Here is a 115,343-nt window from a genome sequence, read left to right as displayed (position 1 = left end):
CCGTTCCCCGTAGACGGCCAACAAGGGGATGTCGAGCGCCGCGATCGTCGTGGGCAAGACCTGGCCCCGGTCGCGAAAGCCGCGATCTGCTTGCGTCGCCTGCAGCAGCTTCAGCCATTGTTCGCCCGAGCGTTTTGAGGCGGCAAAGGGGAGAAACTTGACCTGTCCGCGGGCCTTTTGACGCACGCCCAGCCAGCGCGGACCAGCGATCGCTTCGAGCAGGCACAGCCCGATTTCCGCTTCGTGTTCTGCGAGGCGCACGCCGCTGCGCCGCAGGCGCCGTTGCAAGTCGCGCCAATCGAATTGCTGCGGCAGAATCTGCTCCGGAGCAAGGCCCGCCAGGCGCGAATCGGCCAGCACGAGCGAACGTACGCGCGGCGCAGAGTCGATCGCGGCCTGCAGCGCGATCAGCCCACCGAAGCTGTGCCCCACGAGATGCGCCGCGGGCAGCTCGAGGTGGTCCAAAAGCGCCACGAGATCGCGTGCCTGGGCCTCCGGCTCGTAGCCGTCGGCCGGAGTGTCGCTGTATCCGTGGCCGCGCAAATCGTAGGTGATGACGCGCCAGTCGGCCGCCAATTGGCCGACCAGCTCCAGGTTCCAGAACGCCTGGTTGGCCGCCAGGCCGTGCAGCAACACGACACCCGCGGCCCCGCGCTGGCCGGCATCGCGATAGTTCAAACGGACGCCTTCATGAACGAGGTAAGGCATAGGCGTCCTGTTGCGTGCCGTTCGTGGCGTCCGCCTATTCGACGTAGCCCAGGGCTCGCAATCGCTGCAGGATCTTTTCGTCCGAGTCGGCTTCGGCGTCCGCGTCGACCGCGACGCGCTCGACCGTGCCCGAGGGCGAAGTCGTCGGCGGCCCGGTGACGATCGGCTGGGCCTGAAGCTGGGCCGGCTCGAACGCCGCCTGCATCACCTTCCCCTCGAAGTCGCTGGGAACCGGCAAGCCTAGGCTGTAAAGCAGCGTGGCCGCCACGTCGAGAATCGACTGCTGCGACACGGCAATGCCGCGCGGAATGCCGGGGCCAGCCGCGGCGAAGACCCCCTCGGGACAGTGCGTTCCCGCGACCAGCGGCCGTTGCCAGACGATCGGCTCGGCGTCGAGCACCGAGAAGAAACCGTGATCGAACAGGACGAGCGTCAAGTCGGGCCCCGACTTGCCGGCCTCGCCAGGAAATGCCTGCTCGCGCAGCAACACGTCACGTACCAGCGGCACGCCGGTTTCCGGGTGGCGCAGCTCCTTGAGCTTGGCGATAAGCTGCTCGCGGAAGGCGTGATATTCGTTTGCCGCCACGCCCGTTTCACCAGGGCCGTGCGCCACGCGGATGTGAATGCCGTTGGTCGCGCCGCTGGGGGCATAGGCTATCGTCCGCTCCCAATCGAGCGCCACGAAATGGCCGGCGGCGGGCTTCTCGGCCGTACGATCGGCCCATTGGAGGTAGCCCTGGCTTTCGAGCCATTTGTTGATGCGGAACACCGTCTCGGTAGGCCCGAAGCCGTGGTCCGAAGCGATGAAGACGCGCGCCTGCGGGCCGGCCAGCGCGACGATGCGGCCGATGAAGCCGTCGAGCTCGTGGAAGTATTGCACGCACAGCTCGCGCATCCGCCGTTCGAACGCGCTAGGCTGAGCGCTGAAGTAGCGCGGATCGAGGAATCGCCAACAGCCGTGCTGGAGCTTGTCGACCCCGTCGAACATGACGGCCGTCAGGTCGGCCGGGTGTTGTTCCATGATGTGCCTGGTGATCTCGAACCAGTGCCGTTCGCGCACGATGTGAAACTGGGTCCACGGTTCGAGCTCCTCGTCTTCGAGGATCTGCATGGCCTTCTTCTCGTGCTCGAAATCCCACGAGATCTCGTTGGGATTGAAGCCGGGCAGGCCCTTGAGCTCGTCATACAGCTCGACCGGGTGGATGTTGCGGCGCAGATGCCGCCACGACAGCAGGCCGGGCACGATCGAGCCGGAAACCTTGGGCGGCGGCGCCATCAGCGGAAAGTTGAGCGAAGTGACGCTACCGCCCTGGCGGCTGACGATCGACCAGATCGTTTCGCAGTGAATGTCGCGAAAGTTGTTGAGCGTGAAGAACGCGCCGCCGGCGCGGACCTCGGAACGCAAGAAATCGAAGATTCCGTGATGCCCCGGGCTGCGACCGGTCATCAGCGTCGTCCAGGCCGGGGGCGTGAGCGGATGCGGCGTCGTCAGCAGCTCGGCGCGGACGCCACGGGCCAGGAACTGTTGCAGGTGCGGCATCTGCCCGGCCGCCATCAGCGGGTCGAGAATCGAGTAGGTGGCGCCGTCGAGGCCGATCAATACGGTGGGTTGCATGGCAGACCTTTGCGCGCTGCGGCGGTGCTGGCAGGAACGGGGCGAAGGCGGGGAAACTACTTGTTCAAATGACGCTCGAGGAACGCGACGATCCGCCCGACGCTGACTTCGTTGACGTAGGTTCCACCTTCCATCAACAGCTCTTCGAAGCGGAAATCGCGCCGGCCATAGTGCTCTTCAATGGCGGTGACGAGTTGCACGACGTCGATCGACTCGAAGCCCAGGTCGGTGATCAGCCGGGTCTGGGGCGTGATTTCGCCCTCGAAGCTGGTGTCCCAGTCGCTGGTCATATCGGCCAGCAGCGACTTCAAATCGCTGAGAATCGTGTCGGTCGTAGGCATCGCATGGCTCCGCGTCCGCGTCGCAATCGACGCGGCGACAGGGGGTCAGGTGGTAGGTGAATTCGCAGGCGCTTCGGGCACCTCGCCCGGCTTGACGGCACAGATCAGCAGCTGCTGCTCGATCATCCGCCGCCCGCAGGGCAGCGCCTGGCAGATCGCGCGGAACCGGTCAGCATCGATCTGGTTCATCAGGAAGCGGACGCCGAAATAGTTGCGGCTGTGCCGGCAGAATCGCATCCAGCCGTCGCGCGTGCAATCGGCAATGCGGATCTGCGTCAGGCCCATCTTGCCGAGTGCCTTCGCATACAACGTTTCGGGCGCGGCGGGTTGATGGATGTCTTGAGGCGCGTTGAGCGGCTCGGTCAACTCAGACAACAACGGGCCCACCGAATCGGCGGCGACAAAACAGCCGCCAGGCCGTAGCACGCGCGCGACCTCGCGGAGCGCCGTGAATCGGTCGACTTCGCCCGGCCCGTCGATCCACACGACCAGTTCGACCGCGGCGCTCTCGGCGGGCAATCGCCAGTTGGGACGGCCCGTCAGGCTCGACACCTGACCCACCAACCCGGCCAACTCGACGGGTTCGATCGAGAGTAGCGGCCGCAGCCGGTGTAGCTCCGCGGCCAATTCGTCGGCGCCGTAGCCGATGGCCAGCGTGCGCCCCGTGCGCGGCAGAAGGTCGACCGTATCGTCCTTGGCCAGGTCGCCGGTCGCCACGGCCAGAGCCTCGTTCACCAGGGCACGGGCCGCCTCGGCGGGGGTCCAATGCTCGAAGCGCCAGTAGCCGACCGAACGCAGCCGGGTCCCCAGGAAATAGTCGTCGATTTCGGCCGCGACTTGTTCGTGGAAGGCTTCGAGTTGCTCCTGATCGGCCAACTGCAGCCGAGGGTCGAAGTCGCGATTGTCCAGCGGGCGTTCGCTCCAGGTGTCGAGCGAATGCGTCGGCCGATCGTCGTCTTCGCGCACGTCGGACAGAGGCGCCGCAGCGATCAATTCGTCGATGACCCGTAACGAATCGTCGCCCATTTCGGGCATCTTCAACGCGGCCTCGCCCGGCGTGATCTGCTCGCCGGCCAGCGTCGGCTCGGGAATGATCTGCACGCCCGCCGGGTGATCGGGAGTGGCTTGGGTCGCGACGTGATCGTGGTTGCCGTGCCAGACTTCGACCCCGCCCTGCGGATTGAACTCGTACCGCCAGCCCGAGGGACCGCGCACCGCGACTTTCGGTCCGAAGGGGTTGGCCGTGCCTACGAACAGACCCGCGGGAGTGGAAATCAGCGTGCGAATGCCCCAGTTGTACGGATTGCCGAAGCCGTTACGCGTGACAGGCACCCAGTTGTCGCCATCGACGGTGCGCCACAGCTCGGTGCCGCCGCGAAACTGCATGAACTGTTCCTGCGTGTGGCGATCGAACACACGTTGCGCGCGTTCGTCGAGCGGCGCAAACGGAAACATGGCCGTCGAGTCGAACGTGCCGACGTAGAACGCGCCCTGGTGCTGGCACATGCGCCAGATATAGCCGGCAAAGCCGTTGTCCCAGCCGGGGCCCATGCCGCTCGTGGGGATCTTCAGTCCCCAGCGCGTCATGCGCGGTTGACCGACGACCAGGTCCCAGGTGTCGTCGGGCCAGACGCGAATTACCTCGCCGGCGCCAGGACCGATGTTGTTGTTGCGATCGAAGCCGCCGTTCTGGATGCCGGTGCCCAGATAGACGCAATCGCCGAAGGGATTGATCGACACGACGCCCTGGTTCCACGGCCCGCGATCGGCCCCGCGATCGAGCACCTTGGTCCAGTGGAAAGGCGGCTCGCCTTCGCCGTCGGTTTTCCAAAGCTGAAAGCCTTCGCGGATGTTCATCGTCCCGGCATAAAGAAAGTCGCCGCGGACGCACATGTCGTAGATGCCGTAGTTCGTCGGATCGCCGAAGCTGCCGGGATTGGTAATCTTCCAGTTTCCGCGCGAAGGGTCGTCGCTGCAAAGGATCAGCGCAAAGTACGACACGTTCGGATCGAACCCGCGCGAACCGGCCGGCGTCATGAACAACCGGTTCTTGAACACGACCATCGAGCGGAACGAAGTCACGTTCGGGTCGTCGAGGCCGAGACCTTGTTCGCTGACCTGCTCGAACCGTTCACCGTCGAGCGTGCGCATCAGCACGGGGCCGATGCCGTAGGAGCCGCAGCTCGGGATCGTGTAAAGGGCAGGGCAGGGGTCGCTCTTGCCCTGAAACACCGCCATGTTGCGAAAGCCGCTCGCCAGGGGCACCGTCTTCCCCTCGAGCCCCGGCACGTACGGCGAGCGAAACACCTGCTTCCATTGATCGATGCGCGGGTTATAACGCCAAATCTGCGCGCCCAAGTCGAACGTATCGATGCTTTCCGGCACCTCGACCGGCCACATCGCCGTGGGCACGCTGAATTTGAAACGCTTACGGGCCTGCACCAGGATGTCGCGGTTGGTGCCGACGAACAGGTTATCGCGGTACCAGGCATAGCCGTAGGCGTAAGAATTGTGCGGGTCGCCAAACCCGTTGGCGGCGATCCGCCGAAAGTGACCGGTGCTCAGGCCGACGGGGCGCGGCCCGGTACTCGGCCCCTCGGGTCCGCTCGCGGACGCTGCACTAGCAGGCGAGGCGACCATCAGGCACTCCGCCGCAGGCGCGCTGCGCAAAGGATCGATAGGGGGCGCGTGCAGGTCACTCGATGTACCCCAGGCTCTTAAGCCGCGCCATGATGATCGCTTCGTCTTCGGCATCGAGTTCGCCGGCAGCATCGCCGCCCGAGGCCACGCTCGCCGGCGCGGGTTCCGCGGCCGCCTGAGCCTGACGCGGCCGATCGCTGGCCAGATAGGCCGGATCGTAAATCCGCTCGGGGAGCTCACCCTCGTAATCGGCCGGAATCTCCAGACCCAGGCTATGGGCCAAGAGCGGCGCGATATCCAACAGGTAGTACTTGCCCGCGTCGACGCCCGCTTGAACGCCGGTGCCCGTGGCCACGAGGATGCCGTCGGGATGGTGAGTGCCGTTGGGCACGCTGCGCGGCACGACCGGCGCGCGGCCGTTGAGCACGGAAACGAAGCCGTGGTCGCGGAGCGTCAGCGTCAGGTCGGGGAAGTGGTTGATATACGGGCCTGCGAACCAGTCTTCGCGTTTCTTGACCTCGGTGATGACTTGCCCGCCGTCGGGGCCGCGCAGGGCGAGCAGCTTGTCGATCAGATCGTCGCGAAACGCCACGTACTCGCTCGGCGGCACATTCAGGAACACACCGTTCGAACTGGGCGTCAGGGCATAGGCCCGGCTGCGCTCGAGGTCGACCAGGTTGGCATCCTGCGCGGGGCGATCGGTCTGGCAGGCCTCGGCCTGGTCCTCGGGCACCTCGCCGCGCCAGTGCAGCAACCCCTGATCGCACAGCCAGCGGTTGATGTAGACGATCTCCTGCGTGCCGGTGAAGCCGTGATCGGAGACGATGAACAATCGTCCCCAAGCGCCGACCAATTCGGCAAGGCGGCCAAGGAAATCGTCGACCTGGCGATAGTAGGCCTGGCAGCGTTCGGTGACTTGTTGTTCCCACGGGGTGGGTTGAGCCGGGCGCAGCGCCGGATCGAGGAAGCGGTAGGCCAGGTGCTGCAACTTGTCGGTACCGTCGAGGACCATCGCCGTCAGGTCGCTCGGCTCGGTGCGCATCAGGTGCTCCATCACGCTCATCCACACCCGGTCGCGCGCAATTTGATGATCGATCCAACGAGCCCAATTCTCGTGGTCCATTTCCTGCAGACCTTGCATCTCGACGTCGAAGTCCATGCCGAGGACTTTGACGTCGAAACCCGAGACGCCTTCGAGCCGCGCGAACAGATCGGCCGGATAGCTCGAGCGGCGCAAGTGCCGTCCCGAAGTGAAGCCGGGCATCGTATGGCCGTTGATGGGCGAAGGCGGGGCCAGGCCGAAGTAGTTCAGCACCGTGACGCGCTTGCCCTGCCGCGAGGCGTAGCTCCACAGCGTCTCGCAGTGGTTGTCGCGGGCATTGTTCAGATGGCAATACGTGCCACTGGCACCCTGCTCGCAACGAATCCAATCGGCGATGCCGTGATGGCCGGGGTTGCGGCCCGTGGCCATCGTCGTCCAGGCCTGTGGCGTGAGCGGCAGGGGCGTCGAGCCCAGCAGGGCCCGCGCGCCGCGACGATACATCTCGCCCAGGTGCGGCATCACGCCGGTGGCGACGAGGTGATCGAGAATCGTGAATGTTGCCCCATCGAGACCGAGCAAGACCGTCTTCATGCCGCGCAATTTCCCAACTAGGCAGTTGTCCAACAAGGACGCCCCGGGTTGCTGCACGGCCACCATCAGCAGGCAGCCGAGTTCCGGGGCGGACGAGGGTTTATCGATATGAGTTCAACGAGCTGCTCATCGCGGAATTCAGGCAGGCAGCGATTCTAACAAACAGATCGCCACGCAGTAGGGACCGTGTAAACGGCGATACGCCGGCAGGCAAATCTCACCGGCCTCGTTCGACGTTAATTTCGGAAATGCTTCGGCCATCGGCCCGCGCAGTGCTAACAAGAAGCGTCCGGTGGTGGCGCAGGCCTGGCGGACTTCGACGGCTCGCGGGCCGCCGAGCACGCCGCGACCTAAGGCCTTGCCGAGGGCCTCTTTGGCGCTCCAGGCCGAGAGATACCAGTTGTCGACCGGCTCTTGCGACGCCGTGGCCGCTGCGGCCAGGAGGGCCAGTTCCTCCGGGGTGAACGCGTCGGCCACCAGGCCCGGGTCCATCGCGATCAGGGCCTCGATGTCGATTCCCACCGCGGCCAGCTGGGCCGGCGCGGCCAGGGCGACGGCCTTGAATTCCTTATGTGCGATGCTCACGGCCGGCGCCGCCAGATCGCCAGGCAGATGGGCGTGCGGCTTGCCGTCGCCGTTGGCCGTGATGGCGACGTCGGCCATGCAAATCGGTGCCCCGGCGAACAACCGCACGGCGTCTTTGGCCGCGATGCGCCCGGCCAGCCAGTAGGCCGCGGCGGCAGGCGAGAGCTTTTGCCCGGCGAACGCCGCCCGTTCCTGGCGATCGAGGATCATCCGCGCCACGACTTGCGACCAGAGGCGATTAAGCAAGATCGGGCTGCCCGCCGTCAAAGTTTCGCACACGCGGCACGCTTCGATATGTGGCACGCCGGCGAACACCTCGGTGATATCGCGGCTGCAGGTGACCCGCGTCGAGGCCTTCGAGTAGTGGTGTAGGCCCGTGGGGAAATCGACCACCTGGCACACACGCCCCGTCATCCGAAGCACGATCCGGCCGTCGGGCGCTTTGAGCTCGACGTCGGAGTGCAGCAACGCACCTTCGCGGTGCATCGTGGCTACGGCCGTGAGCGCGGCTTTCGGCCGGTCGGCGACAAACTCTAGCCGGCCGATGCTGTTCGGGAAGACCATGTACACCTCGGGGTCTTCCGGGTGCCATTGGCCGTAGATCATGCCCGGCACTTGCGACGCGACATCGACCAGCGCCGACGGCAATACGAGCGGACCACCGGCGCCCGGCGCGAACAGCAGCCCGGCGTCGGGCTCGTGCACCGTGGCGCGAATCGCCGTCGGCTCGTAGGCGTCGATCGAATCGATGCCTTGAAACGCCGGGCCGTGGAACAGAATCCAGTCGTAGAGGTTTTCGGCCCAGGGGGCAGGCTCGGTGGCCCGATCGGGCACGACCGCGGGTCCAAGCTCCGGTTCGAATTCGCCCAGTTCGACGTTGCCTTCGACGATCACGGCGCTGAAGCCTTCGCGATCGGCTTCGGACACTGTGACGTGCACGTGCGTCTCGTCGAGCTGCCGGGCCTCCATGCGCACGCGGCGATTGCTGGTCTCGAAGGCCAGCCAACGCATGGTCCGCACGTTATCCATCGCGACCACGGTCAGGTCCGGGCAGAGCTTGGCAGCCGCCTCGGCCATCAACTCCAACGACATGGCCAGCGGCATGACCGGCAGGCCTTGTAGGTTCGAATCGACCGTCGACAACGCCCGGCCCAGGAACGTGTGATCCAGCAGGAAGCGATGTCGCTCGATGTCCAACTCGCATTCGGCCAGCAGCCGGGAGCCGGGTTCGTGGATCAACACCGTTTCCAGCAGCGGCAGCGTCGAGCGCTGCGTGCGCGGCAACGTGGCGGTGCCCGTCGCTGGCGCACTGCTCGCGGGTGGCGGACTGCCGGGTGCCTTCGCGGCTTCACGAGGAGCGGGAGAAGACGCGCTGGCGCGAGTGACTGCGATCGCCTGAGTTGCCGCCGCGGTATGACCATTTTGTGTCGCCGCCAATGGCGCGGCGGGGGGCGGCGCCGGTGCCGGCGCATGAACGACGGGCGCGACCACCGGCGGCGTCGGGCGTGTGGCTGGCGCGGCAACGGCAGACACAGCCGGCGGCGTTGCCGCTGGTACTACAGACGCCGATACCACGGGTGCAGGTTTCACTGCCGCCGGATTCGCCGCTACGGAACCCGGGGCCGCGACACCGTTATGCGTCGAGGCCGGCTGCCTGCCTTGGAGACGCGTCGACATGATGCGCTGCTGCATCTCGACGAAATGACGCATCGTGCGCTGGTAGTCGACCACGGCCTGGGTGCGCGGGTCGATGGCCGCGCTCGCCGCAACCGCGGGCTGCGACGGGGTGGCCGGCGACCGAGGGGTAGCGGCCGATGCATGGCCGTTGGCATACGTTGCCGAAGCGGCGACGGTCGGCGTACCTGTGGGAAGTGCAGGCGCTGGCTTGACCGGAGTCGCGGCCCGGGGCAAGGGCGGCGCCGCGGCCGCGTGTGAGGCGGGCGACGCGGAGACAGCCGCTGTTGACGGCGCCGAGGTGGCAGCCGGCGCAGACGGCATGGCCGAGGCGGTATTCACGTCCGGCTTCGATTGGCGCAACGTGGCCAGCGTTTCGTCCGAAAGCGCGAAGGTCGGCAGGTCGAGCCGCAGCACGGGGTCGGTCTTGGGCGCCGCCGGCGGTTCGGCCGCCAGATCCAATCGCTGCGGCTGGCGCCGGCGATACAGCGCGTCGAGATTCAGCGGCACGCCGTGTGCCACGAGCTGGCCGAGCGCACGACAGAGCTGCGTCACCCCATCGTAGCGCGGTACATCGAGCGCGACCGACAGGTGGGGCTGCTTCTTCAACGTGTCGGACACGAACGCAGCCAGATTGCCGCGCGGTCCGACCTCGAGAAAGATCCGCACGCCGGCCGCGTACATCGCCTCGACCGTTTCGCGGAACCGCACGGGCGAACGCCATTGCCGCACGGCCAATTCCTGCACGCCCGGGGGCTCTGCCGGAAACCGCTCGACCGAGGCGCACGACCAGGTCTCGACGCGCGGCGACTGCAAGCCGATCGTGCGGAAATAGTCTTCGATGATGCCGCTGGCCGGCTCGAATGCCGCGGTGTGATAGGCACGGCCCCACGGCAGCTTTTCACAGAGACCGCCCTTGCCGCGCAGCCCTTCGATGGCCGCGTCGACCGCCGCCTCGTCGCCGGAAAGAATGACCTGGCTGGGGCAGTTGTCCATCGCGATGGTCAGCCGTCCCGCGGCATGCTCGACGACCGCGTCGACCGCCGCGCGCTCAGCCCCACCCACCGCCAGCAGCACGGCCGGCGGCACCAGACCCGAGCTGGATAGCCGGGCGGCGTTGTTGGCGCCCTCGCTGAGCGCATCGATGAGCGCCTCGTCGCCTTCGGGCGCGATGGCGCCGGCGGCCATCAACGCGCCGAATTCGCCGCTGGAATGTCCGACGATGGCCTGCGGCTCGATGGCCAGCGTGCGGAGCAGCGCCAACAAGGCCCGGGAGGCTAGCGTGACGCTCGTCACCGCGCCGCCCAGTTCGAGCAACTCGGCCTCGGCCGCCTGCGTCTCGTCCGGCAATGGATAGATCAACCGGCTGAGCGGCTGGCGGCCAGGGGTGCGGAGAAAGGCTGCATCGGTCAAATCGAACTCGCGCCGCACTTCGGGGAAGTGACGGCACAGGTCGGCCAGCATGTTCGGATACTGCGCGCCCTCGCCGGGGAAGACAAACGCGACGCGCCCCGCGGCCGCCAGCGGTTGGGCGTACCAGAAGATGCCACTGCGGTCTTGGATCTTCTCGCGTGCCGGGTCGCTGAGCATCTTCTCGGCGGTCACGAGCTTCTTGAGCAGATCGGCAACCGACTGGGCCACGATCGCGACGCGCAGCGCCCCCGACTCGGCGGCGGTACTGGCGGCCACGTCGAGCAGGCGAACGTGCGGCGCGCGTTCGAGCCACACGCGCAATTGGCCCAGCCGCGTGCATAGCGCCTCGCGCGACTCGGCCGACACGACCACCAACTCGACCGGCCAGTTGTCTTCTAGCCGCGGCAGGTCCGACTCGGCGGCCGGCAGATGCTCTTCGAGAATCGCGTGCGTGTTGATACCGCCGAATCCAAACGCGTTGACGCCTGCGCGACGCGGATGCCGGCGCTCGCCGTGAATCCACGGCCGCGTCGTCGTCGACAGGTAAAAGGGCGTGCGCTCCAGTCCGAGTGCGGGATTGGGCTGCTCGGCGTGCAGCATCGGCGGCAGCACGCGGTGATACAGCGCCAGCGCCGTCTTGATCAGCGACGCGGCCCCCGAGGCGGGAATCAAGTGGCTGATCATCGACTTGACGCTGCCCACCGCCACGGTGGGCTTGGCACCGTGGCGCGCGCCGAAAACGCTGGTCAGCGTCTTGATTTCGGTTTGATCCCCCAACGGGATGCCGGTGCCGTGCGCTTCGACGAGGCCGATCGTCGCCGGATCGACGCCGGTCGTGCCGTAGGCCTGCCGGAGGGCGATTTCCTGGCCGGCCTGGCTGGGGGCCAACAGGCCCGAGCCTTTCCCGTCGCTCGAAGTGCCCACGCCCTTGACGAGTGCGTAGATGCGGTTGCCGTCGCGTTCGGCGTCGCTGCGCCGCTTGAGCACGAGCACGCCGCAGCCCTGGCCGAGCAAGGTCCCACTGGCCTCGGCCGAGAAAGGGGCGATCTTGCCTTGCTTGCTCAGCGCGTCGAGATAGCAAAATGCCATGTGGACCATGCCGGGCGTCGAGACCTGCACGCCGCCGGCGAGGACCATGTCGCAGCGCCCGCTCCGCAACTCGCGGATCGACTGATCGACCGCCAACAGCGCCGACGAACACGCCGCATCGACCGTGTAGGCCGGGCCGTTCAGATCGAGGCGATTGGCAACGCGGCCGGCGAGAATGTTGTGCGTCAGCCCCGGCACGGTCTCCGAATTGAACGGCGGCATCCGCTTGCGCAGCTCGCGCTCGATCAGCGCCAGGTCGTCGGCCGTGCGTTCGGGCTCGAGTTGGCGCAGCAGATCGACGAACTGGCCGATCATGTACCCCTGCGAGATCATCGTCAGCAGGCCGCGGTTGATGAAAATGCCGCGGCCGAGGATCACGCCCGTCTTGGGCCGATTGATCGGGATCTCGGGATACCCGGCGTCGTGCAGTGCCTCGACGGCACAGCGGAACGCGAGGAACTGATCCGGCTCGGCACCCTCGATGCTCGAAGGCATGATGCCATAGCGTGCGGGGTTGAACCGCGCGATCTCGCCGAGAAAGCCGCCCCGGCGCACGTACACATGCGGCGCGAAGAACTCCGGCTGCCAATCGGGAGTCGGCTCGCCGACGCAATCGACCTTGCCGACGATGTTCTGCCAATAGCGGCGCGGACCGTCGGCACCGGGGAGAAAACATGCCATACCGACGATGGCAATGTCTTCGTCCGCGCGCGCAGCGGGCGGCGAAAGGTCAGCCGCCGTGGCGTCGGCCGGCAAGGTCATCGAGAAGCGCTCCGGGCAATGCGATTCAACGCGGCCGATCCGGCGCCTTCGAGTCCTTCCATGAGTCCGACCACGCGGTTCCCGCGCAGCAGCCAGACGTCGGCCTTATACCAGTTCTCGTTCGAGCTCGGATCCAGGCGGAACAACGCTTCGACCGGCTCGCTGCCCAGCGGTCCGAATCGATGATACACGGCTACGCGGTTGGGCAACGGGCTCGTGTCGTGCACGGCCCGTGACCACAACATTCCCAGTTGCGGCGCAGCGTCGAGAATCACCGGATCGATCAACCAGCCTGCCGGGCGCGCCCCGCCCAGGCAATGTTCGACATTGCCCGGGGCAAAGACCGCGTCGACCCCGCTCGGATCGAGTCCCCGTAATTCGATGATGGCCTGCAGGATCGGGCCGTGGAAGAGCCAGCGCTCATAGGCCTCGGGCACCGGCAGCGGAAAAGCGCTTTCGATGCGCGGCAAATTCGGCGCTTCCGGCACCTCCGGCTCGAAGGCCGACACGCGGACCAGCGATTCGTACATCGGCCGGCCGGGCTTTTGCGGATCGACAATCCGCACGCGCCACACTCCGCCCGATTCCTGCCAGTCGATCGCTTCGGCGCGCACCAGGATCGTCCGCGTGGGCTCGTCGAGCACGATGCCCGCGAAGGCCCGCAGGTTTTCGACGTGGGTCACGTGCCAGCCGGGCGGGGCCGCGGCCAGCGCCGTTTCGGCCATCAACTCCAGGGCAAACGCCGCGGGGAAGACCGGTTTCTGGTCGATCATGTGATCGCGGAGAAAGCCGTGCTGTGCCGCGTCGAGCGTGACGTAGGCCTCGATCGTACCGTTGCTCAGGCGATGCACGACCTGACCGGCGAGCAACGCGGTCGCCACGGACACCGCGGCGCACTGCGCGGCCAGGCGCTCTGCGTCGGCCAGCCACGGTCCAGGGCCATACAGGACATTCGTCGTGCCGTCGGCGAACTCGAACTCGTTGACCACTGCCTGGCAGCCGCCGGGCAGGGTGACCATGCCGACGCCGCGTTCGGCAAACTGGCGCGCCACTTCGGCGGTAACCATGCCGGCGCCGGACCAGGGGCCCCAGTTCAGCGCGGCGACCTTGGTCTGCGACCACACCCGCGCCAGCCGGGCGGCCATGCGGTTGAGCACCTCGTTGGCCGCAGCATAGTCGACCTGGCCCGGGTTGCCGAAGAAGCCCGAGACCGAGGAGAACAGCAGGCAATATCTCAATTGTCGGGGGTCGAGCAGCCGGGTGAAGGCAAACGCCCCGTCGAGCTTGGTGCCGACGACGCGGTCGAACGAATCGTCGGACTTGTCGACGATGTAGCGGTCTTCGATCACGCCGGCTCCGTGAATCAGAGCGTCAATCGGGCCCAGGCGCGATTGCACGTCGTTGATCACCGCGGCCAAGGCCTGTTCGTCGCGCACGTCGCAGGCGTGATACTCGACCCGGCTGCCGGCTTGCGCGATGGCCTGGAGGTTTTCGCGGATCTCGCGATCGGCCAGGATGCGAACCAGCTCGCGCTCGACTTCGCGCGGCGAGGGGCTCGTGCCGGCCGCGCGCAGCCGGTTGATCAACTCTTTCCGTACCTGGCCGGGATCGGCGAGCGATTCGGCCCAGGGGTGGGGGGCTTCGACCGGCAGGGGGCTACGCCCCAACAGAACCATTGTGGCCTGCGAACGCGCGGCCAGCGCCCGCGCGACATGCGCCGTGATGCCCCGGGCCCCACCGGTCACCAGCACGACGCTCTCGCGCCGAAGTCCGGGCAGTTGGGCCCGCTCGCCCGCGGCCGAGGTCGCAAACTCTTGCCGCATCGGGGCGACAGTCAGCCGGCGGGCATGGCGATAACCCACCTCGACCGGACCAGTGCTCTGCAGCTCGGCGAGCAGCAGCTCGATTTCCGGCACGGCGTCGAAATCGATGGCCCGGAAGCGCGCCCCGATCCATTCCTTGGCCGCGGTCTTGAGCATGCCGGCAATGCCACCGCGCCAGGGGCGCGAGGCTTCCTGAGCGGCGTCGCCGCCGAAGTCTCCGCCGCCGAGCGTGGCGGCCAGGACAATCAGGTTGCCGTCGTAAGCGCCGCCCAGGTCGGGCGCAGCACCTTGCAACAGGTGCAATAGTCCCTTGAGCTCGGCCTCGACGCGCGAGCGCCAGGTGCCGGGATCGATGCCGGGAAACTCCGGCGTCTGCGTCAGAGGCACCAGATGCACCAACGCACCGATTGCCCCGTAGCGTTGACGTACCAGCGAGAGCGTGGCCGTCGTGGCATCGCGCGAAGCGAGCACCTCGGCGGGAATGATCTCCGCGGGCAGGCCTTGGGCCTGAAGTTCGCGCTGCAAGGCGGCGGTGACGCCGCGGCCATCATCTGTGAGCACCACGGCGCCGGCGATTTGCGGCATCCGTGTCTCCTTCGCGAGCGGCGCTTCGAGAATCGCCGGGACGCAACGCGGCGTCGACTCAGTGGTCTCGGCGGCCGGCGCGGAGGCCGGCAAGGCACCGTTGGCCTTGGCCCCGTTGCCTTCAGCACGGCTGTACCCGTTGCTGGGCCCATGACTGGTCCCGTTGCTGGGGGCATTGCCGTGGGCTGCAACGCTGAGCCGTTCGACGCCGTTGAGAATGGCCCGCAAATTCGCGGCCGAGGTCATTTCCTCCATGAACCACGCGGGCGGCTCGTCGATGTGCGGGAACACGGCGCGACGAAATGCGCCGATGATTTCCACGCGCTTGATCGAGTCGATGCCCAGGTCGGCTTCAAGGTTGGCATCCAAGGCCAGCATGTCGGCCGGATACCCGGTCCGCTCGCTGACGACGTCGACCAGCAGTTGTTGTAGTTGCTCCGGCGCCACGGACGGCGTGCCCGCGACTTCGGTCGAAGCGGCGGAAACGGCAGACGTTTCCGGATGCGCGGCGGCGGGAGTGATTTGGGCATGTAGCGCGGTCACGCCGTCGAGGATTTGCGCCAAGGTACCGGCGCCCGACAGTCGCTCCATGAACCAGGCCGGCGGTTCATCGACGCTCGGCAACGCCGCGCGGCGGAAGGCGCCGACGATTTCGACCTTCTTGATCGAGTCGATGCCCAGGTCGGCCTCGAGATTGGCCGTCAAACCGAGCATCTCTTTGGGGTAACCCGTGCGGTCCGACACCACGCCCAGCAACATGTCGGTCAGTTGGTCCTGGTCGAGCGCGGCGGCCTCGGCAGGAGCCGCAGCGTGCGGTGCGGTGTGCGCCGGCGCAGCCGCCGCTTGCGCTTCGGGCGCGGCTGCCGTGCCGGCCAGATCGGCCACACCGGCGAGGATCTGCCGCAAGGTGCTGGCGCCAGTCATGCGCTCCATGAACCATCCTGGCGGTTCGTCGATCGACGGCAGCGCCGCGCGGCGGAAAGCGCCAATGATCTCGACGCGTTTGATCGAATCGATGCCCAGGTCGGCCTCGAGGTTGGCGTCCAGCGCGAGCATATCGCCGGGATAGCCCGTGCGATCGCTCACCACTTCGACGAGCATCTGTTCGAGCTGTGCCGGGTCGACGGCGGCAGCTTCTGACACGGTGGCCGGCGCGGCCGGGGCTTTTGCTCCGTCCGTTCGTGACGCGGCTTGCGGTGCTTGTTCCCCGACGAGTTCGTGTACGCCGTCGAGGATTTGTTGCAGCGTGCTGGCGCCCGTCATCTTCTCCATGAACCAACCGGGCGGTTCGTCGATCGAGGGTAGCGCCGCGCGGCGGAAAGCGCCGATGATCTCGACGCGTTTGATCGAATCGATACCGAGGTCGGCCTCGAGATTGGCTTGCATCGACAACATGTCGCCGGGATAGCCCGTGCGATCGCTGACGATTTCGACCAGGAATTCGTCGAGCGGCGTGCTGGTGACTGGCGTCGACTCGGCCGCCTTGGTCGGCTGTTGTTCGCGCGGCGCCGGTGCGGGCGAGATAATTGGCCCCGCGGCGCCGATATAAGTGGCCGCAGCGATCGTGCGCGGTGCCGGCGGCGGCACAGGGGCAGCCAAAGGCGGCGCGGCGGATGCCGAAGCAGCTACCGTGGGAGCAAGCGGCGTCGATGCCTCGACGGTGGGCATCGCCACGACCGGTCCGCTCGCGGCAAGGGGCAGCGCTTCGACCGTGATCGGAGGCGCAGGCGGCGAAGCAGCCATCGCCGGCGAGCCGGTCAGGTAGGCGGTCAGCACTTTCTCTTGGGCGTCGAGGAAGGCCCGCATTGTGTGCTGGAATTCGCGCATGGCCACGTCGCCCATCTCGGGCGCGGGCGGCTGTACGGCAAGCGGTGCCGGAGAAGCTGCGGGCGCGACCGGCACTGGCGGCGCCGCGATGGGTCCAGCGGCAGCAGCCGGAGCGGCGTGGCTGCCCGCTGTCGCGGCGATAGGCGCGCTCACCGGCGGTTTCACGGCCAGGCTCGGCGTGGCGCCCACTTTCGGCGCCGCCGATGGGGCTGCTGCGGCGGGCTGCGGCGCCGTAGGTTGGTCGCCCAGCAGGCTGACGCGCGACGCCAACTGCCGCGGCGGTGTTCCGGCGGGGCGAAGATAGCTGCCGTTGATCAGGACAAAGTGCTTGGGCAACGGCTTCGACGGAGCGGCCAGTTCGGCCAGGTCCAGGGTCTTCAGTTCGCGGCCCTGGTAGAGCCGCTCGACGTCGATCGACACGCCGTGTGCGTAGAGTTCGCCGAGCGTCGCGAGGAATTCCGGGTAGCCGTTCTGGGCCGTGATCTGCGTGGCCACGACCACGTGCGGACGGTTACCCAGGATCTCGCTGGTCAACTTGGTCAGCACGCGGCCAGGTCCCGCCTCGACAAACACCCTGGCCCCCGCCGCGTACATGGCCTCGATCTCGGCGGCGAAGTGCACCTGACGCACGAGGTGCTCGGCCAGACGCTGCCGCATGGCAGCCGGTTCCGTGGGATAGGGCTCGGCCGTCGTGTTGCTGAACACGTCGATCTGCGCCGGTCGCAGGTCGACTTGGGCCAACGCTTCGGCAAATCGCGCCCGGGCCGGCTCCATCAGCGGGCTGTGGAAACCGCAGGAAACGGCGATGGGTGTCGAAGCCAGGCGCGCGGCCTCGAGCTGTTGCGTCGCGTGTGCCAGGCCGGCCTGGGTGCCGCTGATGATCGTCTGCCGCGGGCTGTTCATGTTCGCCAGCCAAACCTCGGGCGAACCCGCCAGCGCGGCGCGCACCTCGTGCTCCGGCGCACGAACCGCCAGCATCCGGCCGAGATCGCGTTCGTGGCCCGCGCTCATCTCGACGATGGCCCGGCCTCGGGCCAAAGAGAGGCGATAGAGCGCCGCCTCGTCGATCGCGCCGGCCACGTGCAACGCGACCAGTTCGCCATAGCTGTGGCCCGCAACCATGGCGGGCACCACGCCGCAAGCCGCCAGCAGGCGCGCCATGCCGACGTCGGCCGCGCCGAGGGCCGGCTGCAAGACGTCGGTCGCTTTGAGCGCTTCGGTCTGGCGTTGCCGCTGGGCGTCATCGAAGGCCGGCGGCGGATAGACGAATGTGCTTAGCGGTTGTTCGTAGGCGCCGCGCAGCTCGGCGTCGGCACGCTCGAAGCAGCCGGCCACCTCGGAGAACTCGACGGCCAAGGGACACAGCATATTGGGATACTGCGAACCCTGGCCGGGGAACAGCATGGCCAGGGGGCCGGTGCCACCCAGCGGCGATTCGGTGCAGTACACCCCAGCCACTCCACCACTGGCGGCGGCCGTGCCGGCCAAACGCGCGGCCAGGGCTTGCAGACGTTCGAGCAACTGCTCGGGAGTCGCGGCGACGACGGCGGCGCGCGACGTTCCGGCCGCGGCACCTTGCCGCCGCTGCCAGGCGAGCGCCAATTCGCCCAGGTGAATCCGCTTGCCGGCCGCGAGTGCCTTGGTCAACGGGTCGGCGAGCGACTTGATGCGCTGCGCCAATGCCGACGGCGAATTGCCCGCCAGCAAGAACAGCTCGGCGGGGCGCTCGCGATGCGGCGTCAGTTTTTCCGTGGATAAGGCCGCGCCGGTGTATTCTTCGAGCACGGCGTGGAAATTCGTCCCACCGAAACCGAACGACGACACGGCCGCGCGGCGCGGATGTTCGCCGCGAATCCACGGCCGCAGCTCGCTGTTGACGTATAACGGCCCATCGACCAGCCCGGCCTTGGCATTCGGCGTATCGACGTGCAGCGTGGGCGGCAGCACGCGGTGGTGCAGGGCCAGCGCCGACTTGATCAGGCTCGCCACGCCGGCCGTGCACTTGGTGTGGCCGACCATGGATTTCACGCTGCCCACCGCGATGCTTTGCGGCGGCACTTCGCGGCTCTTCAGCACGGTGGTGACCGATTGGCACTCGGTCTGGTCGCCGACGGCCGTGCCCGTGCCGTGCGCCTCGAACAGCCCGACCGTGGCGGGGCTGAACCGCGCCTGGGCATAAGCCCGTTCGAGCGTGCGAATCTGGCCTTCTTTGCGCGGCGCGGTCATGCCCTTGCTGCGGCCGTCCGATCCGCCGGAAACCGCGCGGATCACGGCATAGATCCGGTCGCCGTCGCGTTCGGCATCGGCGCGCCGCTTGAGACACACGGCGGCCAGGCCCTCGCTGATCGCGATGCCGTCGCTCGTGGAGTCGAAGGTGCGCGACTTACCGCGCGGCGATAAGGCACCGGCCTTGGCGAAGCAAAGATACGTAAACGGACTCTGGAGCGTGTCGCAGCCGCCAGTGATCACCAAATCGCTCGTACCATCGGCTAACTCACGACAGGCGAGATACACGGCCGACAGAGACGAGGCACAGGCCGCGTCGACCGTGAAATTCACGCCACCGAAGTCGAAGCGATTGCTGATGCGCCCGGCGACGACATTCAGCAAAATGCCGGCGAAGCTGTCTTCGGTCCACTCAGGCAGTTGCGACCACAGCCGCTCGTCCGGGTTCTCGATCAGCCCGGGAATGCTAGCTCGGACCGCGTAGCCGGCACCTAGTTCGGCAATGCCGCCACCGGCACCGAGGATGACGCTGGTGCGTTCTTTGTAAGGGTTGTGATCGCGGTACCCGGCGTCGCGCAAGCACTGATCGACGAGTTCCAACGCAAGCAGCTGCATCGGCTCGATGCTCGCCAAGGCTGCCGGCGGAATGCCGTACTTGAGCGGATCGAAGGGGACGTCTTCGAGAAAACCGCCCCAGCGGCTATAGACCTTGTCGCGCGCGTTGCGGTCGGCGTCGTACCAGCGTTGCCAGTCGAAGCGATCGGCCGGCACCTCGCGCACGAGGTCTTTCTTCCTGAGGATGTTGTTCCAGTAGTCGGCCAGTCCGTGGGCGCCAGGCATCAAGCAACCCATGCCGACGATGGCGATGTCCAACGGGGCGGGCGCCGGCTCGACCGGCACGATCGACACGCTGGCCTGGTCGTGCAAAGCCGCCAGCCGCGCCAGCGCGCCGCGGCAGACGTCGTCATGCAGTTCGCGCACCGTGCAGGGCCGCTCGCGCAACGCAGCCACTTGCCCGATCATGAACATGCCTTCGCGCCGCTGCGTGTCGGCGTCGACCTGCACATAGGGGCTCTCCCCGGGCGCCGTGGTTGACCGGCGGGCCACGCCTTTCGACGCGATCCGCAGGCGACCCAGGTTGAGACTTTCGAGCTCTTCGCGCAGCTGCTCGGCCGGCACCTGTTCGCGCTTCAGCCGGGCACGCTCTTCGAGGAACACACGATAAAACTCCGTGTCGGCGCAGCGCGTCGCGTGTCCGGGGCCCGTCTCGAGCAGGACCGTGTGTTGCGTCTCGAGAGCCGCGGCCTGGAAGCCTGGCAGGATGGCGCCGCTGGAGACGATTTCCTCGGTGAACAGGTAGGCCGTGCCCAGCAAGACGCCGATCTTGATGCCGCGTTCCACGAGCGGCTGTGCCAGGGTGGCCACCATCGCGCCGCTCAGCGCGTCATGCACACCGCCGGCGAACAGCACATGGATCTTGGCCAGCTCGTCGTCGGGCAGTTTTGCGTCGAGCAGGACCTGGATCATGCTTTCCCAGAGCACGAAGCTGCTCCGCGGACCGACGTGGCCGCCGCACTCGCGGCCTTCGAAGATGAAGCGCCGGCCGCCTTCGGTCAGGAACATCGACAGCATGCCCGGCGACGGGACGTGCAAGTACGTGCAGATGCCCTTGGCCTCGAGGCCCGCCGCCTGGTCGGGGCGGCCGCCGGCGATGATCGCAAACGGCGGGCAAACCTCTTCGATCGCGGCAAACTGCTTGGCCCGCAGCTCGCGATCCACGAAGCCCAACACGCCAACGCCCCAGGGACGCTTGCCCAGCAGCGTTTGCGTGGCCTTGAGCAAATCGCGCGATTGCTCGCCGCTCAACAGCGCCAAGGCCAAGAACGGCAGACCGCCCCCCTCGGCGACCTTCAAGGCAAAATCGGGCACGTCGCTGACGCGCGTCATCGGCCCCTGGGCCACCGGGAATTCGGTCCCGTGCGAGGCCGCCAGGGGGCCATCGGGGGCCAGCGCCCGAGCCTCTCGGGCACCTTCGATGGCCCGCACCGAGCGTTCGCGCAACAAGCCGAGCGCGCGAGCCACGTTCGGAACATCGGTCAACTCGCGCGCCCACAAACTCGCCAGCGCGGCGTCTTGCCCGAGTGCCCAGAGGCGATCGTTTTCCTGCTCGGCCACGAGCAATTCGCCGATGGTTTGCCGCCATTCGGCGAGCGTTACCTCCTGGCCCATTTGCACGCGATCCGAAAGCTGCAGCAGGCGATCGCGCGCCGTCATGCCGGGCTGCCAGTAAAGGCGGACGATTTCGCCTGCTGGGCCGGTGATGGCCACGGTCTCGCTGCCGTCCATTTGCGCGAGACGGCGTTTGAACGAATCGGACAGCGGCGATTCGCGCAACAAGCCCAATTGCCAGTCGAGGACCACGCCTGCCGCGCCGGCCGCGACGCAGGCGGCCGCGGTCCGCAGCCCGATCCCGCCCCAGGCATACACCGGCACGCGGGCGTTGGCCGGCATTTGACCGATCAAACGCTGTACGAGGATGAACGTCGTTTCCTCGCCGACGAGGCCGCCGGCCTCGTGTCCTTTGGCGATGAGAAAGTCTGCGCCTGCGGCGATGGCTGCTCTCGCGGCGGGGCCATTCGTGACAACCAGGCCCACGCGCGCGGCGACTTCGCGCCAGCGGTTCACCTCCGTGCTCAGATCGTCCGAACTTTCGGCCACCAGCACGACGGTGTCGCTGCCGCGGGCGGCTGCATGAATCTGCTGATGCAGTTCGTCCCAGCGCGCGAAGACGCAAACGCCCGTCCGGCCCTGTTCGACCGAGTTCTGCAGGCGGGCCAATTCGGCGCGTGCGTCGCCCGCTTGCTCCGCGCGTAAATGGCACAAATCGAGCAATCCCAGCGCACCGGCGCGAGCCGCGGCGATCGGCAGGCTGGCCTGAAACGTACCGGGAAGGGAAAGGACGATCGCGTCAAAACTGGCCGGGCCGTCGTCCATTGGAGGTTGCCCGTTCTTGGAGCCGTACAAGTTCACGCGTCAGGTCACTCCATGATTTGCAGGCTAATTCTTCGTGCGATCAGGACGTCAGCAGCCAATCCTGGGTGCGCGATGCATCGTTCGCTCAATTGGTTGCTCGCCTGACAGAGAACCTGTCAGGCAGGGCCAGGTCGTCACCGCTGTGAAATGACCGCTGTGAAATGTTTGTCTCGGACGTCGGCGTCCCGCGCAGCGGAGCCCAGTGCCGTTTCGAGGAGCACTGCGCCGTTCAGCGGAGCCCTTGACGCTGAGCGGGCAGATTTCCCCAGGTCCGTCCATGGCGGTTGCAACGCGCATCGCCGCATCCGCTCCGGCATTCGGGCGGCCGGGGCATTGAAAACCGTCTGGGGATTTAGACTTACGTAAAGGGTTTCCGCAGCGGAAAGAAGCGATTTTTAGCATAATCTGGCGGGAGGAAATCGCAAGCATTTCCTAGGTTGCGGATGACGTCGCAGAAGCATTGCAGCGAATGCCCACTTACCCGCTGCTCTCTGCCTACAACCGGTCTGCGGCTTCGGCCGACGACCTGGCCGCTCGTCGCCGCGCCGACGTGACCACCGGCCATCTGTTACTTACCCAGGGAAGCCTTCGCGAGTTTTTCTGCCGGTTGTGTTGGATTTTTCTATACTGATGGCCTGGCCTCAAATATTTTAAGCGGCCTAATCATTTGGCGGCAATTAAAAACCGGCTTGGCTTTGTCCTTCGGCCGGCTCCTGCTGCACCAAACCCCTTATCGGGGGGTGTTTCTGAAGGAGAATTCATCCGCTGCGTCAAACTTTCTTTGAGCGTTTCTTTCCTCATTCTTGCAAGAGTTTACGTTCGCCGTTATTCTTGCAAAGCGTGCATGATCCTGCTGACCCACCGAGATCCCCTTGGGGGGACGTCGGACGTGGCGGTTGATAGGACTACGGCGACTCTATCAGAGACGCGGCCGTCCGATCGGTCGAAGCGCGGCGTGGCAGCAGGGTGTGTCAGCACGGCGGCAGGTTGGTTCGCCAAGGCCGCAGGGTTAGCAGAGACAGCATTGCGGAACAGGTGGCGCCCGCGACGGGCAGAGGGTGCTGCCAAGAAGGATCACGCGGCCGCGTTCGTCGGCTGTGAATGTCATAGCGGTCGCCGGCCTGTGCCAAGACGCGCAGCCGAACCGGTACCTGTAACAGAGAGTAAGTCGCTCGAGGCCGGTTCGACATACGTTGGCGACAACACGACACCGGGGGCTACGGCTTGATGAGGTAGCAGCTCGCGGGGTTCCAGCACCGACGGCCGCGCGCAAGCGGTTGGCCGGTCCTGCCAGACCCGTCCAGAAGTCCCCCCCGAAGGCAAACGAGCACAGCGAATGCAAAGCGGGCTCGTTGGACCGTGGTGTCGCCCCGATCGACGAATGCAAGGGCGTTCGCCAAGAGCGAGAAGAAGAGGCTGATCGACCGGAATACAGGGCAATCAACCGGAATACAGGGCAATCAACCGGAATACAGGGCAAGCCGCGGCGCGAAAGATTTGGTCGAGCGTAATTTGATTCTTGCGACACCAGCTTTCCAACATCGCGGTACTAGTGTGTAGAGCGTATGGATGACCTTCGACTTGCCGGCCAGTCGGTCGAGGGTTGTGATCGTCAGGGTTTCGTTTTCGCTTGGAACTGACCTAATCTGCGCGTAAATCGCCCCACGAGGTTTTTCCCAATGACGTTGACCGCCGGACCGAAATCTCGCCCGCATCGTAAGTCGGCTGACGGACGGACCGAGAAAGGTGGGACGCTCGATATCTCAGGCCGCTCACTGCGGCTCGATCCGCTCGAAGAGCGGCGTCTGCTGTCGCTGAGTTACACGCTTACGGCGCTGGGCGATTTGTCCGGCGGCACGTTCGAAAGTGCCGGCCTCGGCATTAACGACAGCGGCAAAGTCGCCGGCTACGCCACCGACAATACGCTGGGTGGCTACCCCACGCAGAAAGCGTCGACCATCGTCCCGCCGGCGACCTGGACCAATATCGGCGTGCTCAGCGGCGATAACGCTTCTTACGCCCGACGCATCAATAGCGCCGGCAATTTCGTCGGCCGCAGCGGCCAGGCCAATATCTTCCCTTACTTGCCGACCAATCTCGACCAGGCCCTGTATTACAACGGCTCGTCGAAGATCGACATCGGCGATTTCTCGGGCGGTCAGAACTCGTCCGAGGCTTTCGACCTGAACAACAGCAACGTCGTCGTGGGCGCGAGCGATTCGAGCACGGGTTTCCGCGCCTTCCGATGGACCCAAGCCGGCGGCATGGTCAATCTAGGCGACCTGCCGGGCGGGAATGACATTAGCGCCGCCTACGGGATCAACGACGACGGCGTGATCGTCGGCTCCAGCGGAGCCACGACCGGCCTGGTGCCGTTCGTGTGGACCCAGACCAACGGTATGCAAGCCTTGCAGGCCGGGGCCGTGATCTCGGGCAACCAATACGCCGAAGCCTACGACGTCACCAATACCGGCTATGCCGTTGGACGCTCGGCCTTCAGCGACAATACCGGTTCGGTCGTCGTCGCTACCGTCTGGGACACCACCGTGCCCAATGCCGCGCCGATTCCGCTGCCCTTGGTGCCGAATCCCAATTCGCCGGGACAGTTCTCGGGCGAATCGGCCGCCACCGCGGCCAACGAATCGGGCGTCGCGGTCGGTTGGGCCAAGTTCGGCACCGGCCCCAGCGCCTTCCAACGGGCCTGGGTGTATGTGCCCGGCCAAGGCACTTTCGAACTGACCGGCCTGATCAATCTCTCGGGCTGGGAATTGATCAGCGCGATGGACGTGAATGAAGACGGCTGGATTACCGGCTACGGGAAGAATCCCAGCGGCAACCAGGAAGGCTTCTTGCTCAAGCCGATCAACGACAGTCCGGTGCTCGATCCGATCTCGCCCTACACGTTCGAGATCAACCCGGGCCAGACGGTCAGCTTCACCGCCCATGCCACGGACCCGCAGAGCGAATCGATCACCTACAGCCTTGGCCCCGGTGCCCCGGCGAGTGCGTCGATCAATCCGACAACCGGCGCGTTCACCTACACGCCCGTGGCCAGCGACCCGTCGAATGTTGCGATCACGATCATCGCGACCGATGGCGGGCCCCAAATCAGCACCGATTCGCAAGCGGTCTTCGTGGGGATTCGCCGGCCGGTGATCTTCTACGACAACTTCAGCAGCGGCTCGCTGGGCGGCTCTTGGTCGACCAGCGTCACTGGAGGCGGCTCTGTCACGGTCAACGCGACCAACTCGGTAACCGCCGGTACCAACGGCCTGTTGTTCCAGTCGAACGGTGCCGACAGCGTGAAGGACCTGGCCAGCGCGACGCTCACGCTCAATATGGCGGGCCGCACCAAAGGCATGCTCGTCTTCCACCAGTTGGAAGGCGCGTACGGCGGCTCTCAGGACGACGAGAACGATGCCCTGGCCTCGTCGTTCACGACGGGCTCAGCCGGTTCGCTGGGCGACGGCGTGGCGATCAGCATCGATGGGACCAATTGGTACCGGCTCGAAGATGTCCGTACTTCCACCTCGCAACCCACGACTGGCATCGATCGCTTGGGCGACGGCCTGTGGCAGCTGCAGGAGTTCGATCTCAAGGCCAACATCGATCGCATCAACACCCAGTTCCCGACGGCGAATCTGAGCTTTACCAACAACTTCCGGATTCGCTTTTCGCAGCTCGGTACCGCGGCCTTCCCCACCGACGGTTGGGCCATTGATGAGGTCAAGGTTTACGACAACGCGCAATTCATCGACGTTGCCACGACGCCGAGCAACGTGTTCCATCGGATCGACTCGACCGACCCGAACGTCTACTACCGCGTCGCCAAGTTCGGCACCGTCAACGCCTCGACGCCGGTGCTGGTCTCGGTGCACGGTACGTTGCGTGAAATCTACATGCACACCCGTGATTGGCAGGACTACGTCAAGAATCCGGCTAACGGGGTGACGGGCCTGGTCGTCGTCGCGCCCTACTTCCCGGCGGGCGGTCCTTACGACGACTACGGCAACACCTTATCGTGGGACACGGCCGACGCCCTGAATGCGGATCGTGCGCTGATCGACATCCTCGATTCTCTCGGTGCCGCTGGTATCGGGAACACGAGCCAGGTGTACCTGCACGGGTTCTCACAGGGTGCCGGCTTTGCCGAACGCTTTACCGCGGCGCACCCGACGCGCGTGGCGGCCCTCAGCGTGGCTGGTGCCGACGACCACATGTTCCCGACGAGCCAATACGCCTTCCCCTACGCTTTCGCGCCGAACCTGGCCCATCCGACTCCCGATGGTGTCACGCTCGACAAGACCGCGTACCTGTCAAAGCGGATCCAGCTCTACGTGGGCCAGGGTGACGAGCTGGCGATCGACATCAGCGAAGCGGCCCAGGCTCAGGGCCTGGTGCGCACGCATCGCGCCATGAACATGTACAACGCGATGCACGACACGTCGGATTCGCTCGGCATCCCGACGAGCAACTATCAGTACAAGTTCCACGTGGCGGAAGGCGTCGACCACATCTATCCCAAGTCGGAACTCGGAGTCTTCTACAACTTCCTCTTCGGGTCGTTCAACCCGGCCGAAGCTCCGATCGAGGTGTTCCCGCGGATCGTCACGACGCCGACAGCCACCGAAACGGTCGCATCGCTGCCGAACGAGCCGGGGATCGTCAACGAGAACTCGAACTATTACATCGAGATCTGGGTCAAGTCGAATACCTCGACGGGCGTCAAGAACGGCTCGATCGACCTCGTGTTCGACACCGACGAGGTCGACCCGGTCTCGCTGGCGTATAGCAGCATCTTCTCGCAGAACCAGACCGGCACAATCGACGACCCGGCCGGCCGCGTGCGGAACTTCGGGGCCCAAACCCCGAATGCCAACGTGGGCGTCAGCAGCTATGCGTTGCTCGGCCGCATCACGATGCACGCCAACCCGGTGAACCTGATGATCAACGGCCAGATGTTCCTCAACGTCGAGCAGGGTACGGACCCGTTCACGTACACGACGAACGTCGATCCGCGCACCGATTTCAGCGGCATCACTCGGACCGATGTGAAGCTGCTGAATATCCCGCCGACCATCGCCGATATCTCCGACAAGGTGATCAACGAGGGCAGCAACCTGTCGTTCCTCGTCACGGCGACCGATCCGGAAAACACGACGATTACCTACAGCCTCGTGAATCCGCCGTCCGGTGCGACGATTCATCCCACGGCCGGTTCGTTCAACTGGACGCCGAACGATGGAACCGGCGGCACGGTTCAGGTGACCGTCCGGGCAACGGACTCCGGCTCGCCGACCAAGTACGACGACTTTACGTTTAACGTCCAGGTCAACAACGTGGCCCCCACGGCGACCATCACGCCGGCGTTTGCCGCGCAGTACCGCGGCGAGACGGTGACCTATACGCTGGGCGCCTCGGATGTCTCGTCGGTCGATGCCGCCAGCAGCTTCACCTGGAACATCGATTGGGACAACAACGGGACCTACGACCAGACGGTCTCTGGCCCGGTCGGCACGACGGTCACGCATGCCTTTACGACCAGTGGCACCAAGACCATCAAGGTGCGTGCCACTGACAAGGACGGCGGCGTCGGGGCGGGCTCCACGACCAATGTGACCGTCAGCACCTACCTGGTGCGGGCGAATGGTGCCCAGAACAACCTGTACTGGGGCGGCACCAACGGGTTCGACTACGTCTACTTCGTCAACTCGGGTACCACGGTCTCGATCTTCCTGCAGTTCGAGAACAGCGCTCTCGTCAATCAACTCGTCCAGGTCACCGGCATCAATGGGCGTATCCGTGTGTACGGCTACGACGGCCTGGACGTCTTGTCGACGGAGCTGGTGTATACCCGCCAGACCGAACTTTACGGCGGTAACGGCGACGATGCCTTGTACGGCGGTACGCGGCAAGACACGCTCGACGGCGGGATTGGCGGCGACTTGCTCGTCGGCGGTCCGTGGAACAATTCGGACGTGAACGACCGTCTCTTCGGTGGCGACGGCAACGACATCTTGATCGGCAGCTACGGTCCGGACACCCTCGATGGCGGGCCCGGTCAGGACTTGTTGATCGCCGACTACATCAACCTGCCCAATATCGACGACTATTATGCGTACGTGACCGGTTCGCAGGCCCTGTGGCAGGACAGCGACCCGTACCAGGTCAACGTCGACGAACTGCAGTACGACACCTGGTTGCCGGGCGATACCGTGATTACCGACGGCTCGGTCGACGTGCTGATCGGCGGATCGGATCTCGACTGGTTCTTCGACGACGTAGGCCAGGACAACTCGACCGACAACCAGATCAACGAGTTGGAAACCGACTCCAACTAGCCGATCTGGCCCCCCGATCAAAACGGTGATCGGGCAAGCTATCTACTGACCGCGATACCGGGCCGGAGATCTTCCGGCCCGGTTTTTTTTGCCAGACGCTTGGCGATGAACCCGGAGGACTGAGGGTTCTGGCGCGTCTGAGAAGAGCGTTCCTGTCGCGAAGATTCTCCCACTTCGGCAAAGTTTTCTGCCGATATTCATTCTCGAGACTGCGCGGTCGGCTGGCGCGACGGCCACCTGCGTGCGAGCAATGACTGCACGCAAGGATTCACCGTGCTTTGGAAGACGGGCCACGGATGCCACGACCTCCACTGCCAATCCAGTGCTGGCACAAGCTGCGGCGTCAACCGCGATTGCGGGCGTATGGCCGCGCGCTGTCGGGGTGGATCGTCTGTGCCGTGTTGCTGCTCGGCGGCTGCGGGCCCGCACGCGAGTACTACTTCTTCGAAGGTCACGAGCTGGACCACTACCGTGACGTGGCGACGTCGATCGACTATCCCGACGTGAGCAATGCCCAGGCGCCCGATGAGATCAGCGGAATGGCACCGCGGACGCTGGCGACCCACGGCCCCACGGAATACTGGGACCTGACACTGGAAGAAGCCGTCCGCATGGCCTTGGTCAACAGCAAGGTGATGCACGACCTGGGTGGCCGGGTGATCACCGCGCCGCAGCTCGTTGCGACCTACTTCGACCCGGCAATCCAGGAATCCGATCCGCAGTTGGGCGTCGAGGCGGCCCTCAGCCGGTTCGATGCTCAGCTCGCCACGCAGGTGTTCTGGGAGAAAAACGATCGCGTGATCAACAACGCCATCATCGGGGGTGGCGTGCGCGAATTGCAGCAAGACATCGGCCAGTTTCGCAGCGAATTGAGCAAGCGTGCGGCGACCGGCACCCTGTTCGCCGTGCGGCACAACGTCGATTACGACGCGAACAACCGCCCGTTCAATCTGTTTCCCAGCGCCTGGGACGTGAATTTCGAGGTCGCCGTGCAGCATCCGCTGTTGCGAGGCGGGGGGATCGACTTCAATCGTATCGCGGGCCCCGACGCACAACCGGGATTCGTGTTCCGCAACGGCGTGTTGCTGGCGCGGGTCGATAACGACATTTCGCTGGCCCAGTTCGAAGCCGGCGTGCGCGACCTGGTGAGCAACGTCGAAAATGCGTATTGGGACCTCTATTTCGCCTATCGGCTGCTCGATGCGCGCGTCAAGGCGCGCGACAGTGCGCTGGCTACCTGGCGTCGGGTCGAGGAGCTGTATCGTTCCGGCGCCGCGGGCGGTTCGGCATCGGACGAGGCGCAGGCCGGCGCGCGGTATTTCGTCCTCTGGTCGGCCGTGCAGGACGCCCTCAGCGGCCGCGCCGCGGGCAGCACGCAGCCGCTGCCCGGGGCACGCAGCGGCGCCTTTACCGGCGCGGGCGGGCTCTATGCCCGCGAGTCGAATCTGCGGTTCCTCATGGGAGTGTCGCTCAACGACGGGCGTTTGATCCGCCCGGCGAACGAGCCGACGATTGCCCGTGTGGCTTATGACTGGAACGAAGTTGCCGGCGAGGCACTGGTCCGGCGCGTCGAGCTAAGGCAACAGAAGTGGCGCATCAAGCGGCGCGAGCTCGAGTTGGTCGCCTCGCGCAACTTCCTCTTGCCGCAGTTGGACCTGCTCGGGCAGTACCGCTGGCGCGGCTTCGGCGATCAGCTCATCAACCAGGGCGACAGCATCGATCGCTTCGACAACGCCTGGCAAAACCTTACCAGCGGCGATTTCCAGGAATGGCAGACCGGCATTCAGCTCAGCATGCCGCTCGGCTTCCGCGAAGGTTACACGGCCGTCCGCAACGCGCAGCTCGCATTGGCCCGCGAACGGGCAGTGCTGGCCGACCAGGAACGCCTCGTCGTGCACGATTTGGGCGCGGCACTGCGCGAGCTGGACCGGGCCTATGCCGTGAGCCAGGCCAACTTCAACGCCCGGCTGAAGGCCGTGCAGCGCGCCTCCGCGGTGCGCGAGCAATACGAGGCCGGCATCGGCAACATCACGCTCGACGTCTTGCTCGACGCCGAAAGCGATCAATCCGAGGCCGAAATCTCCTATTTCCGCTCGCTGGTCGAATACAACCTGGCTATCAAGGCAATGCATTTCGAGTCGGGCGCCCTGCTCGACTATTGCCAGGTGCACCTGGCCGAGGGCGGCTGGCCCATGAAGGCCTATCAAGATGCCCGCGACGAAGCCCGGCGCCGTTCGGCCGCTTGGCGATTGAATTACGGCTACGACGTGCCGGGTCCGGTGACGCCGGGCGCCGCGCAGCAGCACGCTCCGTCTCCGGCAAAGCCGGCCGACAAGGGCGTGGAGCGACTGCCCGCTCCGGCCCCGGGACAGCTGCCCGAACCGCTGCCGACCGCCGCACCGAGGCAACCGGTCGTGGAACCCGTATTCGAGAACCCGCTCGATGACCCGCGCCACCAACCCCTTCAGGGGCCGCTGGTGGGCGGAGGTTCGGCCGTACCTTCACCGCGGCCCGCGGCCGGCATCGTCCAGGCCGTGCCGGATGCCCCGCTCGCCCCGCGGCGCGCGCCGCTGCGCGATCAGGCCGTACAGCCGGCCGCGTTCTTGGCGCCCAACGCCGGCAAGCACCAATCCTTGCCGGGACCGCACAGCGCAACGCACACGACGAGCCCTTAGACGCCGCGTTCGGCAAGTTTTTCGGATACGGTTCGTGCGTGCTTTAGGGCAACCACGACCAGGCTTCGACCATCAGGAACCGGCGCAAGTGGCGCCACAGCGCTTCCCATAGCCGGGTGTCCTGTTGAATCGTGATCCGCGCGTATCCGGTCATGTCGGGCTTCAATTCCGGCTGATTCGCGTCGGGCACGGCATAGACGCGGATGTAATGGACGCCTTCCTGGTGCAAGGTGGCTTCGGCCAGGTTTTCGCGGTCGGATCGATAGCGGTCTTGCATTACCTCGGCCCCATCGAGGGCGCGATCGCCGAGGCGTTCGACGGTCGCCAGGAGTTCGTCGCCGTCGAGCCCCGTGACGTGCAACCGGGCCTTCATGCCCGGCGTGACCTGTGGCGCAGCGTCTTCGCCGCAGGCGATCTCGACGCGCAGCTCGGATGAGTCCTGGATCAGGGCAATCAGGTCGCCTGGTTCGACGTGCTGGCCGCGGCGTTCCTTGACGTTGCCCGTGACGACGTGGCCGGCGATGGGCGTGATGATCTTCGTCAGCGCGAGCTGTTCCCGGTGATGGGCCAGCAACGCTTCGAGCTTCTTGACCTGGGCTTCTGCCGCGAGGATTTCCTCCTGGCGTGGGCCGACCTTCAAGCCGTTCAACTCGGCCTGGGCCGAGGCGAGCATCTTGATCGCCTGGTCGTGCTGATAGCGGGTGTTCTCGCGTTGTTGTTCGGTGATGGTTTGGGCGGACAGCTTTTCCAGCCGGTCGAGTTCGCTCTGGTAGTAATCGACGCTCGATTGGGCCAGGGCGACCTTGTGCTCGGCAATTTCGATCGGCTCGGGCCGAGTCCCGGCATGCAAGAGTGCCAGGTCGGCGCGAGCCTTGTCCAACTCGGCCTCGGTCATGGCGACGTTGGATTTTTCCTGCCGGCCCATGAGCGTGGCGATCGTGTCGCCGGCGGCCACGGTCTGGCCGTCTTCGACGAGGATTTCGGCAATCTCGCCGGCCAACGGCGCGCGGATGCCGCACTCGCTCTTGGGCACCAGGCGAAACTCGCCGCCGACTTCGATCGGGTAGGGAATAAATCCGCAGGCGACGATTCCCGCCAGCAGCCCTAGGCGAATCGGCCAGCGGATCCACCACGGTCCGCCGCCTCGCAGCACGCGCAAGAACCAGTCGAGCATGGGAATTTTCTCCAGCGAATCCAGGTACCAAACCGCCAGGGCGACCAGGCCGACGGCGGCACCGACGCCGCCGTAAGTCGAAGTGATCAGCAAACCGCCGCCGCCGATCACCACCGCCATCAGCAGCGCCGTACAGGCATACGAAATGACGCCGTAAACGCGAAACCACAGGCGCTCGAGTTCGGACAACGCCTCGGGTGCGGGGCTCCAAGTCAACCAAGCGCGCGTCTCATCGCGCGCTCGGCGATAGAGGTCCGGCACTTCAAACGCATAACCCACCAGCAGGCTGCCCTCGAGCGGCAGAAAAATGTTCAGCCGCAGGAACAACCCGACCAGCGACGGCACGATCAGCACCGCCAGGGCGTCGTTGAGCAGCGTGTCTGGCGAAGTCAGCTTCCAGCCCAGCAGCACGAGGGCCGCCATCGCCGTGCGCGACCAGACGCGCAAACTCAGCATGGTCCACTGCGCCGGTTCGTTCATCCAGACGATCGAATCGCCGATGTCGCAGGCAAAATAAGGCAGCAGCCGCTCGTGCAGGTGCAGGCCAAAGCCGCGGATGCGGCCGCCGCAAACGCGGCAGGCAATGCCCGTCAGGAGCGCGTTGGGCAGGCTGATCAACACCAGGACCAGCGCCAGCAGCACGGCCAGGAACCCGGCCACGCCCCAGCGTTGCTGCAGGCCTTGCAATTGATTGGTGATCGCGCCGCACTCGTGAAAAAACTCGACCGCAGCCACGAACGCCAGCACCAGGATCGGCACGATCCAGATGCGGTGAATCAGCCACCCGGCGCACATCGCCAGCAGGTCGAAGAGTAAATTGAGCAAATTGCCCGCGGTCGCAGCCGGCGCGACGGCGACCGCCGTGCTGCCCGGCGATCGCGGCACCGACGAGGTGCCCATCTCCAAGGGACCTGCCCCCTTCGTCGTGACCACCGCCGCCGGGCGGCCACCGGTCTGCAGCAGCCCGCGCAGCCGCAGTTGTTCGACGAAATCGTCGAAGTCGCCCGGCCGGAGCCGCGCGCCGAATTGCTGCGAGTATTGTTGGCAGATTGCCCGTGGCGCGTGCTGGCCGTCGAGTTGGGCGAGCAACCAGCGCTCGGCAAACCGGATGGCGAAGCAATCACCGTTGGTGGGATCGCGCACGACGAACTCGTCCGGGGCGGTGCGGACCACGTCGAGATCGGTGCGAACTTGCGGATAGCGAGGCACGCGCGGAGGCCGGGGAAGGGCGCGGCGATTGGACCTTCAGTCCCCGGACAATCGCCCGCCAGGCGCAGAGGAAACGAGCAGATCGGCCGACTCCCCAGCCGAAACAGATCGCCAAAACGACAGGTTTTGCCGACCCCTTCATCCTACTTGCCGGGAGCAACCCGACCAAGCGACCGCGATTCGCGACCGGGTCCGGTCGTGACGGTCAGCGCGATGTTGACGCCGTGCGGTGCAGCTCTCGCCGGAATTGCGCCCCAGGCAGAGCGCTATTGCGCCGACGACTTCGAGCCGTCGGGCGAGCCGGAGATGGGCACCCCATCGGGCAAGGGGCGTCCGGCCACAAGATAGCCGGCCAGGTGCAACTGTTCCTTGAGCGCGCGGAACTCGGCAAAGCTGTCCGGGTAGGTCCAAAGCGTGATGGTCGTCTTCTTGGGATCGTATTGACCCAAGGCTGCGCGGAACTCGGAGCCGCTGGCCAGCGCCTCGTCGAGGGTTTCGCCGAGCTGACCGCTGGTGGGGATCAGCGTCCATTCGTCGAGTTGGACCACGCTGCCGCCCGTGGCCACCGCGCCGCCAGGCATGGCCCGGGGCTGCAGGTCGCGCCGGACAATCGTGTAGCGCAGCCGAAAGCCGCCGAGCGGGCCCAGCACCTCGGTCACCGAGTCGCGATCGCGCAGCTTCCAAACCTGTTCGCGCGCGTCTTCTTTGAGCCGCTCGACCAGCCGATCGAGCGGAATCGCGATGATCCGGTTGGCTTTGAGCTGAAAGTGTCCTTCGGTGCCTTCCACCACCTTGCTGATGGGCGTGGGATAGCACACGATCTTGACGGTCTGGCGAGTGACCTGTTGCGACTGGCTCAGCTCGGCCTCGACCTGCTGGATCTGCTGTTCGAGCGAGGCGAGTGCCCGTTGGCCGTCGAACGACTGACGCGTTTCGGCATCGAGCTGGGCGCGACGGGCGTCGAGATCGCGCCGCTTGAGGGCGGCAACCTGTGCCAAGCGATCGCGCTCCTGCCCGCGGGCGACGATCGAGACCCGTAGCCGATCGACTTCGCCTGCCTGACGCAAGGCGTCGGCCGTGAGCGCGGAGATTTTGAGCTTCAGCTCTTCAACGTCGGCCGGCAGGGCAGGGGGATCGCCGTCGACGGCGGCACCTTGCTTGATGCGCATGCCGACGACCAACACGAGAATGATCAGGATCGCGACCATGTTCGTCACGACGTCGGTGAACGAGTCGCTGCCGAACGATTCGATTTCGCCGTGTTGACGCTTGGACATGGTGTTTGCTGGCCCGGAGTCGGGCGCGCGATTGGGGTGAGCTAACGCCGCTTGCGCGCCGCCGGTTGCGGTTGCGCCGTTTTCACACGGTCGGCCTCGGGAGTGTTTTCGACGGTCAGGCCGCTGTCGGCCAAGAGCACGCGCATATCGGCCGCGCGCCAAACGCCGTCGGACGCGGTGTGCATTTCCAGAATCGGTTTCCAATACATGCCATTGCCGGCGATCCCCCATCCCTCGATGTGGTCCCAAACGGCCGAGACGAAATCGTCGATCGAGTCCTCTGTTTGCGGACCGAATTTGATGACGCGCGGCGGCTTGCCCGCTTCATCCGACGGAATGCGGATTTCGTTTGCCGAGCATTCGACGCGGATCGGTCGGCTGACGGCAATCTGCTTGCGGCCCGAGTTGGGCAATGCCCAATCGCGCCCCCGGGCCTCGGCCAGGCTCGACGAGACCGTGGCCGACGTGTCGGACGGGCCGCCGGCGGCGTCGGCGGCTCCACTCGAACTTCCTGCGGACCCGCTCGTCGAATTCCCGCCGGCTTGTCCACCAGATTGTCCGCCTGCCTGTCCGCCGGCTTGACCGCCTGCGGCGCCGTTTCCGCCGGCGCCGGCCATGCCGCCAAAGCTCGGACGCGAACTGCCCGCCGCCAAAGTGCCGCCCGGCACGCCACCACCTGTGGCGGTGCCGCCCGGGCTGCCGCTGCGATCGCCACCGCGACCCGTGCCGTGGCTTCCGGCCGAGCCCGTCGCGCCGCTGGCTCCGCGTTCGCTGCCGGACCCGGTTCCGCCTGCGCCCGATCCGCCGCCACCGCCGGCCAGCAGTTGATCGCCGTCGCCGGTGCCACCGTGACCGCCGCCTCCGGAGCTATTCGAGTCGTCGCCGGATAGATCGCCGCCGGGGATTCCTCCGCGCGTGCCGGCATTCCGTGGGCCGCGATTCGACCCGCCGCCGGAACCAGTGCCAGCCGATTCGAAATCGTTGAAGTCGTTGCGCGCGACGCCATAAGCTTGCGGCGCCATGCGCGCCAACTCAGCTTGCCGCTCGCGCGCCACCTCGACCGCATCGCGCTCGGCCTGCGCCAATTGCGGGTCGGCATCGGGAAACGACAACGGCCAGTCGCGTTCGATCAGCTCGTAGCCAAACTCGCTGCCCCAGCTCTTGAGCGCTGTCCGCGCCGCATAGTACGCCCCGATGCCTTCGGGCCGGACCAGCAGCAAGGGGTACGGCTCGCCGACCTGCGTGCCGGGCGCCGCGCGATAGCTCAGGTACTCGTGGGCTGCGCGAATGGCCGACGCCAGCGCGTTACCCGGCCCAATCGGACCGCTGAAATCGTCGGCCGACAGTTCGATCCCCTCGGGCTGCAGCACGATCGAGTCGGGGCGGCACTCGATGTAGATCGGCCGTCGATAGGTCTGGTTGGGACCCTCGTAGGGCACGATGGAAAAATCGCGCTCCACCTGGGCCGCGGCTTGTCGTGCGCCGGCCAACGCTTCGCGCAATTCCGCCAGACGCTGCTCGAGCTGTTGACGCTGCGCGGCAGTCTGAGCTTGGGCGGCGGCATCGGCGGCCCGAGCGTTGTGCAACTGGGCCAGCGCGGCCTCGATTTCGACGATTTCCTCGCGGAGCTGCCGGAAGTGGTCCTCGATGTGGGCCAACTGTTGCCGTGTCAAGGCGAGCGTCGATTCGACGTCCTCGCGCTCGCGGCGCACATGGGCCAATTGCGCCTGCATGGCCTTGCGGGCCTGCTCGATCATCGGCTGCACGACCTCGGCCCGGTGCTGGCGTGCCTCGCGGGCAACAAAGAACAGCAACAAGATCAGCGATCCCATCGTGCAGAGCAGCACAGACAGAAAAGGGAACAGCGAGGGGGACAACCCCTGGCGCACGCGACTCATGGCTTCTCCCCATCTTGGGACAGAGAAGCGCGCCGGCGCCCGTCATGAATGCACTCGCCCGTGCTGAACTGCGGTTGCAGTCGCACTACCCGGAGTGCTGCCATGAGGGGAGTACACAACACTGGAAATCCTTTTCCAGTAAAGATTTGTAACACATTCGCCGTACGCGATGCAGGCGCGCAGCGAGGCTGTACCAAAACGACATCTCCATCGTCATGCCAGGGGCGGGGGTTTTAGCCGTTTTGCGGAAAAGCCAACGTAATGGGGAATGGCAACGCAAAACCCCCAAGCAACCCAAGGGTTCAATCCGGATCCAAAAAATTGTTAGCCTGCGATGAAACTTATCGGGGGGCCTATGAGTAGAAACCAGTAAGACGGCTGGCTGCGTCCGACTGCCCCACATTGGACAGCAGCCGCCATCGGCCCCGAAAAGACGGAGACACGGGGCGGGCGGCGGGGCTCAAGAGCACCCCCCACGGCTCTTATGTTTGCCCCTTCAGTCGCCCGCCTCGTGTCCCGTCATTTTCATTCTCAGGGGCAGGTTTTTCTGATCGCCCCGTAGCCGCGGCGGCACCTTCTTTCGTTGCGACTTCCTGGATGTTCGCGGCTGCGCGCTAACCGTTGCCGAACGAATCGGCAAAGTTTGCCAAAGGCCTCGTTGCAGATGGCCGATATCTGGGGGCATCGCATCCCGCAGATGAAGGATGCGATCGACACTCGAACAGGTCTCGCGCGGGCTCGGTTTGGAGAGACATCGCCAGCTAGATGGTGCGTGTCCCAGGAGGGCAACAGTCCGGTGAGGCCTTTTTGCGGGTCTCCCGGACTGTTTCTTTTTTTCCCACGCACGGCGTGGCGCGGTGTCGTGCAATCGCGCTTTCGAAAAGGGCGGCCCGCGGTACCGTGCAACCGCGAGCCGCGCGAAGCCGCCTACTCACTGCAACGAGCGAGTCCTGCTCACCAGCCGTAGCCGGGTCGGTAGAACCCACCATAACCGCCATACGCACCGATGCCGCCGTAGGGCCCGTAGTACGCGCGGTAGCGGTACACCGACGGATACGGATACACGTGGCACGGCGGCGGTGGCGGCGGGGGAACGAACGCCGGCGGACCGCAATGACGGTGCCCGTGGCCGCCATAGAACCCGCCTGGGTAGCCGCTCGAGATCGAAAACGACCAGCCTTGGGCCGAGGCTGAGCGGGGCGCGCCGATGGCCAAAACGGCCACCAGCATGCCTGCCAACAGGACCTGCTTTCCACAACGTTTCATAACCAGACTCTCCCACGATTGGCGCCACGGCAGAGGCGAGAGGGGTGTGGGAACGCGCGATGGCGCGTTCCAAAGCGTCCTGGGGCGACCTACTTGCCGGCGCCAAAGTCTTGTGGGCTTCCTCGCCCCAGTGGCTCTGGTAGATACCAGAAGCACGCGCTATGCCGATTGGGCAAACCGCAGAGAACTGCGGAAAATCGGGCCAAATCCTGAGGGCGTGCCCATGCTTGCACGGAACCCGGCGCGCGCGGGGGCGCTGCAAGCTCGCGACACAATCATCCAAAGGATGACAGCGCAGCAGCGCATGCCGGCCCGACGGAGGCCTACCTGGTGGAGCGCAAATTCCGCAGAATTGCTACGTGCGGCGAGCGAAAGCCAACGGCGCACTGGACGACGCACGGACAAGCTGGCGCCGCCGAGGCCGCCCGCGGCGCTACGGACGAAACGTGGCAAAGCAGTGCGGCGTTTCCCAGAGATGGGCTTCAACGATTGGAAACCCCTGGCTGGCCGTGTACTCGAAGATCAGCCGGGCGATGTTTTCCGCCGTGGGATTGACGTCGAGCAAGTACATCGGCTCGCCCTGCGCGTGGAGGATCGGCACCATCGGATCTTGGCGGTGCAACAGCATCCGGTGGTCGAGCTGCTCGTCGATCCATCGGCTCACGACGCGCTTGATGTCGCTGAAGTCGAGCACCATGCCGCGATCGTCGAGGGTCGGCGCCTCGATCACGATCACGGCGCGGCCGTTGTGTCCGTGGAGGTGGCGGCACTTGCCGTCGTAATTCAGCAAGCGATGGCCGTAGCAGAAATCGATTTCGCGAGTGACGCGGAACATCTCGGGGGAATCTCCTCAGCGGGGATCGGTCGCGCGATCTACCGCCTGGGCATAAGTCGTCGGGTCGGCAAGCCCCGCGTCGCGAAACGCCGCCTGGCGTTCCGCGCACTTGTTGCAGCGGCCGCAGTGCTCGCCGCGTTGGGGATCGATGCACGAGAAAGTCAGCTCGAGTGGCAGTTCACGGCCGAGCTGCATGACGGCGGTCTTCTCCAGCGTGGCGAACGGGCGCACCACCCGCACGCTGCCGCCAGTGGCACGATTCAACGCGCCGGCAAACTGGGCGAAGAATTCGGTCGTTGCGTCGGCAAACGGGTTCGACTTCAACGGCGCAAGGGCCAGTTCAGGCACGCCGTGCAAATGGCACCACAGCAGGGGCTTGATCAGCAGCAGGGCGTTGCGGCCGGGAAGATAGACGGCCTCGTCCGGCGTATCGTGACGGGGAACGCCTTGGCCGGTGATGCTCCAGTGATTGCCGTAGACGTCCTGCAACGGTTGGTCCAAGACCACCAGCGGGCCCAAGCGCGGGGATTCGAGGACCGCCAGCAGCCGGGCGATGGCGTCGAGTTCCTGGGGTTCCCAGTGCAGGTGGCTACGCACGTAGAGCGGCCGCACGCGATGCCCTTGGGCCAGCAGATGCCCCAGGAGGATTCCGCTGTCGAGGCCGCCGCTCAGCAGCAATGCGGTGGTCGCGTTGTCACTGGCAGCGGTCATAGACGGTCGCAAGGGAGGTGTTCCAATCAACGGCTGGGCATTGTAGGGCGACAGCGTGCCCCGGCCAGCACGTCACACGAGCTAACCCTAATCGCGCGGTGGCGTTGTTGAAAGCAGGGGGCTACTAGCGGCTCGGCGGGACAGGCCAGATAGGCCTTGTGTTTGCTTGGCCGGCGACACTAGACTTCGCCCCGCGCGCCGGCCCCGTTCGGGGCTGCGCACGAGCAGATGACGTTCTCGTCCGGCGACCTCGTCCTATCTCCGGCCCCGGGCGAAAACGCGTAGGCTGTCCGGCTGCCGCGCCTGCAGATCGCAGTCGCGGCCGTCGAGCACGACCGCAGCCGCGAACCCCGGGCACGAATGTCGGCAAAAGCCGCACAATCTGCACGGCCGAGGCGACGGGGCGGGCTGAGTTTTCCTTGAATCCACTTGGGGTCCACTTAGAATGGACATGTGGCCCCATCTCCGTATTTGCCTAACCCTTAAGGTGGCTTATGCGAGTTACGTTGGTGGCGGCCCTGATGGCAATCGTGGTGGTTTGGGGAGCGCTGGGCGGCGGAAACGCAGGGCCCACTGCGCTGGCTCAAGCACCCAGCGGTGGCAGCGACGAGACGGTCAAGACGGTGCCGCTCGCCGCGCTGACCCCGCCGGCGACGCCGCTCGGGCGACCGGTTGGGCCCGCCAGCCCCGCGATGCCTCCGACACCGAGCGCCCAGGGAAGCAGTGCTCAAGCAAGTGCCGCCACGGCCGGCGGGATAACGACGTTGGCCACGAGCCTGGCGGACGGTCGCCAGGTGCTGACGGTCATCGACGGCCAGACGCGCGCGATCGCCGTCTACCATGTCGATCTGGCCAGTGGCTCAATCACGCTGAAAGGCGTGCGGCAAATCTCCTGGGATCTGCAACTCACTGACTTTAACAGCGGACATCCCCTGCCGGGCGAAGTCCGTGCCATGTTTCCACCTCGCTGACGGCCGCGTCTCGCTTTTCGCGCGACCGCCGCGGCGGCAAGCGCGAACCAGAGAACGTGAAAGGCCCCGCATGGCCCCGAAGCTGTTGACGCTGGAAGAGGCCGCCCTGCGGCTGAACATCTCGCCGGCCGATTTGAACAGCCTGCGCGAGCGGCACAAGCTTTACGCCTACCGCGACGGTGCCTCGTGGAAGTTCAAGGAAGACGAGATCGAGCGCTATCTGCGCGACCAGGAAGACGAGGCCCCGGCCTCGGCCGATTCGGGCGATCTGCTCGATTTGCCTCTGGAGCTCGATGCTCCCAGCGGCGAGATCGCCGTCACCTCGATGGACGAAGGCGAAGACCTCGTGCTCGCCAGCGAGCTGGAGTTAGGTGAATCCGACCCGAACACTTCGAGCACGATCATCGGCCGCGCGGGCGCCCAACAGCGGCCCGAGGAAAGCGACATTCGTATTTCGGTGGCCGAGGAGCTGGGCAGCGACGTCAAGCTGGTGCCCGATGTCGACGACGCCGGCAACAGCGGCGTGCGCGTCGTGCCTGCTGCCGGTAACAAGGCGGGCCGCAGCGACAGCAAATTGCAGCTTGGCGAAGAATCCGGCCTGAGCCTGCCGGCCGCGCCGACGGCCAAGACGAAACCGCCCAAGGCCAACAAGCCGACGGCCAAGGACGAAGAAGCAGACGTGAGTTACGCGTTGCTCGACGACAAGAAGTCGGCGGCCGGCCGCGGCGGCTCGGACGTGCGGTTGGCCGATTCGTCGGCGGACCACGTGCTGCAGGGCCCGGACAGCGACGTCACCAAGGTCAGCGTGGCCGACAGCGGCATTTCCCTGGCCGATCCGGCCGACAGTGGCCTGTCGCTCGAGGAGTCACTCGACCTCGGCGGCGGCGGCCCCGAGCTCGAACTGGGCGGCGACAACGATAGCGACTTCGAACTATTGCACGATTCGTCGAGCGAAACCGACGCCGTCAAGTCGCTGCAGAGCGACGACGAGTTCCTGCTGACGCCAATGGGCGACCTGGGATCGGACGACTCCGAGGGGAGCGGTTCGCAGGTCATCGCGCTCGATTCGGCGGAAGATTTCGGCGATTCGGCGGCCATGCTCGGCGAATCGCCGGCCGGCGTCGTGGCGGCGGTCGACGACGTCGACCTGTCGAGCGACTTCAGCAGTTCGACGATGGGGATGACGCCGGGCGGCGCCGCCGTCGTCATGCCCATGCGCGTCGGCGACGTCGTGAACTTCTCGCTGCTGAACGTGATCACGCTGGGCTTTTGTGCCCTGTTTGTGCTGCTCGGCGGCATGATGGCCTTTGACCTGATGCGCAACATGTGGGGCTGGAACCAGGCCTATTCGGTCAACAGCGGTCTGATGGACTTTATCTGCGGGCTCGTAGGAATCTGATTGCCGGACGCGACGGTCCGGACCTTGGGCGAAAGGAGTCGCTCGTCATGTCCCGTCTTACAATCTTGGCGACGCTGGCGGCCATATCCCTGGCGGCTGGCTGCCAATGGGTACCCAAGTCGCAATTGGCCGCTTCCGAGAACGGCAATCGCGATCTGGTGGAAAAGACCCGGGCGCAGGCTGCCGAAATCGAACATCTCAAGGCAGATCGCCGCCAGCTCGAAGACCGACTGGCGACGGCCGAAACCGACCTGGCCGCGATTGCCGGCCGCGCAGGACTCGACCGCAAGACGCTGGCCGGATTGCGCAGCGGCGCCGGCCTGGTGCCCGCGGGCGTGGGGCGCGATCTGGCCGAGCTCGCTGCCCGGTACCCGGCGCTCAATTTCGACCCAGCAACCGGGGTGAGCAAACTCGACATCGACGTGTTGTTCGATACGGCCGAAAGCCAGCTCAAGCCCGAGGCGCTGCGGCTGCTCGACGATTTTGCCGACGTGATGTCCTCGCCCGAGGCCAGCCGTCTGCGATTGATGGTGGTCGGTCATACCGACGATCGTCTGGTCGGCAAGAAGGAGACGCGTGAGCGCTATCGCGACAACTGGCACCTGAGCACCGCGCGGGCCCTGGCGGTGAGCGAATATCTGCGGCACCGGGGCATCTCCCCCGATCGCTTGGGAGTCGCCGGTTTTGCCGATCAGCAGCCGATTGCCAGCAGCGGGGAAGAAGCAGGGCGCGAACGCAATCGCCGGGTGGAGATTTTCGTGATGGCCCCTGAAACCCCCGTCGTGGGGTGGGTCGACACGATGGCGCCCCTCTATCGTTAATCTTCCGCGCAAGGCGCGCCGTGGTAACCCGCGTGCTCGATGCGGGGAAACGCCTTGCGGCGAATTGACGCGGCGGCTGCAAGCGGCCGCTGTACACTGCCGTCTGAGGCCTTCTATAATCGTCTGATGAGCGAGGGGGCTCATCCAGACACGTGTGACCGGTCCATTTTGTCCCGCCTCGGACACGGCACAGCGACTTTGCCTTCTCAAGGCGCCCAACTGCATGTCGCGTTATCGTTTGCGCTCGCCCGAACAACCCTGGCCCGTGCGCGTGCTGTTGGGGGCTTACGAGTTCTGTGCATCGCTCAAGTTGGCGGTCATTTTGATCTTTCTGGCCGCGGCCATCCTGGGTTGGGGAACCTTTGTCGAGTCGCGCTACGGCACCCCGGCCGTGCAATTTGCCGTCTACGGCACCTGGTGGTTCACGCTGATCAACACGGCCTTGGCCGTGAATATCTTTTGCGCTGCCGCGATTCGTTATCCGTGGAAGCGGCACCAGACCGGGTTCGTGATTACCCACATCGGTTTGCTGGTCCTGCTGTTCGGCTGCCTGTTAAGCCGCAACGGGGGCATCGATGCCCAGATGCCCTTGTTCGAAGGCCGTAGCGGGGCGATCGCCTACGAAGACACGTCGCATTTCGAGCTTCGCATCGCTCCGGCAGCCGGTTCGGCCGAGTCGAAAGTCGACGTCGTTCCGTTCACCTGCGGGCCGGTGAATTGGCCCGATCTGGCCCAGATGCCGTGGTACTGGCGGCTGGCCAAGCGCGACCAAGGCGTCGTTTACGATCGCGACGGCGTGCGGTTGGAAGTGCTCGACTTTTACAGCCGCGCCGAGCAGACCGATGCGCCGTACGTACAGTTGGCCATGACTTCGCCGGGTCAGCCCCGGATGGACGAAGAGACGGGCCGTCCGCTGCCGGCCGAGATGAAATGGCAAAAGGGCGCCGTGACGCTGCGCATCCAGCGCTCGACCAACCCGCAATGGCCCTTCGGAATTGGCGACGGCCAAATGGCCGGCGGCGGCCAGATTACTTTCGCCATGACGAACGACGCGGGCGAGACCGAGGCGTTTACCCAATTGCGGCCGACGGCGCCGATCGGTCGGCAAGGTCAGGCCGTCGTCTGGGCCGGGGGCCGGGCGCACGTCGTCGCGGTCGACGAGCGCGCCGGTAAGGGACGCTTTGATCTGCCCGACACCGGATTGCAACTCGAGGTATTGAACGTCTACCGGCAGGCGCAGCCCGCGGCCGACTCGAAGCCCGGTCAGATCACGCTCGCCGAAGGTGCCGCGGCCGAGGCGCCAGGTGCCGAGAATCCGGCGATCGAACTGGCCGTCTATCGGGGCGAAGAGCCCGCCGGGCGGCTGGTGCTGTTCGCCGATTTGCCATACTTGAACGCGCAGGACTACGCGCACGGTGTATTCGGCGCGTATTGGTTCGATCACGGCGAGATGGATGTGCAGCAGCGTATGAGCGGCCAGCGCGGCTCGCGCATCGACATCCTGCAGGGCGCCGACCACAAGCTCTACTACCGCTACTGGAACCGCAAGGAAGTTGTCGCCGCCGGTCCGCTGCCGGGCGATGGGACGCCGGTCGATGCCTTCAAGATGCCGATTGCCCAGTTGCAGATGAAGGTCGAAGAGCACGTCGCGCTCGATGCGCCCGGCAAGTACGTGCGGGCACTGCCATTCGACAAGAAGGAGCACCCGTCGACGTCGACGCGCGCGGCGCGCGTGCGTCTGACGGTCGACGAGGCTGCGCGCGAGTTTTGGATCGTCAGCAAACCCGTCGGGCTGCTCGCGGGCCGGCGCGGCTCGGACGAAGAGGAAACCGTCGCCAGCGCCAAGCGTTCGGTCACGCTGGCCATGCCGCTCGATACGATCGACGTCGGCTTTCAGGTCAAGCTGCTCGACTTCGAGCGGAAGCTCGACCCGGGCACCAGTCAGCCGTCGCACTACTCGAGCGTGGTGCAGTTTTGCGACCGGCAAGACGAGACCAAGCTGCTCCGCTCCGGCGACACGTTGATCACGATGAACGCCCCGGTCGACTTCACCGATCCGAAAACCCGGCGCTCGTACCGGCTGTTCCAGGAAAGTTTCAACGGGCCGTATTTGCCCGGCGATCCGATCTTCAACTTGCTGTACGACCCGGCCCAACCGCGGCAGCAATTGTTCGCTTCGGTATTGACGGTGAATTACGACCCGGGCCGCGGCACGAAGTACGCAGGGGGGCTGTTGATCGTCGTCGGTATCGTCACGATGTTCTATATGAAGGCCTACTTCCTCACCGGCGGTCCGCGGCCAGCGCCCGCCACGTCGCGTAAGCGCCCGGCCGAAGCGGTCGAGCCGGAGGCCAAACCGGTCGCCGCCGGCACCATTTGATGATCGAGCGGTGCCGCCGGCGTCCCGACGGCCAGCGCGGGGCGCAATAACTAGGAGCTGGCCAGCGTCGCTTCGCACGAAGCCGCTTCGCGAAACACTTTTTCGAATAGCAGACGGGAGCCGAATCGATGAACGCGATTCGCAGGATCGTATGCCGTGTTCAGACCGTCCTCGCGGCTTGGGCCGTGCTGTCCATGGTGGCTGCGACCGGCGCAGCCGCCGAGGAGCCGGCGCGGCTCGACCTTTCGGCCTGGCAAACGCTGCCGGTGTTCTACGTCGAGGACGGCGCGGCCAGTGGGCGGATCATGCCGCTGGACACGCTGGCACGTGAGCTGGCCGAGACGATCTGCCACAAACAGTCGCCCACGCTGGGCCTCGTCGACGCGGTACCGGCCGACGAATTGGCGCTGCCCAAGTACGACGCGGCCCGCGGATTGTTCGTCGACGGCAAGCCGCGCCGTTTTTCCGCGGCCGAGCTGCTGTTGAGTTGGCTCACGCAGCCCGAGAGTTGGGAAGACGTGCCGCTGCTGATGGCCAAGCACGTCGAGCTGCGCGAGCTTTTGGGGCTGCCGCTGGCCGACCCCAAGACGAAGGTCAAGTTTCAGTACGCGTCGCCGCGCCAAGTAGCGCAGGCCACGGCGTTCTGGGACAAGGTCGCGCAACTCGTCGAGCGCCAGCGTCAAGCGGCAATGGATAACGAACCGTTCAAGCTGACCGGGGTCGATGCCCGCGTCGAAGAGCTGCACAAGGCCTATCGTCAATATCGTCTGTTGACGACGAGCCCCGAGCGTCCGCTGGAGCGGTTGGAGTTTTCGCGGCTACGTATGCGTCGCCTGGTCGAAAGCTGGGGCGAGCTGCGCGGCGACGAGGTCATGAACATCCTGGGCGGCACGCACCAGGGGTTCGGCGATACCAAGGTGCCCGAGCACGTGGCGACGATCGACGCGGCGTTCGAAGAGCTGTTCAAGCTGACACAGCAGGGTGCATTCACCGCGGCCCAGGCCGAGCCAGCAGCCGTGCGGCTGCGCAATGCGGCCGCCGCGATCCTGGAGGTGATCCATCGGCAAGCGGAACTGGTCCGCAGCAAGCCGTCGCCCGATTGGGATCCCGAACAAGTCAAGAAGTTGCAGACGATGTTCGTCACGGCGCAGGCCCGCGCCCAGAAGATGGCCGAGCAGGCCCAACGTGCGCATTTGTCGCTGTACGACGACGGCTGCCCGCTGGGTGTGGTACCGGCGTTGTCGGGCCCGGCGCTCGAGAAAGACCGCGACGCCGCGGACGACGCGCAGCCTTGGATCAACCTGCCGACGCTGCTGGGCGGCACCGACGCGGTGCTGGCCGGGTACCCGAATGCCGAGATCCAATACCCCTCCGGGCAAGTCGCCGCGGTGCGCACGGCCTATGCGCGGCTGGCCGACGCCTATCGCCAATGGCGCACACGTCCGAACGATGTGCATCAGGCGGCCGACCAGTTTTCGTCGGCACTCGCCGATCTGGGCGCGCAGGTGGAGCCCTTGCGGAGGCAGTTGTCGATCGTCGGACGCGACGAAGACCTGTTCGCATACACGGCCTATCCCGCGCCGGGGGCGACCGCGGCCGAAGTCCGCTACAACACGGTGCAGCCCTTCCTGGGCTCGTGGGTCATCGCGCTGCTGAGCGTGGCGTGCTTCGCCCTGTCGTTCGGCGCGTGGCGCAAGCCGCTGTTCTGGTTGGGTACGGTCGTCATGATCGGGGCCCTGGCGTGGACCGCGTACGGTTTCTACCTGCGGATTCTCATTACCGGTTGGGCGCCGGTGACAAACATGTATGAAACGGTCGTCTACGTGCCGTTTGTCGTGGCGGTGCTGGGCCTGTGGTTTGCGTTTGTGCCGGCCACTTGGGAAGGCCTCAAGAACGCCTGGCGCGGTTGCGCCATTCCCGGCACCTGGGAGGCCACACCCCTGGAACGCGAGCAGACACGCCTCGCCGGGACGGGCTTCTGGCAAATGTGCAACGTCCTGTGCATCCTGCCGCGCGTCGCGTTGATGGCCGTTGTCTTCTGGATTCTAACCCGGGCACCGTATGCGGCCGGCGGACGAACGATTCTCAATTTGTTGCCGAACCGGGCCGTCGGCGAATGGCTGCCGAGCTTCAACGACCTGCTCACCTGGTCGGCCGGGATGTTCGTGCTCGTGCCGACGGTTTGGTTTCTGCCGCGCGCCCTCGTGACGGCCGCCCTGAGCCTGGGGATGGTGCCGTGGACCTTGCGTGGGCATTTCGCGACGGCCTTGGCCGAGATCTATCCACGGCGCATGTTCGTCATGTCGTCGGCGCTGCTGGCCGCCGTGTTGTGGATGGTCGCCTGGTATGCCCCGGTGCTCGATCCGCGGTTCACCCCGCTGCAGCCCGTGTTGCGCGACAACTTCTGGTTGACGATTCACGTGCTGACGATCGTGTCGAGCTATGGCGCGGGCCTGCTGGCGTTCGGCTTGGCGATGGCCGCGATGGGACATTACATGTTCGGCGCCTGGCAACCGGTCAGCGGCAGCTCGCAGTTGCGTCCGCCTCAGGCTGCTGCGGAGTTGGCCGGATACGTCTACAAGGCAATCCAAGTGGCCGTGCTCTTGTTGGCGGCCGGAACCTTGCTCGGCGGTCTCTGGGCCGACGTCTCGTGGGGACGCTTTTGGGGTTGGGATCCGAAGGAAGTCTGGGCCCTGATCTCGCTGCTCACCTACCTGGCCATTCTTCATGGCCGGTTTGCCGGGTGGTTCGGTGCGTTTGGATTGCACCTGGGCGCCGTCCTGGGGGCGACGGTGATTGGCATGTCGTGGTACGGCGTGAATTTTATTCTCGGCGAAGGGCTGCATGCCTACGGCTTTGGCGACGGCGGGCAGTCCTACGTCATCGGTGCGATTTGCGCTGCCTGGCTGTTCTGGGTCGCACCGGCCGCCTTTGTCTACAGCATGCGCACGCAGGAAAAACAGCCGCTCGGAACGGAAGATGGGCTGGGCACGGGCGCGCAAGCTTCAACCGGACTGACCGCCGGATTAAAGAGCTAGCGCCGCGGCGGGACAGCCTGACGCGGGGCGACGCGCGTCGCCGTGCGCTGGGCCTGCCGGCTGGCGTCTTGAATGGCCGCCAAGGTGCGCGACCACGCACTGACCGGCTGCTGCGACGCCGGCGATGCGAGAATCGCGCGGCCCTCGCCGACCAGGATCGTGCCCGGCGGCAGTTCGGGGCAGTCGCCGACGATGGTCAAGCCGTCGGGATGCAAGTGAAAAGCCGTGGCGAGACGTTCGTAGGGAATGGACGCGACGAGCGGACGTCCGGCAGGAAGCGGCAACGCCAATTCGTTGACCGCGGCCATAAAGGTCTCATAAGAGATCTGGCCCGCGTCGCCGTCGATGCGCCCGGTGGCCAGCTGCAAGCGTCCGCGCGCGACCACGAGTTCCTTGAGCGTCAGCCTCGCCCGGCCCGACCACCGCGCCGGGACTGCATCGGCCAGCAAGCGTCCCAGGTCGACGCGTTGGAATTCGCCGCCGTAGACATCGGCGCGCAGACCGTCGGCGGCGAGCGTCAGGGTCGCGTTACCGCGAAAAGTCGCCTCGGGGCCCAGGCGATCGAGCGCCGGGCAAAACGCCGCGGCCAGCCGGCAGGGCAGGGCGGCCGGCGAGCGCAGGTCGATACTCGTTACGGGGGGGGACTGCCTGCGATCGCGCGTGAGCGCGATTTGCAACGGCTCGTCTACTCCGGCGATGCGAATGTCGACCGCCAGGTGTGGCCCCTGGGTGCTGCCCTCGAGCATCGCCACCAGTTCTTCGTAGCGCGCCAGCGGTGCGGGCCCGTCGGTCGCGGCGATGATGTCCTGGAGCACCACGCGCAGTGGGGTTGTGCCGGTGCTCCGTCGCCGCAATGCGAGCTCGACGCGCGTCCAAAGCTCACCGGCGGCCCGGGCATCGACGCGCACGCCGCTGGCCGTAATCACGTTGCGCGTCGTCGCTTGGGCCAGCTCGCAGTGTTCGAGCGCCAGCCAGGGGGCGCCCGTCTCGGGATCATGCAGTACCACCTGCCGGCACGCACAGACGCCGGGCCTCAGGTGCTCGATGCGGCCGATCGACACGGGCAGCCCGAGCGCTTGTTCCCACGCGGCGGCGACCGCGCTGCGGTGGGCCGGCGAGTTGCGCCAGATCGCCCACCCGGTGAATACGATCGTCGGTAGCGCCGCCACGGCGACGAATGTCGCCCGGCACCACAGCCGTCGAGCAGAGAATTCGCGAGGCCACATCCGTGTCGTCTCGTGAATGCGCTGGGGTGGAGGAAACTTGCGGGTGAACTATCCGCGATGCTGCCGGGCCAGGTCCTGAAACAGCGCGTACCGAGCTTGCATCTCCTCGAGGCTGTCGCCGCCGAACTTGTCGATCAGCGCCGCCGCGACCTCGAAGGCCACGACGTTTTCGAGGATCACGCTCGCCGCGGGCACCGCGCAGACGTCGCTACGTTCGTAAGCGGCCGATTCTGGCTGCCTGGTGCGCAGGTTGATCGATTCGAGCGGTTTGCGCAGCGTGCTGATTGGCTTCTTTGCTGCGCGGATCACCAACGGCTGTCCGTTGGTCATGCCCGCTTCGAGCCCGCCGGCATTGTTCGTCGGGCGTTCGTAGCCCAGGTTGGCCGCATCGCTGTGTGCGGCGTCGAACTGGATCGGGTCGTGCACCTGCGAGCCGCGGCGGCGTGCCGCCTCGAAACCGAGCCCGATTTCGACTCCCTTGATGGCTTGCACGGCCATCACGGCCTGGGCCAGCCGTCCGTCGAGCTTGCGATCCCATTGGGCGTGCGTGCCGAGACCAAAGGGCAACCCTTCGACGCGGATTTCCAGCACGCCGCCGAGGGTGTCGCCTTCCTTACCGCAGCGGTCGATCAGCTCTTTGAGTTCGGCGTCTCGCGCGGGGTTGCAGGTATAAAGTTCGCTCGCGTCGCGCCAGGCGAGTTGCTCGTCGAGCGTACCAGGGCGTGGATCGATGCGCACGCCACCCAATTCGACGACGTAGCCGAACGCGCGAATGCCAAACACCGCCAGCAGTTGCTGAGCCAGGGCACCGGCCGCTACGCGGACGGTCGTTTCGCGCGCACTGGCTCGTTCGAGTACGCCGCGGATCGAGCCCAGGTACTTGATGGCGCCGGTCAGATCGCCGTGACCGGGGCGCGGCCGTTCGAGGTCGGCCATGCGTTCGAGTTTGTAGTCCTTGTTGACGACCTGCAGCGCGATGGGACTGCCGATCGTGCTGCCTTGCCATACGCCGGTCAGCACATCGACCTGATCGGTTTCGATGCGCTGCCGGCCGCCGCGGCCGTAGCCGCCTTGGCGACGTCGCAACTCGCGGTCGATCGTGGCCGTGTCGATGGTGAGTCCGGCAGGAAAACCGTCGATCAAGGCAAGCAGTGCCTTGCCGTGCGATTCACCTGCCGTCCAATAGCGCAACATACGACGATTCAACCACTTAACTATCGCCCCGCGACGCACCCAAGGCGCGCAAAATCCCCGCAGATTTTCGATTCTAACTGCAGGGGCCGGCCCAAGATAGGGCGATTGTCGACCTGCCCGGGCAGCGGTGCTAGCGGAGCCTGCGATTGGCGACCAGCTCGTTGTCGCGGCCGCGTACGCCGACGGGTCCTAGCAGCTCTTGGCGGGCAAGTTGCGCGGCCAGGTACGCCGCTCCTTGCATGCCCGGATGCCACGAGTCGCCGGGGCGCTCGCTCGGGTCGACGCCCGCGGCCAGGGCCTGCTGCAAGCCGGGCAAGGGATCGAAGTAGCGCAATTTCAAATGCTCGCAGATGGCCAAGGCCTGCTGGCGGTTGGAGACTTCCTGTGCGCTCCAACGATCGAGCGGCTTGAGAATCGGTAGCACCACCACGGAGAAGCTGGCCCCGTCGGCGGCGACGCGCCGGGCCAAGGCGGCCAGCTCGGTCTCGACGCGCGCCGGGCCCAGGGCCTCGCGCCGCTCCAGCCAAAGCTGGACGAACTTGCGCTGCACAAAGGCCGAGTGGCGTAACAGCCAGGGCAAACGCACGCGCCAAGCACCGCCCGGCGAATGAATCGTCAGGTGTCCACGATCGTCGGGATTGAGCACCGGCTGCGAGGAGAAATCGTTGTTGTGCAGCACCAGCACCACGTGATCCGGCGCGACGCGGTAATTGTAGCGTTCGTAATAGGCACGCACCTGGCTCGGATCGAAGCCGTCGACGCCGGCATTCCAGAACTCAAACGGGCCGGCGCCGTAGAGCTGCTTGACGCTTTCGAGCAATTGCCCCCGCGCGGTGGCCGAGTCTCCGACAAACAGCACACGCGTGACGTCGGGTGCCTTGACCAGCGGATAGCCGTTGAGCTGCGTGCCGGTCGGCGTATAGCGCGACCCGTCGAGGCAGGGACGAAACCCCAGCTCGCGGTCGAACGTCAGCGGCAGTTTCTTGTCCGCGGACGTCGAGAGCAGTTCGGCGACCGTCCAAAAACTACGCGCGGGCCGTCGGCGGTAATGCAATTCGACGGCCGCCAGCGCCGTGCCGAGCGTCAGGAGAACGATCGCCCATTTGAAGCACTTCGTGCGCATCGGAAAAGTACGGCGCCGCTAGGCGCCGGCCTGCGAGGAAATCGAGAGCCGTGCAGACGCTCGCGAAGCTCCAACCGGGCAGGGAGAGTATCGCAAGCCGACGGCCGCAGGTAGATCAGCCGTGTGCGGGGGCCCCCGCGCGCAGCTAGCTGGCGGCATTCCCGCACCGCGGCCCTCGACGTGCTACACGAAGCGGAAACCGGTCAGCCGTTCGTATGCCTCGATGTACTTGGCGCGCGTTTGACGGACGACCTCTTCCGGCAGTTCGGGGGGCGGGCTGTTCTTGTCCCAGGTGGTCGTTTCGAGCCAGTCGCGGACGAACTGCTTGTCGAACGAGGGCTGGCTACGGCCAGGTTGGTAGCCGTCGGCCGGCCAGAAACGCGAACTGTCCGGCGTCAGCACCTCGTCGATCAAAATGGGGTGCCCTGCGACCAGGCCCCATTCAAATTTCGTGTCGGCCAAGAGAATGCCGCGGGTCGCGGCGAGTTCGGCGCCTTGGTGATAGACGGCCAGGCTGGCGGTGCGCAATTGCTCGGCCAACTCGCGGCCGATCGACGCGGCCATGTACTCGAAACTCACGTTCTCGTCATGACCGCTGACGGCCTTGGTTGCCGGCGTGAAGATCGGCTCGGGCAGCCGTGAGCTTTCCAGCAGCCCGGCTGGAAGCTGGACTCCGCAGACGCTCTGCGTCGCGCGATATTCCTTCCAGCCCGACCCGGCGAGGTAGCCGCGAACCACGCACTCGAACGGCACGACGTCGGTCTTGCGCACCAGCATCGATCGGCCGGCCAGCGGGCGCAGATCGATGCCCTCGGGCAGGTCATCGGCCGTCGGTTCGGTCGACAGCAGGTGATGTTCGACCGGCACGCGTTCGAACCAGAACCGGCTCAACTGGGTCAAGACGCGTCCCTTGTCCGGGATTCCCGGCGAGAGAATCCAATCGAACGCGCTGATGCGATCGGTGGCCACGATCAGCAGCCGGTCGCCCAGGTCATAAACGTCACGGACCTTGCCTCGCCGGACGGGCAGGCCTGGGAGGTGTGTTTCGACGATTGCCGCGTGATGCATGGAAACGTGCTTCCGGTCGAAAGGCCATCGGGGGCAAAACGGCTTTTCCCCGAAACAGGTGCGAGAAAAGGCGGCAGTATATCACTCCGTCCGCCCGTCGTTCTTGATGCTTTGGTAGCCTTGGTTTAGACTCGCTCGCGTGCTAAGCCCCTGTGCCACTTGCACCTCGGGCGACGTTCGAGAGTGTGGCCTGTCGTTCGGGTCGGGAAGGGAACTCGCTGATGGGCGTAATGCGGTTCCTGGTCTTCCCCCCGGAGAGGCTCACGGAAGCAGCGACCGAACGAGTCTATGTTTCCGGCGCAGACCTGGTCCCCTGGCAAGGCCGGGTGAGCTACGCCGATGGCGTGCTCACGGTCGAGCGATCCATCAGTGAATCGGGGAGCCTGCATGTCCCGTGGAGCGTGTCGGGCTACGGCGAGCTGATCCTCAATACGGCCACGCTGATCGAGCGCGCGCAGCCTTACGTGCTCGAGGTTGAACTGGCGCGCGGCAAGCTCAACCAGGTACGCAATCAACTGGCCGAGTGGCAGGCCATTGGCCTGGCCGTACCGTCGGAATTAAGCGAACGCCTGCATGCCGCGCACGAGCGGTTTGCCACGGCGGTCACGGCTCAAGACGATCCGGCCGCGGGCCATGGTCTGGCCGAACACGCGCTGAGCCTGGCGCTTGAGGCCTCGGACCTGCTGGTCCGGACGTATACCGATCAAGCGCTCGCCGCGCGACGACGTCAGGCCAGCCGACTGCCGGCCGCGTTCGGCATGCAACTGGGGGCCGAGTCGATTGACGAGGCCAAAGGTCGACGACTGTTGGCTGCCTTCAGTTCGGCCACCGTGACGCTCCCGTGGCGCGAGATCGAAAGCACCGAGGGTAACTATCGCTGGGACCCCTTCGACGCACAAATCGCCTGGTGCCGGCAGCACCAATTGCCCGTTACCGGGGGGCCGCTATTGCGCTTGGACGCCCGCGGGCTGCCCGATTGGATCTACCTCTGGGAAGGCGACTTTGACAACCTGTTATCCATCATCAGCGACTATGTCGAGACGGCCGTGACCCGCTATCGCGGGCAGGTTGAGAGCTGGATTTTTGCCGGGCGCGTCAGTGCCGAGGAAATGCTCGGGTTGTCCGAGGAAGATCGACTGCGGTTGGTGGCCCGCGTGCTCGAACTCGTGCGGCAACTGGACCCGGGCGCCCCGGCAATCTTGCGCATCGATCAACCGTGGGCCGAATACTTAGGTCGCGTCGAGCTCGATCTGTCGCCGTTGCATTTTGCCGACACGCTGGTCCGCTCGGGCCTGGGGGTGGCTGAAATCGAGTTGGAATTGAACATCGGCTATGCGCCTCAGGGAACGGGTCGGCGCGATTGGCTCGATTTCAGCCGGTTGTTCGACCTATGGGCCTGTCTGGGAATCCCGCTGCGCGCGGTCCTGACGTGCGCGAGCTCGGATCGCGTGGATCACAAGGCGACATCGACCGCGCGGCCCCTTGCCGAAGGGCCGCCAGGGGGCTGGTCGCCGCAGTCGCAGCAGCGCTTGCTCGAACGCCTGGCCGCGCTGCTGCTGGCCAAGCCTGCCGTGCGGACGATTAGCTGGGGCGCCGTGCTCGATTCGGCCTCGCACGAGTTTCCCTGGTCGGGCCTGTTCGATACAACGGGGCAAGCCAAGCCGGCGCTGGCCTCGCTCGCCGCGCTGCGCAGGGTTCATCTGCAATAGCTCGCCCGGATGCCGCCCAGCGCGGTACACTGACAAGTTCACTAAGCGAGCAGGTCCCGCAAATCGACGAACGAGCCCCGGTAGACAAACGCGCCATGTCCGCCACGACGAAGCCCGCGCCTCGCGCCTCGCGCAATTCGCGTCCGATCTTGTTTCGCGCGCTGGCCGTGGGTTTGGGGGTGCTGATCGCGGGGCTGGGGGTCGAACTGATCCTGCGCGTGACCGGCTTCGAGCCGACCCAGATGCTCAGCAAGCGGAATCTGCGGCGGATCGACGGCCAGACCATCGGCTACCACTGCTATCCGAGCAATCCACACGGCGAGTTCGATCCGCTGCCCGATCTCAGCGTCGGCAGTTGGGAGCTGTTCACCTACTCCCTGCCGCCGCAGCCGCTGCCGCTCGAATCAGTACGGGAAACGCCCTATTGCGTCCGGTACGATCATTCGCCGCAGGGCTATCGCGATGCCGAGTACCCGAAGACCACTCCGCCCGGCAAGCTGCGGATCGCCTGCGTAGGCGATTCGTTCGTCTGGGGCGAAGGCGTCAAACCCGATGGCACGCTGCCGGCCCAATTGGCCGGGCTGTTGGGGAACAACGTCGAAGTGATCAATTGCGGCAAGGTCGGGGCCGATTTGAGCGCGAATCTTTCGAATGTGTACAAGGCGCAGCTCCTGTTGGCCCCGCAGCGGATCTTGTTCTGTTTCCTGGTCAACGACGTCAAGCTGACGCCCGAACTGGAGCAGCGCCAGGAATACATAAACGACCTGATCATTTTTCGCGACGTCCACTTGGCGCGACATCAGGCGCGCAGTTGGTATGCCTCTTCGGTCTTGCTGCGCTGGCTGGGCACGCAATGGGACCTGCGCTCGATGCATGGCTCGACGCTGCAGTGGTATCGCGATTCGTACGACCCGCAATTCAACCGCGTCAACCTCGAGGCGATGGCCACGCAGTTCCTCGAATTGGGATCGCTACCCGGCTGCAAAGTGGCCGTGGTGTTATACCCGCTCTTGGAGAATCTCGAAGGCGGCTACCCACTGGCGACAATTCACGATCAGGTAAGAAAGCTGGCCATGGATGCCGGCCTGCCGACGCTTGATCTCGCGCCGAAATTCATCGGCAAGCAGACCGAGCAACTTTGGGTTCACGAATCGGATCATCATCCGAACCGCCAGGCGCAGCAGATCGCGTCGGCCGCGGTTGCCGAATGGCTCGTGCACGACGTCCCGCAATTCCTCAATCCGAGTGTGGGCACGGAATTGCCGCCACCCAGCACCGCAACGGGACCGTCGCCACCGCTCTTGGATCAGGCGGTCGGTCAGGCACTCCAGTTGATCGAGCAACAACAATTCCTCGCGGCGCGGCGGCTGGTGGCCGACGCCGCGCGGCGCAACCCCAGCGATCCGACGGCCCGTGTTTTCTTGGGTTACCTGGCGTTTCTCGAACAGCGGACCACCGACGCAGTGGCGCACTACCGCGAAGCGCTTCGGCTGTTTCCCAACTGGCCCGACACCGAGATCAATCTGGCCGCGATTCTCGCTTCGCACCCGGACCCGAAAATCCGCGATACGGCCGAAGCCGTGCGGCTGGCGGAAAAGGCATTCGGCGCCACGGACCACCCGCCGTTGACGATGCTCGACACGCTGATGGTCGCCTATGGTGAGGACGGCCGGTATGCCGAGTGCATCGCCACGGGCGAACGCGGCATGAAAGAGGCCAACGAGGCCAATCAACCGGCCGTGGCCGATACTTTCCGCAAGCGCCTGGACATCTATCGACAGAAGCAACAACAAGCCGCGGCCGCGTCGGGCGATGCTGCGGCGGGTCAACAACCGGCCGGCGCCGAGCCTGCCGCGGCCGAGCCGTCCGGCGCTGAGCCGGCGAGCGGCGAGCAGAGCGGCACGGAGCCGGCACCCTCCGGCGAACAGCCGGCGGCTATCGACACGGCACCGCCCACCGCCGACGCGCCGACCCCCGAGGCATCCGGCCCACTGGCCGGCGAGCCGCCGGCCGAATCGAGCCCACCCTCAGCCGAACCATCTCCCACCCCCCAGCCATGACCTGCTCGCGCCCATCGACCTAAGCTGTGCCGGTTGCTCTGAGAACTCCGCCCGTCGTGGCCCTTTCGCCGAGCGTCGTTTTTCCGGGTGCATGACCCAGACAGGCGTTCCGACACATAATGAGGGGCCCGTCGCTCTGCCGGTTCGAGGGCCCGGCTATTTAATGGACCGTAGTGCATGAACGTGTCGGCCGCCGATCACCCCGCCTCACGAGCCCCGTCTGCGGACGCGTCGGCAGCGCGCCTCGAGGAACTGGCGTGGCGGCATGGACAGACGTACGACTCGTACTTGGCCACCGAACAGGACCGCGAGCACTTCTGGTCGAGCGATGGCTCGGGTGTACTGGGCTTTGTTCGCCGGCGCCGGTATGTGCACGTCGTCGGTGGATTGCTCGCCCCGGTCGAGCGTCGCCCGCTGCTGTTGACCGAGTTCACGCGGTACGCGGCCCAGCAGCGTTGGCAAGTGATGTTCTACAACATTGGTCCCACCGACTTGCCGCTGCTGCGCTACGAGGGCTACGAGGTGACCAAGTGCGGCGAAGAGCCGTTGATCGATTTGCGGAGCACGACCTGGAAGGGCAAGAACTACGAATGGGTACGGCGCCAGGAGAACTATTGCCTTCGCCAGGGCGCCGTCTGCGAAGAGGTGGCGATCGATCCTAGCGACCAGGACTATCGCGAGCGTGTCGCGCCGGAGCTGTCGCAGATTGCTCATGCGCACGTGACCAACACGCCCCATCGCCGCGAATTGAGCGTGTTTGTCAGCCAATTTGATCCGCTACGGCTGGGCCGCAGGCGGCTGTTCGTAGCCCGTACGGCGCAGCGTATCGAAGCGCTGATCGTGTGCAACCCGGCGGAAGACGGCCGGTTCTGGGCGATCGAAACCTATCGCCGCCGGCCCGATGCGCCGCGGGGCATCGTGCCCTTCGCGATGATGCAGACCGCGCGGCAGTTGCAGCGCGAGAGGATCGAAACCTTGTCGCTATCGCTGATTCCCTGCTTGCGCTGCGAGAAGCCGCTCGACGGCGACAGTTGGTTGATGCGCGTCGGTCAGACCATCTGGTGGGAGCGCATGAACTGGGTCTTCGACATGCGCGGCATCTATCACTACAAGAGCCGTTTCCGTCCGCAATTTCGCGAGATGTTCATCGCTGCTCGGCCGAAGTTGAATTTCTTCGCCGCCTACGACTTTATCAGCTTGTGGGGGATTCATTCGATCGGCCCGACCGCGGCCGCGCAGCACTATTGGACCAAGTTCACCAAGCTCGCGCGGCGCGCCACGATGGCCGCACCGGACGAGGACGCCCAATCCAGCGCCGACGACGAGCGTTAACCGCGCTGTTCCCGCGAGACTTGTGCCTGTGGCCACGACCGCCAAGACCCCGACGGCCCCCAAGCAAATCCCCTGGTATGAAGGGCGCTTGTGGGGCGGTTGCAACCTGGGCGGCTGGCTGCGAATGCTGGCCCATAATCGATTTCGGGTTGACTGGCGGCACTGGTCGATGGCCGCGTCGATTACGACCTTTAGTGCATGCAATTCGCTGCTGGGCGGCGTCCAGCGCCTGGCCGTCGGCCGTCGGCCCGATCGCCTGGAGCTTGAAGAACCGCCGCTGTTTGTAATCGGCCATTGGCGCTCGGGCACGACGTTGATGCACGAGCTGCTGGCGCTCGATCCGCGCCACATTTATCCGACGACCTACGAGTGCTTCGCGCCGAACCATTTTCTGATCAGCGAGCCCTACGCCGGCTGGATCAAGTTCCTGCTGCCGCGCGAGCGGCCCATGGACAGCATGAAGATGAGCTGGGACCGGCCTCAGGAGGATGAGTCGGGCCTGTGCAACTTGGGCTTGCCGAGCCCCTTCTGGACGGTGGCGTTTCCCAACGAGCCGCCGCAGTTCCCGGAGTATGTCACGCTCGACGAGCTCGCGGCAGAAGATCGCCGCGCCTGGCAGCAGGCGCTGCTCGGTCTGCTCAAACGCATCAGTTACAAGCACGGCGGGCACGGAAGACTGGTGCTCAAGTCGCCCCAGCACACGTTTCGGCTGCGGGTGCTCAAAGAGTTGTTTCCCGAGGCCCGGTTCGTACACCTCTGCCGCGATCCGTATGTGCTCTTTCCTTCGACGGTGCACTTCTGGAAGTCGATGTACCTCGCGCACGGGCTGCAAACGCCGACGTTTGCCGGGCTTGACGAATTAGTCCTCAGCACGCTCGAGCAGATGCACGCGCAACTCGAAGCGACTCGCGAACTGATCGAGCCGCGGCGGTTTTGCGAGGTGCGCTACGAGCACCTGGTGGCCGACCCCGTCGGCGAGCTGCGCCGGGTCTACGACCACCTGCAGCTCGGTTCGTTCGAGCACTTGGAGCCGCACCTGGATCGCTACCGGCGCGACACGGCGACCTATCAGACGAACACCTATGCCCAACTCGATCCGGCAATCCGGGCCACGATTGCCCGTCGCTGGCGGCCCTATTTCGACCGCTATGGCTACGCGGTCGATTAAGCGCCAGGTGCGTTAAACTGGCGCCCCATGGCACGGCGCGATCTCAGATCGGCGGCGGTTGGGCGGCTCGCAAGCTGGCGAGCGGCGGTTTTGCCGTTGGGCCTCGTCGCCGTCGTCGTGATCGCCGTGTTTGGGCAGACGATCGGTTTCGAGTTTCAAGACCTCGACGATCGGGTCAATGTGGCCGACAACGAGCGGTTCCTGCCTCCGAGCCTGCAGAGTGTCGGGCAATTCTGGCGGGCACCTTTCTTGTCGCTCTACGTGCCGGTGACCTATTCCTGGTGGGCCTTGGAAGCGAGCGTCGCCCAACGCACGCCCACTTCCGAGAATCCCGACCGGCTCGACGCGCGGGTGTTTCATGCCGGCAACGTGCTGCTGCATATCTTAGGTAGCGGTCTGGTGTACTTGCTGTTTGAGCGCCTGTTTGCACGGCGCGCGGCAGCGTGCTTGGGGGCTTTGGCGTATGCCGTGCACCCGTTGCACGTCGAGAGCGTGGCTTGGATCACGGAGACTAAAGGGTTGCTGGCGGCCTTGTTCTCGTGCCTGGCCTTGCTCCTCGTCTTGCGCGGGCTGACGAACGAGGTCCGGACTTGGTCGGGCGCGGTGGTGCCGAGCGTCGCGTATGTACTCGCGCTGTTGGCCAAACCTTCGGTCGTCACGTTGCCGTTGATGGCCCTGTTACTGACCTGGGCCGTGGCCCCGGCGCACTGGCGCCGCGTCGCCAATCTGGCTGCGGTGTGGCTGGTGATCGGAGTGACGCTGGCGGTGTTCACCAAGCATCAACAGCCGGACGAGCACGTCGACGAAGTTCCCGGCCTGTTTGCACGCGTGGGCGTGGCGCTCGACGCCACCACGTTTTACACGCTGAAGTTCGCTGCGCCGGTGGGCTTATGCCCCGACTATGGCCGGACCCCGCGCGTGGCGCTCGGGTCGCCTTGGCGCGTGATGATGTGGCTGACTCCGATGGCCGTAACCGCCTTAGCGGCCGCTTTGCGGCAACGGCGCTGGGCTTTGACTGCTTGGGGCATTACCTTGCTGGCCATTGTGCCGGCCAGTGGACTCATACCTTTCGAGTTCCAGAACTATTCGACCGTGGCCGACCGTTACGCTTGCCTGGCGCTGCTTGGACCGTCGCTGTTGGTGACTGCGTGGCTGGCGCAATATCCTTCGCGCTGGGCGCAGGGTGCCGTCGTGGCCGGTTGCACGGGACTAGCGCTCATGGCGTTCGTCCAGACGGGCTATTGGCGAAATACCACCACGCTGTTTACCCACACGTTGACGATCAATTCCCGCAGTTACCTGGCGCACGAAAAGCTGGCCGCCGTGGCGCGTCGGCGCGGCGACTTGGTTCAGACGGTCGATCAACTCGCAGCGGGCGTTTCGATTCGGCCGTCGGCCGGTCTGCATAACAAGCTGGGCGATGCCCTGTTTCGCCTGGGCCGGATGGACGAGGCCGAGCGACAATTTCGCGCAGCCATTGCCGCCGATCCGCAGCTCAAGGAGCCGCATGGCAACCTGGGAATTGTCCTGGCGCGGCGCGCGCAATGGCCGGCGGCAATTGCCGAGTTTCGCGCGGCGCTAACAATCGATCCGCACTATCTCCTGGCGCAACAGGGGCTCGAGTTTGCATTGCAGCAAGTCAACGGCCAGACGGGCCGCTGACCGGCAGCAACTTTTCTCGCGGCACTTCCATGCGTTAGAGTAGGAAGGTGTTCAGCCTGATAGGCCCGTGCTGTCCCTCGGCGTCCGCGCATTTAGTCGTCGAAGGAGTCGGTCGATGATTCGCACTTTTTGCCGCGGCGCTGGCCGCGAATCTCTCGTGACGGCGGTCACACGAATGCTCACTTTGCCAGGCCTGAGGATTGCCGGCACTGGCGTATTACTGCTGATGTTGATGCCTGGCGCGGTGGCCCGGGGCGCCGATGCGCCGAACTCGGAGCTGACGGCCGAGCAACAGGCGATCGACGATCGAGCGCGGCAGCGCGTGGTCGACGTGCTGTTGCCGGCGATCAAGCTGTTTGCGGTTGAGAAGAAGGTCGACGAAGCCATTCGCACGGCGGAGCCCGTGTTCGCGATGGAGGCCGAGTTCACCGGCTCGCACGATCCGCCGTACGGCTACGTGTTCTATTGGATGATCGATTCGCTGGAGCAGACGGAGAACTACGGCATCGCGGCGCAAATGGGAGAATTGGCCGTCGCGGTGCTGGCGAATCGCTATGGCGCCCAGGACTGGCGCGTTGCCAACGCCCACTGGCGTCAAACGATGAGCGCGCTGCTGGCCGAAATGGAAGAGTCGAGCCGCAAGCTGCTGGCGCAATATTACGAGTTGGCCGGCGAGCTCAACGCGTTCTATCAAGCGGGCGACGGTGCGCAGGCCGTGGAGCGCGGCGTCGAAGCCCTGGCCTTGCTCGATCGAATCAAGCTGGCGACGCCGCACCCGTTGCGGGCGACGGCGCTGACGAACCTGGCTTTGGCACGCCAAGTGAATGGCGAACTGGCCGAAACGCGCAAACTCAGCGAACAGGCGCTGGCCATGTATCAGACGCTCTATCCGGCCGACGAGCTGCCGGCGGGCCACCCGAGCCTTGGCAGCGCGCATCAACAGCTCGGCGAAGTCCTCGGTGCGCAAGGCGCGTATGCCGATGCCAACCGGGAATTCGAACTCGCTATTCGGCAGTTCGAACAACTCTATCCTGAAAAGCTCTACCCGCGCGGACACCGCAATCTGGCGCTGGCCGTGGGAGCGCAGGCCTACATGTTCGACGAAGCTGGTAATTTGCCTGCCGCTACCGATGGCTACCGGCGTGCCTTTGAGTTGCTCAGCAAGCTGTATCCGGACGAGGAATATCCCCACGGCGGGCACCCCGAGGTGGCCACGGCCCTGAGTGAGCTGGGGATCGTGCTTTGGCGGCGCGGGCGCTTTGAACTGGCGCGCGTGGTCTACGAAGACGCGCTGCGTCGGCGATTGGCCATCTATTCGCCCGACAAATTCCCCGACGGTCACGAGCAACTGGCCACGATCTATAACAATCTCGGTTCACTGATGCGCGATCTGGGAAACGACGCGGCAGCCGCCGACTATTTTCAGCATGCACTCGACATGTATCGCCGCTTGTTTCCGCGCGAGCAGTTTCCTGCCGGGCATTTGCTGTTGGCCACGGGCCTCAACAATCTGGCCACGGCCCGGCTCGAGCAGGGCGCACCGGAAGACGCCTACCAACTGTTCCTCGAAGCGCATCAGATGCTGACGCGGCTGTATCCGCCCGAACGATTTCCCACGGGGCATACGGCGCTGGCCAGCAGTATGAACAACGTCGGTACGACGCTGTCGCGATTGAAGCGATATCAAGAGGCGTTGCCCTGGTTCGAACGTTCGCTGGCCATGGAACAGGCGCTGTTCCCGGAAGCTGAGTTTCCGCAGGGCAGCGCGCCAGTCGCGGCGAGTTACAACAACCTGGGCGCGGCGCTCGAGGACGCCGGCAACCTGGATGGGGCGCGCAAGTATTACGAGCTGAGCCTGGCGATGCGCGAGCGGGTGTTTTCGCCCGAGGCGTATCCCGAAGGGCATCCGGCGCTGGCGCTCAGCTATTCCAACCTGGCCTTGCTCGATGCTCGCCAGGGCGACGATGCACGTGCTTTGCAGCGATTGAGCCGCGCTTTGGAGATCAGCCAGGCGTCGATCGTGAACGTGTTCGATCAGACCAGCGAAGGCGAAATGAGCGCCTACCTCGGCACGTCGAACGCAAGATATTACACGCTGCTCAGCATCGTCGACCGCATGGCCCGGAACGACGCTGCCACGTCGGCGACCGCAACGGGTCTGCGCTGGCTGCTCGAGCGCAAGACGATCGTCGCCGAATCGGTGCTGAGGTTTCGTGCGCTGGAGCGGCTGGAACACGCAGATCCCGAGGTCACCGCGCTGTTGGCGCGACGGCGGCAAATGCGGCAGCAGTTGGCAGCCCTTTCGGTGAATCCACCGCGCGAGTGGTCGAAAGACCAGGTGGCCGCCACGCGTGAGCGGTTGCTGGTCGATGCCCAGCGCATCGAGGTGGACCTGAAGCGACGCTTGTCGAGCACGATGAAAGACCGGGACGCAGGCCGGAACGCATCGACCCAGGGCGTCGGCGAGACCCTGGCAGCCGAGGAAGCCTTGGTCGAGATCGTGCGCTTTGTCCCGCGCAACCTGAAAGGGGAGCGGGAAATCTGGCAGCCGCCGCGCTATGCCGCGGTCGTCGCCCGCGCCGGTGGGCGCGCAAATTGGGTCGACCTGGGGCCGGCCGACGAGCTGGACGGTCTGGCCGGGCGGCTGCGCGACGAAGTTGAAATGTTTCGGCGCCAGCAAGCCACGGCCGATGCAGCGACGGAGCGAGCTGCTGAGGTTGAGTTTGTCGCACGATCGCAGGAACTTGCGGCACGCTTGTTCGAACCTTTGCGCCCGCATCTCGAAGGCGTCCGGAACGTCTACGTGGCGCCCGATGGCGAGCTGAGCCGCGTCGCGTTCGAGGCGCTGGTCGATCGGCGAAACCGCTACCTGATCGAGGACTATCGCTTTGTTTATCTCGCGTCGGGGCGCGACTTGCTCCGGCCGCACGAACCGCCGGCGCAAGGATCGGTCGTGTTCGCTGCGCCTGATTACGATCTGGCGGACGATCAGGCCGAACGGGTTGCGCAGCTCGCACGCGAAGCGCCGGACAAACCGCTCGAGACGGCCGAGCTGCCTGATCGCGAAGCTGTCGAGGAGTTAACGCGAGCCAGCAGCGCCGGTGCCTGGAAGGTGCTGCCGGGAATGGCCGAAGAAGCGCGCAAGATTGAAGCCTTGTTCCGGCGCGTGCCGGGATTCACGCCGGTGCGAATTCTCACGGGCGCCGATGCTCTCGAAGGGCTGCTCAAGCGAATGCCACCTCCGCGGCTATTGCATCTTGCCACGCATGGCTTCTATCTGAAGGACCGCTCCGAGGCAGACCTGCCGGCCGATGCAGGTAGCGCGTCGGATCGCGCGGGCCGGGGTCTGGCCGTGTTGGCGAGCTTGTCGCGACAGCACAACCCTCTGCTGCGCTGCGGCGTCGTGTTGGCCGGCGCGAATCGGCTGGCCGAGCGCACCGCGGACATGCCCGCCGACTCAGAAAACCTCGTGCGCTCGGCGCCAGGCGACGACGGCTGGCTAATGGCCGAGGAAATCGGCCTGCTAGACCTGCGCGGCTGCGAACTGGTGGTCCTCAGCGCTTGCGAAACGGGTTTGGGCGATTGGCGCGTTGGCGAGGGTGTCGCCGGCTTGCGACAAGCCTTTTTGCTCGCCGGCGCCGAGACGCTCGTCACCAGCCTGTACAAGGTTCCCGATCGCGAAACAAACGAGCTGATGCAGGACTTTTACAGCCGCCTGGCCGCAGGCACAGGCAGGGCCGAAGCGCTGAGCTCCGCACAACGGGCCCTGCTTGCGCGCAGGCGCCAGGCGCGCGGCGCCGCGCACCCGTTCTACTGGGCCAGTTTCGTGCTCGTCGGTGCGCCCGACTAGGTCGTGATCCGGGGCGCTGCGAGGGCGGTTCAACCCGGCGTGCGGCGACGGCCGCGAGATTCTACGGCGGCGTTGGCGCGAAGTTCGGCGTGTTGGCCGCGCCGCATAGATTCGTGGCCCCGTGCAAGGCAAGGGAGCCGTCGCCGATGGCTGGCGCGATCAGCCGGTCCGGCCGAACATCACCAGGCACATGTCGTCGGACTGCGCCTGCTGTCCGGCGAAGCGCTTGACGTCGTCGAGCAGTTGCTTGCCGCACTGGACGATCGACCCGGAGGTGAGCTTGGCCACCTGTTCGGTCAGGCGTTCGATACCGTACAGCTCTCCGGCCAGGTTCATGGCCTCGCTGATGCCGTCGGAGAACATCGTCAGGCTTTCGCCCGGGCCGAGTTGGACGACCGTCTCCTCGTAGGGATAGCCTTCGGCCACGCCGATCGGTACGCCGGCCACTTCTGCGCCGATGCCTTCGACGCGGCCGTCGACATGGCGGAGCAACGGATCCATGTGTCCGGCGTTGACCAGCCGCAGCGTGTGATCGTCGGGCGAGACCACGGTGACGGCCATCGTCACAAAACGGTCTTCCCACTCGCCCTGGAAAAAGCTGTCGTTGATCTGGCGGACCGCTTCGGCCGGCGAGTCGCTGCAGACGAGATAGTAGCGCATCTCGGCCGACAGCTTGGCCATCAGCAGCGCCGCGGGAATGCCCTTGCCCGAAACGTCGGCCACGACGATCGCCAGGCGGTTGCCCGACAACGGGATGTAATCGTAGTAATCGCCGCCGACCTGCTTGGCGGGCTCGTAGAAATCAAAGAACTCGTAGCCCGGCAGCTCGGGCCGCGAATGGGGCAAAAAGCCCTGCTGCACGCGGCGGGCCAGTTGCAGCTCGTGGGCGATTTGCTGCTGCCGCATGGCCTGCTGATGCAATTGGGCGTTTTCGACGACGATCGCGGCCTGCAAGGCGACGGTCGCCAGCACCGACAGGTCGTCCTCGGCAAACCGGTGGCGATGATCGTTCGTATCGAGCTGAATGATGCCCAGGGCGTTGCCCTCGGCGTCGAGCAACGGCGCGCACATCGCTGAGCGGATGTGGAAGTCGGCAATGCTCTGGCTGGGATCGAACCGCGAGTCGCTGCTGGCATCGGCCGTGAGCAGCGCCTCGCGCGTCTCCATCACCTTGTTGATGATCGTCCGGCTCGGCCGGGTCTGATCGGCCATCGCCGGGCGGCGATGCTTGACGGTCTTGATCAACAGCGGTCCGTCGGCCCGCTCGCGCAGCACGACGAACCCTCGATCGGCCTGGACGAACAGGGCAAACAGCGTGTCGAGGATCTTGGGCAGAATGTCGTCAAGATCGAGCGCTTTGCGCAGGTTGTCCGTGATCTCGTAGAGGGCCCGCAGCTTCATCTCGGCCCGCGCCCCGGCCGTGAGGTTCGGATCGACCTTCGAGGACAGCGCCATGCTGGCCAGCACAGTGGAGCTTTGCCGTTCGGGCGGTTGCGCTTCGTCGCTCAAATCGAGACCGCCGAGCAGCCCGCTTTCCGACACGGCCGCCGCACCCGCTGCCGTCGGGGTCGAGGCCAGGGCGCCGCTCGCCAGCAGTCCGACAGGCTGCTGCGGCGAAGGCAGCGTCGTCCGGGGCTTGGGCTTTGCCGGATGGTCGACGTGAAACGTGAACAGCAAGTCGCAGATCTTCAGCCGGTCGTTGTCTTCCAGCCGGCGGCGCTCTTGAATGGCCTCGCCGTTGACGAACGTGCCGTTGCGGCTTTCCAAGTCGCGCACATAGAAGCCGTCGTCGAGCCGCTCGATCAAGGCATGCTCGCGGCTGACGGCGCCGACATTCAGCACAATGTCGCAATCGGGATGGCGCCCCAGGGTCGAGCGCATTTGCTCCAGGGGGATCACCTGGCCGGGATTCAACCCCTTGAGGACCTGCAAAAAGGCCATGGGAACCGCAGGGCAACGAGAGACGGATGACGCGGGCGGCGGACGGTACGGCCGATTCTAGAACTGCCCGCGCCGGCCGGTCAATTGGCCGTCGCGGCGAGAAACGCCCGAACTTCCTGCGGCGCGGGCGCATCGAACATCCGGGGCCCGGCCGCGGCCGCAGACCTTGACGCCCCGGCCGCCGAGCGCTACGCTTAAGCGTTCGCCGGGCAACCACTTGCGCCGCTCGCTGCGCCACATTTGTGTGCAGTTTCAGTGGCGGTTGGGAAGCGTCTGGCGGGGCCGTCGCTGGGCGGCCCACCGCCGCGTTTGCGCATGCGGCCACACTCGGGGATGGTGTAACGGTAGCACGAATGGCTCTGGACCATTTAGTCTAGGTTCGAATCCTAGTCCCCGAGCTGGTTCTTTGGGCCGGTAACTGCCGGCTTTCTCATGCCGCGATTTGTTTCTCCCCTGCGCGGTGCAGGCGGTCGCGTGCGCGGTGCAGGCCGTCGCGCGGCTGCTGGTCTTGTTGCTGGCCTGACGCTGCTCGCGGCGGCCGCGTTGGCGCGCGCGGAAAAGGTCGATCTGCGTGCGGCGATCGATGCCCGGGCCGACGCCGGGTGGCGGGCGGCGCTCGATATTTGGGGCTGGGCCGAGCCAGGATATCAAGAGACGCGCTCGGCCGAGCGGCTCGCGACGCTCCTGGCCGAAGCGGGCTTTCGCGTCGAACGTGGCGTCGCCGGGATGCCCACCGCGTTCCTGGCGACCTTCGGCGCGGGCGAACCAGTCGTCGGCATCCTGGGAGAATACGACGCGCTGCCGGGGCTGTCGCAGCAGGCGACGCCCGAACGCGCCCCGCGCACGGATGAGAATTCATATGGCCATGCCTGTGGGCATCACCTGTTCGGCGTCGCCTCGGCGCTGGCCGCGATCGCCGTGGCCGAGCGCATCGCGTCCGGCGAACTGCACGGCACGGTGCGCTATTACGGCTGCCCGGCGGAAGAGGGCGGCTGCGGCAAGGTGTTTCTCGTGCGCGCCGGGCTGTTCGACGATTGTAGCGCCGTGCTGCACTGGCATCCGTCGGCGCGCAATTCGGCGGGCGATCCGAGCTGCCTGTCGCGGATCGCCGCCAAGTTCCGCTTTCATGGCCGGGCCGCCCATGCCGGATCGTCGCCCGAGCAGGGGCGATCGGCGCTCGACGGCGTCGAGCTCATGAACCACGCCGCCGAACTGATGCGCGAGCACACCCCCAACCTGACGCGCATTCATCACGTGATTACGGCCGGCGGCGACGCGCCGAACGTCGTGCCCGAGTTTGCCGAAGTCTATTACTACGTGCGCCACCCCGAAGCCGAAGTGGTCCGCGACTTGTATCGACGGCTGCTCTTGTGTGCCCAGGCCGGCGCGCTGGCCACCGAAACACAGCTCGAAACGCTGTACCTGGGCGGCACGATGCCGATCCTGCCCAACGAGACCCTGGCGCGCGTCACGCTGGCCAACCTGCGGGCGGAGAACGACTTGAAGTTCGACCCCGAACAGACACAGTTCGCCGCACGATTGCAGCAATCGCTCGACAGTCCGCCGCCCTTGGTTTCAGTGGCCGAAGTGACCGATGCGTCGGGCACGACGAAAGAAGGCTCGACCGACGTGGGCGACGTTTCGTGGGTTGTCCCGACGAGCGGTTTTTCGACGGCTTGCTGGGTTCCGGGGACGCCGGGGCACAGCTGGCAAGCGGTCGCCGCCGGAGGTACGACGATCGGGCGGCAGGGGATGCTGCTGGCAGCGCGGGTGCTGGCCGCAACCGCCTGGGACCTGTACAACGACCGCGAGGTGCTGCGCGCGGCCAAGGAAGAACACGTCCGCCGCCGCGCCGACCGCGAATATCGCCCGCTGTTGGAGGCCGATCAGCCGCCGCCGCTCGACTATCGCAATCCGCCGCGCGGTCGCGCGGCGGCCAGCGACTGACCTGTTCTTTCAGCGCGCCCTGTTCGCGGCCGCGCAACGCAACGAGGAATCCCCGCCATGTCCGATCATCGTCACGACCCGGTACCGGTGACGTTTCATCGCCGCGGCCTGTTGAAAAGCTCGCTCGCCGCGGCGACGGCCTTGGCCGTGCCCTATTTCGTGCCGCGGAGCGCCATTGGCGCCAACGACCGGATTCGCACCGGGCACATTGGCGTGCGCAACCAGGGCACGAACAATTTGAATCGGCTGATGAAACACGCCGTGGCGCTGTGCGACGTCGACCAGGCCGTGTTGGCTGAGGCGGCCAAGAAGGTCGAGGCATCCAACGGCGCATGCCGCACGTACTCCGACTATCGCCGGCTGCTCGACGACCCCGAGATCGACGCTGTGGTGATCACGACGCCCGACCATTGGCACGCGCAAATGACGATCGACGCGTGTCGGGCGGGCAAAGACGTGTATTGCGAAAAGCCGCTCACGCTGACCGTGGCCGAAGGTCGCAAGATGGTTGCAGCGGCACGCCAGACCGGCCGGATCGTGCAAACCGGTTCGCAGCAGCGCAGCGACGAGCTATTCCAGCTCGCCTGCACGCTGGTCCGCGCCGGCAAGATCGGCCGGGTCGAGCGCGTCGAAGTCGGCATCAGTAAGGTGAATTTCGACGGCCAACCGGTGCCAGACGGGCCCGTGCCGCCGGAACTCGATTACGACTTCTGGCTGGGGCCCGCGCCCTGGCGACCCTACAACGTCAATCGCGTGCACTACAAGTTCCGGTTCTTCTGGGACTATTCGGGCGGGCAGATGACCAATTGGGGCGCGCATCATCTCGATATCACGCAATGGGCCTTGGGACGCGACGGGTCGGGGCCGGTCGAGGCGTCGGGTACGGCGAAGTACCATCCCGAAGGCTGGTACGAAGTGCCCATGGACCAACGGGCCACGTTGCGCTACGACGACGGCGTCGTGGTCGACGTGGGCATGCATTTGCCTGGCGGTGCGAAGTTCATCGGCGCCGACGGCTGGATCCAGGTCGATCGCAAACGCCTCGTGACCCATCCGGCCGAATTGGCCGAGATCCGGCTCGCAGACCTTTCGCCCGTGCTGCCCACGAGCCGCGATCATCACCAGAACTGGCTCGATTGCTTGCGGACGCGCGAACTGCCGATCTGCGACGTCGAAATCGGCCATCGTTCGGCCACGGTTTGCCATCTGGCGAATATTGCGACGCGCCTCGAACGAACGATTGCTTGGGATCCCGCCAGCGAGCGGATCGTGGGCGACGACGACGCGGCGGCCATGCTTGCACGACCCTATCGCGGCCCCTGGTCGTTGGGATAATCGCCATGTCATGTCTCGGGGTTGTGCTTGCCAAGCCACACTGGGTGAATTGAACTGGACGCGTGCCGCTCGCCGGGTGTGGCCGTCGTGGGTGAGTGCCGGGGGCTCCTGTGTCCGAGGCTTTCGATCCGTATCAGCAATGGCTCGGCATCCGCGACCGTCAGCGGCCGCCCCATCTCTATGCGCTCTTGGGATTGCCGCTGCTGGAGAGCGACCAGGAGAAAATTGCCCGCGCGGCCGATCTGCGGATCGCCCTGGTCCGCAAGCTGGCCGACGATGCGCACGCCGATGCAGCGCAAAAGCTGCTGAAGGAGCTGGCTGCGGCTCGGGCCTATCTGGCCAATGCCGAAAAGAAGGCCGCCTACGACGCCAAGCTGCGGGCACGAATCAACGCGGCACAAGAGGCGGCAAAACCCGCTCCTCTGCCAAAGCAGAAGGCCGAGGACCTGTTGCCGCCGCAGGCGGAGCCGGTCCGGGCCGCGGCTGTGGTGCCCGAAGCCGCGCCGGTGGCTCAGGCAGATCAGGCAGATTTGCAGTTCGAGCTGGTGTCGCGTGCGCCGAAGCGCGACGCGCGCCGCCAGCGCCGATCGGCCGTCCCTTGGATCATCTCGCTGGTCGCGTTGATTGCGGCCGGTGTCTCCGCGTTGGCGTTTGCACATCGGCAAGGCTGGCTGACCAGTGCCGCGGCAGCGCCGGCCGTCGCGCCGCAGCCTGCGCCTGTCGAGCCGGAGGTCGATTTGCCCACGGCGCCGCAGCCCACCGCCCCTAAGCGGCCCGTGCGTCGCCCGCCGCGCCGCAGCAAGCCGGCCTCGGATGCGACCGAACCGCCGGCCGGGCAGGAAGAGATGACGACCGAGCAATCGACGGAACCGGAACAGCCCGATCAGCCGCTCGACCAACCGGCCGAGCCGGCGGAGCCCAAGCCCGAGGTCAAGCAGCCGGTGCCCGATGCCAAGAGCTTGAAGGCCGCGCTGGCCGAGCTTCGCCAGCGGTTTGCTTTCGACTATGAGAAGGCCCGGTCGGTCACCGATTTTCGCACGTTCGGCCGCAAGCTTTACGAGGCCGCGTCCAAGGCCGAGGAGCAACCCGCGCTGCGTTTTGCCATGTTCGGCGAATCGCGGCGGCTGTTCGTCGAGACCGATGCCACGCCCGCGGCGCTGGAAACGATCAACGCGCAGGCCCGTGTCTTCGAGATCGATCCGTTGCCGATGCGGAAGGAAGTGTTGGAGACGATCGGGCCGCGGTTGAAAGACCCCGAGGCGTTGTACGATCACACCCTCGCGGTGCTCGAGACGGCGCAAGCGGCGATGGCGGCCGAGGATTTCAAGCTTGCGCAAGAGCTAGCGCGGCTGGCCAACACGCTGGGCAAATCGTCGGGTGACGAGCTGCTCGCCGAGCGGATCAAGGACTTCAATCGCGATCTGCGCACTTGCCAACAGGCCTTCAAATCGCTGCAGGAACAGCGCCAGGCGCTCGCGGCCAATCCCGGCGACCAGGCTGCGCACGCGGCGGTCGGCCAGTTTGCGGCGATCTACCAGGGCGACTTCCCCGCGGCGGCCGAGCATCTGGCCGCCGGGACGCCGGGCCCCTGGCAAGTGGCAGGGCAGCGCGAGCTTGCGCGTCCGAGTGCCGTGGCCGACCAGGTCGCGGCCGGCGATGCATGGTGGGATGCCGCGGAAGAGCTGAGCGCGATCGAACAGGCTGCCGTGCGCCGCCGCGCTCTTTACTGGTACGAACGCGCGATTCCCCGTCTTGCCGACGCCGAGTTGGCGCGGGTGCAATCTCGCGTGGCCGAGCTGTTCGGGCGGACGAAGATCTGGGCGACCGGGCCGGCGGAAAAGCGCGGCCAGGAAGGTGCGTTGCTGGGCCACGAAGAGGTGGAGCTTCCCGACACGTCAACGCTCGAGTTCTGGTTCGTCACACGCGCCGAAACGGCCACGCTGATTACCAAGCGGAAGACCGCCGACGATCGGTCACTGACGCTCGTCTTGCGCAAGGGGCAACTGGTCTTCGTGGCCGACGGCAAGCCGAACGCCGCCTTCGAAACGCTCGCAGCGGTGAACGACGGCAACTGGCATCACGCGGCTGTCGTGCGCGAGGCAGCCCAGGCGAGCGTGTTTCTCGACGGACGGCCGCTGGGTAGTTTTGCCGTCGGCGGCGAGTTCCGATCGTCAGGCCCCTGGCGGCTCGGCTATCACCCGGTCGAAGCCTCGGTGCAAGGGCCGGCCGTCGTACAATTTGCCCGCATTCGCGTGTCGAACGTGGCCCGGTATGCCAACGCGTTTGTACCCGAGCGGGCGTATGGCAAGGATCGCCGGACGGTGTTTTTCGAGTAGGAAACGTGTTCGTCGAGTCGTCGAATAGGCGCCGTTGATCGAGCGAGCAACGCGCCGGCGGGCGCAAAAAAAGAGCGGCCACGAGGTGCCCACCACAAGCACCTCGCGGCCGCAACCACTACGCAGCGCCGGGTTCGATCAACCCTTGACTTCGATGCGCCGCGCCTTGGCTTCCTCGGTCTTGGGCACGAAGACGTGCAGCACGCCTTCCTTGTATTCCGCGCGGACCGCTTCAGGATTGACCGCGGTCGGCAGCGGCACGATGCGGCGGAATTGGCCATAACGCCTTTCGATCCGGTGCATCGTCTTGCCCTTCTGCTCCTCTTCTTCCTTCTTTTCACCGGTGATCCACAGATCACCGTCCTTCATCTCGATCGTGAAGTCCTCGGGCTTCATCCCGGGCAACTCGGTGGTCACTTCGTATTCCGTCGCGGTCTCGGCGACGTTCGTGCGCGGCATCAAGGCCGTCGCGCCTTCCCACCACTCCACGGTCGGCCCCAGGAACCGATCGAACAGGCCTTCAAACTCCCGTTCCAGCGTTCCCAGCGGCTTCGGCAGCCTCTCGTTCACGGGCCTCAAGGTGCGTAACATAACCCACCTCCTTTACCCCCAAACGACTTATCCTTTGCCCACCCCTCAGGGCCCCGGTCTCTCCGGTCACGACCCCGCGGGCAGGATCAGTCTCCACTTTCGATACGAAAGTTCGCCGAAGGCGGTTCGGTTTTCGGCCGGCTTGCGACCGTTTGCCGCGTGCGGGTTGCAGCTATTTCGGAATAGCCGTCGTGCGCAATTCTTGCGCCCGTCCAACGAGCGTATTGACCATACCGCCGCAGAGGCATGGCTCGCTTTCTCGCGCCTGCGTTCAAGCCGACGCACGTCCTTGGCTTGAACGCATCGTCGGCATCGCATCTGCGGCAAGAGGGGCCGCCGATTGCTCGGACCACGCGAGCTGGGCCCCCTATACTACCGGTTGGCTGGGCAATGTTGGCCGACCTTGTCCTGGACGTCGCTGCGGTGATGAGATGCACAGGTTCTTGCTTACCGTCGTGTCGATTCTGGCGATCTCCGTGGCGGCATTGCTGTGGCAGCTGGTGCTGCTGCGCATCCATGTTGCTTTCGCTGCGGACCAGGTGCGCAACTTTCAGGATGCGGTGACGAGATCGTTGCGCGATCCGCAAAGTGCCGACGAGAATCTGGAGTACGTGAAGTTCTACTACCCGTCAGGCACCAAGCAACGCACTGGCACGACGTTGGACTCGCTGGTGGAGTCTGTGCGCAAGCAATGTCTGAAAGAAATCGAGCAGTCGCTGCGCGATCGCCCGGACGCGCAGGGCCTCGCGCCGTAAACGGTTTTGCTCTCGTGACCTCTGGCGCGCTTGCGCGATGTTCGACTATCCACCCATTTTGAAACCCAACAAGAGCAAGGCTCCTTGGATCGATCCGCCGGGGCGGTGGGTAGCTCGCTACATTCTCGCGGCCATCTTGGGTGCGGCGGGCGGTGTGTGTGGCTTGTATCGCCCTTTCGACGAGATCGGCTATCCCGGCTGCTTGTATTTGGGGGTGCCCATCGGCGCGATTGCTGGGTGTGCGTTCGGCTGGTTCGCGGGCACGGCGGTCGATCGGCGACGCAACTTGCGCAGGCTTCGCTTTTCAATCGGAGAATTGCTGATCACCGCGCCTGCGATCGCCTTGGGCATGGCCGTGTTGTTCGAATGTGCTTGGCGATTGTTGCATGGCTAACGCTTGCTTCCGTTCAGGCAAGGTTGCGCGCGGTAGGCTACAGCAGTCAGAAGGTGTTGACCTTACCCCGATCTATAGACCATCGTGAATGAGAGAATCTGGGGGTAGTGAATCGCTGGACTGCTGGAGCGGAGAAGTTGGCTGAGGCGTAGACGAAGTCAACTTCGCAGTGGAAGCGGCCGGGCACCGCCGCCTCGCGGTGGTCGGAGCGGCGAACGCCGCCGGGGTGTGGTACTCCAACGCACTGTGCGGCCGGCGGTGATTGTAATCGAGCCGCCAGCAATCGACGACCCAGCGAGCTTCCGCCAGGCTCAGGAACAACTCACGGTCCAGCAGCTCGTCCCGGAAGCGGCTGTTGAAACTCTCCACGTAGCCATTCTCCCAAGGGCTCCCCTTGGCGATGAACAGCGTCTTCACCGCGGCCTGATCGAGCCAACGCGTCACCTCCTAGGCCACGAGTTCGGGACCATGGTCACTACGAATGTGCTCCGGCGCACTGCGCACGGCGAACAGAAACTGCAGCACTTCGACGACTCGAGCCGCGGTGAACGACCAGGCCACCTCGATCGCAAGGCTCTCGCGGGTGAACTCGTCGATCATCACCAGCATCCGTAGCTTGCGACCCCGCTCGGTCCGGTCCTCGACGAAGTCGTAGCTCCAGACCTGATCGGGCCGCAGCGGACGCCGCCGCACGCAGCTGTTCTCGCTGCCTCCGCAGTTCACCAATCGACGCCGGCATGTTCGCTGTTTTTTGGCGACCTGCAGGCCGTGCTCGCGCCACAACCGCTCGACCCGCTTGTGGTTCACTGCCCAACCACGCTTGACCAACGCGTCGTGAATCCGCGGGCTGCCGAACCTTGGCCGCTGCCGCGCAATGCGGCGCATCTCGTCCAAGAGCTGCGCTTCGTCCGCCTGGCAGCGGCGCTCGTAGCGCTGCGTGGCCCGGCACTGGCCTAGCACGCGACGGGTCCGGCGCTCCGAAACGCGATCCGGCCCCAAGCGACGACGCACCTCGGCCAACGTGCGCCTGCGTCGAAGCGGGGCTCACCAGTTTCCCTTGGCGGCCTCTTTCAGGATCTCCATGTCGAGCGCCTGCTCCGCTACCAGCTTCTTCAGCCGGGCGTTCTCCTTCTCGAAGGCCAATAGTTGCCGGGTCATCTCGGGAGCCATCCCGCCGTACTTCTGTCGCCAGCGGTAGTAGGTCTGCTCGGTGATCGACAGGGTCTTGCAGACCTCAGGCACCTTCTGCCCCTTGCCCAACGCCAAGTCCGCCTAACGCAGCTTCTCGATGATCTGCTCCGTGGTGTGCCTCGTCCGCATCAATCGCAAGAATCCTTTCCGGGCTATCGCCCGGCTGCGATTCTCGCATTCAATCTGGTCCGCTTTTAAGGGGGAAGGCCACCAGGACACGCCGATCATAAAACGCTATGTCCCTCAGACAGGCGCAACTTGCGAAAGACGGAGAATACCTTGTACATCCCGGTGTAGCTTGCGGAGCACTCAGGGCGCGGCCTTTTTTGCTTCCGCGTCAAGTTGAAACAGCAGACCGCCGTCGTCGAGCACCACTTCGACCGCGCCTTCGATGGCCGACACGGTCGCAGCCGGGCTCAGTACCTCGGCCGGCAGTTCGATCCCGCGGCGCGCAAGCTCACGGCGCATCGCCGTCAGGTCCCAAACCTGTGCTGGCAATCGCTCGTCGATCGACGAAGTGACCAGTTGCCGCTGGTCCGGACTGAACGCCAAGATTGACACGCTGGTTAGGTCCGCTTGCGTCACGCGTACCCAATCCTGGCCCGAGGCAGCGTCGACGAATCGCAGAATGCCATTGGGCTGGCCGACGGCGAGCACGCGACTATCCGGCGAGAAGACAAATCCAAGACCTGTCGGCGACGTGCCTTCGGCGTGCAACTGCGTCACTCGTTGCCAATCGCTGGTGCGCCACAGGGTGACTCCATCGGGCGAGGCCGCAAGCAGTTTGCTGTCGGGACTAAACTGCAGCACCCCATAGTATCCCAATTGCAGTGTGGCCAGCAGCCTTCCCGAATCCGCGTCCCAGACCGACGCCCCGACACTATTCCAGTTCGCGATCGCGGCGAAGCGGTTGTCATCACTGACCGCGCAGTTTCGCGGATCGCCCTTCGTTTGCAGGCGAACCGCCGCGGGATTTTCGGCCCTACGCAGCACTGACCAACCGAAGTCGTCCTCGAATACCATCGACTCGGCGCTGGCGTTGACTGACAGGCTGGTGATCACGATCGGGCCCGAGATTTTTACAGGCGGCCCGAAACGCACAACCGTTCGTTCCAGTGGCCCTTCACCGGAAACGGCGGGTTGGCGTTCCAGAGTGCGCGGCCAACGATAGATACCCCCTCTGGCTCCGATCGTCAGGTGACCTTCGCGGTCAAAGTCGGCCCAACAGAAGCCGGACGGCCAAACCGACAGCCGCCTTGTGGTCTTAAGGTCCCATAACTCGAAACCGCGTTCGCTGCTTGCCGCCAGCATGCGACCGTCGGGACTCACGGAGAGCTTAGCCCAATGCGCCAAAGGCTTGTCGAGCGCCTCACATAGTGGGCGGCAGATGCCCCGCGACAGTTCCGTCAGCGTTTGTTGGCCTGCTGAATCGCCCAGGACCAGGATCGTTCCTTCGGGTGTGGCCCCGGAGGCGCGGCTTATGAACGCGGGCACTTCGAGTAGTCTTTGACCGAGTGCAATGTCCCAAACCAGCAATCGTTGGTCCCACAAACTGTAAGACAATAGCAGCGATCCATCCGCGCTGAATATGAGCTGTGCTGCCAGGCCGACGTGGGGAAGCGCAAGCACCTGCTTACCAAGCTTCACGTCCCAAAGAGCAATCTCCCGCCAATCGTGCCAGACGGCAATGTGTTCGCCATGTGGATGCCAGGCCAGGCGAGGCTCGGCCCGGTAGGGCGACGGAGACTCGAACTCGATATTTCCCGTGTCGCAAGAAAACACCTGCAATTTAGGCGCGCACACGGCAACGCGGTCGCCGGCTGGATGGAATTGGAATTGGGAGAGGGCGGAACTTTCGCCCAGTTTGCGAACAATTCTGCCCGTAGCGCCCTCGACAAGCTGCATGCCGGCGGCCGGATGGCTGTAAGCAGCATAAAGAGCGTCGGACGAGAAATTTAAGAAGTTCACACCCTCGACTTGCCAGGCGAGTTGTGGCTGAGCACCATCGACGCGCCAAACTGCCGCGCCGCGGTCGCCCAAGGCGGCGACAAATCGTCCGTCTTCGGAGGTGACCACCTTTATGCCCTTGTCGGTGTAGTCGATCGACCACAACTCGCTTCGATCAGAGAGCCGATATCCGGTCAAGGCGCGCTCGTTGACAAAGATTACAAAGAGATCGGCGGCAGCCGACATGGCGCAGGAATAGCTGTTAGCCGGCCATGCACCGGCCTTCCAAACCGTTCGCAGATCGGGCAGTGCCATGGACGAGAGGACAGCCCCGCGGAGTTGCCGCACGCGAGCATCGGTTCGACCTATGGTACCCAACAGAGCTTGCGCCTTGTCGATGGTTTCGAGTGCTGCCACCCGTTGCCCCACCTGACGGCTGACGTTGCGAGCGGTGACCTCGATCAGGTAAGAATCCCACAAGCGGCCCTGCGATTCTCGATTGGCCGCGCGCTCGGATTGTTCGGCCAGTTGCGTCTTAACGAGCTCGCCTTGGAGGCGACTCGAGTACCACAGCGACACGGCGGCAATGCCCAGCAACAGCATCGCCACGGACCCGAGCGCCACGGCCCAGGTGGGGTTGCGGCGGCACCAGCGCCACGCGCGCTCGACGCCACCAATGCGTCGGGCTTGCACCGGCATGCCCGCCAGATAGCGCTCTAGATCGTCACGCAGCTCTGCTGCCGAGCTATACCGTCGATCGATCTCGGTGCGCAGGCACTTGTCGCAAATGGTCGCCAGATCGCGAGGAGCATGCGGCGCGAGACGGTACACCGAGATCGGCTCCATCGCGAGCCGCTGCTGCAAGGTTTCGATGGGTGACGCGCCGCAAAACGGAGGCCGGCCCGTCAACAACTCGTACAAGATCGCACCCAGCGCGTAAATGTCGGCCGGGGGACCGATCTGTTGGGTCTTGCCGCTGACTTGCTCGGGCGCCACGTAGCTGGGCGTGCCAATAAACGCGCCGCTCTTGGTATGCTGCGAGCCCCCTTCGTGAAATAACTTCGCCAGGCCGAAATCGGCAATCTTGACTTCCAGCTCCGGAGCTTGCGAGACAATCAGCACATTCGCCGGCTTGAGGTCGCGATGAATGACGTACCGCTCGTGTGCAAATTGAACTGCCCCGGCGAGGTCGATCAAAAGCTTTGCCGCGGCGCGTGCTGGCCAGGGGGTGCCGTCCAGACGGTCCGCGAGCGACCCGCCTTCGATCAGCTCCATCGCCAGGTAGGGTAACCCGTCGTGCTCGCCGAAATCGTAGACCTGCACGATACGCGGATGGCACAGGCCCGCGACCACGCGTGCCTCGGACCGAAATCGCGCCAGCAACTCATCGTTGCTGGCGTCGACTGCGCGAACCATCTTTAAGGCCACGTAGCGATTCAAGTCGGGCTGCCGCGCCTTGTACACGACGGCCATGCCGCCGCGGCCGATCTCTTCCACGATTTCGTAGCTGGTCTCCGGCGACCTTGTGGGCGCCAAGTCGACAGCCGTGTGGCCGTCGGGAGTCTCGATCGCGCGGTGTAGCAGAATCTGCTCGGCGAGCACGTCCTGGTATGCGGGAAAACGCGTCTGATACTCCGCAACCTCGGGATGCTGGCCTACCAACTCACGGGCAAGGTACTCGGCGTAGACGACATCAACCGCCAGCTCGAAATTCTCCGCGACTACCGGAAACCGCTCGAGGTAGTCCTCAGCACGCTGCGGATCGTTACATCGCCAGCGCAGCTCCAGGTCCACCCGCACCAGCTCGGCGATCTCGCTTGCCGAAAGATGCGGTGCGGCCGCCACGATGGCTTCGAGGTCGGGCACCTGCCCATGTTGCGCGGCACGGCGCAGGCTCGATGGCGTGCTTCCCACGAACGCGGCTGCTCGAGCGGCAGGATCGGGACGAGTAGGGGAGCCCATTGGCAACCAGTTGCAGAAGCGTGTCGCACCTTAAACTTCATCGTCAACGGCCGCCAAAACGCACAGGAGTCGCTGCTAATCGGCCGGGCCCAGTTGTCGCTCGAGCCGCTCGATTCCGCGTGACAGCTGCATGCGGCGTGCCTGGCCGCTGCCGCCAATTCGCGCAGCAACCTCGTCCCAACTCAGCCCCTCGCTTCGAAGGTTGAGTATCTGCTGCTCCTCGTCGGTCAGAGAAACCTCCAATCGTGCCAACTGTTCCTTTTTGGAAAGGACCTCGCTAGGCGACGACTGCCGATCGGCCACCTGCTCGAGCGCGGCAGGGTCAGTCGACAGACGACGAACGTCACGAACCAGTCGCCGCTCTTTGCGGGCCCGCGACACTAGGCGATTGCGGGCCATGGTTACTAGCAGGCGGGCAAGTTGTTCGGGACGCTCCAGCTCATAGTCGCCGTTCGCCGCTCTCGAAAAAAAGATTGCCAAGACCGATTGGCTGACGTCAGCGGAATCGAAAGCCCTTTTTAGTCGATGGTCGCCGATCCGCGTTCGCACCTCGCGGCGAATCAAAGGCTCGAAGCGCCGCACCAGTTCCATGGCGGCTAGATCGTCGCCAGCACGAATGCGTCGCAAGAAGTCCGCGAAGTCAGGATTGTCGGACATGGATCGTGGTGCAACGGCAATGATCGTGATTGAGCGCCGCCGGCTTCGCCAGTTTTTTTCCGTGCACTTTGTGCGTTTAGGGATTGGAGGGCGCTATACGTGTAGGAGGGAACTTCCCAATCTTAGCAGGAGGCGAGGCCCCTTTCACGACTTGGAACTCAGAAGTCGCCCAAGAACTGTCCGTCGCGTCCGTCCACCACTGAGCGAATAACATGCCTCGGAAACGGCGTTTCTCGCGCGATCGTCGGAAATCCCGCGCCCCCTCGGGTTGTTTCCCGTACTTCCATCGGTCCTGCAGGGAAGTGCTCGAAGATCGTCGGACGTTCGCGGGCTGTTATGGCGACGTCGGCACCCGGGTTGACGCGGCGCTGGCGGGCATCACCGGCGTGCTCAACGGCATCAGCAGCGTCGCCAAGCTGCCGCTGATCAACGTCAAACTCGAAGACCGCGACCAACTTACCGATTCGCTCGACACATTTCGCGTGCAGTTCAAGAATCGGCTCGCCGGCCTGGATCCGGCCAACAGCGCGTTGCCAGTTAAGACGGCGACCTTCGAAGTGCTCGGTCCCAGCGCTGCGAACGTGCTGGCCGATCGCGCGGCGCCGGCTGGCATTGAAGTCGAGGACGTCTCGCTAAGGAATTTCTCGGCTTCGAGCATCGACATCTCGCGTGACCGGGTCCTCGAGATTTCCTTCAGTAGCAGCGTGGGTTTGGACATCGATTCAATTCCCTTCCGCCCGGTGGGGAATGGCAGTGAAGGCGGGTTTACGATCTGGCTGGAGTACGAGAACTTCAATTTCGGCTTCAAGAACGGATCTGCGTGCTTCGATACCAGCGCCGCCAATGAGCTGAAGTTCGAGATCGATGGCAAGCTTCCATCCGACCTCGCGGTGGGCCTCGGCTTCCAGATGTTCACTGTCGAGGACAAGCACGCCGGCCCGGACATCAAGCTCACGTTCAGCGCCGACGTCACTCCCTCGTTTGCGATTGCCAACCCGGCAATCGGCGGCGAGGTGCATCTGAATTTTGGCCTCACGGCCGAGGCGCTCGAGGGTCTGCCCCAGTTCCGCGCCGACATGGTGCTCGACTGGGTCATGCCCTCCGGCGGTGTCTCGCCGGGAGCAGCATTGGGCCCGTCTCGGGGCAGCTCCACGCTGCGGTTCGACAACGTATCAATCAACGTCGGCTCGCTGTTGCGTGGCCTGGTGCAGCCGTTGGCCGAACGCGCTCAGACGCTGCTCGAACCGATGCAGCCAATTTTCGACCTGCTGCATGAGCCGCTGCCGGTTCTCGATGACCTGTCGGCACTTGCTGGTAGACCGATCATCGACCTGGTGTTTATGTCGCAGACTCACAACTTACGTCGACAAGATCACGGTGACCGCCGCCCCCGAGCCATCGACGCTTGCTCTGTGCGCGATCGGCATACTGATCGGCCTGTGGTCGTTCCGCCGCGCTGCCATCGCCGTGCGACGGAGCAAGCAACACCGAAGCGCAGCCGTCGCTGCCCTCGGACCACCACCCCGAGGAAGCCCTTTCCTCCGCAAATAAACCATCAGCTAGCGGGCACGATTAACGACTGGGCACAAGCCTTTACGTCAAAATAATGGCCTCAATTGATGTGATTCCTGTAGTTGCCATTACGATTTCTAGCGGTTGAGAATCATCCACCCCACGATAAGTGAAACTTACATGCGCGCTTACCGAAAGTACTTGTTCTACACCTTGACCGTAGCCCTTCTGTCGTCCGCTACCACGCAGGCGGCGGGAGTGTATTTCGCTGGCGGATCGGCTGGAGGAGCGCTAGGTTCCTTTCAATTGCCCACGGACTCGTACGAAATCACTTCGATTGGCATTCCCGCTGGTTCGGAACTCTTCGTCAATTACGATGATCCCGCGACCCTTGGCGTGGGTTCATCAGAGGCAAGTATTTTCGGCCTGAAGTCGAGCTCCTACGCAAGGGCCGTCAACGAATCGAACTTCCCCCTTAATTTTGATTTTACTTTTAGTAACAGTACCAACGCCATCGCCGTTTGGTCGGACTTCATCGTGACGGGACCGGCGGGCCCAAGCACTGTGCCCATATCCGTGAACGCCTTGATTGACGGCTCGATCTTGGCCAGTATGGGCTCAGGCTCCTCGCCAACCTCTCGCTTAGGCGGCTCCGTGGAATTCTATATCGAATCTGGTCTATCAGGTGGATTTTGGAATAATAGTTTTGGCGGAACCTATGGACTTTCGATTACCCCAAGTGGTGGGCCGGTCTATGACAGAACCGGCCTGCTTGCCAACTTCGATGGTTCGACCGTCGTCACCACCGGAGTCTTTAACGTGCCTGTCAACACTCCCTTTGCGATCCGATTCGGCATGAACACTACGACGGTCCTTAGGACGGAATACGGTTCTGTATTCTCCATGGAGGTTGGCGTTGACTTCTCTCACACCGCTAAATTCGTGACAGACGGACCCGCCTTCAACCTTCCTGCCGGCTACACGATCAACAGCGTGGATGCGGGCATTGTGAACAACGCCTATGTTGCTGTCCCCGAGCCGTCGACCCTATGGTTGTCGGCTTTCGGTGTCGGCACAATCTTTATCGGCGCTATCGCTCGGCGTCGTGTGTCGTGAGTTCCGTGTCCTTGGGTGTCTGAATGGGCGCGCGAGCGACGTGCTCGGTGTCGAAGATTCACTCGCGGGCGAATCAGGTAGTACCAGATGTCATTGATCCGCCGGGGCGGTGGGTAGCTCGCTACATTCTCGCGGCCATCTTGGGCGCGGCGGGCGGTGTGTGTGGCTTGTATCGCGCTTTCGACGAGATCGGCTATCCCGGCTGTTTGTACTCGGGGGTGCCCATCGGCGCGATTGCAGGGTGTGCGTTCGGCTGGTTCGCGGGCACGGCGGTCGATCGGCGACGCAACTTGCGCAGGCTTCGCATTTCAATCGGAGAATTGCTGATCGCCGCGCCTGCGATCGCCTTTGGTCTGGCAGTGCTGTTCGGTCGAGGACAGGTGTTTCCGCCAGTTGACCCCATCTTGTTCACGGTTGTGGGAGCTGCTGTCCTCGTGGCACTCGCTCAGGGTGTCGCGGTGGCGATTTTGAACTAGCTAGGCCGACGCCCGTCAAAGGATCGCGGGACAGCGCCGCTGTGGCAGTTCTCGATGCGTTCGTTGTTGCTGTTTGCTGGTGTCTGCGCCTTGGTTCTAGTTGCCGTGTTTGTCAACGGAATCTTCTTGGACTTGCTAATCGTTGCCGTGCTCAGCGGTGCGACCTATGTTGCAGCGACCTCCTCGTTGGAGAGCCGCTGATCGGCTGTTCGAGCCCGGTGCGTGCTGCACTCGGTCTCTTTCTGACGGCCATGAATGAGATCACGGGGCTGCCAGCAGAGATCGTCATTCCGACCGGCGCCGCAAATCAGCTTCACTGCGCAGCGCGATGGCAGAGGCAAACAAGTTGCCGTCAAAACAAAAAACCGCGGCGGGTCGTAGGGACCCGCCGCGGCGTGTTGCTCTTGGGCTTGGACGCCGGCTGGGCGGCGCTGGTTATTGTGCGACGCTAGTTGCTGTCGCCCGCGTTCAGCGTCACGCCGTCGCCGTCGCCGGTGCCGAGCTCGGGCTCCGTCTTCTCGGCCAGCTCTTGCTGCACGTCCTGGTTCGGGTCGATCGTGGTGAAGAACCCGAACATCATTTCTTCCCACGTCTGATCGCCGAAGCGCACTTCATCGGCCGGGTCGGGATTGGCCGGGTTGTGGTCCGAGTTGTCGAAGTGGGCGATCGTGTGGATGCGGGTGCCCTTGGGAATCAGTTTCGGCTCGGCCAGATCGTAGCGCAACTGCCAGTTGAAGTCGTAGTGCGGTACGTCGAGCAGCACCTCGCGCGTCCCGTCGGGATACTCGGCCTCGTAGCGGAACGACTTGCCGCGCAGGTGCATGTGCGGCGTCATGCTCAGCAGCAATGAATCGCGGCGGAAGCGGTACTTGGCCGTGACTTCGTAGTTGTCGTCGCCCGGCGGAATCTTGAAACCGACGTTGCCCGCCACGCCGCCGCGCGCCGTGCGCTTGACCAGCTTCGGATCGATGAACTTGATGCCCACGTAGCTGCGGTCCTTTTGGGCCGTGCCGTTCGGGGTGTAGTGCATCTGGAAGGTCAGCTTGCTGCCCTTGGGCACGAACAAAGCGACGCCGTCGGGATAGTCCTGCGGAGGCATGCCGGGAGCATAGCCGGCCAAGCCGCCGCGCATCCCGCCCGAGCGATTGCCGCTTTCATCGGTGATGAACACGATGATATGGTGCACGACGGCCGGGTTGTCGGGCCGGGCCTCGGCGGCCATGACCCACTTGTCCTCGGTGAAGCCGGGATCGGCCGTGAAATACTGGTAATCGACGACGCCCTCGGCCGGAACCTCGAAGGCCTCGTCGTCCATGTAGACGACCTGGTCAGGCTGGCCGATCTTCCAGCCCTGCACAAACTCGCGCGGGGCCGGCAGATCCGAGTCCTCGCCCCGCGGGCAGCCGTTGGCGACCCACTCGTTGATCAATTGCTTTTCTTCGGCCGACAGCCGGGGGTCGTTCTTGTAGTGGCCGAACTCGGGATTGGCCGACCAGGGGGGCATGCGGCCGTCGTTGACCACTTCGCGCATCATCTCGGCCCAGCCGACGACTTCGTCGTAGTCGAGCAAGGCAAACGGCGCGACTTCACCCGGCCGATGGCATTCCTGGCAGCGATTCTGCAAGATACGCACGACCTGGTTCGAATAGGTCACCTCGCCGTGCGGCGCGACCTTGGCAACGCGGCCGATCAGGCAGCCCATCGCCTGCGTCTCCGGCTGGCTTACTTCCTTGCCCGCGAGCAGCTCTTCGAGCGCGATGGCCAAGTCGCGGCGCGTGACTTCGGGCCGGGCATACCCGCCAATCGTGTGCAGGCCGTACTGATCGTCGATCCGGCCGCGATAGCGAATCCGCCGCTGAGCGTCGATAACGAAGACCTGCGGGGTCCGCTCGGCGCCAAAGGCATCGGCGACCACGTTGTTCCCGTCCTTAAGCCAGGGCAGCGCCAGGGTGGTCTGGCGGATGAAGTGTCCCATCTCGGTCAGCGAGTCTTGCTGGTTCGAGTCGATGGCCAGGAAACCGACCCCCTGGGGACCAAACTCGTTGGCCAGCTCCTGCAAGCGCGGGGCGTAGATCTTTGCCAACGGGCACTCGATGCCTAGGAACGCCACCACGACAAGCTTGTTTTGAGACAAGACGGCGTCGAGCTTGACCTCGTTCCCGTGGTGGTCGGGCAGATTGAACAGGGGCACCTCCCGACCGATCGACCGGTTGGCCTCGACGGCATACGCCGGGCTGCCAGCCGCCAAGACGGCGAGCAGTGTGAGCATGGCAAGACGGGTCGAACGCGGGGAATGCATAGGGGATGTCCCTTCTGGTTCAAATTTAGGCAGCTAACTTTTTAACCCAATTGCCGAAGTGATAGTTTCACACGTTGGCAAATTCCAGGCCAACCGCCGGCGTCCAGTCCTCTGGGGGGGTAGGTTGGGGGCTTCCTGGCCTCGATAAGATTGTCGCAACTGGTGTTAATCGGGACCGTTTTGGCGCGAGACTCGGGATTGCCGGCAAACAGGAGCCGCGAACCACGATGACCAAGGTGCTACCAACGCTGGCCAGCGCCGTGGCGCTGTTCCAGCACCAGCGCAGGCTGGGCGAACGGGCCATGAGCCAGTTGACCGATGCCGAGCTGCGCCAGGCGCTGGCGCCGGGCACCAACTCGATCGCCGTCATTGTCAAACACATGTCCGGAAACATGCGCTCGCGGTGGACCGACTTTCTGCACAGCGACGGCGAGAAGCCGGATCGCAACCGCGAGCAGGAGTTTGCCGACGACTTTGCCGATCGCGGCGAGATTGTCGCCGCCTGGGACCGCGGTTGGGACTGCGTGTTCTCGGCGCTGGCCGACCTGATCGAATCCGACCTGCAGCACACGGTGACGATTCGGGGCGAGCCGCACAGCGTGATTCACGCCATTCACCGCCAGCTGGATCACTACGGCTATCACGTCGGGCAGATCGTGTTGATGGCCCGGATCCTGGCCGGCGATCGCTGGCAGCATCTGTCCATCGCGCCCGGCCAATCGGCGCAATTCAATCGCCAGATGGACGAGAACTGGCGGTCAACCTGAGCGCGCGGCCGCGCTGTGCGGTGCCTTTTGGATTGAGCTTGCCGTCTAACCGCGCAGGACGCGGTTCATGCGCGCCTTGATCTCGGCCAGGCGTTCGCGCTCGCCGCCGCGCACCTCGGCCGTGGCCCAACCCTGGGTGTAGCCGACCTCGGCCAGTGCCTGCGCGACGGCGGGCCAATCGCAATCGCCCTCGCCGATCTCGGCATCGAACCCCTTGCCCGGCCCCGACTGGTCGCGCAGCTTGCGGCTGTATTCCTTGATATCCAGCTTGACGATCCGCTTGCCCAGCACGCGGATCCATTGCTCGGGCCAGCCGTAGTTGACCACGTTGCCCACGTCGAAATAGGCGCCGACCCAGGGTGAGTCGAACTCGTCGATGTATCGGGCAGCCTCGAGCGGGCTGAGCAGAAACATGTTCCAGACGTTTTCGAAACAGATGCGGACGCCGTGCGCTTCGGCCACGGGCAGCACCCGGCGAATCTCGGCCTGCGAGCGCGTGTAGGCGTCGGCATACGACACTTCCTTGTTCACCACCGCGGGCACCAGCAGCACAGTCGAAGCGCCGTAGGCCTGGGCGTCGGCAATCGCCGTCTTCAATCCCTTGATGCCGCGGGCGCGCACCTCGGGGTCGGGATGCGAGAGCGTCTCTTTCCAATGCACCGAGTCGACCACGCCGTGAATCTTCAAGCCCGACTCGTCGCGGGCCCGCAGCACCTCGTCGCGCTCGAACGCGTTGGGACTGTCCATTTCGATGCCGTCGTAACCGAGTTCCTTGACGAGCTTGAATTTCTCGACGAGCGAACCCTGGCCGCCGACCATGCCGAATTTCACGGCGTGCTTGATCGCGGCAGTCGGTTCGGCGGCACGGGCCGAAGGCAGGCGACCTGCCGCCAACGCCCAGGCTCCGGCGGCACCGGACTGAATAAAGCGGCGGCGATCGAGGGCGGTCGTGGCGATCATGGTGCGGTCCTGGGGGTCTGGCAGGGAACGACGGATTTGCCGCCGATGATAGGCGGCCCTGATGCGGCTTTCCAGCCGTTGCTGCCGCCGCGGCTTGGGTTTGCGCTCGGCCGGTCCAGCAGACGAATCACGCGTGCCGTGATCTTTTCCGTGTCGGTGACGCCTCGAGGGATGGCGGCAACTAACGATCGGGAACAAGGGCGGCAGCGGCTCCAAGCGCGACCGTGCCGCTCCACACGAATGGGAACTAGAGAACCAGGCTGACAGATGAACAACACACATTTCCGCGTAACGCGGCAGGCGATCAACTTCGGGGCCTTCATGCCGGACGTGGCCCGGCAATATCCGCTCCTGGGCCCGGCGACGAACTTCCGTGGCGAGTTGCGCCGCCACGCCGCTAGCGATGCACGCCCTGTGAGCGTTGCCTTGGCCGCGCGGTGATCGTTCAAACCAGGTCTGTTAGACTGGCCGCCTGCGGTCAACCAACCTGGCGACGATCACTCGCAAAGGCGGCCCATCGATGCCGAGATGCGCTTTTTCACGGGCGGCGTGCGCCGCGTTGGCGTGCGCCATCCTGCTGCCGAACGGACCGTGGGCGAGTGGATCGCGAGCCGGCGAGCCCGTGGCGTTGCCTTCGTTCGAGCCGCTGACGGCCACCGGCGACCTGGCGGCGGCGATGGTCGAAGGCATTGACCGATTCGTCGATGCCGCAACCTCCGCGGTGCGTGCCGAACGCCGCGAACGTTGGACGCCCGATCCGGCTTTGATCGCAGGCGCGTGGGACAAACTATGCGCCGGCAAGCGCCAGCAATTGCTGACGATCGTCGGCGCGATCGATGCGCGAGTGCCAGCCGCCGAGCAAGGCTTCAGCGCCGCCGAGGGCCTCAGTTCGCTGATCGCCGAGGTGGCGGGCATCGGGCCTTACCAGGTTCATCTGGTGCGCTGGCCTGTGCTGGCCGGCGATGGCGGGCTGGTCGTCGAAGGCGAGGGCCTGCTGCTCGTCCCCACCGACCCGGCGCGCCCCGACACGCCACGCGAGCCGGTGGCCGACGTGATCCTCTTGCCCGACGCCGACCTGACCGGTCCGCGTGGCGAGGTGTCGCGCGCGTTCGTGGTCGAGACGGCGGGCAAGCTGGCTGCCGGCGGCAATCGCGTGCTGGTCCCGTTGCTGATCGACCGCGACGATACGCTCAGCGTCGTTGGCGGGGTACGGCCAACGAATCAGCCGCATCGAGAATTCATCTACCGGCAAGCATTCGAGCTGGGCCGACACGTGATCGGCTACGAGCTGCAAAAAGTACTTGCCGCCGTCGATCGTTTCGCCACGGAGCAGGCCGATACGAAGCGACCCTTGGCCGTCGTCGGCTATGGTGAAGGCGGGCTGCTGGCGCTGTATGCAGCGGCCGTCGATCAGCGAATCGATGCCGCGCTCGTCTCGGGTTATTTCGACTCGCGCCAAGAGCTGTGGCGCGAACCCATCTACCGCAACGTCTGGTCGCTGTTGGTCGATTTTGGCGACGCGGAGCTTGCGTCGCTGATTGCGCCGCGAACGCTGTTTGTCGAGGCCTCGCCGTTTCCCGACGTCGATGGCCCGCCCCCGCCGCATGACGGCCGCAGCGGCGCCGCTCCCGGCGTGTTGACCACGCCGCCGCAGCAGCGCGTGTCCGACGAGTTTGCCCGCGCGCAGCACATCGCGAAGGCAATGGGGTACGCGCAGCTAGGGCAGCTGATTCCCGTCGACCGACCGGGACAATCGATCGCGACGTTCATGACTGCCGTACATCACGATCTCGTGGCATCGAACGAGACGCAATTGCCGTCGGCCGTGCTCGAACGACTCGCGGCGCCAACTCGGCGCCAACGGCAATTCGAGCAACTCGTAGGCTACAACCAGTGGTTGCTGGGCGAGGCCGAGTACACTCGGGCCGCCTATTGGGCCGAGGCCGATCGCAGTTCGTTGGACACCTGGCGGCGTTCGACCGAGGACTATCGTCGCCGGTTCTACGACGAAGTCATCGGCAGCTTCGACCAACCGCTGCTCGAGCCCCGGCCCCGCGTGCGCAAGCTGTACGACGAGCCGAGCTACACGGGCTACGAGGTGCAGCTCGATGTCTTTCCCGAAGTGTTCGCCTACGGCATCTTACTCGTGCCCAAGGACATTCGCCCCGGCGAGCGGCGGCCGACCGTCGTGTGCCAACACGGGCTCGAGGGGCGACCACAGGATGTCGCCGATCCGCAGGTCGACAATCCTTCTTACCATCGTTACGCCTGCCGGTTGGCCGAACGCGGCTTCGTGGTCTATGCGCCGCAAAACCCGTACATCGGCCAGGACAAGTTTCGTTCGCTACAGCGCAAACTGAACCCGCTGGGCAAATCGCTGTTCTCGATCATCATCCCGCAGCACCGCCAGACGGTCCGCTGGCTGGCGAGACTGCCGGTCGTCGATCCCCAGCGGATCGGGTTCTATGGACTTTCCTACGGCGGCAAGACGGCGATGCGCGTGCCGGCCGTGGTCACCGAATACTGCCTGTCGATCTGCTCGGCCGATTTCAACGAGTGGATCTGGAAGAATGCCTCGGCGCGTAGCCCGTATAGCTACGTGGCCACGGGCGAGTACGAGATCTTCGAGTGGAACCTGGGCAATACGTTTAACTACGCGGAGATGGCGGCGCTGATCGCTCCGCGCCCCTTTATGGTCGAACGCGGGCACCACGATGGCGTGGCCCCCGACGAGTGGGTGGCCTACGAATATTCCAAGGTGCGACGGCTCTATGCGGCCTTGAAGATTCCCACGCGTACGACGATCGAGTTTTTCGACGGGCCGCACACCATTCACGGCGTCGGTACCTTCGCGTTTCTGCACGAGCACTTGCAGTGGCCGGCGCCGCACTAGTGCAGTGCCGGCGTCGAGCCGGGGCTGGGGCAGCGTTGTCAATCCGGCGGGCGGGCTCGATACTGGGTGTTGGTGACTAATTCGCCGACGCCGCAGCAGCCCTGACGCATGGCCGATCCGACGACATCTTCGCCCGCCGCCGGTCCCGAGGGACTCGTCGGCCGGCGTTTGGGCGATTATCAGATTCTCCGGCGGCTGGGGCAGGGGGCCATGGCCGAGGTCTATCTCGCCGAGCAGCTCTCGCTGCGCCGCCGCGTCGCCATCAAGGTGCTCAAGTCTCAGTTGGCCGGTGACGCAACCTACATCACCCGGTTTCAAAACGAGGCCCGGGCCGCGGCGGCGCTCGTCCATGCCAATATCGTGCAGATCTACGAGGTCGGTTGCCTCGAGGGCGTGCATTTCATCGCGCAGGAATACGTCGCCGGCGTCAACCTGCACGAGCTGCTCGTCCGTCGGGGTCCGCCCGAGCCGATGCTCGCGTTGTCGATCATGTGGCAGGTGGCCGCGGCGCTGGCCAAGGCCGCAGGGCAGGGGATCGTGCACCGCGACATCAAGCCCGAAAATATCATGCTGGCCGGCAGCGGCGAGGTGAAAGTGGCCGATTTCGGCCTGGCGCGCACCGCGCAGCCCCATGAGGCGGTGAACCTGACGCAGGTCGGTATCACGCTGGGGACGCCGCTCTACATGAGCCCCGAGCAGGTCGAGGGCAAACCGCTCGACCCGCGGAGCGATCTCTATTCGTTCGGCGTAACGTGTTTCCACATGCTTGCCGGCCGTCCACCATTCACGGGCGAGACACCCCTGGCCGTGGCCGTACAACACCTGCACAAGCAGCCACCCGCGTTGGCCGAACTGCGCGGCGATCTGCCTGCGGAGCTGTGTGCGATCGTCGAGCGGCTCATGGCCAAGGAGCCCGCGCAGCGGTTCGCCAGCGCCCGCGATGTGCTGGCTGCGTTGCGTGGCGTACCCGGCTTCGCCTCCGGCACGGACGGAGTACCGCAGGCGTCGTTGGAATTGCCCTTGCCGGCCGCGACGCCCACCACGCGGCTCGAGGCCACTCAGCGCCTCGCGGCAACCATGCAAACTTTGGCCATGCAGCCGCGCGTGCGCCTGCGGTGGCGCCTATGGTCTGCAGCGGCCGTAGCGGCGCTACTGGCCGGGGCCGTGATCGCCTGGTCGACGCGCGAACCGGACCTGCTCCAGGGCGCCGCCAGCCCGCCTGCGATTCAACGCCAGGCCACGGGCCGCGAACAGTTCGATCTGGCAATGAGCGTCGCGACCATCGAGGCCTGGCAAGCCGTTGAGCACTATTTTCCGACCGACGCCTACCATGTGCGTCTGGCAAGGCAGGAACTGGCCCGGCAATACCTGCAGCAAGACGACTACGATCGGGCACTCGTGCTGTTCCACGAGTTTGCCCTGGAAGAGGACGAGGAGCTGCGCGCCTTTGGCCTGGCTGGCCAGTTCGTCATCGAGACGATTCGTGCCCAATCGTCTGCGGCCCGGCAGACGCTCGCCGCACTGTGGCCGGTACGAGGCAAGCTGCGTGACGATCTGCTGCGCCAATCGTTCAACGCGGCCTACCGGACCATTCAAAAAGCGCTCGACGAGCAGACCTCGTCCCAGTGGCAAAGCTGGGTGGAAGAAAACCTGGGCGAGGACGCGGAATTGCCGCTGCTCGCGCCCTGAAATCGAGCGATTCCGCTGGCACTGGGTCGGAGCGGCGTGGCAGCCCGTTGACAGCGAACCGGCCGCGCAGTACGAAACTAATCCTGGCCAAACAACTGGCCGATCCATACGTGAGAAGGTCCCGCCGCGGCGCGACCGCTCTCCATTGGGCCCCCTTCGTCTAGTGGCCCAGGACGTCGGGTTCTCAGCCCGAAAACAGGGGTTCGACTCCCCTAGGGGGTACTGTCTGCCCATTCTCTGGGCTCCACGACGGTTCAAAGGTTGTCAAAACCGCCGTATTTTTGTGGGCAGTGCTGATCGTTTGATCGTCTTTGACCCTGGAGGGGGCGCCCTGGTGCACCGGAATCTGCACCGCTTTTGCACCGCCTTGATCGTCTACGGGTGCGGTCGGTTCGCTGGCAGCCCGATGGAAGTGATCGTCCGTAACCTGGAGATAGTGCTTCTGGGCTACCGCCTGTGAATTGCCCATAAAGGCACACACCACATGGCCAGGATAGCGTTGGTCGGCCAGTTCCGTTTGCCGGGTCGATCTCAGATTCTGCCAGAGCTTTGGCCAGGGTTTTAGGCCAGCCCGACGGATGATCTTGGTCAGCCGAGTCCGTAAGTTGGCATTTTGATTTCGCCGATTTGGTAGGACGAATTCTTCACCCTCCTGGGCCTGCCTGCGGACTGCTTCCAGATAGGGCACTAGCTCCGGGAACAAAGGAATGGTCCGGGAGCCCTTGCCATCGTGGTGTTCAGTCTTGGGGCTTCTGACGAGTACTTTGCGATTCTCCCAGTCAATGTCCTGCCAGCGTAATTCCACGGCCTCCGAGGGAATCCGCAGTCCTCCAAATCGGGCAAGCGCAAAAAGGAGTTGCCATTCCGGATCAGGGCAGGCTGCCAAAACCTTGTATGCATCCTCCAGGGACAAAAAGTACTCACGGTCCTTGTTCGCCCTGACACCACAGCCTGCCATATCGGCAAACGGATTCTCGCCGATCAGCCGCTTGCGCTGGGCTGCACGAAAGAATTGCTTGGCACGCCCACAGTGTCGGCGAGCCGTATTCTCCCCCACGATTCCAAACATCCATTGACGAAAGGCATCAGCGTCCCCCGGAGTAACCGCGCGAAGTGGGTAGTCCTCACCGAATCGCTTAATCAGGTAGTTTCGTGCCTGCTTGAGATTGATAATGGTGCGTGGCTTGGCGTCGGTCCGCTGCGCAATGTAGGCATCCAGGAAGGCCCCTAGCGTTGCTCGCTCACGTCGAGGAACGAGGCCGACCTTCGCCAGCTTCTCGTAAAAGTCCTGATCCAGCCGGTCAAGCCAGCGAGCCGTATCGTCATCAACGACATGGCCCATCAAGGTAGCGGAGGCCAACCGCTCGACATGAATCTTGACGGTCTCCGCGACCTTGTGAGAGACCTTGCCCAGGCGGATCGAACGCCGTCGCTGATCAGCCCCAATAAACTGAATGGTGCGACGCCCATTGGGCTCGCGGGCGATACTTGCCACTTGAGATTCTCCTCGATACGAGGTTGCTTGACCACGAGACGAATTCTAGGCAGCAGGCAAGCCGCATCCGTGCGGCTGCCTCGGCCCAGTAGCTCATTCAAGACGGGCTGGTCTCGTCCAAAGCATCGACATCAAACTCGATGTCGCCGAAGAACTCTTCGCCGCTTGGCTCTGCATCCGGATTTAGCGGTTCGCCGTCTGGCACAAAGCGCAACTCATCGTCCGCATCGTCCGCATCGTCCGCAGGCGGTGGTGCCGGCAGAGTGGGTGCAACGGCGGTTCTCCTCCCTCTCTCCCGTAGAACGGGAACGCGGATTTCAATCAATCGCTGCCTGGCTCTGTCGGGCGTTCGGAAGTCCATGCGGATTTCGATCCCCCGGGTGCGTAGCAGGGGCAGCAATCGCCGCAACTGTTGAGACAGGCGATTGGGAGTCTGGGGAAAGTTGGCTGCCAGCCTCAATCCGCTCGCAACAGCCAATTCCCGCAACTCGCTTAACAGTTCTCTCGCGGTACCTCGGAATTCACGAGTGCGATCCGCGAACGCCATCAGCGGCTCAAAGATCGCCGACCTTTCAATGGTTGCCTGATCTCCGCGATCACGATTCGCCTCCAGGGCCTCACGAAACGCACCTTCAGGGAATTCCCGGGCAATCGCGACAGCCTCCCCCAGTCGGGCGAAGTCTGCCATCCTCGGTAACGTTTCGAGATGCAAGCTCGGCATGATCCCCACGGCCCGAGCCGCCAAATCGAGGATCGCACCTAAAATCCGTCCATGGCTGCGGTTGAACTGTTCGATCACCTCAGCTTCCGTGCGGCGTCGATCTGGCGGGATCGGAGACAATTCGAGCACCAGCGCACGATCAAGCAGGTCAGGACGCCCGGCAAATTCATCAATCCCGTTCATCAAGATGGGACGTCGAACCGGGATTTGCACTTCCCGACGATCGGTGTAGAGCTGACGGGTGGCGAATCCAATTCCAGTAACCAGTCGGGCAAGGGCGTCCGACATCGCATCCGACAGGATTGACACATTATCGAAGCAGAGCAGGTAGGACCCCGCCGCCGCGATAGCCAGGTCTTGCTCGTTCCGGGGTAACGTGCGCAGCGGGAGTTGATGAGGATCGATCAGCGTGTGTAACAGCCGTGTCGCCGTGCTCTTGGCCGAGCCTTGTTCGCCCAGCAGGATCAAGATGGGGAAGGGCGAGATGCCTAAGACCATGGCAACGAGCATGGCTGCCAACAAGACCCAGTCTTCGGACTGGATATTCAAGACCATCGCCAGTTCTTCTAAATCACCTCCATGCTGGGGCTCGGGCAGCGCGAGCATGCCGGCAGGTCGCAGGAACTTGACCGGTGGCTCGTCGATGACACGCCAACCTTCAGTGGTGATTTCAATGCAGCGGCCGTCATCGCTCCCCAGGTCGAGGTAATGCGCCGATCCTTGCTGAGCAACCCGCACCTGCACCTCATGCTGCTCGCCGCGAAACCGCGCCAGAGTCGCTAAGTGCTGCACCGCTTCGGTGACAATCCCGCTCGCCGGCGCCTCATCATGCTCATCTAGGTATGCCCTCGTAAGCTCAGGGCCGGCTTCGTCTACGGTCAGCGGTAAAGTCAAGGCTCGCTTTTCGTACCGAATCGTTGCAAACGGGCTTTGATCGGGGCTGTGAAACAGCTCCCATTCTCGTGCGAGGTCCAGTAGCCGCTGTAATTGCCCAGATCGTTGGCGATCGCTCCCTGTACTCATGCTGCACCTCCGTTTGTGCTGTTGTGTGCGATGAAGCGATCTAGCTCGCTGGGGGCGACAAACTTGCGGCGGCCAATTACCACCGCGGATAAGCGACCGAGTCGAATCTGTTTCCGCAGCGTGTTATGCGACAACCGCAAAAACTGCCCTGCTTCGGCCAGCGTCAAGAGCTGGCCTCCCCTGTCCTGTGCCGACACCGTCGCCACCTCCCGCGCACGAGAGGCTAGGCGGTCAACGCGTTGCGTTGCCATGGTTCACCTTCTCCACTGGTTCGCCGGCTGCGAAGTGCAGCCCGCATACCCGTTGGCGCAGAGTTCGGCGGTTGGAGTGCCGAGCAGGTGGTGAACCGCAAGAAAATGCCCGAAATCCACGGGTTTTTCAAAGGGAAAAACTTCGCAGGTGTTCGGCAAAATACGCCGAACGATCGAACACTACGGGCAGTGGACACCAATCAGCCGTCCGAATCGTCGCCGTGGCGTCCGACCTCGCCGGGATGCTCGGTCCCGAACAAATGATGGGGTGCGTAGTCTTGATTGAGTAGTTTCAACGCCGGCAAAAGGATTGTCCGGTTAAGGCACTGTTGTCGATATTTCGAATGCCCCTTGAATTTATCGCGAAAGAATGCGGAAGCCGTCGATGGGGAAACCTGCGCACGTCGGGCCAGTTCGTTGTTGCCGATAGGTTCGAGGTTCAGGCAACTGTCTTTAGCGTACTGGTGGTGTACGTTCAGAGCCGCAATCAGCTTCGCCTGGCCATCACCTTGATCCGTGCTCCGCTTGGGCTTTTTCTGCGGCAATGCTTGCGCCGTACGGTCGGCAGGGGTTATGACTAGGTCATGATTTGGTGGCTGGTTGATCGGTAAGCGTCTTGGTCCGTTCGCGGAGAAACGCGGCTTCGCACCCGGAATACCCGCCGCTAGATAGAGCAACCACCCCCGAGTCGAATGACACGTTACCTCAAACGGCCAAGCCGGCGGTGCGTGTCCGAGATGGAGTGCCGCAGCACGATAGGCTGAGACTAGCTCACGGCAGTCGGGGGTTGGAGAATTTTGGCATGCATACTGGGCACGGCGCTCGTCATAATTGGCGAGTATTTCGAGAAGCTGGGCTTGTTCCTCGGCAAGCTGAGCGAGGGCAATAAGATTGGTCGGCAGCCGATTTCCCATCTCCTTGTGCCGTGCTACCAATTCCCGCTGCCGGCGCTCATAACGCAAGTACGTGCCCGCGCTATGCAATTCGGTTCCCTTAGGCACTGCAAGGGCGTACTCCGCTTGAACGGCGTACCCTTCAACCCTGTTGACGATGCTCGTAAAGCTCGCTTCGATTCTCGAAAAAAGCGGTACTTCAGCGGCGCGCATAAGTCCTCCATCATGCTCAAGTTCGCTGTGACGGCCACGATGCCTCGACGACGACGGTCTGCCCCCGGCTGGGGGGCAAACAACAGGGGGAACACCCGCCGTTTTGCTTCAGGGACGCCGCACTTTGCCGGGTTTATTGGGGCATTTGGCTACTGTCGCACCGCAGAATGCGACAGCGATGGATTAGCCCGTCCTACCGGTCTGGCGATCTTGTGTCCCACGGTTCGGGTGTTCGCTGCCAAGTCGTGCTTTCAGTGAGCACCGGCAGGCCCCCGGCACTTATTGGCCGGCGGACACAGTATTATCGGCGCTTCCACTAGCTCGGGCAACCCGGCTCGCGAGGCCTAGCGCTAGAGCCACGCCGCGAAGCGTTTTACAATCGAGGCCCGCACGACAATCGGTTGGCCACTTGGTTGGGACCACCGCCGACCGAAGTCCTTATTCCTAATACCTGCTGCACCCGGGGGCATCGAACGGTGGCCAAACGCACGACGACGAAGTCCAGCCCGTCCAGGAAGGACGACGCCGCACCCCGCACCGCCAAAGCGCCAACGGCAGCCAAGGGCAACGGCTCCCGCTCCAACGGTGCCAAGTCAAACGACGCCAAATCCAACGGCGCCGCCCTCGGGTTCGAGGCCACGCTGTGGCTCGACGCCGACAAGCTCCGCAATAACCTCGACGCGGCCCCAAGTGTATCGACGATGCAACACCCAGGCGGTAAAAGACTGACCGCGTAATTGGACATGGCGACTTTGGCGAGCAAAAATCTGGTCACTTGGGGGCCCGCTACTGTCGTTCTGGGTCGGCGTCGCAGCCGTGGCTAAATTGGTGCCCACACACGGAAAATAACTGGACTGTTGTGGGGTAGTCACCATGTCGGAAAACAAGCGAACCGAGTGGTACTGCGAAGTCCTTGGGGAAGTCCTGGGTCCGATGGGCTCCAAGCAGCTCCAGGAGATGGTTCGTCGCAAGGAACTATCCCCGCACGACCAGGTTCGACGCTCCGGATCAAACAAGTGGCTTCCCGCTGGAGAGATTCGCGGACTCTTTTCTCAGCCGGCGGCCGCGGCAGCCAAGCCGAAGGAGGCAACCGCTGTCGATCGTCCCACGGCCAAACCGGTAACACCGGAGATTTCTGAAGCGGCGACGGAACCAGAAACTGCTGTGGGCTGGCGTGTGATCGTTTTGGCCGGTTGCGGCTGTGCGGCCGTCGCCTTGGCGCTGTTGTTGTGGTTTGGTCGGGGAAATGAACAACTCCGCGCCGCCACGAGTGGTAAGGAGAAGCGGGAGCTGGCCGAGTTGCGGGAAAAAGTCCGGCAGCTGAAAGCTCAAGAAGCCGCGGACACAGCGAAAGCGGCCGATTCATCCCCCACCGAACCGGCAACGGTTCCCATCGGCGACAACGCGGCAGAGGCTTCCTCGGCCGAAGAAGACGCGCCCACTCCTCCGGGAAGCTCCGACCCTCCAGCTGCTGAGAATCCGGCCGAAACAAAGTCGGCCACTGGCCTCGAACTCCCCGTGTTGGTGAAGCTCGTGGAACCTTCGGTCGTCACGATCGAAAAACGGCGTTTGGACGGAACTCTAGCTACCGGCAGTGGTTTTTTGACGGGTAGTCATGGGTTGGTCGCAACCAACTTTCACGTTGCTAATGAGGCCGTGGACATCAAGGTCCTGCTAGTGGGCGGCTCCGTTTATTCAGCAACCGGTTTCGTCGCCGCCAGCGCCGAGCATGACCTGGCCGTGCTACACGTGCCCGACCTCCCCCCAGACCTTGCGCGGTTGGAATTAGCCTCGGACGTTGAAAAGGGGGAGCGCGTGGCCGCGTTCGGGAGTCCTCAGGGGTTGATTGCCTCCGTTTCGGATGGCGTCGTCAGCAGCGTGCGAACTGGTCATGAAATTGCGGCATCTGGTCTTCTCGAAACCGCCGAAATCTACACCGCCGCGGGTTACGCTCTCGATGCCCGCTGGATTCACTCGACCGCAACCATTGACCACGGCAACAGCGGCGGACCGCTGGTCAATTACCGTGGACGAGTCGTTGGCGTGAACACATGGGCCCCTAAGGATGCTACGGGCTACTACTTTGCCATCAGTTCGGAACACCTAGCTGAACTACTCGCATCGGCCCCCGCCCAACCGAGCCCGCTCGAACACTTCCCCCATCGTCCCCGGCCCAATGTGCCGGCCCAGGCGCCCCCGGCCCGCGATGAAGAGGGGGAGATTGCCATTCGCATCGAGCAGCGGCGACGGTTGCTGCAAAGCATCTACGAACAGCGACTCACACTGTTGCAGCGGTACGAGAATTTGCAGTCGAAAGTGTACGACATCCGCAACCAAGGCGAAGCCGCCAAGGCCAACCTAACGGGCGTCGAAGGGAGAATGCTGGCCGTCAACAGCTCGCTAAGCGAAGCCGACGCCCAGCTGCTCCAACATCGTCGTCGAGACGAAAACTTCGAGGCGAACCAAGTGCAGTCGGAGATGCGGAACCTACAGCTCCAATTACAAGCCCTTCAGGCCGAACATGCCAGTCTCACCCAACGCATCGCTGAATTGTTACGCCGCCACGCCGAAGCCCTCGCCGCGGAACGCGAACTCTTACTCGAATGTAACCAGCTACGGCACGAATGGCTCACTGCCGTCGGCTACTACTTGGCGCTGACGCATCAAGAGATTGATGCTGTCCTAATGATCCTCAACGAGTGGGCGGTCTTGGACACTGCCAACCCAATGCCGTACGTCAACCGCGGTCTTATTAAATGGCATCGCGGTGACCTGGACGCAGCCCTTCTCGATTTGCAACACGCTGTCGATTTAGCCGGCGTTGACTTAACTTCGTCGCTTGCCGCCCGCGGTGCAGTACGCGTCATGCTGGGAGATGAGCGAGGCGGAATGAGGGACTTCGGCCAGGCGCTGAAGGTCAATGAGCGAGACGCCGATATCTATTGGCTGCGGGCGCGTGTCTACCAATCTCAAGGCCGGTACCCGCTGGCTGAACGGGACATCAAAACTGGTCTGCGGTTAGCTGCCGACCATCGTGAGTTGCTACGAATGCAAGCGTTGCTGCTGGCCGCTTGCCCGCAGGCGCGGTTTCGCAATGGCACGAAGGCCATCGTGGCCGCCCGAAAGCTGCTCGAAGTCACTGGCGAGCAGGACTGGCAATCCGTCGCGATCCTAGCCGCCGCCCACGCGGAAGCCGGCGACTTCCAACAGGCGGCGGCACTCGCCGAACAGGCGGCCGACTTGACGTTCGCCGAATTGCGAGCACACTGCTTGACGATGCGGGACGCTTTCCTCCGAGAGCAGACCCTCGACAAGATCGATTGGTAAACACCCATCTAACGCTCGACCGTAGTCGCCGCCAAAGGTTGGCTGCTTCGGTGTGTCGCAGCCGTGCAGGATTTTAGCAGCGGTAATGCGCCCAGGACTCGCCCACCTTGCGCAATGATCGACTGCGCTCACTTGCGGGCCGGTTACAAGGAACGGGATGTAACCGTTACGCCTGCCCGTCAAGCACAGTGCTTTGTTCGCTGGCAACCCCACCAGGACTACTCAGCGTACTCTTTGAACTCGTCCAACACGCTATCGGTGGTGTGGGACAAGTAATCAAGTTCCCCCAGCTCTTCAATGCTGCCGTAAGACAAATACGTGCAGCGCTCGGCAAGGGGCGAGTTTTCTAGCAATGAGAATACCGGTCGGGTGATCTCTTGGAATACCTTTTCGCGCCGCGACTCGGGTGCGACAATATGGAGCGGCACATTGATGTTTGGAAGGAGTGCACACAGATCGGCCATTCGCAGCAAGCCGGAGTAGATTGCCGTCGAATGTTCGACCTCGAAAGCTCTCCGGATGGCGCGCCCCTTCAGCCAAAGCACGTCGATTCGCTTGACGGTGTCCAAGGTCGTTTCGTCGTAGTTCAGTGGCAGGCGGTCCAACAGAACTCCCGGCTGCGCCGACCAATGTTCGCCAACGCGAGATCGGTCAGCGTTGGGGAGCCAAATCTTGAAACCCATCGCCTCACCGATCCGACAAAGGGCAGCTTGCACGCGCACCGATTCTCGGTCAGTTGTTGAATCTTGCGCAGGTTCTTCGGTCGGCGCAACCCTGTCGTCAGGCACACTAACCACAACGGAACGATCTGGCCGTTGAATACGTCGCTTCAACGCGCGGTCATACTGCTCGTTGTCCACCGGGAAAGTGCGACCGTCGGCCTGCACGCGCTGCAGGAGCAAATCCAAGAATGCGCCGTCATCCTGGTTGAGCTTAACTAGACTGCGACGTAACGGGCCAAGCCAATATCCGCCGGGCCTGACGTCGCGGGTGAACGACAGCTGGGAGTACACCTCCGACTCGTGGATTGGAATCGTCTTTTCGAGAGAAAGCCATACGGCAGGCCTAACTTTGAATCGAACAACAAATGGATCGTCGTCAGGGACGAAAATCGGCGTGCTGTCCGTGAATGGCCCGTCCATCACTTCCAAGATGCCTATCCAACGAGACATGCGGACCATGTAGCAAACGAACTTGTCGCCGACGCGAACCTTTTCGGCCATAGACCGCTGAGATTCACGAAATCCCGAAATTGTGCGATCTGAACGAGCAAACGCCTCGAACGTCTCAGGCGTAAACAGGTCGCTCCAGTAGTTCATGCCGTGAATACTCCGAGCGTGCATGCTAGTCCGCGAACTTGGTTTTAGGATGGTCAGCGTACCGCCAATAGACTGCAAGGTTGTCAGCCTATCGCACTAGCGGCCGATCCTCTTAGGTCACAATGTGTCCGCGGGTTGTGTCTACATCAACCTTTGCGCATAGCCTCGTCGAGCACGACCGTCAGCGGGACTGCGAACGCCGCGCCCCGGTTCAACGCGTGTGTGCGGATCAGGGTGGTGCGAACGTCCTTGTGGCCGATAGGTAGACCTATATCGCATCTGGCCAACGCCCCGCCTCGTCCAGGATTGTAACGTTGGATCGCTTCGATTCCCACGTACCCAATTCGCCTCTGGCCAACCGCCCAGTGACGTACCGTCCGAGTACAGTGCTCTTCCGTGGTTGCAGTTCACGCCCACCTTACGCAGTGACGCTCAGCACCGTTTGCGGAGCGCAGTGCCGTCCGCTGCATGCTGTTGTTAGCCATGCTCGTATGGCGTCCCGGCGCTCAGAATAGCGCCTCCGCGACCTCCACGGGCTCCCATTCATGAATCAAGACGGCCTGAGCCTGCACGTGGAACGTGCTCAGAAACACCCGGCGGTCGACCTCACTCGCGCCGGTCTGCGCCATAAGGGTGTCGCGAAGGGGGTGATTGCTCGCAATCAGGAACTCATTTCGCGTGCTCAGCCTCTCAAGAAGCCTGATGCTAGGAATGAGGTTCGACTTCCCCGCCACACCTCGGTTGCAGCGACGGCAGGCTAGGACGAGATTCCACACGCCGTCGATGAGACCACCCATGCCTGCCGCCTTGAGAGAGTGTGGGAAGAAGTGATCAACGTCCGGCGGTGTCGCTCCAGCAAGAGAAAAGCTGTCGAAACAGTAGAAGCAGTGTCCCTTCTGGTAACCGCTGAGCGCGTCGCGCGCCCCCGTGATTGACTTTCGGCGCCTTTCCGCGTCGACCACGAACAGCGATTCGGTAGCCGGATCGCGGTTCACCGTGAGTAGCGCGGGTGACACACCAAGTTCCCACGCAGTCTCGACAAGCCGCCATCGCGCGTCTGCTTCGAGCGGTAGGTTGGGATTCTGGTCACCGCCAACCAGGTCAGCGAAGGACTGCGTCATCCGGATTCCCCCACCCCTGCCGCGCTCGTCCACGAAGAACCGTTGCGGCACTTCGTTCCGGCCCACAACGTGGAACGCGTGGATCACATTGTTAAAACCGATCCGGACAGCTTGGTCGACCAATTGTTCCTGCGTCAGCTCACCCGCATTGGCCTTGCGGCAGGCGTCTAAGAAGCGACTTGCCCGCGAGGTGCCCTGTTTTTCTGCGAGCAGCAGGTGGGAACACAGATACTTCGAGAACGGCGCCGCCAACTCCTCCAAGGTCACAAGCTGGCCAGCTTGGGGCTGTAGTTCGAGCAGCGCCCGCCCGAGTGCGAACTTGTAGGTGGCAACGTTGCGGCCGAACAGGATAATCCCGCGCCAGCAATCCTCGGGGCGCGGTCGAAACGCGACGAAGGGGTGCATCACGGTCAATAGGCTCCCTTGCCCGGGATCAGGTGACGAACACCGCCACGGGGATTGTCGACGTCACCGCGACGGCGGGGGATTAGGTGGATGTGGCAATGGAAGATGGTTTGGCCTGCTGCATCGCCGATGTTCGCGCCGAGGTTGAATCCTTCTACTGCGGGATCACTTACCTGGACGAGTTCACGTGCCTTCCGAAGCAAATCGTTGCAGGCGAGCAACTCCTCAGCGGTAAGTGAAAAGTAGTCCTCGGTGTGTCGGCGCGGGACAACCAGCGCGTGCATCGCGGTGACAGGGAACGCATCCCACAATGCGACGGCGAGTTCGTTCTCCAGGAACACCCTGTCCCCATGAGGGTTGCAGAAGACACAGCCGTTCACGGTCACTCGCCTCCTTTCTCCACAAATAACGATTGAGCTCAGGCCGCGGCCCGTCAGGGCTGTCGCGTCTGCAACGGATTGTTGTGCGGTGGTACGCTATTAACTGGAATTTGCTCGCTTGCTGCCAAGTAACGGAGCATTTGCGTCGGCATTCGCCGTCGTACTTGCCCACAACAGATACGGCGCGAGGAATATCTTGCCAGAGAACGCGACCGGGATTGTGTCAAATCCGGCAGGGAGCCGTCGTCCTCCTTGCGCGCGAAGAACGAACCGTCCTGGCCACGAACAGGGTTGCCAACAAGCTGATTCGGTCACATCGACCGAGGGAACGAGGCGCCAACTTTGAGGACGACCAGCTTTGATCTCGCGGCAAGACGGGCGTTTGCGCATTTCAACCCTTGATAATGACAAATCCCTCCGTTCGGGACACCCAGTCCATCGTCGCTCTGCGACGGCGGCGTAACAAACCTCGGCATGGGGAGGATGGGATACTCGCATCGCCTCGTTCCCCCGGAGCGCTGTCAGTTGCGACATCTCAGGCGACCCAGCTTTGCTCGCTGGCCGCCGAAGATGCCAAGATTGCTCACTCCAAGGATGGGGCACCTTGGGAATCTTCGCACTTCAATCCACGAAGATGGCCAACGTGCCCTCTCGCGCAAGGATGGCACCTTGGGAATCTTCGGGCGAACTACTTCGTCAGCGACAGCCCCGTACGACGACGGCGGGCGGCAACGACGCCCACTGCGGTGGCGCCGATCATGGCGAGCAAAGTGGTGGACGGTTCTGGTACCACATTCAACGTGAAGTTGTCGATGGTCGCTGTGAAGGGTACGAAGCCGCGAGCATTCGCGGCATGAATGCCGAAATACAGGTCGTCATAAGCCTCCAGCCAGGGAACGGTAAATGACGAAAGCGATCCACTGGTGGCCGGGTTGGTTTGGTTTGTCCAAGACACGCTCCAAATCCCGGCTGCCCTAGTCACGGTCAGGAGGATGTTGTCACCTGGATCAAAAGCACCCAAGCCCGTACCTGCACCGCCAACATCGCCACTTCCGAAATTCTCGACAGCGAACACCTGGTCAGGTTCGTGGAATCCCAATCGAACCGTGGCATCCTGATTTGCTCCGACCAGCAAAGTAAGCTGATCCGACAGCCCATTGACGACGACATCTTCAAATAAGGCCGACATCGTAAAATCGTGAGTGCCCACGCCTGGCACAAAGACTACGGCTGCCTCCAAATTTCCGAGGTTGCGTCCAAAGCCATTTAGCTGATTGAAATCGGACCGAGTGGAGTTCATTCGCAACTTGCCCGGGACGGCCGTCAAGCTGAGGTTGGGATCATTTGCGGGGATCGCCCCGCCCGTTCCGGGTAGCCGATGTGTGAATCCTGTTCCATTGCCCGCGTTGTCGCCAATCGTACCGACCACTGGAGCGTCAAAGTTCAAGCTGACGCTCACGTCTGCATTTGCGGTCAGTGGGAATACCAGCAGCGCTGTGCTGAGCACGGTCGCGATTCTTGCCATCGCCATGCGTCTGCGGTTTGTCCGACCGAGAAGCATGGCACCCCCAATAACCATCAACAGGGCGCTGGACGGCTCCGGAACTGTGGCCACCCAGGCCTGAGTCCGTCCTTGAGGATCGACTCCCCAGCCGGCAATACGGTGACCATCGGCTGACACGCCACGCGCCTCGCTCAAGCGCCAGCCTGCAAGTTCAGTAGCAAGTCCCCTCGCACTGAGATACTCATCCAGTGCCTGCAATCCCGTGGACTCGCTGAACAAAAAGGCGGTGTCTTGCCCACCTCTCTTGCCCTGACCGACTACAACCGATCCATCGTGAGATGTCGCATAGGCGATGACCGCCTGTAGCCCAACGGTCGGTGCGACCCCAACCATCCCTGTCGGCTGGGTCCAAACGAACGCTTGGGTTCCGAAAGACGAATTGCTCCAACCTACGATCGTGGCCCCGTCACCGGACACCGCGCGAGCCTCAGACGAAGTCGGTGTCACCGTGAGGTAACCAAGGCCAGTTAAGCCATCCGGGGACGACCATCGAAATGCCTGACTCCCTAAGGATGAACCACACACCACTGTTCCATCCCCTGAAACACCGTACGCAGTACCGCCTATCGCCCTGGATTGTTCGAGCACGACTACATTAAACGGAGGACCTGACGAGTCTAGCGGAACAATGAATGGGCCATCATCGCTATCGGCGCTTCCTGAATAATCAAAATAGTCCCCAGCCGCCAAATGCCCATCTGCGGAAACACCATAGGTCCGGAACGCTGGCTCATCGAAGGCAATGTGCGGTATATCACCCCATATCGCGACATTACCGCGACTCTCAGTCCAGTAATAACCAATATACTCGCCGTCATAATTGCGCTCGCCAGTGCCAACAATTACAGAACCATCACCGGAAACGCTGAACGCTGGATTATGTAGGAATAGGTCAACCTGCCCGCCTTGAACATAGGCGAATTCATTTCCCAGCCCGACCATCCCGCCGCCTTCAGTCCAGCGAAATCCTTCCTCATAGCTGTAATCCAATGGTGGTGGATATTGCATGCTTTGGCCGACAACGGTCGTGCCATCAGCGGAAATGGCGAACGCTTTGGAATGCCCTGGCTGGTCAAGAAACCCAAGCCCTTGGAACGAAAGCTGCCCAAAGGCGATCGAGTCAGCAAGCAGGCAGACAATCACGATTGCAGCGGCGCTGGTACGCGGCATTTCGGTTCCCCTAAGTTCAACGATGGCCCGAGGCAAAAGACTGCCGGCGGGAACTAGCATGGCTAAGGAACGGTCGAATCCAGCGCAAAAGCACTGGTCCAACCGATCGAGCGAGTCACGGCAAAGATGCGGCAGCTACCGACTGACGCAGGTAGCGGCGCTGCGAACCGTGAATTGAAGTCTGCCTCACTAGCGGCACCCAGCCCAGGAACCGTACCGTTGCGAAGAATCTAACGTGCCACTTTTTCGATCGCAATAGGTCGCTTGAAAATCGTAAAAACTGCGAGCGAAGGTAACCATATGTGCACAGCGGCTGGCGTTGGGGGCGCCAGGGGGCCTCGGTAAGTCCATGGCTCGGTTGCAACCGCAGCCAAGGCACAGGCGCGACCGCCGCGACGCCCCTTGAATGAGCGCCAAGCGCAGCGACGACGGACGTGCCCCTATCAGGGTTGCGGACGATGCGGACGATGCGGACGGTGCATTGGACGATCAGCCAGGTGCTCCTATTCCGCCAGTTGGACCCTCTGCAAGATTTCGGCACGAGTCGAGTAGGACAGCTTGGGCCATGCGACAATGATGGATCGTAGGTCCTCCAAGTAGTCCTGGAATTCGAGTGCCAGCCTAAACCACATGGCAGTTGCACCGGATTCTGCAGCGCTGCTAACTATGCTGTTGTGACAACCCTCGACGCGATCAGCGTTTAAGTCAATTCGTTCGACTCCCCTAGGGGGTACCTGCTTTTGCGCTTGCCGGCGCGCTCTTTGCCGGCGGCATCCGGGTGCTCTGACTTGCTCGCGATTCTCCGCGCAACAGGTCGGAGCCGTCGTCCGGGGTGTGCACCGGTCGGATTGCCCCCAAAGCTGTATGCGGCAGGTGGCCGTTTGGCGGTTCATGCCAATTGCTGGCGGTGGCGCGCCGGCCGACTTAAAATGCCCATGTTACCGGCCGGAACTCCGCGCCATGATCAGGGGAGCGCGGGCCCTCTACCACCTTTTGGGTATCGAGGAACGGCTCAAAGGTAGAGGTGTTTGCTTCCCACCACGACCAGTGCACGATGCCGACCGATCTCGCGACCCGCCGACCGCTTGATAAAGCTGCGTCCGCCGCCGGCGCGAGTAACCAGTTCGTAACGACCGACTGGTCACTCGTTTCCGACGCTCGCCAGGGAGGCGCTGGGCATTCGGACAGCCTGGCGCTGCTTTGTCAGCAGTACTGGTTCCCGCTCTATGCCGATCTGCGCCGCGGCGGGTATTCGACGCACGATGCCGAAGATCTCGTGCAGTCGTTCTTGGCCTGGATCGTGGCGGCCGACCTGCTGCGGCGCGCCGACCGCGAGCGGGGGCGATTCCGTACGTTTCTCCGCGTCGCCTTGCGCCAGTTTTGCGCCCGCGAGCATCGCCGTACGCGTGCCAAGAAGCGGCATCCAAGCTCGGCGCTGCTATCGCTCGATCCGCTCGAGGCCGAGGCCCGGTATGAGCAGGCACTGGTTTGCAACTGGACGCCGGACCGCCAATTCGACCACGGTTGGGCCATGACCTTGCTGCAGGTGACGTTGCAGCGGTTGCACGCGGAGTATGCCCGCGCCGGCAACCAGGCACGGTGCGAATCGCTGTTGCCGTTCTTGACCGATGATCGGCGTCCGGATCGCGATCAATGCCGTGCGCGGCTGGGATTGACGGAAGCGGCGTTCTCGATGGCCTTGGGCCGTCTGCGGCGGCGCTATGGCAAGCTGCTGCGCGAAGAGGTTGCTCGGACGGTTGCGCATCCTGACCAAATCGAAGACGAGCTCGAGCAGATCCTGCTTGCGGTCGCTGTGAACTAGGGTGGCGCAGCGATGGGCGTCGAATCGCCTCGGGTCCGATGCCGCACGTGTGGCGGGGTGATGACCGGGGAGACTCCGTTCGGTCAGTGCCCCGCGTGCCTGGTCCGGCTGGGACTCGAAGCGGTCCGCAGCCGCGCGGAACGCTCCAGCGCCGTGCCGGTAGTCTCATCGCAGGTGGTCTCGGGCTGGTTTGCCGATCTCGAAGTGGGTGAGCTGTTGGGCATAGGCGGCACGGGAGCCGTTTATCGCGCCTACCAGCCCGGCCTCGAGCGCGAGATCGCGCTGAAGGTCATTCCGCTTGACGACGACGAGCCGCTCGCCGGACAGCGCCTGCTGCGCGAAGCCCAATTGCTGGCCCGACTGCAGCATCCGCGGATTGTTGCCGTATACGACGTCCGGCAAGTCGAGCGATTCTTTTGCTTGTTGCTGGAATACGTGCCCGGCGGCAGCCTGAGGCAACGTCTCGCGTCGGGGCCCTTGCCGCTCGACGAGGCCATGCAGCTCGTCGAACAGGTGTGCGAAGGGCTGGCGTTTGCCCATCGCCAGGGCATCGTGCATCGCGATATCAAGCCCGAGAATATTCTGCTCGACGCCGCGGGCATGGTGAAAATTGCCGACTTCGGCATCGCCAAGATGGTTGCCGCCGAAGGGTTCCCGTCGCCCAGGCTCACGCACTCTGGCCAGGTGCTCGGCTCGGCGAATTACATGGCGCCGGAACAGTTCAAGGGAGCCAGCGATCCTGACCCCCGCAGCGATCTCTATGCGTTGGGAGTGGTGTTTTACGAAGCCTTGACGGGCCACTTGCCCGCAATCGACTATGAGCCGCCGTCGCGCGGACAGCGCGGCAATCGCCAGGTCGACGCCTTGGTCCTCCGCCTACTGCGCCGCGAACCCGGGCAACGGCCCGCCAGTGCCGACGTGGTGCGCGAGCAACTGCTGCAGATCCGATCGACCGGCAACCGGCGACTTTGGCCCTGGGTCGCCGTGGGCCTCGCGGCAGCGCTTGGTGGGTTGCTGCTCTGGCAACGCGGCGAACATCGCGGTGCGCCCGGGACCCAGGTCGCCACGAGCCGCCTGGCCGCGTTGCATCGTTCGCTGAACCGATCCTACGTCGACTTGAAAAATGCCTCGGCCACGTACGAGTCGCGCCATGACGAGTATTCGGTGAGCGGCGCGATCGACGGCGTGCGTCATTCGGCCGGCTGGTCGGTACAGGGCCAGCAGGATCGACCGCAAGCAGCCGTGTTTCAGACCGTCGCTCCGCTGACGGCCGAGCAACTGCTGTTCGAATTGGAAAACGACGGCGGCGGCTACCTCGGGTTCAAACCCCGGCGGTTTCGCATCTCGTACACGACGGCGCCCGATCCGGATGTGACCCGCACCAACATCGAATGGGTTCCCGTGCGGCCGCAAGAGGTGCGCACGACGGACGCCGCGTCGGAGGCCGCGGTCGAGACCGATGGATGCACGATTCGCGTCTCGGGAAGTGCCAACGTGCCAGACGACTACATCGTGTTGGCCGCGGGCGACTATCGTGGCGTGACCGGCTTTCGGCTCGACTTGCTGTGTGGTCCGAGTGGCATACTGAGTTTCGTTGACGACGTCCGAGGCGACGTGCACCTGACCGAGTTCGGAGTCTTGGCGTATCCACCTCCGGCGCCTCCGGTGCCCACGGATGTCGTACCTTTGGCACGGACCGAGGCGTCGTTCGACCTCGCGGGCCCGTTGCATCACAGCAGCGAGTTGATCGACGGCGCCATGCGCGGCACCAGCTTCTGGCTCGTCAAAGACGAGGCGGCCGGCCAGGATCAAGCCGTCGCGGCGTTTCCCGCCGAGCCCCTGGTGGCAGACGATCTGGTGTTCGAGTTGATGCACAACACGTCGGCATGGTTCCACAAGGCAGGGCGTTTTCGTCTGTCTTATACGACCGATCCGCAACCTGCGCTGGCGAGCGCGAAGGTCCATTGGACGTGGATCGTGCCGCAACAGGTGCGCTTCGAGCCGCCCGGATTGACGGCCACTTGGCGCGACGATGGGACGATCGACGTCGAGCCTTCGCAGGCCGTGCCCCAGTGCAATTATCGCATCTTTGCGCATGGCCCCTTCGCCGGGGCCACGGCGTTTCGCCTCGAGCTGCTGACCGGCATCGAGGGGACGCTCGGAACTTCGCCCGAGCGCGTATTTGCGTTGAGCGAATGGCGCATCATCCGTCCCGGCGTCTCCGCGCCGTAAGCCGCGACAACGCGACGGTTTGGGGCACGGTGGCCGGGTCTTTTCGCGCGGCCGCGTTAAGTCGCGCCGCCTTCTGCATTACTCCTTCCGGACGAGAGCCTTCCCGGGGAACGATTCGCGGGAAGCCGAGCTAACCAATTCGCCCACGTGAGTGTCCGCCGTCGACCAACTGGTGACCGGACCACGAGGAGCGCAACCGGCCTGGAGGTGAAGAAATGCGGTCACGCCATCGATCTTGCGCGCAGCATCGCGGCCGACCGCGAAACGCCTCCTCGCACCGCCGGCGCCAAACCCTTCGCACGGAGCAACTCGAAATTCGCCAGTTGCTCGCCGCGGCGAGCTTGATCGACGAAGGCGCGGGCCGGTTCGACACCTCGGTGAGCCAATTGGACGCGGGCACTCTGGGGACGTTCGATCGGCCGGCGGTCACGATCATCGGCGGCCTGCAATCGACGTTTTCGGGCAACTTCGACTACGACCAGATTCGCTTTCAACTGGCCGAGAGCGGCAATGCGTCGGGAAAGATTCGCGTCAAGCTCACGCCGTCGGGCGCCAATGGCCAGGCGCTGGTGACGACGAGCGCCAGCGGCGGAAACCTGTTTTCCCGCCTCGGTCTGGGCGACCTGTTGGCGCCTTTCACCAGCCTGGCTCGCGTCGATGGCTCCGGCACTTATGGGGCCACGGCGGTCGCGAACGACACGATCGAGTTCTCGCTCAACGGCCTCGGGGCCGGCGCGTACGACCTGGTGTTGGGGAGCACGCCCGTGCTCTTTGGTCTGCTGTTGGGCAATGGCAGCACGGGCGTTTCGTACACCTACGAGGCTGTGCTGCAGGATTTTCCGAACGAGCCGGGCGCGCCCGATATCACCAAGCCGCTGGGCAGCGATCCGGCCGTGATCGCGATGGGCACCGTCGCTGCCGGTCGGACCAGTTACGCCGCCGGCCGGATCGAAGGTTCGGCCGCGGCGGGCACCTATTTGAACGATCCGCACGAAGAGCTGCGCTATGACCTGGCGACCAGCGGCGGAGTGATGTTTGCCACGCTCGTGGCTGATGCCGGCGCGAGCACGATCGGCAATCCGGTCTTGAGCACCAGCACCTACTCGCTGGCTCCGGCCGTAAGCGACAATCGCTTGACGTGGACCCGAACCAACGAGGCCGCCGGCACGCACACGCTCACGTTCAACTCGCCCGAGCTGCAAGGTGGCACCGGGTACCAGTTTTTTGTCGAGAGCTATCCCGTCGTGGCGGCGGCGACCGATTTGACCGAGGCCGATTACTTCCGCTCGGGACCGTCGGGCCAAAGTCTGGGCGTCATTGGCGGCGCTCGCCCCAGCACGTCGGTGTCGGGCTTGTTGCGCAGCTATTACGAGCCCGGCAGCGCTCTGGGCGCCTCGGCGGACAGCGACGTGTACGACTTCACGCTGCCCTCGCGCGGCTCGAATGGTTCGCAGGTCGTCGTGCAGTTGCCGGCCGGCGCGGCGGCGAACACCTTGCTCACGGCGACCTTAACGCGCGCCGGAGGCACCAGCCTGCCAGCGACGTTCGACGCGGCAACGAACTCGATTCGGTTTGACCTGAATGGCTCACCCGGAGGCAGCTATTCGCTCGCGCTGGCCTCGCTGCCTGCGGCGCCGGGCACGGGCTACACCGTCACGTTCAACCACGTCTTGCCGCGCGTGACCCTGGACAGCGTGGTCCATCTGGCCGAGGGCTTCGGTTACGGCACGACCATCGCCGGCTTCGGCCAGGCCATCGACACGTCGCGCGGCACGAACGCGTACGGCAACCTGACGGCACCCCTGGGGCTGGCGACCGCAGGGCAGTTCACCATGGAGTCCTGGGTCTATCCGAAACCGGGCCTCACCGACGGCGTGATCTGGAACTATGGCGGAGCCTATCAGCTCCTGCGCGTGGGCAACACCGGGTTGCGCATGACGTTGAGCCGCAACGGCGTGAGCGTGCCGGAGACCAACTTCGACGTGACCGCGCCCGACGTGCTGAACGCCGATGCGTGGAACCACGTGGCCGTCGTTTTCAACGGGGCCCGGCTGCAACTGTTCGTTAATGGCGTGAGCGTGGCCGAAGTGCCCGACGCGGCGCCGGCCTTCTTGAATCTGAAGCTCGTCGAGCCGGTGAACCTGAACTTCTTGAACAGCTCGCTGTTGCCCGCCGCGGGGGGCGCCGGTGCGATCGACGAAATCCGGGTCTGGAACCTCGCACGCACGCAGGCCGATCTCCAAGAATCGATGCTGACACCTTTGACGGGCACCGAACCGGGGCTGGCCGGGTACTGGACCTTCGAGCAGCCGGCCGACGAGGGGCGCATCGAGTACGACTCGTCCCCGGTCGGCAACGCCCTGGGGCTGTCGCGCGCCATGCGCATCGAGAACGCCGCGCCACAAATCGGGTATGTCGACGTCCGGCTCGACCGGCCGGTCGACAACCCGCTCGGGCTGTGGGTGACTTACAACGTCACGGGCGGCACGGCCCTGTGGGGGACCGACTATCTCGGCTCGACTTTCCGCAAGGTGTCGAACGACCCCTTCACGGAACAAAAGGGCATCATCATCCCCGACAAGGAGCAGACCGGGCGCATCTATTTTCTCGCCCGGCCCGATGCCATCGCGGAGCAGGCCGAGTCGATTCAAATCGCGTTGTCGACGTCGAGCTTCGAGGGCGTCGCCGGCGGACAAGACTACACGCTCGGCTCGACGACCATGGCCACGCTCTCGATCGCCGACAGCGGCGCTTACCGGCAGGGCGCAGTCGTCAGCGACGCATCGGGACGGCCGGTGACCGCGGCCAACCCGTTATATGTCGATCCCAGGACCGGCAACGCAACATTCCAGGTCCGCCTGAGCAGCGAACCGGACTACCCGACGAGCGTGCCCGAGCATGTCCCCCTGTTGCTCGACTCGGGCGTATGGGCGACGTTCGATTACGGCGCCAACGAGGCACGGACCCTGTTCTTTACGCCGGACAACTGGGATGTGCCGCAGCAGGTCACACTGTCGGGCGTGACGCGTGACGGCACCTTCACCATTTCCGGCCTGGGATATACCGGCACGAACTATGTGCCCCAACCGCTTTCGATTCCGTACACACTGGTCACGCCGACCCGCGCCGACGTGGGCGAAGGCAACCTGACCGACCTGGCGGCGATCACCCCCACGGTCAGTGTGAAGACCGCGCGCAACGTGGCCGAACAGGACGATCAGGCCGGCACCATTCAGGTGCTGCTCAATACGGCGGCACCCGAGGGCGGGCTGGACGTCTTCTACACGGTGATCGCGGCGGCCGGCGGCGCGATTGCCACCGCCGGCGCCGACTACCGGACGCTCTCGGGCGTCGTGCACGTCGAGGCGGGCGAGATTCGCGCCGAGCTGGCCGTATTGCCCATCGACGATCCGCGCGTCGAGGGCAACGAGACGGTCACCGTGCGGCTGTCGAACAGCCTGGCCTACACGGTGGGCGCGCAATCGCAAGCCACGCTGCAGATCTTGGACGACGACGTCGCCGGAATCTCGATCGCCAATCCGTCGTTCGTCGACGTGCCCGCGGCCAAATCGCTCTCACGACCCGGCTATATCTTCAACGAGGACCCCGCCACGCGCTACAACGCCGGCGATTCGGCGGGACCGCTGATCGATCGCGCGGGCACCTATGACGTGCCCGGCTTCACGTACACCGGCGGCCTGGCATCGTATTACAACGGGACTTTCGACCGCGATACGATTCAATTCACACTGCCCACGGTGGCCGATGCGTCGGCCCGCATTCGCGTCACGCTGCTGCCGAGCGCCACCGCCGGATTGCGGCAGGTGCGCACGGTGCAATCGGGCGGCGACGCCGTGAACGTCGTCAACCTGGCGACGATGTTTGCCACGACGACCGGAACCGGTACCCGCATCACCGGCGGCAGCCTGGCGGCGCCCTTGTCACCGACGATCACCGGCGACACCACCTTCGAGTGGTCGCTGGGTGGCCTGCCGGCGGGTACGTACCAACTGATCCTGTCGGCGGCCCCGAGCTTATCGAGCATTTTGTCCAATCCCGGCGGCGCCGTTGGCGTGGCCTACGACTACGAAGTCGTGATGACCAGTGCGCCGACGGCGCCCTACGCGATCACGACGAGTTCGCTCGTCACAACGTATTCGTCGACGTATGCTCCGCTCGTCACGGCCGAAACCGTGCCTGCGCCGGTGCCTGCCACCGAGCCGAACAACACGCTGGCCACGGCCTACGCGCTCGGCACGGTGTTCGACGACAGCACGGTCGCCTCGCAGCGGATCGACGATAGTGCGGACCAGGATTACTACTCGTTCCGGCTCGATAGCGCGCTGGGACGCCCCGATCACTTGGCTGTGCTCTATCGCATGCCGACGTTCGACCCGACAAAGCTCTTGGGGTTCGACATCCTCGATGCGAGCGGCAACGTCCTGGTGACGCGCGCCAGTGCGACGGAAAACCAGTATCACGATCTGCGCAGCCTGGCCGATGGTCAGTATTTCGTGCGTGTGCGCGGTCCGGCCGCCGGGGTGCTGGCCGCGCCTTACACGCTCAAGTTCCGCACGCTCGTCAATCCCAGCGAGCCGGAAGCGAACGAGACGGTCATCACCCCGACCTACCTGGGCGTGGCCCAGCCGGGCACGCGCATCAACGATTTGTCGATCCTGTCCGGCGACGTGGACTTCTACCGGTTCACGCTCGACACTAGCAGCGGCAGGCCCGGCTCGATCACGATGTCGAACGTGCCGACCGACGGCAATCTCGGCCTGCGGTTCTATGCCGGCACGACCTTGCTCGCCACGCAATGGACCGATGCCAACCAGGAGACGATTTCGCTGACCGGCTGGTCCGACGGGGACTACACGATCGAAGTCAGCGCACAGAATAACAGCGCTCGCAACAAGTATGATTTGATCTTTGGCGAGATCGGGCAACGAGCGAAGCAGATCGACGTCAACCAGGTGGCACTGCGGCTCGACTCGCAGCCCACGGCGCCGGTCACGCTGCAATTGGCCAGCGGCGATCTGACCGAGGGGCAACTGGCGGTGACCAGCCTGGTATTTACGCCCGACAACTGGCAGCAGTTTCAGTTGGTGCGCGTGATTCCCTTGGACGACGCGACGGTCGACGGCGATATCAACTACACGCTCACCGCGACCGCCAGCAGCGCGGACCCGAATTACCAGGGCCGGGTACTGCGTTTCAACGTGATCAACCTCGATCGCGGCAACTTCGTCACGCCGGGCACGGTGAACACGAACGACGAACCGTCGGCGCCGATCGTGTCGTTGCAGGCGATTCCCACTTCGGCCCGCCCCGAGGGCCAGACTTTCGACGCGTACCGCGTCACGCTGGCGAGCGCGTTGAGCTACGACCTGGTCGTCGGGCTCGATTACCAGCGCGGCACGGCCGTTTACGGCACGAATTTCACGATCGACACGGGCGGCCCCAGCCCGCAGGAAGTGCGGATTCCCGCGGGGCAGACGTCGGCCATCATCCGGGCCACGTTCATCGACAACAACACCCAGGACTCGCCGACGTTTACGCCCCTGGTGGCCGAAGCGACGATCGTCGACCGGCCCGGCTATCGACCGGCAGCGCAGGTGGGCGGCGTCTCGAGCGTTCAGTTGCCGATCTTCGACGTCAACGTCGCCGCGCTCACGGTCAACGGGCCCAGCGGTTCGGCCGACTCGTCGACGGCGTACACCTACGAAGTCGCGGCGGGCCCCGCTGTGCCGTTCACGGTGCAATTGCGCACCCGGCCCAAGTCCGACGTTACCGTCTGGCTGGCCACGTCGGACGCGACCAACGGGCTCGTCTATCTCGATCTGGCCAAGCCCGGCGAAGAAAAGATCAAAGTCGTCTTTACGCCGGACAACTGGAACGTAGCGCGTAACTTCTGGCTCAAGGGCGTCGACAATCAGATCGACGAGTCGCGCGAGACGGCGACCACGCGCAAATGGGTGCCGTACCGATTGATCGCCAGCGTCTCGAGCGATGACGAAGCCTACCGGGCCTTGCCGTCGCGCGCATTCAACGCCGTGAACGTCGACAACGACACGCTAGGCGTGACCGTGACCGGACCGCGCACCACGGTCGACGGCCGGACCAATGTGTTCAGCGTAGCGCTCCAGTCGCAACCGCTGGGGCAGGTCCGCGTGGTGATGACGCCGGCCAACGACCAGGTGCAAGTCAACGGGCAGCGCGCCGGCGGCCCCGCCACGTTGACCTTCACGGCGACCAATTGGAACGTGCCGCAACTGGTCCAGGTGTCGGCCGTCGATGA

General features: G+C 64.4%; 64 protein-coding genes, 3 tRNA genes and 1 pseudogene (2 of these 68 cut by a window edge). 33 read left to right on the top strand and 35 right to left on the bottom strand.

The window, feature by feature from the left end:
* The 7 genes from K1X74_04475 to K1X74_04445 form a co-directional block, all read right to left on the bottom strand.
* Window positions 1–708, bottom strand: the 5' portion of a protein-coding gene (locus tag K1X74_04475) for an alpha/beta hydrolase (protein MBX7165583.1). The gene continues 180 nt to the left of window position 1, outside the view; only the first 708 of its 888 coding nucleotides appear in the window; the start codon lies at window positions 706–708; its stop codon lies beyond the left edge, outside the window.
* Window positions 709–742: 34 nt separating this feature from the next.
* A complete protein-coding gene (locus K1X74_04470) occupies window positions 743–2,323 on the bottom strand; it encodes an alkaline phosphatase family protein (protein ID MBX7165582.1) in 1,581 nt (526 codons plus the stop codon).
* Between the two features lie 56 nt (window positions 2,324–2,379).
* Window positions 2,380–2,664, bottom strand: a complete 285-nt coding sequence (locus K1X74_04465) for an acyl carrier protein (protein ID MBX7165581.1) — start codon at window positions 2,662–2,664, stop codon at window positions 2,380–2,382.
* Window positions 2,665–2,709: 45 nt separating this feature from the next.
* Window positions 2,710–5,304 (bottom strand): hypothetical protein, encoded by a 2,595-nt coding sequence (locus K1X74_04460; GenBank protein ID MBX7165580.1) that lies wholly within the window; start codon window positions 5,302–5,304, stop codon window positions 2,710–2,712.
* Between the two features lie 55 nt (window positions 5,305–5,359).
* Window positions 5,360–6,937, bottom strand: a complete 1,578-nt coding sequence (locus K1X74_04455) for an alkaline phosphatase family protein (GenBank protein MBX7165579.1) — start codon at window positions 6,935–6,937, stop codon at window positions 5,360–5,362.
* 138 nt (window positions 6,938–7,075) lie between these two features.
* On the bottom strand, window positions 7,076–12,460 hold the full coding sequence (locus K1X74_04450; protein MBX7165578.1) for a polyketide synthase dehydratase domain-containing protein: 5,385 nt from the start codon (window positions 12,458–12,460) through the stop codon (window positions 7,076–7,078).
* Window positions 12,457–21,915, bottom strand: a complete 9,459-nt coding sequence (locus K1X74_04445) for an SDR family NAD(P)-dependent oxidoreductase (GenBank protein MBX7165577.1) — start codon at window positions 21,913–21,915, stop codon at window positions 12,457–12,459. Before K1X74_04445 ends, K1X74_04450 begins: the two co-directional genes overlap by 4 nt.
* 508 nt (window positions 21,916–22,423) lie before the next feature.
* Here K1X74_04445 and K1X74_04440 point away from each other — a divergent pair.
* The 3 genes from K1X74_04440 to K1X74_04430 all read left to right on the top strand — a co-directional run bounded on the left by K1X74_04440 (window position 22,424) and on the right by K1X74_04430 (window position 30,970).
* The gene (locus K1X74_04440; GenBank protein ID MBX7165576.1) at window positions 22,424–22,585 is read left to right on the top strand and encodes a hypothetical protein; all 162 of its coding nucleotides are present in this window, start codon (window positions 22,424–22,426) and stop codon (window positions 22,583–22,585) included.
* 1,048 nt (window positions 22,586–23,633) lie between these two features.
* On the top strand, window positions 23,634–28,295 hold the full coding sequence (locus tag K1X74_04435; GenBank protein MBX7165575.1) for a putative Ig domain-containing protein: 4,662 nt from the start codon (window positions 23,634–23,636) through the stop codon (window positions 28,293–28,295).
* Window positions 28,296–28,591: 296 nt separating this feature from the next.
* A complete protein-coding gene (locus K1X74_04430; protein ID MBX7165574.1) occupies window positions 28,592–30,970 on the top strand; it encodes a TolC family protein in 2,379 nt (792 codons plus the stop codon).
* Between the two features lie 43 nt (window positions 30,971–31,013).
* On the opposite strand, the gene K1X74_04425 is transcribed toward K1X74_04430, so the two are convergent.
* The 6 genes from K1X74_04425 to K1X74_04400 all read right to left on the bottom strand — a co-directional run bounded on the left by K1X74_04425 (window position 31,014) and on the right by K1X74_04400 (window position 39,340).
* The gene (locus K1X74_04425; protein ID MBX7165573.1) at window positions 31,014–33,353 is read right to left on the bottom strand and encodes an HlyD family efflux transporter periplasmic adaptor subunit; all 2,340 of its coding nucleotides are present in this window, start codon (window positions 33,351–33,353) and stop codon (window positions 31,014–31,016) included.
* 266 nt (window positions 33,354–33,619) lie between these two features.
* Window positions 33,620–34,630, bottom strand: coding sequence for a hypothetical protein (locus tag K1X74_04420; protein ID MBX7165572.1), 1,011 nt, complete (start codon window positions 34,628–34,630; stop codon window positions 33,620–33,622).
* Between the two features lie 41 nt (window positions 34,631–34,671).
* On the bottom strand, window positions 34,672–36,528 hold the full coding sequence (locus K1X74_04415; protein ID MBX7165571.1) for a hypothetical protein: 1,857 nt from the start codon (window positions 36,526–36,528) through the stop codon (window positions 34,672–34,674).
* A gap of 954 nt (window positions 36,529–37,482) precedes the next feature.
* Window positions 37,483–37,794 carry a hypothetical protein gene (locus tag K1X74_04410; GenBank protein ID MBX7165570.1) on the bottom strand — a complete coding sequence of 104 codons (312 nt, stop codon included), beginning with the start codon at window positions 37,792–37,794 and terminating at the stop codon, window positions 37,483–37,485.
* Window positions 37,795–38,227: 433 nt separating this feature from the next.
* A complete protein-coding gene (locus K1X74_04405; protein ID MBX7165569.1) occupies window positions 38,228–38,629 on the bottom strand; it encodes a 6-carboxytetrahydropterin synthase in 402 nt (133 codons plus the stop codon).
* Window positions 38,630–38,644: 15 nt separating this feature from the next.
* Window positions 38,645–39,340, bottom strand: coding sequence for a 7-cyano-7-deazaguanine synthase (locus tag K1X74_04400; GenBank protein MBX7165568.1), 696 nt, complete (start codon window positions 39,338–39,340; stop codon window positions 38,645–38,647).
* Between the two features lie 494 nt (window positions 39,341–39,834).
* On the opposite strand from K1X74_04400, the gene K1X74_04395 reads away from it, so the two are divergent.
* The 5 genes from K1X74_04395 to ccsA all read left to right on the top strand — a co-directional run bounded on the left by K1X74_04395 (window position 39,835) and on the right by ccsA (window position 47,949).
* Window positions 39,835–40,311, top strand: coding sequence for a hypothetical protein (locus K1X74_04395; GenBank protein MBX7165567.1), 477 nt, complete (start codon window positions 39,835–39,837; stop codon window positions 40,309–40,311).
* A gap of 70 nt (window positions 40,312–40,381) precedes the next feature.
* A complete protein-coding gene (locus K1X74_04390) occupies window positions 40,382–41,710 on the top strand; it encodes a helix-turn-helix domain-containing protein (protein ID MBX7165566.1) in 1,329 nt (442 codons plus the stop codon).
* A gap of 47 nt (window positions 41,711–41,757) precedes the next feature.
* Window positions 41,758–42,531 (top strand): OmpA family protein, encoded by a 774-nt coding sequence (locus K1X74_04385; GenBank protein ID MBX7165565.1) that lies wholly within the window; start codon window positions 41,758–41,760, stop codon window positions 42,529–42,531.
* A 223-nt stretch (window positions 42,532–42,754) separates the two neighbouring features.
* The gene (locus K1X74_04380; GenBank protein ID MBX7165564.1) at window positions 42,755–44,911 is read left to right on the top strand and encodes a cytochrome c biogenesis protein ResB; all 2,157 of its coding nucleotides are present in this window, start codon (window positions 42,755–42,757) and stop codon (window positions 44,909–44,911) included.
* A gap of 128 nt (window positions 44,912–45,039) precedes the next feature.
* Entirely contained in the window at window positions 45,040–47,949 is a 2,910-nt protein-coding gene (ccsA, locus tag K1X74_04375) for a cytochrome c biogenesis protein CcsA (GenBank protein MBX7165563.1), read from the top strand.
* On the opposite strand, the gene K1X74_04370 is transcribed toward ccsA, so the two are convergent.
* The 4 genes from K1X74_04370 to K1X74_04355 all read right to left on the bottom strand — a co-directional run bounded on the left by K1X74_04370 (window position 47,946) and on the right by K1X74_04355 (window position 52,560).
* Window positions 47,946–49,175, bottom strand: a complete 1,230-nt coding sequence (locus K1X74_04370; GenBank protein MBX7165562.1) for a hypothetical protein — start codon at window positions 49,173–49,175, stop codon at window positions 47,946–47,948. The genes ccsA and K1X74_04370 overlap by 4 nt on opposite strands.
* Before the next feature lie 48 nt (window positions 49,176–49,223).
* Complete coding sequence (gene aroC / locus K1X74_04365; protein MBX7165561.1) at window positions 49,224–50,366, bottom strand: chorismate synthase; 1,143 nt, start codon at window positions 50,364–50,366, stop codon at window positions 49,224–49,226.
* Between the two features lie 133 nt (window positions 50,367–50,499).
* Window positions 50,500–51,492 (bottom strand): hypothetical protein, encoded by a 993-nt coding sequence (locus K1X74_04360; protein ID MBX7165560.1) that lies wholly within the window; start codon window positions 51,490–51,492, stop codon window positions 50,500–50,502.
* 183 nt (window positions 51,493–51,675) lie between these two features.
* Complete coding sequence (locus K1X74_04355) at window positions 51,676–52,560, bottom strand: phosphoribosylaminoimidazolesuccinocarboxamide synthase (GenBank protein ID MBX7165559.1); 885 nt, start codon at window positions 52,558–52,560, stop codon at window positions 51,676–51,678.
* 221 nt (window positions 52,561–52,781) lie between these two features.
* On the opposite strand from K1X74_04355, the gene K1X74_04350 reads away from it, so the two are divergent.
* The 6 genes from K1X74_04350 (at window position 52,782) to K1X74_04325 (ending at window position 64,341) form a co-directional block, all read left to right on the top strand.
* Window positions 52,782–54,269 (top strand): endo-1,4-beta-xylanase, encoded by a 1,488-nt coding sequence (locus tag K1X74_04350; protein ID MBX7165558.1) that lies wholly within the window; start codon window positions 52,782–52,784, stop codon window positions 54,267–54,269.
* Window positions 54,270–54,364: 95 nt separating this feature from the next.
* Window positions 54,365–56,329, top strand: a complete 1,965-nt coding sequence (locus K1X74_04345; GenBank protein ID MBX7165557.1) for a hypothetical protein — start codon at window positions 54,365–54,367, stop codon at window positions 56,327–56,329.
* Between the two features lie 177 nt (window positions 56,330–56,506).
* Window positions 56,507–57,661: a DUF2156 domain-containing protein gene (locus K1X74_04340; GenBank protein ID MBX7165556.1), complete on the top strand. Its 1,155-nt coding sequence runs from the start codon at window positions 56,507–56,509 to the stop codon at window positions 57,659–57,661.
* 28 nt (window positions 57,662–57,689) lie between these two features.
* The gene (locus tag K1X74_04335; GenBank protein MBX7165555.1) at window positions 57,690–58,829 is read left to right on the top strand and encodes a sulfotransferase; all 1,140 of its coding nucleotides are present in this window, start codon (window positions 57,690–57,692) and stop codon (window positions 58,827–58,829) included.
* Between the two features lie 90 nt (window positions 58,830–58,919).
* A complete protein-coding gene (locus K1X74_04330; protein ID MBX7165554.1) occupies window positions 58,920–60,491 on the top strand; it encodes a tetratricopeptide repeat protein in 1,572 nt (523 codons plus the stop codon).
* Between the two features lie 115 nt (window positions 60,492–60,606).
* Window positions 60,607–64,341 carry a CHAT domain-containing protein gene (locus tag K1X74_04325; GenBank protein MBX7165553.1) on the top strand — a complete coding sequence of 1,245 codons (3,735 nt, stop codon included), beginning with the start codon at window positions 60,607–60,609 and terminating at the stop codon, window positions 64,339–64,341.
* Between the two features lie 159 nt (window positions 64,342–64,500).
* Here K1X74_04325 and K1X74_04320 read toward each other — a convergent pair whose 3' ends face one another.
* Entirely contained in the window at window positions 64,501–66,282 is a 1,782-nt protein-coding gene (locus K1X74_04320) for a SpoIIE family protein phosphatase (GenBank protein ID MBX7165552.1), read from the bottom strand.
* A 327-nt stretch (window positions 66,283–66,609) separates the two neighbouring features.
* On the opposite strand from K1X74_04320, the gene K1X74_04315 reads away from it, so the two are divergent.
* Window positions 66,610–66,680, top strand: a tRNA-Gln gene (locus K1X74_04315).
* A 145-nt stretch (window positions 66,681–66,825) separates the two neighbouring features.
* Entirely contained in the window at window positions 66,826–68,229 is a 1,404-nt protein-coding gene (locus tag K1X74_04310; protein ID MBX7165551.1) for an amidohydrolase, read from the top strand.
* Window positions 68,230–68,405: 176 nt separating this feature from the next.
* Here the strand turns inward: K1X74_04310 and K1X74_04305 are convergent.
* A tRNA-Ala gene (locus K1X74_04305) sits at window positions 68,406–68,511 on the bottom strand.
* Between K1X74_04305 and K1X74_04300 the strand changes: the two genes are divergently transcribed.
* Together K1X74_04300 and K1X74_04295 are read left to right on the top strand one after the other, a co-directional pair.
* Window positions 68,479–69,564 carry a Gfo/Idh/MocA family oxidoreductase gene (locus tag K1X74_04300; protein MBX7165550.1) on the top strand — a complete coding sequence of 362 codons (1,086 nt, stop codon included), beginning with the start codon at window positions 68,479–68,481 and terminating at the stop codon, window positions 69,562–69,564. The genes K1X74_04305 and K1X74_04300 overlap by 33 nt on opposite strands.
* A 110-nt stretch (window positions 69,565–69,674) precedes the next feature.
* Window positions 69,675–71,900, top strand: a complete 2,226-nt coding sequence (locus tag K1X74_04295; protein ID MBX7165549.1) for a hypothetical protein — start codon at window positions 69,675–69,677, stop codon at window positions 71,898–71,900.
* A 138-nt stretch (window positions 71,901–72,038) separates the two neighbouring features.
* On the opposite strand, the gene K1X74_04290 is transcribed toward K1X74_04295, so the two are convergent.
* Entirely contained in the window at window positions 72,039–72,491 is a 453-nt protein-coding gene (locus K1X74_04290) for an Hsp20/alpha crystallin family protein (GenBank protein ID MBX7165548.1), read from the bottom strand.
* A 443-nt stretch (window positions 72,492–72,934) separates the two neighbouring features.
* On the opposite strand from K1X74_04290, the gene K1X74_04285 reads away from it, so the two are divergent.
* The gene (locus tag K1X74_04285) at window positions 72,935–73,246 is read left to right on the top strand and encodes a hypothetical protein (GenBank protein MBX7165547.1); all 312 of its coding nucleotides are present in this window, start codon (window positions 72,935–72,937) and stop codon (window positions 73,244–73,246) included.
* A gap of 37 nt (window positions 73,247–73,283) precedes the next feature.
* Window positions 73,284–73,640: a hypothetical protein gene (locus K1X74_04280; protein ID MBX7165546.1), complete on the top strand. Its 357-nt coding sequence runs from the start codon at window positions 73,284–73,286 to the stop codon at window positions 73,638–73,640.
* A 219-nt stretch (window positions 73,641–73,859) separates the two neighbouring features.
* On the opposite strand, the pseudogene K1X74_04275 reads toward K1X74_04280, so the two are convergent.
* From K1X74_04275 to K1X74_04255, 5 genes and pseudogenes are all read right to left on the bottom strand, one after another.
* Window positions 73,860–74,960, bottom strand: a pseudogene (locus K1X74_04275) (IS3 family transposase).
* 180 nt (window positions 74,961–75,140) lie between these two features.
* Entirely contained in the window at window positions 75,141–78,692 is a 3,552-nt protein-coding gene (locus K1X74_04270) for a protein kinase (GenBank protein MBX7165545.1), read from the bottom strand.
* A 123-nt stretch (window positions 78,693–78,815) separates the two neighbouring features.
* Window positions 78,816–79,397 (bottom strand): sigma-70 family RNA polymerase sigma factor, encoded by a 582-nt coding sequence (locus tag K1X74_04265; protein ID MBX7165544.1) that lies wholly within the window; start codon window positions 79,395–79,397, stop codon window positions 78,816–78,818.
* A 158-nt stretch (window positions 79,398–79,555) separates the two neighbouring features.
* Window positions 79,556–79,852 carry a hypothetical protein gene (locus K1X74_04260; protein ID MBX7165543.1) on the bottom strand — a complete coding sequence of 99 codons (297 nt, stop codon included), beginning with the start codon at window positions 79,850–79,852 and terminating at the stop codon, window positions 79,556–79,558.
* A gap of 267 nt (window positions 79,853–80,119) precedes the next feature.
* The gene (locus K1X74_04255) at window positions 80,120–80,416 is read right to left on the bottom strand and encodes a hypothetical protein (protein ID MBX7165542.1); all 297 of its coding nucleotides are present in this window, start codon (window positions 80,414–80,416) and stop codon (window positions 80,120–80,122) included.
* Between the two features lie 358 nt (window positions 80,417–80,774).
* Here K1X74_04255 and K1X74_04250 point away from each other — a divergent pair, with 358 nt between their 5' ends.
* The 3 genes from K1X74_04250 to K1X74_04240 all read left to right on the top strand — a co-directional run bounded on the left by K1X74_04250 (window position 80,775) and on the right by K1X74_04240 (window position 82,501).
* On the top strand, window positions 80,775–80,948 hold the full coding sequence (locus K1X74_04250; GenBank protein MBX7165541.1) for a PEP-CTERM sorting domain-containing protein: 174 nt from the start codon (window positions 80,775–80,777) through the stop codon (window positions 80,946–80,948).
* Window positions 80,949–81,110: 162 nt separating this feature from the next.
* A complete protein-coding gene (locus tag K1X74_04245; GenBank protein MBX7165540.1) occupies window positions 81,111–82,025 on the top strand; it encodes a PEP-CTERM sorting domain-containing protein in 915 nt (304 codons plus the stop codon).
* Window positions 82,026–82,048: 23 nt separating this feature from the next.
* Window positions 82,049–82,501, top strand: a complete 453-nt coding sequence (locus tag K1X74_04240) for a hypothetical protein (GenBank protein MBX7165539.1) — start codon at window positions 82,049–82,051, stop codon at window positions 82,499–82,501.
* Window positions 82,502–82,949: 448 nt separating this feature from the next.
* Here the strand turns inward: K1X74_04240 and K1X74_04235 are convergent, their stop codons facing one another.
* Window positions 82,950–84,770, bottom strand: coding sequence for a redoxin domain-containing protein (locus tag K1X74_04235; GenBank protein MBX7165538.1), 1,821 nt, complete (start codon window positions 84,768–84,770; stop codon window positions 82,950–82,952).
* Window positions 84,771–85,027: 257 nt separating this feature from the next.
* Here K1X74_04235 and K1X74_04230 point away from each other — a divergent pair, with 257 nt between their 5' ends.
* A complete protein-coding gene (locus K1X74_04230) occupies window positions 85,028–85,567 on the top strand; it encodes a DUF1572 domain-containing protein (GenBank protein MBX7165537.1) in 540 nt (179 codons plus the stop codon).
* Window positions 85,568–85,612: 45 nt separating this feature from the next.
* Here K1X74_04230 and K1X74_04225 read toward each other — a convergent pair whose 3' ends face one another.
* The gene (locus tag K1X74_04225) at window positions 85,613–86,527 is read right to left on the bottom strand and encodes a sugar phosphate isomerase/epimerase (protein ID MBX7165536.1); all 915 of its coding nucleotides are present in this window, start codon (window positions 86,525–86,527) and stop codon (window positions 85,613–85,615) included.
* Window positions 86,528–86,794: 267 nt separating this feature from the next.
* On the opposite strand from K1X74_04225, the gene K1X74_04220 reads away from it, so the two are divergent.
* The 4 genes from K1X74_04220 (at window position 86,795) to K1X74_04205 (ending at window position 91,331) form a co-directional block, all read left to right on the top strand.
* Window positions 86,795–86,968, top strand: coding sequence for a hypothetical protein (locus tag K1X74_04220; protein ID MBX7165535.1), 174 nt, complete (start codon window positions 86,795–86,797; stop codon window positions 86,966–86,968).
* A gap of 181 nt (window positions 86,969–87,149) precedes the next feature.
* Entirely contained in the window at window positions 87,150–89,420 is a 2,271-nt protein-coding gene (locus K1X74_04215; protein ID MBX7165534.1) for a dienelactone hydrolase family protein, read from the top strand.
* Between the two features lie 108 nt (window positions 89,421–89,528).
* Window positions 89,529–91,109: a serine/threonine protein kinase gene (locus K1X74_04210; GenBank protein MBX7165533.1), complete on the top strand. Its 1,581-nt coding sequence runs from the start codon at window positions 89,529–89,531 to the stop codon at window positions 91,107–91,109.
* 149 nt (window positions 91,110–91,258) lie between these two features.
* Window positions 91,259–91,331, top strand: a tRNA-Glu gene (locus tag K1X74_04205).
* Here K1X74_04205 and K1X74_04200 read toward each other — a convergent pair.
* The 4 genes from K1X74_04200 to K1X74_04185 all read right to left on the bottom strand — a co-directional run bounded on the left by K1X74_04200 (window position 91,294) and on the right by K1X74_04185 (window position 95,705).
* Window positions 91,294–92,178 (bottom strand): site-specific integrase, encoded by an 885-nt coding sequence (locus K1X74_04200; protein MBX7165532.1) that lies wholly within the window; start codon window positions 92,176–92,178, stop codon window positions 91,294–91,296. The genes K1X74_04205 and K1X74_04200 overlap by 38 nt on opposite strands.
* A gap of 523 nt (window positions 92,179–92,701) precedes the next feature.
* Window positions 92,702–94,219, bottom strand: coding sequence for a hypothetical protein (locus K1X74_04195; protein ID MBX7165531.1), 1,518 nt, complete (start codon window positions 94,217–94,219; stop codon window positions 92,702–92,704).
* A gap of 125 nt (window positions 94,220–94,344) precedes the next feature.
* On the bottom strand, window positions 94,345–94,515 hold the full coding sequence (locus tag K1X74_04190; GenBank protein MBX7165530.1) for a helix-turn-helix domain-containing protein: 171 nt from the start codon (window positions 94,513–94,515) through the stop codon (window positions 94,345–94,347).
* A 284-nt stretch (window positions 94,516–94,799) separates the two neighbouring features.
* Window positions 94,800–95,705: a hypothetical protein gene (locus K1X74_04185; GenBank protein ID MBX7165529.1), complete on the bottom strand. Its 906-nt coding sequence runs from the start codon at window positions 95,703–95,705 to the stop codon at window positions 94,800–94,802.
* 476 nt (window positions 95,706–96,181) lie between these two features.
* Between K1X74_04185 and K1X74_04180 the strand changes: the two genes are divergently transcribed.
* On the top strand, window positions 96,182–96,442 hold the full coding sequence (locus K1X74_04180; GenBank protein ID MBX7165528.1) for a hypothetical protein: 261 nt from the start codon (window positions 96,182–96,184) through the stop codon (window positions 96,440–96,442).
* Between the two features lie 136 nt (window positions 96,443–96,578).
* The gene (locus K1X74_04175) at window positions 96,579–99,032 is read left to right on the top strand and encodes a trypsin-like peptidase domain-containing protein (protein ID MBX7165527.1); all 2,454 of its coding nucleotides are present in this window, start codon (window positions 96,579–96,581) and stop codon (window positions 99,030–99,032) included.
* Window positions 99,033–99,250: 218 nt separating this feature from the next.
* On the opposite strand, the gene K1X74_04170 is transcribed toward K1X74_04175, so the two are convergent.
* The 4 genes from K1X74_04170 to K1X74_04155 form a co-directional block, all read right to left on the bottom strand.
* On the bottom strand, window positions 99,251–100,351 hold the full coding sequence (locus tag K1X74_04170) for a hypothetical protein (protein ID MBX7165526.1): 1,101 nt from the start codon (window positions 100,349–100,351) through the stop codon (window positions 99,251–99,253).
* A gap of 506 nt (window positions 100,352–100,857) precedes the next feature.
* Window positions 100,858–101,880 (bottom strand): hypothetical protein, encoded by a 1,023-nt coding sequence (locus K1X74_04165; GenBank protein MBX7165525.1) that lies wholly within the window; start codon window positions 101,878–101,880, stop codon window positions 100,858–100,860.
* Between the two features lie 2 nt (window positions 101,881–101,882).
* Window positions 101,883–102,257 (bottom strand): HIT family protein, encoded by a 375-nt coding sequence (locus K1X74_04160; GenBank protein ID MBX7165524.1) that lies wholly within the window; start codon window positions 102,255–102,257, stop codon window positions 101,883–101,885.
* A gap of 688 nt (window positions 102,258–102,945) precedes the next feature.
* The gene (locus K1X74_04155; GenBank protein ID MBX7165523.1) at window positions 102,946–104,991 is read right to left on the bottom strand and encodes a PEP-CTERM sorting domain-containing protein; all 2,046 of its coding nucleotides are present in this window, start codon (window positions 104,989–104,991) and stop codon (window positions 102,946–102,948) included.
* A gap of 1,054 nt (window positions 104,992–106,045) precedes the next feature.
* On the opposite strand from K1X74_04155, the gene K1X74_04150 reads away from it, so the two are divergent.
* The 3 genes from K1X74_04150 to K1X74_04140 all read left to right on the top strand — a co-directional run.
* Window positions 106,046–106,813 (top strand): RNA polymerase subunit sigma-24, encoded by a 768-nt coding sequence (locus tag K1X74_04150; GenBank protein MBX7165522.1) that lies wholly within the window; start codon window positions 106,046–106,048, stop codon window positions 106,811–106,813.
* A gap of 60 nt (window positions 106,814–106,873) precedes the next feature.
* The gene (locus K1X74_04145) at window positions 106,874–109,045 is read left to right on the top strand and encodes a serine/threonine protein kinase (protein ID MBX7165521.1); all 2,172 of its coding nucleotides are present in this window, start codon (window positions 106,874–106,876) and stop codon (window positions 109,043–109,045) included.
* A gap of 323 nt (window positions 109,046–109,368) precedes the next feature.
* Window positions 109,369–115,343 carry the beginning of a hypothetical protein gene (locus K1X74_04140; GenBank protein ID MBX7165520.1) on the top strand. Its footprint extends 8,644 nt past the window's final position, so 5,975 of the gene's 14,619 nt are visible here — the first part of the coding sequence; it begins with the start codon at window positions 109,369–109,371; its stop codon lies beyond the right edge, outside the window.

Source organism: Pirellulales bacterium (assembly GCA_019694435.1).
Classification (GTDB): domain Bacteria; phylum Planctomycetota; class Planctomycetia; order Pirellulales; family JAEUIK01; genus JAIBBZ01.
Note: the sequence above shows the minus strand (reverse complement) of the source record. Positions and strands in the feature narration are given on the sequence as shown.

Bases quoted from the DNA above. Each gene is read 5' to 3' on its own strand.
- K1X74_04450 (MBX7165578.1), bottom strand. From the start codon at position 12,460: ATGACCTTGCCGGCCGACGCCACGGCGGCTGACCTTTCGCCGCCCGCT.
- K1X74_04470 (MBX7165582.1), bottom strand. From the start codon at position 2,323: ATGCAACCCACCGTATTGATCGGCCTCGACGGCGCCACCTACTCGATT.
- K1X74_04405 (MBX7165569.1), bottom strand. From the start codon at position 38,629: ATGTTCCGCGTCACTCGCGAAATCGATTTCTGCTACGGCCATCGCTTG.
- K1X74_04370 (MBX7165562.1), bottom strand. From the start codon at position 49,175: ATGTGGCCTCGCGAATTCTCTGCTCGACGGCTGTGGTGCCGGGCGACA.
- K1X74_04235 (MBX7165538.1), bottom strand. From the start codon at position 84,770: ATGCTCACACTGCTCGCCGTCTTGGCGGCTGGCAGCCCGGCGTATGCC.
- K1X74_04395 (MBX7165567.1), top strand. From the start codon at position 39,835: ATGCGAGTTACGTTGGTGGCGGCCCTGATGGCAATCGTGGTGGTTTGG.
- K1X74_04185 (MBX7165529.1), bottom strand. From the start codon at position 95,705: ATGCGCGCCGCTGAAGTACCGCTTTTTTCGAGAATCGAAGCGAGCTTT.
- K1X74_04325 (MBX7165553.1), top strand. From the start codon at position 60,607: ATGATTCGCACTTTTTGCCGCGGCGCTGGCCGCGAATCTCTCGTGACG.
- K1X74_04430 (MBX7165574.1), top strand. From the start codon at position 28,592: ATGCCACGACCTCCACTGCCAATCCAGTGCTGGCACAAGCTGCGGCGT.
- K1X74_04290 (MBX7165548.1), bottom strand. From the start codon at position 72,491: ATGTTACGCACCTTGAGGCCCGTGAACGAGAGGCTGCCGAAGCCGCTG.
- K1X74_04465 (MBX7165581.1), bottom strand. From the start codon at position 2,664: ATGCCTACGACCGACACGATTCTCAGCGATTTGAAGTCGCTGCTGGCC.
- K1X74_04150 (MBX7165522.1), top strand. From the start codon at position 106,046: ATGCCGACCGATCTCGCGACCCGCCGACCGCTTGATAAAGCTGCGTCC.
- K1X74_04420 (MBX7165572.1), bottom strand. From the start codon at position 34,630: ATGTCCAAGCGTCAACACGGCGAAATCGAATCGTTCGGCAGCGACTCG.
- K1X74_04155 (MBX7165523.1), bottom strand. From the start codon at position 104,991: ATGCCGCGTACCAGCGCCGCTGCAATCGTGATTGTCTGCCTGCTTGCT.
- K1X74_04145 (MBX7165521.1), top strand. From the start codon at position 106,874: ATGACCGGGGAGACTCCGTTCGGTCAGTGCCCCGCGTGCCTGGTCCGG.
- K1X74_04360 (MBX7165560.1), bottom strand. From the start codon at position 51,492: ATGCGCACGAAGTGCTTCAAATGGGCGATCGTTCTCCTGACGCTCGGC.
- K1X74_04345 (MBX7165557.1), top strand. From the start codon at position 54,365: ATGTCCGCCACGACGAAGCCCGCGCCTCGCGCCTCGCGCAATTCGCGT.
- K1X74_04455 (MBX7165579.1), bottom strand. From the start codon at position 6,937: ATGAAGACGGTCTTGCTCGGTCTCGATGGGGCAACATTCACGATTCTC.
- K1X74_04240 (MBX7165539.1), top strand. From the start codon at position 82,049: ATGGGCGCGCGAGCGACGTGCTCGGTGTCGAAGATTCACTCGCGGGCG.
- K1X74_04380 (MBX7165564.1), top strand. From the start codon at position 42,755: ATGTCGCGTTATCGTTTGCGCTCGCCCGAACAACCCTGGCCCGTGCGC.
- K1X74_04385 (MBX7165565.1), top strand. From the start codon at position 41,758: ATGTCCCGTCTTACAATCTTGGCGACGCTGGCGGCCATATCCCTGGCG.
- K1X74_04175 (MBX7165527.1), top strand. From the start codon at position 96,579: ATGTCGGAAAACAAGCGAACCGAGTGGTACTGCGAAGTCCTTGGGGAA.
- K1X74_04435 (MBX7165575.1), top strand. From the start codon at position 23,634: ATGACGTTGACCGCCGGACCGAAATCTCGCCCGCATCGTAAGTCGGCT.
- K1X74_04280 (MBX7165546.1), top strand. From the start codon at position 73,284: ATGTTCGACTATCCACCCATTTTGAAACCCAACAAGAGCAAGGCTCCT.
- K1X74_04320 (MBX7165552.1), bottom strand. From the start codon at position 66,282: ATGGCCTTTTTGCAGGTCCTCAAGGGGTTGAATCCCGGCCAGGTGATC.
- K1X74_04460 (MBX7165580.1), bottom strand. From the start codon at position 5,304: ATGGTCGCCTCGCCTGCTAGTGCAGCGTCCGCGAGCGGACCCGAGGGG.
- K1X74_04445 (MBX7165577.1), bottom strand. From the start codon at position 21,915: ATGGACGACGGCCCGGCCAGTTTTGACGCGATCGTCCTTTCCCTTCCC.
- K1X74_04410 (MBX7165570.1), bottom strand. From the start codon at position 37,794: ATGAAACGTTGTGGAAAGCAGGTCCTGTTGGCAGGCATGCTGGTGGCC.
- K1X74_04340 (MBX7165556.1), top strand. From the start codon at position 56,507: ATGAACGTGTCGGCCGCCGATCACCCCGCCTCACGAGCCCCGTCTGCG.
- K1X74_04170 (MBX7165526.1), bottom strand. From the start codon at position 100,351: ATGAACTACTGGAGCGACCTGTTTACGCCTGAGACGTTCGAGGCGTTT.
- K1X74_04265 (MBX7165544.1), bottom strand. From the start codon at position 79,397: ATGTCCGACAATCCTGACTTCGCGGACTTCTTGCGACGCATTCGTGCT.
- K1X74_04300 (MBX7165550.1), top strand. From the start codon at position 68,479: ATGAAACACGCCGTGGCGCTGTGCGACGTCGACCAGGCCGTGTTGGCT.
- K1X74_04355 (MBX7165559.1), bottom strand. From the start codon at position 52,560: ATGCATCACGCGGCAATCGTCGAAACACACCTCCCAGGCCTGCCCGTC.
- K1X74_04220 (MBX7165535.1), top strand. From the start codon at position 86,795: ATGAACAACACACATTTCCGCGTAACGCGGCAGGCGATCAACTTCGGG.
- K1X74_04415 (MBX7165571.1), bottom strand. From the start codon at position 36,528: ATGAGTCGCGTGCGCCAGGGGTTGTCCCCCTCGCTGTTCCCTTTTCTG.
- K1X74_04200 (MBX7165532.1), bottom strand. From the start codon at position 92,178: ATGTTTGGAATCGTGGGGGAGAATACGGCTCGCCGACACTGTGGGCGT.
- K1X74_04350 (MBX7165558.1), top strand. From the start codon at position 52,782: ATGGGCGTAATGCGGTTCCTGGTCTTCCCCCCGGAGAGGCTCACGGAA.
- K1X74_04230 (MBX7165537.1), top strand. From the start codon at position 85,028: ATGACCAAGGTGCTACCAACGCTGGCCAGCGCCGTGGCGCTGTTCCAG.
- K1X74_04440 (MBX7165576.1), top strand. From the start codon at position 22,424: ATGCCCACTTACCCGCTGCTCTCTGCCTACAACCGGTCTGCGGCTTCG.
- ccsA (MBX7165563.1), top strand. From the start codon at position 45,040: ATGAACGCGATTCGCAGGATCGTATGCCGTGTTCAGACCGTCCTCGCG.
- K1X74_04210 (MBX7165533.1), top strand. From the start codon at position 89,529: ATGGCCGATCCGACGACATCTTCGCCCGCCGCCGGTCCCGAGGGACTC.
- K1X74_04255 (MBX7165542.1), bottom strand. From the start codon at position 80,416: ATGCACCTCGCCGCCGATTGCCGGGTTGGCAATCGCAAACGAGGGAGT.
- K1X74_04390 (MBX7165566.1), top strand. From the start codon at position 40,382: ATGGCCCCGAAGCTGTTGACGCTGGAAGAGGCCGCCCTGCGGCTGAAC.
- K1X74_04225 (MBX7165536.1), bottom strand. From the start codon at position 86,527: ATGATCGCCACGACCGCCCTCGATCGCCGCCGCTTTATTCAGTCCGGT.
- K1X74_04400 (MBX7165568.1), bottom strand. From the start codon at position 39,340: ATGACCGCTGCCAGTGACAACGCGACCACCGCATTGCTGCTGAGCGGC.